This is a genomic window from Paraburkholderia youngii (genome assembly GCF_013366925.1).
In the GTDB taxonomy this organism is placed as follows: Bacteria; Pseudomonadota; Gammaproteobacteria; order Burkholderiales; family Burkholderiaceae; genus Paraburkholderia; species Paraburkholderia youngii.
The window spans coordinates 4,239,274-4,354,219 of the sequence record NZ_JAALDK010000001.1 but is presented as its reverse complement, the minus strand read 5'-3'; the positions used below and the strand labels follow the sequence as shown (position 1 = coordinate 4,354,219).

The window sequence follows — 114,946 nt, the reverse complement described above, 5'->3', positions numbered from 1 at the left end:
TTGTCGCTCATGAAATGCCGCAACGTCAGGCTGCGATCGCCACGCGTGTTGACGGCCCATACCTGAATGTTCGGCTCACGGTGATGCATGTCGTACTGCCGCGACAGCGCCTGGCGCACGTACTGGTAGCCGCTGTCGTCGTGAATCGCCGACACCTCCAGCGCGTCGCGCATGTCGTCGTCGAGCACCGAGAACAGGCGCATTTCGCGGATCAGATGCGGCGACAGGTACTGCGCGACGAAGCTCTCGTCCTTGAAGTTGCGCATCGCGTAGTGCATCGAGGGCAGCCAGGGACTGCCGGCCAGATCAGGAAACCACTTGCGGTCTTCGTCGGTCGGCGCTTCGCAGATGCGGCGGATGTCGCTCATCATCGAAAAGCCGAGCGCATACGGATTGATGCCGCTGTAATACGGCTTCGTGACCGGCGGCTGATAGACGACGTTGCTGTGCGAATGGAGGAACTCCATCATGAAGCCGTCTTCCAGCTTGCCCTGGTTGTACATCGTGTTTAGCAGCGTGTAGTGCCAGAACGTCGCCCAGCCTTCGTTCATCACCTGGGTCTGCCGCTGCGGATAGAAATACTGACCGATCTTGCGCACGATGCGGATCACCTCGCGCTCCCACGGCTCGAGCAGCGGCGCGTTTTTCTCCGCGAAATACAGCAGGTTTTCCTGCGGCTCGGGCGGATAGCGCTCCTCGACCTCTTCGGGCAGCGGCGTATGGCGCGTCGGCAGCGTGCGCCACAATTCGTTGACCTGCGACTGCAGATACGCCTCACGTTCGCGCCGCGCGGCGAACTCCTTCTGCAAAGACAGCTTCTGCGGGCGCTTGTAGCGGTCCACGCCGTAATTCATTAGCGCGTGGCACGAATCGAGCAATTCCTCGACGCGATCGAGCCCATAGCGCTCCTCGCATTCCGCGATGTAGTTCTTCGCGTAGACGAGGTAGTCGATGATCGCGTGCGCGTCCGTCCACAAGCGGAACAGATAGTTGCCCTTGAAGAACGAGTTGTGACCATACGCCGCATGCGCGATCACGAGCGCCTGCATCGTCATCGTGTTCTCTTCCATCAGATACGCGATGCAGGGGTTCGAATTGATGACGATTTCGTATGCGAGCCCCATCTGGCCGCGACGATAGCTTTTTTCGGTAGAAAGAAAGTGTTTGCCGAACGACCAGTGACGGTAGTTCACCGGCATACCGACGGACGCATAGGCGTCCATCATTTGTTCAGCGCTGATGAGTTCGAGCTGGATCGGATACACGTCGAGCTCGTATTGCTCCGCAACACGGGCAATATGCGAGTCGTACTCTTCGATCAATTCGAAGGTCCAGTCGGACGGGCACGGCAGAGGCCGTCTATCGGCTACGTTCATACGGACTTCCCTTTGCCCCTCGATGGGCGTTCCGGTGTGTCCCGTGCTGCAGCATTGCGGACTGCTCCGGCGCGAGCGGCTGCCGTGCTAGCCGCTCCTGCCTCGGCATGCCCCGACAGTTGCTGCGGCACGCCTTTGTTGCGCTGCGGCGCAGTCGTACGACGGATTGCCTCAAGTCGTACGATTCATCGCCGCACGCGTCGTGATCCAGATGCCTGGAGCGCAATCAGCGTTCCCTCACGAAGTCGCCGCCTGCTTCTCGAACAACTCGCGAAACACCGGATAGATATCGGCCGCGGTTTCGACCTTCTTCATCGCCATATGCGGTTGCGATAGCGCCAGTTGCGCGTATTCGAGCCACAGATTCTGCTCTTCGGGCGTCACCTGAATATACGCAAAATACCGCACCTTCTCCAGGATGTCATCCGAGAGTATCTTGCGGCACTTCGGCGAATCGTCGGTCCAATTGTCGCCGTCCGAAGCCTGCGCCCCGTAAATGTTCCATTCAGTTGGCGAGTAGCGTTCCTCCATCACCTTGCGCATCAGTTCGAGCGCGCTCGACACCACCGTGCCGCCGCTTTCGGTCGAGTGGAAGAACGTATCTTCGTCGACTTCCTCGGCGCGCGTGTGGTGGCGAATGAACACCACTTCGATGCGCTCGTAGTTACGCTTCAGAAACAGGTACAGCAGGATGAAAAAGCGCTTCGCGAGATCCTTGCGCTGCTCGTCCATCGAGCCGGACACGTCCATCAGGCAGAACATCACTGCCTGACTCGACGGCGTGGGTTGCTTCACGCGATTCACGTAGCGCAGATCGAATGGATCGATGAACGGAATCCGCCAGATGCGTCCTTTCAGATGGTGGATGTCGTCTTCGAGCAGCTTGATCTCTTCGCGGCGATCGGCGGGATCGGCCTTCAGCTCTTCGAGCTGCCGCTCCATTTCGTGCAACTGGTTGACGAGCGGCGCGCCGAGCGCGATGCGCCGGCCGAGCGCGCTGCGCAGCGAGCGCACCACGTCGATGTTGTTGGGCGTGCCCTCCGCGGCCCAGCCCGCGCGGATGCTTTTCCACGTCGGCACGGCCATCAGATGGGTTTTGACGAGACGCGGCAGTTCGAGGTCGTCGAAGAAATACTGCATGAACTCTTCGCGGCTCAGCTCGAACACGAAGTCGTCCTGACCCTCGCCCTCGTTGCTGGCCTGACTGCCTCCGCCGCCACCACCACCGCCTTGCGGGCGCTGGATCTTGTCGCCGCGGATGTAGTCCGAGTTGCCGGGATGCACCATCTCGCGGCGGCCGCCCGGTCCGTGACGGAACGACGGCTCCGCGATGTCCTTGCGCGGAATGGTGATGCTTTGGGTGTTCTGGATATCTTTGATGCTGCGGTCGCGCACCGCTTCCGAAACGGCGCGACGGATATAGTTTTTGACGCGGCGCAAAAAACGCTCGCGATTCGCAATACTCTTGTTCTTGCCTGCCAACCTGCGGTCGATGATTTGATGAAGCACGCCCGGTCTCCCGTCCGTGCAACCGCGTTTCCGCTGCGGCCGCACTAATATTTCCGGTGCGCGAGACGCCCGCCGCGCAGTGCATGCTATGCGGCTTGCGCCTCGCCGGTTGCCCGTACGGTCGAACCGTACGGGCGGCACATCATGAGTATCATGCGCGCATCACGATGACTTGCGCACGCGCAGATACCAGTCGCACAACAAGCGCACCTGTTTCGGCGTATAGCCCTTCGCCACCATGCGATTGACGAAGTCTTCGTGCTTGCGCTGCTCTTCGGCCGAGCCCTTCGCGTTGAACGAGATCACCGGCAACAGTTCTTCCGTGTTCGAGAACATCTTCTTTTCGATCACGACGCGCAGCTTCTCGTAGCTGATCCACGCGGGGTTCTTGCCCGCATTCGCAGCCCGCGCGCGCAGCACGAAGTTCACGATCTCGTTGCGGAAGTCCTTCGGGTTGCTGATGCCCGCCGGCTTCTCGATCTTCTCCAGCTCGGCGTTCAACGCGGCACGGTCGAAGCTCTCGCCGGTGTCGTGGTCGCGGAACTCCTGATCCTGGATCCAGAAGTCCGCATACGTGACGTAGCGGTCGAAGATGTTTTGACCATACTCGGAGTACGACTCCAGATACGCGGTCTGAATCTCCTTGCCGATGAACTCCGCATAGCGCGACGCGAGCACGTCCTTGATGAAGGACAGATACTTCTGCTCGGTTTCGGGCGGGAACTGCTCGCGTTCGATCTGCTGTTCGAGCACGTACATCAGATGCACCGGATTGGCCGCGACCTCGGTCGAGTCGAAGTTGAACACGCGCGACAGAATCTTGAACGCGAAGCGGGTCGACACCCCGGTCATGCCTTCGTCGACGCCCGCGAAGTCGCGGTACTCCTGGTACGACTTCGCCTTTGGGTCCGTGTCCTTCAGATTCTCGCCGTCGTAGACCTGCATCTTCGAGAACAGGCTCGAGTTTTCCGGCTCCTGCAAACGCGTGAGCACGGACATCTGCGCCATCATCTTCAGCGTGCCAGGCGCGCAGACCGCGTTGGCCAGCGACGAGTTGCGCAGCAGCTTCTCGTAGATCTTGACCTCTTCGCTATAGCGCAGGCAGTACGGCACCTTGACGACGAAGATCCGGTCGAGCAGCGCTTCGTTGTTACGGTTGTTGCGGAACGCCTTCCACTCCGACTCGTTCGAGTGAGCGAGGATGATGCCGTCGAACGGGATCGCGCCGAAGCCTTCCGTACCCTTGAAGTTGCCCTCCTGGGTCGCGGTGAGCAGCGGGTGCAACACCTTGATCGGCGCCTTGAACATTTCGACGAACTCGAGCAGGCCCTGATTGGCAAGGCACAGGCCGCCCGAGTAGCTGTACGCGTCGGCGTCGTCCTGCGCGTACTGTTCGAGCTTGCGGATGTCGACCTTGCCGACCAGCGACGAAATGTCCTGATTGTTCTCGTCGCCCGGTTCAGTCTTCGAGATAGCGATCTGACGAAGGATCGACGGATAGCGGCGCACCACGCGGAACTTGCGGATGTCGCCGTTGTACTCGTGCAGGCGCTTGACCGCCCACGGACTCAGGATGCCTCGCAGGTAGCGGCGAGGAATGCCATATTGCTCTTCGAGGATCGGACCGTCTTCCTCGTAGTCGAACAGACCGAGCGGCGATTCATTGACGGGCGAGCCCTTGATCGCATAGAACGGTACGCGCTCCATCAGTTGCTTCAGCCGTTCCGCGATCGACGACTTGCCGCCGCCGACCGGTCCTAACAGATACAGTATCTGCTTCTTTTCTTCGAGCCCCTGGGCCGAATGCCGGAAGTAGGCGACCACCTGCTCGATCACCTCTTCCATTCCGTAGAACTCTCGGAATGCGGGGTATACCTTGATGACCTTGTTCGCGAAGATACGCGATTGACGCGGATCGTTGCGCGTGTCGATCTGTTCCGGTTCTCCGATTGCCGTCAACATGCGTTCGCCTGCAGTGGCGTACGCGGCGGGATTGTCTTTGCAGAGCGCGAGATACTCCTCGAGCGAGAGTTCATCCTCCCGTGTTTTCTCGAAGCGGGTCGCGAAACTGCTGTAGATATCCATGCTACCTCCTCGCCGAAGTCTGGAGCGATGTCGTGCGCGGCGCGCTATTCGGAAACGACATCGCTCGAATTCATCCTAAACCCTTTTAAATTTTTTTTCACGAACTACGTTGCGAAAATCGCTCCGTAACCGCGAAGCTACAGTCCTCACTTGGAACCAAAGAATCGACCACCTACAATTTTTCACTCACGCCGCAACGAATCAAATCATCCGCTGCTCCGCTGTACCGTTACTTGCTCCGCTGTACCGTTACTTTCTTCAGCACCGCATCGCTATTCAGTGCTCCTGCACGACTTCGCTTTACCGCTGCATCGCGCCATGACCTCGCGTTGCTATTGCACATCCCGTACCTGCACCGTCGACCCTTCACAAAAATGCGGCTGTCTGCGCACGCACACTTCGTCACCAAAAGCAGGCACACCCCTGATCCGTACGACTGGATGACGGCAGCCGCTCGCGCCGCTCTCATAGGTGTATACGGAAAGAAGCGGCAAAGTTGCAACAAATGGATTCGAACAGGTTAACGATTCAAAGACTGCCACCGTTTCGAATTCGCCAAAATAAAAACGGCTGCACGCGGGCAGCCGTTTGGAATGGATGAAGCGTTGTAATTTGCGGTTACAACCAGCATCGATCAGGTCAGTTCAATTTCCACTTCACCCAACCCATCGATATGTCCACGCACGATGCCGGGCTCGTCGATCTTGTGCGCGCCGACGTATGAGCCGGTGGTCAGGGTCCAGTCGCGCTCGATCGTGATCCCCATTGCCGCGCAATGGTTGACGAACCAGACGAGCAGCTCGCGCGGATCGCCGGCCGGATTGCCGGTCACTTCCGGTATCAGCGAGCGGCCGTTGAAGCTCAGCTCCAGTTCCGGCGACACGAAGTCGAAGCCGCGCGCGAGGCTCGCATAGACGGCCGGATGGCCAGTGATCAGCGCGCCGTTGTTCTGCGCGTCGGCTAGCTGCGCGAGCGGCGCGACGTTCGGCCACTCGGTGAAGCGGCTGTCGACGATCTCGATGGCCGGCAGCACGGCGCCGAGCTTGGACAGCACCTCGTCGCGCGCATAGGCCTGAGCGCGCGGCTCGATCGTCACGTCGAAGCGAAACGCGATCTCCAGCTCGACCAGCACGCGAAAGAATCCGTCATGCGCAAGCCGCGCCGGCGACGGCACCACCAGCGAGGCCGGAATCGGCGCGCCCGACGCGGCGCCGCCCGGGGACTTCGCGCCGATCTTCCACGCGCCGGTCGATTCGCCCAGCCCCGCGATCACCGCCTGCTGGATCGCGTAGGCGGTCGCCGCGTCGGGCGGCAGGCTGTCGGGGGCGGGCGCGTCGATCGGCAGGTGCTGCCGGCGTGCCTCGACGAGGTGTTGCGCAAGATCGTAACGCGTCATGTCGGTTTTTTGTGGCTGGCGCATGGCAGGTTCGCAGGACGTAGCAATAAGTGGGAACCACCTGTTGAAGGTGCGGGCAGCCGCGCGCCGCGCACGCGGATCGGGGCCGTGCCCGTCAATGTACCGGATCGCGACAGGCGCCGGTGAAAGCCACGCCGCGCGCAAACGTTATTTCTTGCGCGAGCCGAAAAAAAGCCGCACCTGGGGACCCAGGCGCGGCTTTTCGCGAAGCAATCGTCGTTCGTACGGCGCGGATGCCGGACAGCCAGCGAGCGGACGGGAACGGATGTTGCAACGAACGGCGGGGTCAATCACCTAACGCGCGACAGCGCCGCCGCCCATGTACACGTGAACCCGAGCCCGCTCAGAAGGTCTCCCAATCCTGATCACCGCCGGCCGTCGCCGCGGACCTGGCCGGCGCGCGGGTGGGCGCGGGCGCGGCGGCAACCCGCGGCGCGACAGCAGCGACCGTCGCTGCCTTCGCCGGCATCGCCGCCTGCGCCGTAGCCGGCGTGAGCTTGCGTGCGCGCGCGGCGACCGGGCTCGTGGACACCGGGCGCTTCAGCGCCGCAAGCCCTGACGCCCCGTCGTGACCGCCACGGCCGCTGTCGTCGAGCTGGAACACCGCGACCACGTTGCGCAACCGGGCCGCCTGCTGCTCGAGCGACGACGCGGCGGCGGCAGCTTCCTCGACGAGCGCCGCGTTCTGCTGCGTAACCTCGTCCATCTGCGTGACCGCGCGCGCGACCTGGTCGATGCCGCCGCTCTGCTCTTCGGACGCCGACGCGATCTCGCCCATGATGTCGGTCACGCGCTGCACCGCGCCGATGATTTCGCTCATCGTGCGGCCGGCCTCGTCGACCAGCGCCGAGCCCGACTGCACGCGCTCGACCGACGTATCGATCAGCTCCTTGATCTCCTTGGCCGCCGCCGACGAACGCTGCGCGAGGCTGCGCACCTCGCCCGCGACGACCGCGAAGCCGCGCCCTTCCTCGCCGGCGCGCGCCGCCTCGACGGCTGCGTTCAGCGCGAGGATGTTGGTCTGGAAGGCGATGCCCTCGATGATCGAGATGATGTCGGCGATCTTCGCCGAACTCTGGTTGATGTCGCCCATCGTGCCGACCACCTGGCCGACCACCGCGCTGCCCTTATTGGCGATCTCCGACGCACTGGCGGCAAGCGCGCTCGCCTGTCGCGCGTTATCGGCGTTCTGGCGTACGGTGCCGGTCAGCTGCTCCATGCTCGACGCGGTTTCCTGCAGCGCGGACGCCTGCTCTTCAGTGCGCGACGACAGATCGACGTTGCCCGCCGCGATCTGACGCGTCGCGGTCGCGATCGACTCGCTACCGCCGCGCACGCTGCGCACCGTTTCGGTGAGGCTGTGCTGCATTCTGGCGATTCCTTCGAGCAGTTGCCCCATTTCGTCGCGCGAAGTCACGACCACCGGACGACGCAGATCGCCGGCCGCGATCGCCTCGAAGTGGCCGAGCGCTTCGTCGAGCGGACGCGCGATCGCGCGGCTCAGCGTCAGATACGACAGCGCCGCCGCCAGCACGCCGAGCACCAGCGCGCCGATGCTGACCATGCGGAACAGATGGAAACTGTTCTGCGCGGAGTCGAAGCCCTGCTTCGCCGAATCGAACTGGTATTTGCGCAGTGCGTCGTCGGCTGTGACGAGATCGTTGAAGACGGCCTGCAGATTCTTCGCGTGCTCGACCAGCTTGCTCTGATCGTTCGCCTCGATTGCCGTCGCGAACGCTTCGAGCTGCTGATGCAGCGTGTTGCGCTTCGCGGCGACGTCCTGCGCGAGCCGGTCTTCGTCCGCGTCGCGCGGCAGATCGAGATATTTTTTCCACCACATGTCGGACGTGCTGCCGAGCATGCGCGCGCGCTCGATCGTGGATGCCGCTTCCGGCGTGCCGACGAGGAACGCGGCGCGGTCGAGCGCGAGTCGCTCGCGCGCCGCGTACATTTCCGCGTTGCCGATGTTCACGGCGCCCGGCATCGCATCGGTGAAAGTGGCTTCATAGGCGTCGTTCGAACGGCCCATGCCGAACAGACCGAAAACGCCGATCGCAACCAGCAACGCGGCGAGGAACGCCATCGTGAGTCCAATTCGCGCCTTGATCGTGATGCCTTTATTCAACATGCTTGGTCCTGTGTGCTGTACTCGATGAGAGGCTGCTGCTTGCGCAGCGTGGGGGCGGCGTGAGTTTGGGTCCGGCGCTGTTTTTGAGTCATTGCTCTAATCATCGTTTACGGCAGCGCGTTCATAGACTTGAAGCATTTAAAAGGTATGAACAAAGACGATGTAAGACGTTGAAAGCGAGTTGGCGGCAGACGTGTGGCTTCGCGTCGCGTTGGGGCAACGCGACGGTATTCGTCAAAACGCGACTTTTGACGTTTGAGCGGCGGGGATTGGGCGGATTGCGAGCCGTACGGAGTCGCCGAAGCGATCGCAGCACAGCGCCGTCAGGCGGCTCGCGGGGGCGCTAATGCCGCGATGGCATCAGCCCGACGCGTCGACTTCGGCGCGCGTCGGAATCGACGGCTGTGCACCCGCGCGCGTCACCGAAAGCGCGGCGGCGCGTTGCGCGAAGCGGATCGCCGCTTCGACGCTCGCACCCTGGGAGAGCTGCGCCGCGAAGCCGCCGATGAAGGTGTCGCCGGCCGCCGTCGTATCGACCGCCTCGACGCGCGGCGCGTCGTACAGCGTCGCGGCCGCGCCTTCGAGCGCCGCGTGCACGCCGCGCGCACCGAGCGTCACCAGCACGTTGCGCACGCCGGCCGCGCGCAATGCGGCGGCGGCTCGCGCGGCGTCCGCGGGCGAGTCGACGGCGACACCGCTCAGCGCGGCGGCTTCGAGTTCGTTAGGAATCAGGTAATCGATCAGCGGCAGCCAGGCGGCCGGCAATGGGCCGGTAGCGGGCGCCGGGTTAAGGATCACGATCTTGCCGAGGCGCCGCGCCGCGGCCAGCGCCGCATGCACCGATTCGGGCGGGGTTTCGAGCTGGCAGATCACGACATCGGCGGCGGCGAGCGCCGCTTCGTGTCGCGCGATGCTGGCCGGCGTGAGCTCGCCGTTGCTGCCCGCGACGATCACGATCGTGTTCTGGCTCGCATCGTCGACGACGATCAGCGCCACGCCGCTCGGTTCGCTGCCGGTTTCGAGCGCCGCGCAGTCGATGTGCTCCGCTTCGAGGCCCGCGCGCAGTTGCGCGCCGTTCGCATCGGTACCGACGCAGCCGAGCATCGACACCTGCGCGCCGAGCCGCGCGGCGGCGACCGCCTGGTTGCCGCCCTTGCCGCCCGCGACCTGCGCGAAGCCGCGGCCGGCCAGCGTTTCGCCCGGCTGCGGCAGGCGCGGCGAGCGCACCACGAGGTCCATGTTCAGACTACCGACCACCGTGACGCGTGAACGCGTTGGGTTGCTTGCCACTCGTGTGCCCTCCATTGCGCGACGTGTCGCGTTGCTATCGCGGGCGCGTCAGGCCGCCAGATTCCGCCGTGCGTCTCCCGCCCATGTCGCGGTGGACTCGCGCACGATCAGCCGCGGCGACACCACCCGCCGGCGCGCCGGGCTGCGCGCGGTGCTGTTCGACGCCGCCTCGGCGATCCGGTCGATCAGCGTCTGCGCGGCCGTGTCGCCAAGCGCGCGCACCGACTGCCCGACCGTCGACAGCGACGGGAAGGTGAAGCGGCCCAGCTCGATATCGTCGAAACCGATGATCGAGCAATCGCGCGGCACGCTGATATTGCGCTCCGCCGCCGCGCGCAACGCGCCGATGCCCATCATGTCGTTGACCGCGAAAATCGCCGACGGCCTGACCGTGTCGAACAGCTGCGCGGCCGCGCGGTGGCCGCCCGTCCCCGAAAAATCGCTTTCGACGATCGCATCGGTCGGAATCTCGATGCCGCGCTCGGCCATCGCGCGAATGAAGCCGTGCACGCGCATCGCGCCGACCGCGGTCTCCACCGGCCCCGTGATGCAGCCGATCCGCACATGCCCGAGCTCGAGCAGATGACGGGTGGCGAGGTAAGCGCCCTTCTCGTGATCGATCTGCACGAGGTCCGCGTTGACCCCCTCGATGTTGCGGTCCACCACGACGAGCGGCTCGCGCGAGTCGGCGAGCGTCTGCGCGAGCACGGCGTCGTCACCGGCCGACGCGACGATCAGCCCGTCGATCCGCTTTTCCTGCAACACGCGCAGATAGTTGCGCTGCTTCGCGGGGTCATCGTCGGAGTTGCAGAAGAACACGCAGTAGCCGTTGCGTGCGCAGCCGTCCTCGATGCCGCGCGCGAGCTCCGCGAAATACGGGTTGGTGCTGTTCGGCACCACCAGTCCGATCGTCGCGGTCGCGCGCGCCTTCAGCGAGCGCGCCACCGCCGACGGCACATAGTGCAGTTGACGAATCGCGTGCTCGACTTTCGCGCGCACATCGGCCGACACCGGCCGCGAGTTGTTCACGACGTGCGATACCGTCGTGAACGACACGCCCGCCACGGCCGCTACATCCTTGATCGTCGCCATAACCTGTTGCTCTCCTACTGCCTGTTGTTCCCGCCGCATGCGCCGCCTGGCGACCCGCGGACGTCTTCATCGAAGACACACCACACTGATTCATCGCTGCGCCGCGGCGCACACCTCAGCCGCGTTTGCGGTGACTGCGGTAGGTATCGAGCACCACCGCCACCACGATCACCGCGCCGGTGATCATGCGCTTGGTCGGCTCGTTCGCGCCGATCTGCGCGAGGCCCGCCGCCAGCACCGAAATGATCAGCACGCCAAAGAACGTGCTGATCACCGAACCACGCCCGCCCATCAGACTCGTGCCGCCGATCACGACCGCCGCGATCACCTGCAGCTCGAGGCCGACGCCCGCATTCGGATCGGCCGCCTCGAGCCGCGAGATCTGGAACAGCGCCGCGAGTCCCGACAGCGCGCCCATCAGCGCGAACACGATCACCTTGTACGGCCGCGGATTGACGCCCGCGAGCCGCACCGCTTCCTCGTTGGTGCCGATGCCGACCAGATAGCGCCCGAACACCGTGCGCGTCAGCACCAGCTGCGCGATCACCATCACCGCCACCGCGACCAGAAAGGCCGGCGAGATGCCGAGCGCGATCGGGTTCGACAGAAAATCGAACGCGTCGCCGATATACGCGGTGCGCGAATTGGTCATCTGATACGCCATGCCGCGCGCCGCCTCGAGCACCCCGAGCGACACGATGAACGACGGAATCCGCCAGCCCACCGTCACCGCGCCGGTCACGGTGCCGGTCAGCGCCGCGACCGCGACACCGAGCAGCGCCCCCGCGGCCGGCCCCCAGCCCCACTTCAGCGTCACCACGCTGACCACCGACGCCCCGAGCGCGAGCACCGAGCCGACCGACAGATCGATCCCCGCGATGATCAGCACGAAGGTCATGCCGACCGACATCACGACGAGATCCGGAATCTGGTTCGCGATCGTGCTGAACGTGTCGTAGGTCAGAAAGTGCGAACTCAGCAGCGAGAACAGCACGATCATCGCGAGCAGCGCGCCGGCGAGGCCCAGGTAGTTCGAAAAGCCGAGCCGCGTGCCGGCCGGCTTGCCGCTCGCGAGCGGCGCCGACGGATCGGCCGGCGGCGTCACGACGGGCGCGTCCGGCGCGCCGGCTGGCTTTTCGCCCGGCTTGCCGCCCTGCTGGTCACCCTGCTTGTCGCCCCGTTTGTCACCCTGCTTGACACCCGCCGCCTCGCGCCACGGTTGATCGGTCATCACAGACTCCCTGCTTCGTTGACGCCGTGCGTGTGCAGCAGCGCCTCGCGGCCGCGGTAGCCGGCGAACGCGGCCGCGAGCAGCGCATCCTGGCTCCAGCTCGCGCGCTCGAACACTCCGGTCATGCTGCCCGCCGACATCACGCCGATCCGGTCGCAGATCAGCATCAGCTCGCGCAGATCGCTCGACACCACGACCAGCGCGCGGCCGTCGCGAGCGAGCGCGCCCATCAGGCCGTAGATATCGAACTTCGCGCCGACGTCGATGCCGCGCGTCGGTTCGTCGAACAACAGCACGCGGCAGTCGCGCGCGAGCCAGCGGCCGATCACGACCTTCTGCTGATTGCCGCCCGACAGCTCGCCGACGATCTGCGCGGGCCCCGAGCTGCGAATCCGCATCGCGGCGATCTGCCTGTTCGCCAGCGCGTTCTCGCGCTTCGCGTCGACCACGCCATGCCGCGCGACGCTGCCGAGATTGCCGAGCGACAGGTTGGCCGCGATCGGCTGCGGCAGCAGCAGGCCTTCGCCTTTGCGGTCCTCGGTGATCAGCGCGATGCCCGCGCGCACCGCGTCCGCCGGCGAGTCGATCTGCACCGGCGTGGGCGGCACGCCTGGCGTCGCGGCGAGCGACACGCTGCCGCCGTCCTTGCGGTCGGCGCCGTAGATGAGCCGCATCAGCTCGGTGCGGCCCGCGCCGATCAGCCCGCTGACGCCGAAAATCTCGCCCGCGCGCACCTCGAACGACACGTCGCGCACGACCTTGCCGCGCGCGAGCCGCTCCACTTTCAACAGCGGCGCGCCGATGTTGCGCGCGCCGAGATCGATATGCTCGCCGAGCTCGCGGCCGACCATCCACGTGACGATCTGCTCGCTCGTCAGATTCGCCATCGCGTCGACATGCACGAGGCGGCCGTCGCGCAGCACCGCGACCCGTTCGGCCACCCGCGCCAGCTCTTCGAGCCGATGCGAGATATAGACGAGCCCGACGCCGCGCGCCTTCAACCGCCCGATCTGCTCGAACAGCAGATCGACCTCGCGCGCGGTCAGCATCGCGGTCGGCTCGTCGAGTATCAGCACGCGGCAGTCGCCGATCAGGTTGCGGGCGATCTCGACCATCTGCTGATGACCGATACCGAGTTCGCCGACCAGCGTGTCGGGATCGATCGCGTCGAGCCCGACCTGCGCCATCGCCTCGCGCGCGTTCTCCCGCAGCTTGCCGCGATCGATCCAGCCGAAGCTGAACGCGCCCGCGCGCGGCAGCCGGTTCAGGAACAGGTTCTCGGCGACCGACAAGGTCGGCAGCAGATTCAACTCCTGCATCACCATGCGCACGCCGAGCGCCTCGGCCTCGGTGCGGCTCGCGGGCGCGTACCGCGCGCCGGCGAGCTGCATCGTGCCCGCGCTCGGCTCGACCAGCCCGCCGACGATCTTCGACAGCGTGCTCTTGCCCGCGCCGTTCTCGCCGGTCAATGCCAATACCTCGCCTGCCCGCAGCGACAACGATACGTCGGCGAGCACCGGTTCGGCATAGGTCTTGCCGATGCCGCTGACGGTCAGCACGACAGGCAAGGCGTCGTGGTCGGTCGAATCCATCGCGCTCCTGATTGCATGGCGCCTCTGGCGCCTTCGTGACACCCTGGCGGTGGTCCGCTGCGCTTGCCGCACAGCACATCGCTCCTGGCTGCCACGAGTCATGTCGGCCCACTGCGCGGAATGCGCAGGCGCTCACGGCCGCGCTTCTCTCCTCGCGCGAGCCGCCGTCATGACGCTTATCTCTGGAATTAACGGCGGCCGGGCGGAATTCTTGAGCGTTCGTTGAATAAAAGCGGACGGCGGGTTGCCGCATTGCCGCTGAAGCGTGCGGTGCGCGCTTCGCGGCGGCATTGGCGGTTTCCCGCGAGCCTGTCCGGCCGCGCCCGGCTCGCGCTCGACGCCGGGCGCGCCGCGCTTACTTCAGCGTGTCTTTCGTCACCAGCACGACCGGCGTTTCGACGACGCCCGACAACTCCGACTGCTTCCTGTTTTCGCTCAACGCCTTCAGCGCGGTATCGATGCCGAACACGGCCTGCTTCGCCGCGAACTGGTCGGCGGTGGCGAGCACGCGGCCGTCCTTCAGCATTGGATGGATCGCGTTGATGTTGTCGTAGCCGACCACCTGCACCTTGCCCTGCTTGCCGGCCGCGCGCACGGCCGACACCGCGCCGATCGCCATGTTGTCGTTGCCCGCGAGCAGCGCTTTCAGGTTCGGATATTCATTCAGCATCGCCGATGCGACCGCATTGCCCTTGTCGATTTCCCACTCGCCCGACTGCACCGACACGATCTTCGCGCCGACCGCCTGCATCGCGTCCTTGAAGCCCGCGGTACGCTGCTGCGCGTTGGTGGTGGTCGATACGCCTTCGAGGATGCCGACCTCGTCGCCGGCCTTCAGCCGCTTCGCGAGGTAGTCGCCGACGAGCCGCGCGCCCTTGCGGTTGTCGGGGCCGACGAACGGCACGTTCAGGTCTTTCGACTTCAGCACGTCCTGATCGAGCCGGTTGTCGATGTTGACGACGATGATGCCCGCGTCGACCGCCTTCTTGACGACCGGTACGAGCGCCTTCGAATCGGCCGGCGCGAGCACGATCGCGTCGACCTTCGACACGATCATCTGCTCGACTATGCGGATCTGGTTGGCGGTGTCGGTTTCGTCCTTGATGCCGTTGGTGATCAGGTCGAACTTGGCCGGGTTCTGCTTCTGATAGTCCTTCGCGCCGGTCTCCATGGTCAGGAAGAACTCGTTGGCGAGCGACTTCATCACCAGCGCGACCTTGGGTTTATGAGCCGGGGCGTTCTGCGCGTGGGCGACGGAAAATGGCAGGACGGCGGAGGCGGTGGCGAGAACTGCGGCGGCAAGAATGCGACGACGGGTTCGATGGCTCATGCGTATCTCCAAGGTTGTCAGGCTCGCGGACGAGCCGTATTTTTTGTGATGCGCAAACGTTTGCGAGGCCTATTCTCAGCGCAAGCTTTTCGGAATGTCAACGATTCGCGGTGTTGCAACGCACGGGCGCGCAACATCCGCGGCGCCGCGATGCGCTCGATCGATTCGGGCAGCGTGTGGCAAGGTCCCCTCGCTCAGTCCGTGCAGTCGAGAACGCCGATGCATCGCGTGCGGCGCGACACACCGGCCGCTTATGCTGGCCTGGTATTGCGCGCGCTGCAAGCGAAACCGCGAGGATCTCGAAAGGCGGGCCGGCTACAGCCAGCCGGCTTTGCGAAAGCGCCGGTACAGCACGAAGTCGATCGCCAGCATCACGATCAGCACGACCGGATAGCCGAACTTGAAATGCAGCTCGGGAATGCGCTCGAAGTTCATCCCGTAGATACCGGCGATCATCGTCGGCACCGCGAACAGCGCCGCGAACGAGCCGAGCCGCTTGGTGATTTCGCTCTCGGCGAGCGAGATCATGCCGAGGTTCACCTGCACCGCCGTGACGACGATTTCGCGGCGCCCTTCGATGGTTCTGACGATCCGGTCGAGGTGGTCGTAGACATCGCGGAAGTACGCCTGCATGCCGGAGCAGATGCTCGGAATGCGCCCGCCGGTCAGTTTGCCCACCGCTTCGCGCAGCGGCAGGATGTGGTGTTGCAGGGTCACGAGCCGGCGCTTCATCGTGTACAGGTCCTGCACGATCGCGCGCGAGGCGGCCGAATCGTTCTTCTCGAAGATGCGGTCCTCGAGCGCTTCGAGCTCGGTGCTCATCGCCTCGACGATCGGGAAATAACGGTCGACCACGTCGTCGATCAGCGCATACAGCACGAACGCCGAGCCTTCCTTCAACAGATGCGGCTCGTGCTCGCAGCGCGTTCGCACGCTCTGAAAACCGGCGCGCGTGCCGCGCCGCACCGACAGCACATAGTTGTTGCCGACGAATACGGCGACTTCGCCGATCACGAACTCGCCGTTCTCGTCCATCTCGACCGTGTGCATCACGGTGAACAGCGAATCGCCGTACTCCTCGATCTTCGGGCGCTGATGGCCGTGTTGCGCATCTTCGATCGCGAGTTCGTGCAGATTGAACTCCTCTTTCATGACCGCGAGTTCTTCGGGGCTCGGGTCTTTCAATGCGACCCAGACGAAGCACTCGGGCCGCGCGACGTAGTCGCTGATGGCGTCGATATCGATGTCGGCGAGCTTACGGCCGTCCTGATAGGCGGCGCAATTGATCAGCATGTTCGGATTACCCTGGAAACGAAAACAGACCGGGCCGCCCTCTCGCGTAAGCGTTGCGTAAGACGGGCGACCGGTCTCGTGTGAACGGACAAGCACGCTTTCAGCAGGCTTGGATCAGCCGCCATGTTAAGGCGCGCTGCGTAAGGCGCGCGTTTCGAATTGTTAATGCCCGGCCGCATTGCTACTGCGGCTAACGCGGCTACTGCGCGACCCGCTGCAGGCCGATGCGGTGATCGTCGTTGAACGTGACCGACGCGCGGTTCGTGTAGCGCGGGTCGGCCGTCACGATGAAGTTCAGCTCGACGACCGGATCGAACTGCGTCGATACGCCGATCCGATGCGTGCCGGGCGGCAGATAGAACACCACGTGCTCGCCGTTCATCAGGTCGGTCACGCGCTCGCCGTCGATATAGACGAGCGCATCGCGGAACCGCACGATCACGTCGCGCGAACGCTCGCGCCGCACGTCCACCGCGACGAGGCCGGGGCCTGGCTGCGTATAGCCCTGTCTGACGATGCGCTCGGCCGGCACCGATTTGAACGGCACCGGCTCGGCCGGCGTCGACGCGCAGCCGGCTAGCGTGAGCACGCTGAGCACGCTGAGCACGCTGAGCACGCTGAGCGCGACGCATGCGGCCAACGCGGCGCGGCGTGCGGCCCGGCCGCGGCGAGACAGGCGCATCGGCATGCTGGTTCTCCCGTGTGCTCTCGATGTTGGGCCGAGTTTGTGACTACGCGGTGCGGGTCTTACGCATGACTGTCCCGCATCATAGCAACGCGCGCGGAACTCGGGCGCCGCGCCCTCTTGCATGGCGCGGCGTTCTTCTTCATGATCGTTGAAGGCGGCCGCGCTCACGGCTGGCCGTCGTGGGTAACTGGCAAGCCTGTCGATTAGCGTCGCCGGACGCACGCTCAAGGAGACTGCGATGTGGTATTTCACCTGGATTCTCGGCGTGGGTGTGGCGCTCGGCTTCGGCATCATCAACGTGATGTGGCTCGAGACCAACGGCAAGTTCGCGCGCGACCCGCGCCCCGATGCGGCCGCCGCGCCGCGTGAGGACAAGCCTGCGTGACTTCTCTGGTGTTCTTTTGCGGTCATGCGGGCACGGGCAAGACGACGCTGGCGAAAAAACTGTTCGGCCCGCTGATGAAAGCGAGCGGCACCTCCTTCTGCCTGCTCGACAAGGACACACTGTACGGCGGCTATAGCGCGGCCGTGATGGCGATGGTGACCGGCGATCCGAACGATCGCGACAGCCCTCTTTTCCTGCAGCATCTGCGCGACCCCGAATATCGCGGCCTCATCGATACCGCGCGCGACAATCTCGAACTCGGCATCAGCGCATTGGTCGTCGGCCCGCTGTCGCGCGAGGTGCGCGAGCGGCGACTGTTCGATCATGCGTGGCTCGGCGTCGCGCCGGACGTGAGATTGCGTGTCGTGTGGGTGCGGACCTCGGAGGACGTGGCGCGGCAGCGGATCGTCGCGCGCGCGAATCCCAACGATGCGTACAAGCTCGCGCACTGGGACGATTACCGGCGGCGGCGCTTCGAGCCGAGCGGCGCGAGCCGCGAGGGTCTGCTGATGTTCGACAATACCGCGCCCAGTTCGGCGGACTATCAAGCGCTCGTTGCGCAAATCGTGGCTGGATGACGGCCACGCGAGTGCGGTGCAGCGCAGCCCCGCTGATCGGCTGAAAAACGAAAAATCCCCGTACGTCAGTGACGTACGGGGATTTTCATTTGGCGCGAGCGATTCGAGCCTCAAACCGTCGCCATCGCCTCCAGTGACTGCCCTTCGTACAGCTTGCCGAAGCGGTTCGCGAGGAAATCGCCAAGCGACACCTGCTCCTGCCGCACGAAGCCCTTTTGCGGCAGCTTGCGCTCGCGGAACAGATCGAGCACCGCGCACATCGCGCCGGCGGTGGTGATCTGGATCGCGCTCATCGGCACGCCGCAGACGGTCTTCGCGAAGATCTTGCGCGTGAAGACCTCCTGCACGAGCTGACCGTCGCGCATGCCGCTCACGGTGATGAACACCAGCACGACGTCCTGCGCGGTCGATGGCACCGAGCGGCGCATGATGGTCTTCAAGGTATCGCGGTCGCTCGACAGACGCAGGTCTTCCAGCAGGAACTGCATCAGGTTGCGATGCCCCGGATAGCGCACCGACTTGTAGTCGAGCGATTCGACGCGGCCCGCCAGCGTCTCGCACAGCGTGCCCAGCCCGCCCGACGTGTTGAACGCTTCGTACTCGGTGCCGTCGAGCGAGAAATGCTCGAGACCTTCGAGCGGCTGCACCCACTGCGTGCGGCCGTCGCGGATCGCCTCGCACGGCTGGCAGTACTCGTTGATCAGGCCGTCGACGCTCCACGTCAGGTTGTACTTCAGCGCATTGGTCGGAAACTCGGGCAGCGCGCCGACGCGCATCTTCACGTCGCGGATTTCCGTGAAGCGATTCGCGAGCTCGTGCGCGGCAATGCCGATGAAGCCCGGCGCGAGACCGCACTGCGGCATGAACGCGTGATCGGCATCGTCGGCGATCGCGCGGATCGCGTGCGTCGCGCGCACGTCCTCGGTCAGGTCGAAGTAATGGACACCCGCGCCCTTCGCGGCCGATGCGACGTTCACCGCGAGGTAGTACGGCAGCGCGTTGATCAGCACGTCGAAGCCCTGGATCGCGGCGCGCAGCACGGCGGCGTCGGCGGAATCGATGCGGCGGGTCGGAATGCCCTGGGCGGCGAGCTTGTCGAGTGCATGCTGATCGCGGTCGAACGCGACGACTTCGTAGTCGCCCGTCTCGCGCAGCATATGAGCAATGGTGTGACCGATCAGACCTGCGCCTACGATAGCTACTTTCATCTGCTTCTCCTTGTTATCCATGTGCTGTCTCTGAGCTTGGGAAGTGCGCCGCGTATTGCGCGCGGCGCCTGCGGGCCGAACCCTTGAATGACAGTGTAGGAAGAAGCAAAAACAGTTCATACGCGCAAAATGCTGCGGTATGACCACCAGATTCGACATTCCGACGAACTTCTCAAACGATTCGTCGAAAACGCGTAGAAAACGCGTAAACGACGGACCGTCGAAGCATTCGCGAAGAGGTTACGCCGCGCGCCGGCTCACACCGTGCCGCGGTCGATCTTGCGCGCGAGAATGATCGACGTCGTGGTCCGCTCGACACCTTCGAGCCCGCCGATCTGATCGAGCAGATCGTTGAGCCGCTCAGGCGAATCGGCACGCAGCCATGCCACGTAGTCGTACTCGCCGCTGACCGCGCACAGCAGTTGCACCTCGGGCATCTTGCCGAGGCGCTTCTGCACGGCCGGCCCGTGCTTCGGCGCGATGATGATGCCGACATAAGCGACGATGCTCGAATCGAGCACGTCCTGGCCCAGCCGTACGCTGTAGCCGGCGATCACGTTGCTGCGTTCGAGCCGCGCAATGCGCGCGATCACGGTCGTGCGCGCGACGCCGAGTTGTCGCGCGAGATTCGCGACGCTCTCGCGCGCGTTGGCTTGCAGCAGTGCAACGAGATTACGGTCGAGGTCGTCGAGCTGGTCGAGGCGCGGAGGTCTCATCGAAGGGGCGGGAAGTTGGTATGGAATGTCGCGGATTATCGCGCGTCTGCGCGGGCAGCGGCGCTGTGTGACGGTGTGCGCTCACCGCTGCCCGGCACACTGTGGGGCGTCCTCGGCGCGGCAGATCGGCGCACTTGCCGCTCAGGCGCGAGCCGTTTCCCGTTCGTTTCGGTTGTAAGCGTTTGTCGCACAGCAGCCGTATTGCAGGGATATCGTGTTACTAATAGCGGCGACGGGCGAATGCGGCAGCTGGTTGCGGCGCGCCGCTATTCGTCGCTGGCGCGAGGCGATACGCACGCCGCGCGCCGAGTCTCAATACGAACAGACATCAGGAGTTTCGATGAAAAAAGCACTCGTTATGCTGGCTACGGCCGTTTCGATGGGCGGCGCGTTCGCTCAAACCGCCGCGCCGGCCTCGGCCCCGGCACCGGACACCACGGCAACGGCTTCCGCGGCCAAGGCCGGCCATGAACGCAACGTCGAAGACCGCATCGCTTATTTGCATTCGCAACTGAAGATCACGCCCGCGCAGGAAACGCAATGGAAGGCGTTCGCCGACGTGATGCGCAGCAATGGCGAAACGATGGGCCAGCTGTTCGAGCAGCGCAAAGCCGCCACCAACGTGAGCGCGCTCGACGACATGAAACAGTACGCAACGATTGCGCAGGCGCATGCGGACGGCATGAAGAAGCTCGTCGATGCGTTCGAGCCGCTGTATGGCAGCCTGTCGCCGGAGCAGAAGAAGCTCGCCGATGCGACGTTCCACCATGGCGGCCCCGAGGGTCATCAGCGCGCCCACCATGGCAAGGGTAGCAAGCCCGCGGCCGAAGCCGCGAGCGACGCGGCCGTCAAGCCGTAATGAAAGAGCGCCCGCGGCGGGGGGTTGCCCCGTAGCGGGCATCTGGCATGATTCGGGTTCGCAAAGCGGCGAGTCTCGCCGCAACGCCCCCTAATCTCCCACCCGCTTCATGACCGAACTCAGGAATCTCGATCTGCGTGACGATCCGCACGCCCAACGCGTCGTCAAGGACGAAACGGTAAGCGTCGAATTCGCCGCCTCCGAAGGCCAATTGATGAGCCTCGAAGGCCCGAACCGCTATGTGCGCGGCGATGCGCTGATCACCGGCTCGACCGGCGACCGCTGGGTCGTGTCGCGCGAGCGCTTCGACGCGAAGTACCTGCCCGCCGATCCAGCGCTCGCGCACGGCGAAGCCGGCGCCTATCGCAACATCCCGGCAGTCGTGCTTGCCCGCCGGATGGACGAGCCCTTCTCGCTCGCGCGCTCGGCCAGCGGCGGCGACGTGCTGCACGGCGCGGCCGGCGACTGGGTCATGCAGTACGCGCCCGGCGACTATGGCGTCGTGCAGGCCGCGCGTTTCGCGAAGGTCTATCGTCTCGCGGATTGAAGCAGATTCACCCGCGCTTCATCTGCGCATCACCCGCGCTTCATGCGAACTCGTCGCCGAGCTCGACCGTGACTTCGCGCGGCACCGCCTCGCCGTTCGCGTACATCTCTTCGAGCGAGCCCAGGCTCGCTTCGACGTACGCGCGCAAAACCGCGAAGCTGCGGCCGCGCAGCCGCGCCGGCATCGCGCGATAACGCGCGAGCGCCGCCGGCGCGATCGCGACCGTCATCTCGATCCGCCTCGCGGTCGACCCGAAGCGCATCGCTACCCAGTGAATCGTCAGTGTGGGCGCGCCATTGTCGGCGGCACGCTCGATGAACTGCGTCTGCTCGGGAAACAGATCGCTGATGACGCGCGCGAGCTCGCCGAACTCCGGATGCGCGCAGTCGTATTGGTAAGCTTCCATGAAGGCTGCCGGGAAAAGAGGATCCTGAAAAAACGTAGGCGCATTTTAGAGAAACGCTGAAGGGATGGCGAGGCGCCTGCGATCCAGCGGTTCATCCGCTCACGCCGCCGCTGGCCGCCGGTAACTGCGGATCAACAGTCCCGCGACGAACACCGCCGCCACCGCATAGATCGTATCGACCGCCGCGAGCGGCAGCAGCCGCGCCTGCGTCATCGCCGCGGGCGCGTCGATCAGCGCGTGCACCACGATCGCGAGCGGCAGGATGGCGCGCGAGCCGGCCCGCACGCCCCGCCACATCAGCACCGACAGGCCGATCTGGAACACCAGCGCGGCAACGCGTTCGAGCGCGAAAATGCCGGCCAGTTGCGGTGTCAGGCTTGCGAGAATCAGATGCACGCGCATCACTGCTTCGGCCGGCAGATTGCCGAGGTAATCGCCGAGCTGGCCGCGGTTTTCGAGGACCGCGAACACGAGCCACTGGAACTGCACGAGCACGCCGACCATCCACGCTTCCGCGCCGCCGTGGCCGAGGCCGTAGCTCAGCGCGGCGCCATCGTCGGCGCGCAAGGCGGCGGTGCGGGTGTCGGCGTCGGCGGTCGGGCTGGCGGCGGCGTTGGCGCCCGCGCTTGCAGCGACGCCGGTGGGCGCTTCCACGCTCGACTTTTTGCGCACGGCCGGCCGCGTCGCCGCCCGCTTCATCAGCAGCCGCATGCCGAAGAACCGCCCCACTTCCTCGCAAACGCCCGCGACCAGCGCTCCATAGACGACGAACGCGAGCGGTTGCGAAAGGAACGCCGCCGTCGCCGCGTTACCGCGCAGCAGATAGTCGTTCAGCGCCCGCTCGATCACCATCGCGAACAGCGCGAACACCGCGACGCCGGCGATCGCGTCGCGCGGCCTGAGTGCGAGCGGACGGCGCAACTGCCGGTAAAGCAGAAAAGGTAAAGCGGCGATGACGAGGGTGGCGAGCGCGAGGCTCGCGAGGGTAAGCGGTGGCACGACCATGAGTATCCTTGCGGGGTTCCTTGCAATCCCCGGCGCGCAACCGCTGCGCGCCGCAGCCCCGAATGATCGCAGATTGACCGGAAATCAGCGCGCGGTCGACGCACGCACGATCAGCTCGCCGGGCAGCAGGCAGTCGCGCGCACCCGTCTGCGCGCCTTCGATGCGCTCGTGCAGGAATTCGACCGCGCGATAACCGATGTCATAGGTCGGCTGACGGATCGTCGTGATGCCGGCGAGCTCGGCCCAATCCGGATCGTCGATGGAAAGCAGCGCGACGCGGCTCTGCCAGTGCGCGCCGTAACGCGCGTTCAGGTGCAGCGCGAGGCGCAACGCGACCGGCGCGTTGGCCGCGAACAGCGCGACGCGCGGGGCGGCGCCGGCCCCGCCTGGCGAGTCGATCGCACGATCCAGCTCCGCAAGGCCGCGTTCGACAGCAGTCTCATCGGCGAGATCGAGCACCAGCGTATGACCGCGCGCGCGGCCTTCATCGCGCATTGCGCGATCGAACGCGTCGACGCGCTGCCGCCGCGAGCTGACCCGCTCGAACGGCTGCACGACGAACCAGATATGCTCGAAGCCCCGTTCGAGCAGATGCCGCGTGCCAAGCTCGGCGGCCGCGCCATTGTCGAGACCGACCATGTCGGCGACGAGCCCCTCCACGCGACGATCGACCAGCACGGCCGGAATCCCGCCATCGCCGACCGGCCGCAACGTCTCCTCACGCACGCCGAGCGCGTTGACGATCACGCCTTCCACGCGATACGTGGTCAGCAGTTGCAGGTAACGGCGCTCCATCTCGACTTCGTTCGCCGCGTGGCAGATCAGCGGCATCAAACCGAGCGCGTGGCACGCGGCCTCGACGCCTTGCAGCACTTCGACGGAGTACGGATTGGTCAGGTCGGCGACCAGCATGCCGATCAGCCGGTTGCGGCCGCGCTTCAGACCGCGCGCCATCTGGTTCGGCTGATAGTCGAGCCGCGCGATCGCGGCTTCGATGCGCACGCGCAGCTCGGGCGACAGCGCGCTGAACTCGCCGTTCAGATAGCGCGAGATGCTGGTCTTGCCGGTGCCGGCTTCGCGCGCGACATCGGTGATCGTCGCGCGGCGCGTCGGCGCGGACGGCGGATTGGGCGGCGTGGCGGGCGGGGTCGTGCTCATTCGCTGATCGCTCGTGTCGGTCCGAGGGCGGCAGCGCGCGCGCCGCCCTGCGATTCACTTCGCCAGGACTTCACGGTTGACGATGTTGGTCGTCAAGGTGCCGTCGAGCGCGGCGACCAGGTTCTCCGCCGCGTTGAGCGCCATCGCATGACGGGTCTCGTGCGTCGCCGAACCGATATGCGGCAGCGCGACCACGTTCGGCATCGACAGCAACGGCGAGTCGGCCGGCAACGGTTCGGTGTCGAACACGTCGAGGCCCGCACCGTGAATCGTGCCGTTCTTCAATGCCTCGATCAGCGCCGCTTCGTCGACGGTCGCGCCGCGCGACGCGTTGATCAGGATCGCGCTCTGCTTCATCGCGCGCAGTTCGGCCGTGCCGATCAGATGCCGCGTCTGCGGCGTGAGCGGCACCTGCAGACAGACGAAATCGGACTGCGCGAGCAATTCGGCCAGTTCGACGCGCCGCGCGCCATACGCCTCTTCCGCGTGGCGGTTCGCGCTGCGGTTCGTGTACAGCACCTTCATGTTGAAGCCGAGCGCAGCGCGCCGTGCGACCGCGCCGCCGATCCGCCCGAGGCCGACGATGCCGATCGTCTTGCCCTGCACATCGACCCCGAACTGCGCGGGCCCGATGCTCGTGCGCCACTGGCCCGCCTTGACCCAGTCGGCCAGCTCGACCACGCGCCGCGCGGACGCGAGGATCAGCGAGAACACAGTATCGGCGGTCGATTCGGTCAGTACGTCCGGCGTGTGCGCGAGCACGATGCCGCGGCGCGTCAGGTCGTCGACGTCGAACTGGTCGTAGCCGACCGAGATCGTCGACAGCGCCTTAAGCCGGCTCGCGCCTTCGAGCATCGCCGGCGCGATCTTCACGCTCGCGCCGATGCCGCCGTCGGCATCGCGCAACGCGGCGACGAAAGCATCATGCTGTGACGGATCGACCTGCACGACCTGCGCATGCTGTTGCAGATAGGCGAGCACATCCTCGGGCAGCGACTTCCAAACGACGATCTTCTTCATCAGCTAATTTTCCTTGCGACGGTGGGACGAGCGGGGTCGCGTCGTTCGGCGGCGGCCGGCTTGACGGCGAGCGTCAGGATCACCGCGGCGACGAGCGCCACGCTCATGAACGCATACGATGCCGCGGGCGAGCCGGTCGCGCCGTTCAGATAGCCGACCACGTACGAGCCGACGAACGAACCGAGCGCACCCATGCTGTTGATCAGCGCCATCGCGCCGCCCGCGACGTTCTTCGGCAGCAGTTCTGGCACGATCGCGAAGAACGGGCCATACGGCGCGTACATGGCGGCGCCCGCGATCACGAGCAGCGCATACGAAATCCAGAAATGCGCTGAGCCGAGCCCGTACGACGCCGCGAATGCGATCGCACCGACCAGCAGGAACGGCCACACGAACACCTTGCGGCGGTTGAGTTTATCCGATGCCCACGAAGCTGCAAGCATCGCGATCGTCGCGGCCGCATACGGCAGCGCAGACAGCCAGCCCGTCTCGACCATGCCGATCGACGAGCCGTTTTTCAGGATCGACGGCAGCCACAGCACGAAACCGTACACGCCGATGCTCCAGCAGAAATACTGCGCGCACAGCTTGATGACCGCGGGCGTGCGAAACGCCTCGCTGTAGTTGCGCACCGGCTTGATCGCGGCCTGCTCGGCGCGCAAGGTCTGCGCGAGCGCATCCTTTTCCTGCTGCGTGAGCCACGACACCTGCTCGGGCTTGTCCTTCACGAGGAACCACCAGCACACCGCCCAGAGGATCGCGGGCGCGCCCTCGGCGATGAACATCTGCCGCCAGCCGAACGAATGCACGAGATAGCCCGACACGACCGACATCCACAGCACCGTGACCGGGTTGCCGAGAATCAGGAACGTGTTCGCCCGCGAGCGTTCGCTCTTCGTGAACCAGTTGCTGATGAAGATCAGCATCGCCGGCATCACCGCGGCTTCGACGACGCCGAGCACGAAGCGGATCGCCATCAGCGATGGGATGTTGCTGACCATGCCGGTCAACGCCGCGCAGCCGCCCCACAGGATGAGGCTCCAGAACACGAGCTTCTTCACGCTGCGGCGCTCGGCGTAGATCGCGCCCGGAATCTGGAAGAAGAAATAGCCGAGGAAAAACAGCGCGCCGATCAGCGACGCGAGCCCCTTGCTGATGCCGAGATCCTGGTTGATGCCGGCCGCCGCCGCAAAGCCGAAATTCGCGCGATCCAGATACGCGAGGCTGTAGGTGATGAACACGATCGGCATGATCGTCCACCAGCGGCGAATCGCAAGTGATGAGGTCATGGAAGTCTCCTTGGACGGCGTCGTCCCGAATCAATGATGAAAAAATCTTGGCGCGCTGAGGGCGCTCTTGTTGTCGTGTGGATGCTGGTCGTGTATGCATCGCTATCGATGCAGTCCGAGCCGCGTCAGGCCGCGCTTGCGATGCCCGGCACCTCGGCCAGTTCCAGCGCGTCCAGTTCGGCGCGGCTCGGCAAACCTTCCGAATCGCCGATCACCTGGATCGCGAGCGCGCCGATCCGGTTGCCGCGCGCGACCGCCTGCGCGAGCGTGCGGCCTTCGAGCAGCGCGCTGATCACGCCGACCGCGAAACCATCGCCGGCGCCGACCGTATCGACGACGTTCGCGACCGGCCGGCCGGCGATCGTCGCGGCATCGGTCACGGTGCGGTAATACGCGCCCTGCGCGCCGAGCTTGACGATCACGCCGCGCGCGCCGCGCTCGAGGTAGTACTGCGCGATGTCCTCCGGCTGCGTGTAGCCGGTCAGAATCTCACCCTCGCCAATGCCGGGCAGCACCCAGTCGGCGAGTGCCGCGAGCGCGTTCAGGCCTTCGACCATCGCCGCGCGCGACGGCCACAGCGTCGGGCGCAGGTTCGGGTCGAACGAGATCGTCCTGCCTGCCGCACGCATTTCACGGGCCAGATGGAACGCGAGTTCGCGCGAACTCGCCGAGATCGCCGGCGCGACGCCGGTCAGATGCAAATGACGCGCGGGCAGCACGTAGTCGGCGACGTAGTCGTCGCGCGACAGATGGCTCGCTGCCGAGCCTTTGCGGAAGTATTCGACCGCCGGATCGCTGCCGTCGTCGTTCTTCGACTTCAGCTGGAAGCCGGTCGGATAGCGCGCGTCTGTGCTCACGCATTGCTGGTCGATGCCCTCCTTCGTCAGCGTGTCGCGCACGTACTGGCCGAACGAATCGTCGCCGACGCGGCTCATCCAGCCCACCCTGAAGCCGAGTCGCGACAAGCCGATCGCGACGTTCAGATCCGCCCCGGCGATGCGCTTCGTGAAGTGTCCGACGCCTGCCAGCGGGCCGGTTTCGGTGGCGACGAACATCGCCATCGCTTCGCCGTAGGTGATCACGTCGAGGGCGGGGTACGGGTGGGTCATGCTGGGCTCCTGGTGGTGCATCCGATGCCGATGATTCAGGTTGCGTTGCGTTGTTTGCTGCCTTGCTTGCCGCGTCGCGGTCTATACCCGCGCTAGCCAGTTCACATAGTGCGCGGCATCAGCATCGATCCGGCTCGGGTCGAACGGAAACTCGATGCCACGCGGCACATCGCGCGGCAGCCGGTCGAGGACCGCGCGGAAGAAAGCGTCATCGGCGGCCGGCGCGATCGCGAAGCGCCGCGCGCCCTCGCCCGTCGTGCTCTTGCAATGGATGTACTCGACGTACGGCGCAAGCTGCGGCGCGATTTCGAGCGGCGCGACGTCGAGCCACGCCCAGTTGCCGGTATCGAAAGTCATACCGAGCGCGTCCGCGTGACCTTCACGCGCGAGCGCGTCGAACAGCCCGACGAACTGCGCGGGCGAGCCGCCCTGCGCCAGTTGCCCGTTTTCGACGACGAGCCGTGGCTGCGCGCCGTCCGTGGTGCCGCAGCCGCTCGCCACCTGCGCGACGAGCGCCGCACCGTGAGCCTCCCCCGCGAAGCCGCCGAGTTGCAGCTTGACGAAGCGCGCGCCGAGCGCGGCCGCTTCGTCGAGCGCCAGACGCAGCGCGTCGGTATCGAGCTGGCCGCTCGCGGCGTACAACGATGCCGGCGTCGAGAACACCGGCCACAGCCCGAGATCGGCCAACGCCGCGCCGAGGGCGCGCAGCCGTTGCGGGTCCGCGTCCGCGTCGCTCGCGAACAGCTCGCGACGCACTTCGAAACCCGCCGCGCCGGCTCGCTTTGCCGCCTGCGCCCATTTCAGATGGCCGTCGGCGCGCACGGCGTTCACACCGAACGCGCTGGCGACGATCACGATCTCAACTGCATCAGCCATGTCCAACTCATTCGATCCTGACGCGAAACCGCTCTTGGAACCGGTTCCAATCACACTTCGAAAAAAAGCGCCGAGGCGCTGCGATGTGCAAATAGTGCGCGGGACGGCCATCGCGCACCATAGAGGAAATCCCCAGGGCGCGCCGGCCGCACGCCGCCCGCGCTGCAGTCAGCCGCCGTCCGCGATACACATCGCCAGAAACTGTTCGACCACCCGCGACGGCGCGCTCGCATGGGGCACCAGAATCGACAGCCGCCGCGTCAGCGGCTGCGGGCTCAGCGACATCAGGCGCAGCGCACCGTTCTCATGCCGCATCGACATCGCCGACACGAAGCCGACGCCCATCCCGGCCCGCACCGCCTCCTTCACGCCTTCGACCCCGGCGATCTCGAGTGCCACGCGCATCGGCACGCCCGCGCGAGCGAATTCGCGCTCGACCGTCTGCCGCACGCCCGAGCCTTCCTCGCGCAGCACCAGCGGATAGGCGCCGAACGCGGCCAGCTCGATGCGCTCGCCGTTGTCCGCCTGCGCGAGCGGATGCGAGCGCGGCATGATCGCGACGATTTCATCCTCGCGCCACGCATGGACGACCGTATCCGGCGGCAGATCGGCGCCGGCGGGACCCTCGATCATCGCGATGTCGACCGAGCCGAGTGCGCCGACGATCTCGGCCGTATTGCCGTTGGCGGTATGCACGGTCACGTCCGGATAGCGGCGATGAAATTCGGCGATGAGATACGGCAGCAGATAGCTCGCCGGCGTCGTGCTCGCGCCGATCCGCAAAGTGCCCTGCTCCAGACCGCGCAGCGCGTCGCGATACGCATGCGCCTGCCGCCAGGTATCGCGCAGCCGCGCCGCATAGCTGGCGAGCTGCTCGCCGGCCGGCGTCAGCCGTACGCCGCGGCCATCGCGCTGGTACAGAGGCTCGCCGAATTCGTCCTGCAATTGCCGTAGCTGTCCGGACACCGCCGGCTGCGACAGATGCAGCGCCACCGCCGCCCGGCTGATGTTGCGATGCTCAGCGACGGCAGCGAACGTTATAAGTTGATCCGGGGTCATCTCGATGAAATATTGGTTGGGCCGATACTTCACATTCTAAATCACGATTTTTCATATCGTTATATCTAATTTAGGATTAGCCCCGTTGCTGCTCATGCAGTTCTGTGCAAGTTCGCTACGAAGTCAGGCACCCGATCATGTCCACACCCACCGTCCCGCTCACTGCCGCCTCACCCGCGCTGTCCACTCGCGGCCAACTCAATGGCGTGCTGTTCGTCGCGCTGTTCGCCGCCGCCGTCACGCGCATCGCGGCGATTCCGGCGGTTGCCGGTCTTGGCCTGAGTCCGCTGATCGTCGGCATCGTCGCCGGTGCGATCTATGGCAATGCGCTGCGCGACAGCATGCCGGCCAGCTGGGCGGCGGGCGTCAACTTCTCGGCGCGCAAGCTGCTGCGCATCGCGGTCGCGTTCTTCGGTCTGCGCGTGAGCCTGCAGGAAATCGCCCAGGTGGGCCTGCCGGGTCTCGCGGAATCGGTGCTGATCGTCGTCAGCACGCTCGTGATCGGCACCTGGTCCGGTATCAAGATCATGAAGCTCGATCGCGACACCGCGCTGCTGACGGCGGCCGGCAGCGCGATCTGCGGCGCGGCCGCGGTGCTCGCGTTCGAATCGACGCTGCAATCGAAGCCGCACAAGAGCGCGATGGCGGTCGGCACCGTCGTGCTGTTCGGCACGCTGTCGATGTTCCTGTACCCGGTGCTGTTCAACGCGGGCTGGCTGCATCTCGATACGGTCGGCGCGGGTCTCTTCTTCGGCGGCACGATCCACGAGGTCGCGCAGGTGGTCGGCGCGGCGAGCAACGTGAGCCCGGAAGCGACGCACATCGCGACGATCGTCAAGATGACCCGCGTGATGCTGCTCGTGCCGGTATCGCTGGTGGTCGGCCTGTGGGTGAACCGCGCGGCGCGCGGCGCGAAGGATGGCAGCACGGACGGCGCCGTCCCGCGCAAGCTTGCGATCCCCTGGTTCGCACTCGGCTTTCTCGCCTGCGTCGCGATCAACTCGCTGCATGTGCTCCCGCAAAGCGCCACCTCGTCGCTGAACCTGCTCGACACCTTCGCGCTGACGATGGCGATGACCGCACTCGGCATGGAAACGCGCATTTCGCAGATTCGCGAAGCGGGTCCGCGCGCGCTGACCACGGGCCTGATTCTGTATGTGTGGCTGATCGCCGGCGGACTGGGCATCACATGGGCCGTCCAGCACCTGTTGCGCTGAGCCGTCGCCGGCCTCCCCGCCTTCCCCGACACCCCGCCGCGCGCGGGGTTTTGGGCATTCTGGCGCCCCATCCGGCCCGCTCACACGGCATACTCGTTGCTGCGAACTTTGCTCCCACAACCCGCCTGTGCGCATGGTCCGATGGCAGCGGTGAAACCGTCTTCGCGCGACGCGTCCCGGCGACCGGAATGAGGATCGATCGATGAGCCTGGAACTGTACTACTGGGATGGCCTGCAAGGCCGCGGCGAATTCGTGCGGCTCGCGCTGGAGGAAGCCGGCGTCGACTATGTCGAAGTCGCGCGCGGCAAGCCTTCGAAGGGCCTCGGCACCGAGGCGATGATGGCGGTGATGGACAGCCCCGACGAGCCGTATCCGCCGTTTGCGCCGCCGTTTCTGAAAGACGGCGATCTGGTGATCCCGCAGACCGCCAACATCCTGTTCTATCTCGGCCCGCGGCTCAATCTCGCGCCCAAGGTGGAGAGCCTGCGCTACGTCGCGAACGGCCTGCAACTGACGATCGCCGACGTCGTCACCGAAGCGCACGACACCCACCATCCGCTCGCGAGCGGCCTCTACTACGAGGAGCAGAAAGACGCGGCGAAGGTACGCGCGCACGATTTCATCGAGCATCGGATTCCGAAGTTCATGTCGTACTTCGAGCGCGTGCTCGCGCAGAATCCGGCCGGCGACAGCTTCATGGTCGGCGACGCGCTGACCTATGTGGACCTGTCGATGTTCCAGCTGATCGATGGTCTGCTGTATGCCTTTCCGCGCGCGCTGAAGCGCTTCGGCGAGCACTATCCGCTGCTCGCCGCGCTGCACGACAGGGTGATCGCCAGACCGAACATCGCCGCGTACCTGGACTCGGACCGGCGCATCGCCCATAACGAAAGCTGCGTCTTCCGGCACTACCCGGAACTCGACGAGGCGGCGACTTGAACCGCGCCGCCCGGCCCCGCCCGCTCGCCGCCGCGCGCCCGCCATTCGAGGCGGGCGCGCTGTCGTTGTGGCGCGGATTTTTCAACCTCCCATCACGCCCCGTACCGTCGACGTGCTTTCATTCCTGCTGAAGCTGCGCACCCGCGCCCAACGCCTTTTCCGCCTCTCCGATGCCCATACGATGCTGGTCTGGTCGGTCGTCGTAGGCATTGTCGGCGCATTCGCCACCGTGGCGTTTCGCAAGGGCATCGAACTGCTGCAACTGGCGATAACCGGCCACTCCGGCAGCTTCGTCGAAACGGCGCGCAGCCTGCCGTGGACCGTGCGCATCTGGGTGCCGGCCGCGGGCGGTCTGGTCGCCGGCGTGTTTCTGCTGATCGCGCAGCGTCACGCCGACCGGCACCCGCACTCCGACTACATGGAAGCGGTCGCGATCGGCGACGGCGCCGTGCCGGTGCGCCTGAGCTTGTGGCGCAGCGTGTCGTCGCTGTTTACGATCGCGAGCGGCGGCTCGATCGGCCGTGAAGGTCCGATGGTGCAGCTCGCGGCGCTCGCCTCGTCGCTGATCGGCCGCTGGGTCCACTTCGATCCGCCGCGGCTGCGCCTGCTGGTCGCGTGCGGCGCGGCGGCCGGTATCACGTCCGCGTACAGCGCGCCGATCGCGGGCGCGTTTTTCGTCACCGAGATCGTGCTCGGCTCGATCGCGATGGAGAGCTTCGGGCCGGTGGTGGTCGCCGCGGTCGTCGCGAACATCACGATGCGCGAATTCGCCGGCTACAAGCCGCCCTACGAGATGCCGGAGTTTCCGACCGTGACCGGTCCCGAGGTGCTGCTGTTCGTCGCGCTCGGCGCGCTGTGCGGCGCGGCCGCGCCGCAGTTCCTGCGGTTGCTCGATGCCTCGAAGCAGGCCTTTCGCAAGCTGCCGGTGGCGCTGCCGGTGCGGCTCGGCATCGGCGGTTTCGTGGTTGGCATCATTTCGGTCGCGGAGCCCGAGGTGTGGGGCAACGGCTACAGCGTCGTGAACTCGATCCTGCATTCGCCGTGGACGTGGACCGCGCTCGTGCTCGTGCTCGTCTGCAAGCTCGCGGCGACCGCGGCGACGGCCGGCTCCGGCGCGGTCGGCGGCGTGTTCACGCCGACGCTGTTCGTCGGCGCGGCGGTCGGCTCGCTGTTCGGCCAGGGCATGCACGCGTTGTGGCCGCACGCGACGTCGGCCGCTTATGCGTATGCGATGGTCGGCATGGGCGCGTTCCTCGCGGGCGCGACTCAGGCGCCGCTGATGGCGATCCTGATGATCTTCGAGATGACCTTGAGCTATCAGGTCGTGCTGCCGCTGATGGTGTCGTGCGTGGTCGCGTACTTCATCGCGCGCGCGATCGGCAAGACCTCGATGTACGAGATCACGCTGCGCCGCAATCGCGAGGAGCAGGAACGAACGCGACTGCGCGCGACGCAGATGCGCGAGCTGATCCGCCCCGCGCAGACCGTCGTACCGCCGAACGCGACCGTGCACGACATGACGCGCGTGTTTCTCGAATATCCGGTCAAGTACCTGTACGTCGCCAACGACTCGGGCGCATTTCTCGGCGTGGTCGCGCTGAAGGACATCACGTCCGATCTGCTCGACCGGACCGACACGTCGATGAAAACCGCCGCCGATTATCTGCAGCCGCATTTCGACGTGCTGACGCCGGACATGTCGCTCGCCGTCGCGTTGCAGCACTTCATGGCGTTTCAGGGCGAGCGCCTGCCGGTGATCGAAAGCACCGCGCGTCCGTTGCTTGCCGGGGTCGTCTACAAGACCTCGCTGCTCGACGCGTACTTCCGCATGAATCCGTCGCGCTAGGGCCTTCGCTCAAGCTTCGCGGCGCGCGATGCAAAGCGCCGCGGATTCTCTACAATGAACAGACCGCCGACCCTGCATGCGGCCGGCACGCGTGAGCCCAGCATGGGCGCGGCGACAGCGCCCGCCCTATACGCCGTATCGTCGGAGCCGAAGATGAGCGAACCGTCCCCCGAGGCCGTACGCCGCGATCAGGCCGGCTGGATTTTCGTGCATATCGAAGGCGAGCCGTACGATCGCGGCGAGCAGCACGGCCAGTTGCTCGCCGACGAAATCAGAAACGCGATCCGCACCGCGCGATATCTCGCCAGGTGGGACACCGGCGAGGAGTTCGACACCTTCGTCAACGCCGCGACGAGTCAGTTCGCGAGCAAGCTCGACACCGAATTCGCCGACGAAATTCATGGCATCGCCGATGGCGCGAAGCTGCCGTTCGCCGAAGTGCTGGCGTGGAACGGCTACATGGATCTGCTGCAAAGCTGGTGGCCGACACATGCGGCGCAGGCACAGCCGCATCTGGGCGCGAAACTGTGGCGCGGCCGGCGCGGTCACCACTGCAGCGCGTTCATCGCGACCGGCAGCGCGACGCGCGACGGCCGCATCGTGATGGCGCACAACTCATGGGACCGCTATGCGGCCGGCGACGCGTTCAACGTCGTGTTCGACATCGTGCCCGACCGCGGCAACCGCATCCTGATGCAGGGCCTGCCGGGCTGCATCTCGAGCCTGACCGATTTCTGGGTCACGGCGGCCGGCCTGATGATCACCGAAACGACGATCTCGAACTTCGCGGGCTACAACCCGGCCGGCGCGCCCGAGTTTTATCGCTCGCGGCGCGCGTCGCAATATGCGAACACCATCAAGGAATGGTGCGAGATGTTCTCGCTCGCAAACAACGGCGGCTACGCGAACAGCTGGCTGCTAGGCGACACGAAGACCGGCGAGATCGCGCGTTACGAACTCGGGCTGCACTATTCGGGCTTCGAGACCACCAGGGACGGTTTCTACAGCGGCTACAACACCGCGACGGATCTGAAGATCCGCAACCAGGAATGCATCGGCGAAGGCGAGGACTATACCGACGTGCGCAAGAACGGCGCGCGGCGTCTGCGTTTCATGCAGCTCGAGGAAATGCATCGCGGCAACATCGACGTCGAACTCGCCAGGCAGATGATCGCCGATCATCACGACGTCTATCTCGATCGCAACGACAACCCGTGCTCGCGCACGATCTGCGGGCATCTGGAGCTCGACGACGCGCGCTTCGGCGGGACCGATCACGGCCCGTTCAATCCGTGGGGCGCGAACGACGGCAAGGTGGTCGATAGCGAAATGGCGCGCGAGATGGCGTTTACCGCGCGCTGGGGGCATCCGTGCGGCCGGCCGTTCGATGCGCAGGCGTTTATGAAGCGGCATCCGCAGTGGAACTGGCTGAACGGCTATATGCGCGACCGTCCGTCGTGGCCGTGGACGCGCTTCGACGTGCTGCGCTAACCCATGGCGGACGCGCGCGGTGGTTCGTGCGATGATGGAATCTACAATACGGTTTTGTCGCAAATGTGCGCGCTTTGCAGTAATTGCCGTCTAAGATGGTAAGGAGCTTGGGCCGCGTAGCGCTACGCCGTCCTTGGCTTGCACCGTCCTTTCGACGCGGGACGGCACAGGGTTTGCTCGATTGTCAGCGCCGCATGAGCTCTAGGAGGTCGGGCGATGAAAACCTCGACACTGTTAATCATGGTGACGCTGTCAGCCTCGTGTTTCGCCGCGCCGGTTCATACCGCGCCGGACAGCAAGGATTCCATTACGCTTGCGCAACGCGTGGACGCCGCGCCGGTCGCGCCTCCTGCCCCGGACGTGGCGAGCGCCGACTCGAGCCGTCCGCAGCACTGGGAGCATATTGCGCTGCCAAAGTCCCGACATCTGGAACGCAGCCTGACCGGGCAGCACGAGCATCTGACCACGTGATGGCGGCCGCAACGGCGGGCGATGGCGCGGCCGCAGCGGCGCGCCGGCCCCGCTTGCGCCGGCTGTCATGAAGATGGGGCGGCGATACGCGCGGGTTTGCGACACACTGCGAGAAACTCATCGCGGCGAGGCGCTGGCTTTTCGCGGCGGCAATAACAACGTGACTAACTCGAGCTCGACAGGAGCATGCGCATGACGGCCTCGGACATCCCCGGCGAATCGATCGATCTGCAGATCGCCGATCTTCTCAGCGAAGTCGAATTTCCGACCAACAAAGACGCGCTCGTCGACGCGGCGCGCGAAGCCGGCGCGAGCAACGAGGTGCTGGCGATGCTCGATAGCATGCCGGAGCAGGATTATGTCGACATCGAGTCGGTCACGCGCCTGATCGGCGGCAATTATGGTCCGGGCTTAAGCATCTGAAGCCCGATTCAGACACGCGTCACCTTCCCCTTCAGAACTGCGACGACGCCGCGATCCGCGTGCGCGGCACCCTTGTCACACGGCGTGTCGTGCGGGTTCGTTCGAGCGCGTCTTCGGCCATCTCGCGCGCGACCTGATCGTCGGACCCGCTCACCTGCGCTACCGCCCGCACCAGCGCCGCACTGCGCGAATCCCGCGCCTGTGCGCTTTCCGGCTGGAAATGCTCGACCAGATGATCGATGAACGTCCGTACCTTCGCCGGCAGATGCAGCCGGCTCGGATACGCAATCGTGATTTCGATGGGCGGCAGGCTGTACTGGTCGAGCAGACGCACGAGCCGCCCCGCCGCCAGATCCCGCCCGATCAGGTAGCTCGGCAGAATCGCCACGCCCATGCCCAGCAGCGCGAACTGCCGCAGCATCTCGGCGTTGTTCGCCGCGATCGCGTTGGTCGGCCGCACCCGCACTTCGCCGTCCGGCCCGCTGAACACGCGCTCCTCGCCGCCACCCTGCTCGGCCGGCCGGCTCAGGCACGAATGCCCGAGCAGATCCTCGGGGCGTTTCGGCGTGCCGTGTTGCGCCAGATACTCGGGCGTCGCGCACACTGTCATATAGCCGGTCGTGAGCCGCCGCGTGACGATGCTCGCGCTGCGCATCTGCCGCGCAACCAGAATACCGACGTCGAAGCCCTCTTCGACGAGATCGACGTGGCGGTCGGCGAGCGTGACGTCGGGCACGACGTCCGGATAGCGCGCCGCGTACGACTGCACGACCGGCGCGAGACTATGCAGCCCGAACACGACCGGCGCGACGATGCGCAGTGTGCCGACTGGTTCGTGATTGCGCGCCACCACCATCTGCTCGACGCCTTCGAGATCGGCGAGGATGTGACGTACGCGCTCCAGATAGGTCGCGCCGGATTCGGTCAGCGACAGACGGCGGGTCGTGCGGTTAAGCAATCGGGTGCCGAGCCGCGCTTCGAGATCCGCGACGTGCCGCGTGACGACCGCGGTGGACAGATCCAGCGCGCCCGCCGCGCCAACGAAACTGCCGAAGTCCGCCACCTTGACGAACACGCGCATCGACTGCAGTTGATTCATGGGACGACTCCTGCCTCGGTAAAGCCGGGCCGGCGCAATGGTTGCCGCTTGTGTGGACCCGTGCGGCATGCGCGCGGGCCTGCCCAACCCAACCGATTCTAGTTATCGGACATGTCCCAACCCTGACCCAGACATGACATTCCGGTCAGATTCGCGGTGGCGTGTCGATCCCGCCACTATTGCGGCGTCTATTGTGGGTTTTAACTAGGTATAAACCCTAGTCTGTTGGTAAAATAGCGGCCGAAAGAAATTACCGCCACATCGCCATGCCACATCGTTTTCATTTGCTCGAAAAAATCGCGTTTTCGCTGGTTTGCTGGTCGGCCGCCGCTAGCTCGGCATATATCGCTTATGAGCGCTGCCCGGATATCAAGGTCGCCCTGCACGCAGGGGCAAAGATCCTCGACGCCAGCGGCCAATACGCGTTCGCTTGCGCGGCGCCCGCCGCCGAAGCCTGCGCGCAACTGCCGGTCGACTGATTTTTGCGGTTGTAGCCGTATCTGATGCGCGATCCGTTGGGGGCGCGCGTTCTTGCATCCGGGCTCAACGCCCACTGTCATGCATCGCGCCCGAACACCACGCGCGAGAAAAACCCCGCCAGCACCATTTCGGCCATTTCGGTCGGCACATTCTGCGGATCGACTGTGTAGAAGAACTGCACGCCGTCGCATAGCCCCATCAGTCCGATCGCGAGCTGCTCGGGCGGCATCGACATCGGCGTGCCCACGCGCTCCGAGAACTCGCGCACATAGGCGCTCAACTGTTCGATCTTCTCGTGCATGAACGCGTTGAAGCGCAGCCGGAAACGGCCGTCGCGCACCGCCAGCAGCTTCGCCTCGACCCATAGCAGAAAACACTTGTTCTCGCGATGCAGCGAGCTGTAGTAGCGCAGCACGCGCGCCTCCATCTCCTCGCGCGACGCCGCGTTTTCGAAGATCGCATGCAGTCCCGCCTGCATCGCTTCGTGATCACGCCGCAACAGCTCCAGAAACAGCTCGGTCTTGCTACGGAAGTTCGAATAGAACGCGCCGCGCGTATAGCCGGCCGCCGCCGCGATGTCCTCGACACTCGCCGCGACGAAGCCCTTCTTCATGAAAGTTGCCTGCGCAGCATCGAGCAGCCGCCCCCGCGTCTGGTCTTTGCTCTGCTCTCGTGTCAGTCTTTGACGTTTCATGGCCGCAAGCCTAGCATCCAAAAGAATTCAAATCCATCTATACATTCAGATACACGAGTGTATTAGAATGCATTTCTTCATCCAAAGCCATATCTGTATGCCATTAGCATGAACGGCGTGCAGGTCTTCGCTGGCGGGCCACGCGGCTTGCCGTGTTCGTTCGCTGTCTCCAGTTGGGGTAATTGTGAAGCGTCCCGGTTCTCCCGCATCGTCAGCGATGCGCCAGCAGTCTCCCCCATCCCATCACCGCGGTTTCTCCAGGCACGCCTGCGCGCTGGCGCTGGCAGGCGTGCTCGCGCTCTCGGCCTGCTCGAAGAAGGAGGCCGCGGCACCCGCGCCGCGCCCGGTGGTCGCGCTTGCCGTGCATGCGGACGGTCACGCGCTGCAGGCGGCGTCGCTGCCCGGCGAAGTGCAGGCGCGCTATTCGACGCCGCTGTCGTTTCGCGTCGCCGGCAAGATCATCGAGCGGCGGGTGCGGCTCGGCGACACGGTGAAGAGCGGCGAAGTCGTCGCGCTGCTCGACCCGGCCGATGCGCAGAAAAACGCCGCGAGCACGCAGGCGCAGGTCGAAGCCGCGCAGCACAACCTCGTCTATGCGCAGCAGCAGCTCGAACGCGACAGGGCCCAGGCCAAGGAAAACCTGATCGCGCCGGCGCAGCTCGAACAGACCACCAACGCCTACGCTTCCGCGCTCGCGCAGCGCGATCAGGCGCAGCAGCAGGCGGCGCTCGCGAAGAACCAACTGCAGTACACGACGCTCACCGCCGGTCATGCGGGCGTCATCACGGCTGAACAGGCGGACACGGGACAAAACGTGTCGGCGGGTCAGGCCGTCTACAACCTCGCGTGGAGCGGCGACCTCGACGTCCTGTGCGACGTGCCCGAAAGGGCGCTCGCCGCATTCGCGGTCGGCCAGAATGCGAGCGTCACGCTCGCCGCGCTGCCGGGCCGCAAGCTCAGCGCGCGCGTGCGTGAGCTGTCGCCGGCCGCCGATCCGCAAAGCCGCACATGGCGCGCGCGTCTGACGCTCGTCGATGCCGGCGCCGACGTGCGCCTCGGCATGACCGCCGACGTCACGCCGGCCGTACCGCTCACCGCGGCGGCCGCGCAGCACGGCGTGTTCACGCTGCCGGTCACCGCGCTGTTTCACGAGGGGCGTGAACCGGCCGTGTGGGTCGTGCGCGCCGCGGACAACACGCTCGAGCTGCGTCGCGTGACCGTCACGCGCTACTACGAGCGCACGTTTGTCGTCAGCGCGGGCCTGAAAGATGGCGAAAGCGTCGTACTGCAAGGGGTGCACACCGTGAGCGCCGGCGAGAAAGTCCGCGCGATCGCGCCGCTGCATCCCGAGGACTTCGCTTCATGAGCACGGCGCACGAAGAAGGCCGCTTCAATCTTTCCGCGTGGGCGCTGCGTCATCAGGCGCTGGTCGTGTTCCTGATCGCGCTCGCCACCGCGTTCGGCATCCTCGCCTACACGCGGCTCGCGCAATCGGAAGACCCGCCCTTCACGTTCCGCGTGATGGTGATCCGCACGTTCTGGCCCGGCGCCACCGCGCGCCAGGTGCAGGAGCAGCTGACCGATCGCATCGGCCGCAAGCTGCAGGAAACGCCGTACATCGATTTCGTGCGCAGCTACTCGCGCCCCGGCGAATCGCTGATCTTCTTCACGATGAAAGACTCGGCGCCGGTGAGCCAGGTGCCCGAGACGTGGTACCAGGTGCGCAAGAAAGTCGGCGACATCTCGGCGACCTTGCCGCCGGGCATCCAGGGCCCGTTCTTCAACGATGAATTCGGCGACGTCTACACCAACATCTACACGCTCGAAGGCGACGGCTTTTCCGCCGCGCAACTGCATGATTACGCGGACCAGTTGCGCTCGGTGCTGCTGCGCGTGCCGGGCGTCGGCAAGGTCGACTATTTCGGCGACCCCGATCAGCACATCTACATCGAGATCGCGAACACGCAGTTGACGCGTCTCGGCATCTCGCCGCAACAGCTCGGCCAGGCGATCAACGCGCAGAACGCGATCGCGCCCGCGGGCACGCTCACCACCACCGACGACCGCGTGTTCGTGCGCCCGAGCGGCCAGTTCAACGACGTCAACGCGCTTGCCGACACGCTGATCCGCATCAACAACCGCACGTTCCGTCTCGGCGACATCGCGACGATCAGGCGCGGCTACGACGACCCGATCGTCACGCAGATGCGCTTCGGCGGCAAACCCGTGCTGGGCATCGGCGTGACGATGCAGCCGGGCGGCGACGTGATCCGCCTCGGCCGCGCGCTCGATCAGCAGATGACCCAACTGCGCGCCGCGCTGCCCGTCGGATTGAATCTGGTCGAAGTATCGAGCATGCCGCACGCGGTCGCGCGCTCTGTGAACGACTTCCTCGAAGCGGTCGCCGAAGCGGTCGCGATCGTGCTGATCGTGAGTCTGGTGTCACTTGGCGTGCGCACCGGCATGGTCGTCGTGATCTCGATTCCGGTGGTGCTCGCGGTCACCGCGCTGTGCATGTACCTGTTCGATATCGGCCTGCACAAGGTATCGCTCGGCACCCTTGTGCTCGCGCTCGGCCTGCTCGTCGACGATGCGATCATCGCGGTCGAAATGATGTCGGTGAAGCTCGAGCAAGGCTGGAACCGCACGCGCGCCGCGGCCTTCGCGTACACCAGCACCGCGTTTCCGATGCTGACCGGCACGCTCGTGACCGTGTCCGGCTTCCTGCCGATCGCGCTCGCGAAATCCAGCACCGGCGAGTACACGCGTTCGATCTTCGAGGTGTCGGCGATCGCGCTGATCGCGTCGTGGCTCGCGGCGGTCGTGCTGATTCCGCTGCTCGGCTATCACATGCTGCCCGAGCGTAAGCGCCACGCGCACGAGCCCGACGATCACGAACACGACATCTACGACACGCGCTTCTACACGCGTTTGCGCGGCTGGATCGGCTGGTGCATCGAACGGCGCTTCGTGGTGCTCGCGATCACCGTGCTGCTGTTCGTGCTCGCGATGGCCGGCTTCTCGCTGGTGCCGCAGCAGTTCTTCCCGAGCTCGGACCGGCCGGAGTTGCTGGTCGATGTGCGGCTGCCCGAAGGCGCGTCGTTCGATGCCACGCTGCGCCAGGCGCAGCGGCTCGAACAGGTTCTCAAGGGGCGGCCGGAAATCGATCACTCGGTCAGCTTCGTCGGCACCGGCGCGCCGCGCTTCTATCTGCCGCTCGATCAGCAATTGCAGCAGCCGAACTTCGCGCAGTTCGTGATCACCGCGAAGACGGTCAAGGATCGCGAAAAGCTCGCGCAGTGGCTCGAACCGGAGTTGCGCAACAACTTCCCGGCGATCCGCACGCGCCTGTCGCGCCTCGAGAACGGCCCGCCGGTCGGCTATCCGGTGCAGTTCCGCGTGAGCGGCGACGACATCGCGACCGTGCGCTCGATCGCCGAACGCGTCGCCGCGACGATGCGCGCCAATCGCGGCACGCGCAACGTGCAGTTCGACTGGGACGAGCCCGCCGAGCGCTCGGTGCGCTTCGAGATCGACCAGAAACGCGCGCGCGAGCTCGGCGTGACATCCGAAGACATCTCCAGCTTCCTCGCGCTGACGATGTCCGGCTACACGGTCACGCAGTATCGCGAGCGCGACAAGCTGATCAGCGTCGATCTGCGCGCGCCGCGCGCCGAACGCGTCGACCCGTCGCAGCTGACCGCGCTCGCGATGCCGACGCCGAACGGCCCGGTCCCGCTCGGCACCCTCGGACATCTGCGCAACGACCTCGAATACGGAGTGATCTGGGAACGCGACCGCCAGCCGACCATCACCGTGCAGTCCGACGTGGCGGCCGGCGCGCAAGGCATCGACGTCACGCACGCGGTGGACCGCGCGCTCGCGCCGATCCGCGCGACATTGCCGGTCGGCTACCGGATCGAGATCGGTGGCTCCGTCGAGGAAAGCGCCAAGGGTCAAACCTCGATCAACGCGCAGATTCCGATCATGGTGATCGCGGTGCTGACGCTGCTGATGATCCAGCTGCAAAGCTTCGCGCGCGTGCTGATGGTCGTGCTGACCGCGCCGCTCGGCCTGATCGGCGTCGTGCTCACGCTGCTGCTGTTCGGCCAGCCGTTCGGCTTCGTCGCGATGCTCGGTGTGATCGCGATGTTCGGCATCATCATGCGCAACTCGGTGATTCTCGTCGATCAGATCGAGCAGGACATCGCGTCGGGGCACAAGCGTTTCGACGCGATCGTCGGCGCGACCGTGCGGCGGTTCCGGCCGATCACGCTGACCGCCGCCGCCGCCGTGCTCGCGCTGATCCCGCTGTTGCGCTCGAACTTCTTCGGGCCGATGGCGACCGCGCTGATGGGCGGCATCACGAGCGCGACGATCCTGACGCTGTTCTATCTGCCCGCGTTGTACGCCGTGTCGTTCCGCGTGCGAGCCGACGAGCGCGAGCCGCAGACGCCGTCCGGTTCCGGCGCCACGCATACGGGTAACTGAGCATGAGCACGAGCATGACTATTCCCGCCCTGTCCCGCCGCCGCGCGCGCTTCGACGCGCTGGCCCGCACCACGCTTGCCACCGGCATCGCGAGCATCACCTGCATGCTCAGCGCCTGCTCGTTCGGACCGAACGGCGACGCGCCCGCGATGCCGCAGCCCGCGCACTACGGTGCCGAGCCGCTGCCGACGCAAACCGTACCCGCGCAGGGCATCACGCAGCAGTTCGTGACCGGCGCGCAACCGGTGCCCGAATGGTGGAAGCTGTACCGCTCCGAGGCGCTGAACGCGCTCGTCGACGAAGGCTTGCGCAATAGTCCGACGCTCGACGCGACCGACCGCAGTCTCGCCGCCGCGCGCGAGCAGTTGCGCGCGCAGGTCGGCAGTTCGCTGCTGCCGACCATCGACGCCGGCGGCCAGGCCACCCGCAATCGCGCGCTCGCGATCCCCGAGATCGGACCGAACACGTTTCTGTACAACGTGTTCGTCGGCCAGTTGCAGGCGCACTACACGTTCGATCTGTTCGGCTCCGCGCGCCTCGCGAACGCGGCGCTCGCCGCGCGCGTGAACGTGCAGGTCTACCAGCTGGAGGCGGCGCGGCGCGCGCTCGCGGCGAACATCGTGACCGCGACGATCACGAGCGCCGCGCTGCACGCGCAGATCGATACGACCGAGCGGCTCGTGGTCCTCGCCAACGATCAGGCGCGCGATACCGAACGGCGCTTCGCGCTCGGCGCGGTCTCGCATGCCGATCTGCTGAACGCGCAGCAGAGCGCGGCGAGCGTGTCGGCGAGTCTGCCGGCGCTGAAGCAACAGTGGCTCACCACGCGTCACGCGCTCGCGGTGCTGCTTGGCCGCACGCCCGATGCCGCTCCGGACGACATCGATCTCGCGCAATTGCATCTGCCCGAGCAGGTGCCGGTCGTGGTGCCGTCGGAGCTGCTACGCACGCGGCCTGACATCGAGGCCGCCGACGCCGCGCTGAAGGCCGCTGCGACCGATGTCGGCGTCGCCACCGCGCAGATGTTCCCGAGTCTGTCGCTGTCGGCATCGATGGGACAAGGCGGGTTTAGCTGGCCGGTCGCGATGTCCGGTGCGGGGGCGATCTGGAGCATCGGCGCGTCGCTGTCGCAACCGCTGTTTCATGGCGGCGCGCTGCTCGCGCAGCGCCGCGCGGCGCAACACACCTACGAAGCGAGCGTGTCGCAGTACAAACAGACCGTGCTGGCCGCGTTCCAGAACGTCGCCGATACGCTCGCCTCGCTCGAGCACGACGCGCAGTCGCTCGATGCCGCGAACATCGCCGCGCGTTCGGCACAGGGCGTGTTCAACGAGACGTCGGCGCGCTATCGGCTCGGCTCGCTGCCCGTCGCGGCGACCCGTTCGAGCGAGCAGCAATGGCGCAACGCGCAGCTCGACGAGATCCGCTATACGAGTGCGCGGCTCACTGACACGGCTGCGCTGTTGCAAGCGATGGGGAATCCGCCGCTCGATCAGGGCCGGACGTCGTCCGCGCCGGCGGCGGCCGCTTCGACTGCTGCGTCTGCGTCGGCGCCCGTCGGTACACCGAACACAACCGCATCCAACTAAACCTGGGATTCCCTACCGAACGCCGCACTTATTTCCAGTTCGTGTTATCCCCAGTTTGTGTTGACAGACTTGTTGATAAGCCAGGGGCGAAGCGTCTAAGTGCTTGAGGCGAATCGCTTTGTCCCGCGTGTTATTGGGCGTAGCAATTTCGAAGCAACGACACGATCAAGCGGAGTCACAACGGGAAAAAAAACGGCCAGCGCCGTTATCCACAGAATGTGTTGAAAGACCTGTTGATAAGGCCTGCAGATCGCGTCCAAGTGCTTGAGCGCGCGATGGATTCAGCCGCCGATGCATTCGCGCACGCATCGCGCACGCATCGCGCAAAGAAGGAAGGATAGGTCAGGAATCCGACCCGAAGGGGTGGACGCGTGCGCGACCCGCCGAAGCCGACCGCGTACGCGCTGTCAAAAACATCAAGGCTTGTTCGACTCGAACAGATCCATGATCTGCTTCTTCTCGGTCGTCGACACGCTCGGCGGCGGCACCACCGGCGGCGTCATGCCGGCCGGCCCCACACCGCCCACCGCATCGGTCGCGCCGGCCATCGGATTGCTCGAATCGAGACCGATGCTCGCGACGAAGCCTTGCCCCGGCAACTTGTCGCTGAAGAACAACTCACCGTCCATCGCCGTCACGCCGTCGGGTTGCGGCGGCTCGGCCTGTGGCACACCGCGCAGCGCGCGCTGCATGTACTCGACCCAGATCGGCAGCGCGAGCTGCGCGCCGAATTCACGGCTGCCGAGACTCTTCGGCTGGTCATAGCCCATCCAGGCGACCGCCACCAGCGACTGCTGATAGCCGGCGAACCAGCCGTCCTTAGCATCGTTGGTCGTACCGGTTTTGCCCTGCAGGTCCGAGCGCTTCAGCACGTTGGTGCCCGCGCCCGTACCCGCGGTCGCGACCGAGTGCAACAGGCTGTTCATGATGTACGCGTTGCGCGGCTCGAGCGTGCGCGGCGCATCGTGCCCAGCGACGAGCGGCTGCGCGCGCGAGATCGCCACGCCACGCGCGTCGGTCACTTCGTTGATCAGATACGGATTGATCCGGTAGCCGCCGTTCGCGAACACCGAGTACGCGCCCGCCGACTGCAGCGGCGTGACGAGGCCCGCGCCGAGCGCCATCGGCAGATACGGCGGGGTCTTGTCGGCGTCGAAACCGAAGCGCTGCGTGACGAAGTCCTGCGCGTACCTGGTGCCGATGAACGACAGGATGCGGATCGACACGAGGTTCTTCGACTTCTGCAGCGCGACGCGCATCGACATCGGACCATCAGGCTGGTCGTCGTCCTTCGGCTCCCACGCGTCGCCGCCCGGCGTGCTCGGCGGGAAGTACAGCGGCGCGTCGTTGATGATCGTCGCCGGGGCGAGACCCTTGTCGAGCGCGGCCGAATAGATGAACGGCTTGAAGCTCGAACCCGGCTGGCGCCACGCCTGCGTCACATGGTTGAACTTGTTCTTGTTGAAGTCGAAACCGCCGATCAGCGCGCGGATCGCACCGTCCTGCGGCGTCAGCGACACCAGCGCGCCCTCGACCTGCGGCAGCTGCGTGATCTGCCAGTTGCCCTTGTCGTCGGCGATGAGGCGCACGATCGAACCCGGCCTGATGTGCAGCGTCTGGTTCGCGCGTGGGCTCAGCGCGGCGGCGACGAAGCGCAGGCCGTCGCCCGACACCGTCACCTGCGTACCGTCGACCAGTTGCGCGACCACCTGCTTCGCGTTCGCGGCCGTCACCACGCCGGCGATGATCTCGCCGTTGTCCGGGTGATCGGTCAGCGCGTCGTCGATGGTCTGGTCGCGGTCGTCGCCGGCCTCGGGCAACTGCACGAAGCCCTCCGGTCCGCGATAGCCGTGGCGCCGCTCGTAGTCCATCACGCCCTTGCGCACCGCGCGGTACGCGGCGTCCTGATCGGCGGAATCGATCGTCGTCATGACGTTCAGGCCGCGCGTGTAGGTTTCATCCTTGTACTGCGCGTACATCATCTGCCGCACCATTTCGGCGACGTACTCGGCATGCACGCTGTACTCGTTGCCCGGATTCTTCGTGTGAATCTCTTCCTTCGCGGCCTGGTCATACTGCTGCTGCGTGATGTAGCGCAGTTCGAGCATGCGTCGCAGGATGTACTCCTGACGGATCTTCGCGCGCTTCGGATTGACGACCGGGTTATACGCGGACGGCGCCTTCGGCAGGCCCGCGAGCATCGCGGCCTGGGCCAGCGAGATGTCCTTCAGGTCCTTGCCGAAGTACACGCGCGCGGCCGCGGCGAAGCCGTATGCGCGCTCGCCCAGGTAGATCTGGTTCATGTACAGCTCGAGGATCTGGTCTTTCGTCAGCGCTCGCTCGATCTTGTACGCGAGCAGCATTTCGTAGACCTTGCGGGTATAGGTCTTCTCGCTGGAGAGGAAGAAGTTGCGCGCGACCTGCATCGTGATCGTGCTCGCGCCCTGCGATGCGCCGCCATGCGCAAGGTCGGCGAAACCGGCGCGCAGAATGCCGACGAAGTCGACGCCGCCGTGTTCGTAGAAGCGGTAGTCCTCGATCGCGAGCACCGCTTTCTTCATCTGGTCGGGGATGTCCTGGAAGCGCACGAGGCTGCGGCGCTCCTCGCCGAATTCGCCGATCAGCACGTGATCTGCGGTGTAGACGCGCAGCGGCACCTTCGGGCGATAGTCGGTGAGCGCGTCGAGCGACGGCAACTGCGGCCCCATCACGACGAGCGCATAGCCGACGATCAGCGCGCCGATCACGGCGACGGTCGCGATCAGGCCGATAAACCACAGCATGAGCGACGCTCCGATCGAACGACGGCCGTACTCGGCGTCGCGCGAAGCAGCATTGCGTCCTGGGGTGCGTTGATGGGAGTCCCGGTCTTCACCGGCCGGAGAATTCGAGGAATGCGGTCGTTTGATGATTGGCATGACTGGAGTAATGGGCCCGCAACTGCGCGCCTGTCTGCACGCGCACACGGCGCGCGCATGGGTCGTGATCGACATCCTGGCCGGGGACGTACGCCGCCCTGCGGACCTTGCCCCCGGCCGGCCGCACGGCACGCCTCGGACCATGTCCGGCGCAACGTAACAGCGCATTTTAAAGAAATCAGCAGCGTTCCAACGCGGTTTTTTTGTAAGAATTCCCTTCGGCGGCCGCCTTTTCCTGGCAAGGGGCTGTAATTTCGCGCAGTGCGGATCGCAGCGTGCGTGCGAAGCGCGGCCTATGCGGGGTTATCAACATTTTCTGTTGAAAGGGCTGTGGACAAACCGGCCGCAATCACTACAACTCATTGATGTCACGGGATTTTCGCATCACGCTTATTCCGTGGCGGCGCAACTCGTCATATGATGAACCCCGCGCACGTCTTTCGATGCGCGCGACGGGGACCCAGCGGCGGGTTCCACCGGCAGCTCCGTTGACGGGTTCGACACCGTATCCGGCGGCACGCGCCGACCCGCCCATGCCAACAAGACTGCGAGTCGATCATGTCCAAGCCCAGCGAGCGCATCGTCGTATTCGTCACGACCGCGCAGAAACGTGCGATTACCGCGACCGCGGAGGAACTGGGCATCAGCGTAAGCGAACTGATGCGGCGCGCGGTGCTGAGCTTCGGTGCGACCAGCGAGCAGGTCAAGGCCGCGAGCATCGTCGACCGGCTGCGCGCGCCGCGCGCGCCCGATGCGCTGAACGCGGCGCTGCAACGCGTCGCGCGCGGTACGCGCTATGCGCGCGCCGCCCTGCCGGCGTCGCTGCAAGCGCCTGACAAAGACGCGGCAAGCGCGGCTGCCGGCGCAGCCGATGCCGCGCACCCGCCCGCAACGCCGCCAGCCGGTCGCCCCGCTGTCGCGACGGACGCTGCCAATTCCCCCGCCCCGCTGCTTCCCGCGGGTGTCGCCGCCGCGCTCGCCGCCGAGCAGGACGAACAGGCGGCGGCCACCGCCGAAGCCGTCGCGCGTCTGACCGCGGCACGAGCCGCCGACAACGCCGAAAACACGGAGACGGACGCAATCGAACATGCCGCGTCGCAACGGCTGTCCGGCACCTCGGCGCGTCTGCGCAACTCTCTGAAGCGCCGCCCCAACGAGCCGGCCCCCGACGACGACGAACCGCACAGCGACCCGAGCGCCGAAGGCGGCCGCTTCGCGTGACCGAAAGCGTGACGGAAAATTACCGCGCATCGAGCCGCGATCACTGCATCCGAACGAACAGGCGGAGGTATGCAACGAGTCCGCGTTGCATATCGTTACATCAGTGACACCTGTATGAACCGCTGCTCGATAATGCCCGCACACGCTTGCAAACAGTGGCTTTCCAGCATCGCTTCAGCCTCCGGAAAGCCGCGTCGTTCAAGCCATCTTTAAGACAGCCGATGGTGTAATATCCGCCGTCAAGTCCATGCCCGTCGCGGCTTTTCATCATCCAGGCAAGCCTCGACCCGGCATTGCGCCCCAACAAAAACGGACCGCGCTATTGCAATTGGCAAGTACGCCCCGAACTCCGGTCCGAACGTTGCGCAGCATCGCGCGCGGCGGCGTAAAGTAGCAGTAGTTCAAAGCAGTCAGGCGCGCACGCATCGTCGGCGCCGCTCACATTCTCTGGAGGTTTTCATGTCGCTTTTTGACAGCATTTCGCGCACGCTCAAGGGTCTTCTGAACGATGCGGCCGACTCGGTGCAGGATCCGTCGCGTGACTCGCGCCAGATCGTGCGCGAACTCGACGACAGCATCGGCAAGGCCGAGAACTCGCTGATCGAGATTCAGGCGCAGGTCGCCACCCAGCAAAGCAAGCGCGATGTTGCCGCGGACAAGGCGAAGAAGTATGAAGACGGTGCTCGTCGTGCGCTGCAGTCCGGCGACGAAGCGCTCGCGCGTGAAGCGCTCGGCGCGCAGGCCACCGCCGAAGCCGAACGCGATGCACTGACGAAAGAGCTGACCACGCTGGAGCCGTCGGTCGCGCAACTGAAGAGCCAGATCGAGGACATGCGCACGCGCCGCAACGACCTGAACGCACGCTCGAACATCCTGCAAGCCAAGCAGCAGATCGCGCAGGCGAAAGATACGGCGGCCACGGCACTCGGCGGCATCGGCGGCAAGAACCTGTCCGAAGATTTCCAGAAGCTCGAAGACAAAGTCGCGCTGTCGAACGCGCGTTCCGACGCGCGTCTGAACTCCGCCGACGAGAAAAGCGGCAAGGCGCTCGACGACAAACTCGCGGACCTGAACCGCGGCCCGTCCGTCGACGACCGCCTCGAAGCGCTGAAGAAGCAGCTCAATACGCCGGCGCAGTAAATGCTGGATGCGGGTGTACCACCTCATGGCAAGTACGCGAAGCAGGTACACGCGGCAGTGACAACAGCAGTAGCAGTACATGCCGGTGCGCTCGCTCCTGAACGCACCGGCATATCGGCCGCCACAGGCAGCCACCGCAATCGACTGATGGAGACGGGCGCGCCCCGCCCGGTCCGCAAATGAAAAAACTTTTCGCAACCGCCTTCGCTTCGCTGCTGCTCGTGTCGGCCGCGGCGTTCGCGGTGCCGACCGCTCAGCAAATCGAATCGGCGATGGCGCAGGGCAACTGGCAGCAGGCCGACGCCGGCCTCACCGAAGTGTTGCAAGCGCATCCGAACAACGCACACGCGCATTATCTGTACGCCCAGGTGCTCGATCGCGAAGGCCGTTCCGCCGAGGCGCTCGCGCAACTCCAACAGGCGAAGACGCTCGATCCGCAGATCCGTTTCACCGACCCGAGCCGCTTCGCGCAAACCGAAGCGCGCCTGCGCCGCGACGCGGAGCGCGCGGGCAACAACGTCACCCGTCATGCCGCGAATCCGTTCGCGCAGCAGAATGCGCCTGCTGTGCAGCAACAGTCGGCAATGGCGTCGCAAGCGCAATTACGGCATGGTCCGGGGGTGGGTATGTGGATCGGTATCGTTGTTCTGATCGTGGCGATCGCGTTTGTGCTGCGCTGGACCTTGCGCCGCGCGCGCGGCCAGGAAGACACTCGCGCTGACGAGGACCGTCGCGCGCAATTGAAGCGTGCAACCGACATGCTCAACACGGTGCGTTCGATCAAGCTCGACGTGAAGCTGTCCACCGCGCCGGGTCACGAGTTGCTCGAGAAAGACGTCGAAGCGACCGAAGAGCAGTTGCGCGGCACTGTCGAAACGCTGTCGAACGGCAAGAATCCGCTGCCGCCTTATGCACTCGACGAGTTCGAGCAACGCATCGCGAGCCTGCGTGCGCGCGCCGACGGCCGGCCCGATCCGACCGCCGCGTCGGTGGGCACCGCCCAGCAATCGGCGTATGCGCAGGAGGCCGAGCGCTTCGGCAATCCGCAGCCGCCTTATCCGCAACAGGGTCCGGTTCAGCAGCAGCCGCAGGTCATCGTGCAGCAAGGCGGTGGCATGGGTGGCGGCATGGGCGGTCTGCTGACCGGCGTGCTGCTTGGCGAGGCGCTCAGTCATGGGCGTGACCGCGTGATCGAGCGCGACGTGGTCGTCGACCCCGACGAACTGCGCCGGCGCGGCAACGACGGCGGAAACGGCGGCGGCCTCGACTTCGGTCAGGGTTCGAACGACTGGAACGATGACGGCAGCGGCGGCGGCATCGACATGGGCAGCAACGACGATTCCGGCGGTTGGACCGATACCTGATCTCACCCGGTCGATCCGCGTCGAATGAAACACAGGCTCCTTCGCGGAGCCTGTTTTTTTGCCTGCCGGTTTTGTGTAGCGCTTGCGCTTATTTCAGGCCCGCGCCGATTCCGCCTGGCTACCCTCGTGCTGCGCGAGCACAACCGCCCCTGCGAACAGCCGCACGATGAAACGCTCGGCGTAATCGATCAATGCGTCGCGGCGCGCGTCGTTCGCGTCGATGTATTCAGCGGATAGATGAAACAGTTGCAGCACGATCTGCGTGCAGACTTCGTCGACGGTTTCGCGCGCAAGTCGCGGCATCAGTTCGAGTTGCACGACGTCGTCCGCCATTTCCGCCGACACCTCGTGCAGGTTCGCGCGCACCGCTTCGCGCAAGGCCGGCGACGTGCCGTGGTACTCCGCCAGCGCGCTCAGGAACGCCTCGCGGTTCGCGAGCGCAAACGCGAAAAAAGCGACGCATGCGCGCCGCGGCACGCTGTGCGGCTCGTCATGCGCGGCGAGCCAGCGCTCGCGCCGCAGCATCGGCCGAAGCCGACGGCTCACGGCGGCGACGGCTTCGCGCGCGAGTTCGTCGAGCGCGCTGAAATGACGGTAGAACGTGTTCGGATTGAGGCCCGCCTCGCGCGCGAGCTCGCGCAAGCCGAGGCTCGCGAAACTGCGGCCGCCGGCGGTCAACCGCAGGGCGGCTTCGATCAGCTTGCGCTTGCCGGGCGGCAACTCCGGGCCGGCGACGGACGATGCTTCGGGGACAGTGGTCATCGTGCGTTCAATCATCGCGCGGTATACGCGTTCAATAGCTGCACTCTAAACGATCTTGACGCGATGTGTACGGTTGTCTACCCTGCGCGGTAAGCCATGTATAGACAGGTGTTGACGCGCGATTTCGGCTTCGGCCGTACGCGCCGCGCGAGCCCGCCGCTCGGTAGCCACTGTCGTTTCACCCCCGCTTTCGCCCGTGCCGGAGACCGCCGTGACGCCTGCCCCCTCCCCCTCATCCACCGCGCCGCGCATTGCGATCGTCGGCAGTGGCTTTGCCGGCATCGGCATGGCGATCCGTCTGCAGCAGATGGGCATCACATCGTTTACCGTCTACGAGGCCGCAAGCGGCATCGGCGGCACGTGGCGCGACAATACCTACCCCGGCGCGGCCTGCGACGTCCCTTCGCATCTGTATTCGTTTTCGTTCGAGGCGAATCCGGCGTGGTCGCGCTCGTTCAGCAGCCAGGCCGAAATTCTCGCGTATCTGCAGCACTGCGCGCGCAAGTACGGCGTCGATCGCTATGTGCGCTGCAATGCGAGAGTGAGCGCCGCGCGCTTCGACGAAGCGCGGCAGATCTGGCTCGTCGAGCTCGACACGAACGGTGTGCGCGAAATTATCGAGGCCGACGTGCTGATCGCCGCGAACGGTCCGCTGTCGCGTCCCGCGCTGCCGCGCATCGCCGGCATCGAACGTTTCGAAGGCAAGCTGTTTCACTCGGCGCGCTGGGATCACGCGTATCCGCTCGACGGCAAACGCGTCGCGGTGATCGGCACCGGCGCGAGCGCGATCCAGTTCGTGCCGAAAATCCAGCCGCGCGTCGCGCATCTGGACCTGTTCCAGCGCACCGCGCCTTGGGTGATGCCGAAGCGCGACAAGCCGATCGGCCCGCGCGCGCAATGGCTGTTCCGTACGCTGCCGTTCACGCAGCGCTTCGTTCGCAGCGCGATCTATTGGCAGCTCGAATCGCGTGGGATCGCGTTCGTCGTCAATCCGAAGCTGATGGAGATGCCGATGAAGTTCGGCCTCAGCTATCTGGAGCGACGCGTCAAGGACCCGGCGCTGCGCGCGAAGCTCACGCCGAACTATCGGCTCGGCTGCAAGCGCGTGCTGCTGTCGAGCGACTATTACCCGGCCGTGTGCCAGCCGAACGTCGATGTCGTGACGAGCGGCATTCGCGAGATCGTCGCGGATGGCATCGTGACCGAGGACGGCGTGCATCACCGCGCGGACGCGATCATCTGCGGCACCGGCTTCCAGGTCAACGACGTGCCCGCGCCGTTCGAAGTGACCGGCCTCGACGGCACCGACCTCAGCACGCTATGGCTGCGCGATGGCCCGGAGGCCTATCTCGGCACGAGCATCGCGAACTTCCCGAACTTCTTCATGATCGTCGGCCCGAACACGGGGCTCGGCCATAACTCGATGATCTACATGATCGAGTCGCAACTGCGCTACATCGGCGATTGCCTGCGCGTGCTGCGCAAACGCAATGCGCGCACGATGACCCTGCGCGCCGACGTGCAGCGCGATTTCAATGCGCGTTTGCAGCAGGAGATGCGGCACGCGGTATGGACGAGCGGCTGCCATAGCTGGTATCAGACCCAGAGCGGCAAGGTCACCGCGATCTGGCCCGGCTTCACGTTCAGCTTTCGCAAGCGTACGCGGCGCGTGCGGCCGCAGGATTACCGCTTCGCGCGTTGAATCGGCCTCGCGCGGCGGCAGGCGCAATCACTGCCCTCCGCCACCGCTCAGCAATCGCAACAGCTCCCATAGAAACTTCACGATGATCACGATCAGCTCCCACAGCCGATAAAGCGGCTGCCAGTCCAGCACGCGCAGAAGGGACTCGAGCATCGCTATCGCCAGAAGAAATGAAGGCGCCCAACGCGTCGCGCGACCTCAAACCGCCATCACGGCCCGCTTGCGCTCCGCGCGCTGCATGAAGAAGTTCGCCGCGACCACGCCGACCGTGACGACCGCGATGAACAGCGTCGCGAGCGCATTCATCTCCGGATTCAGGCCGAGACGCACGCGCGAGAACACGACGAGCGGCAAGGTCGTCGAGCCGGGACCCGACAGGAACGCGGACAGCACGAGGTCGTCGATCGACAGCGTGAACGACAGCAGCCAGCCCGACACCAGCGCCTGTGAAATCAGCGGCAGCGTCACGGAGAAGAACACCCGCAACGGAGTCGCGCCGAGGTCGAGCGCGGCTTCCTCGAGCGACGGATGCAGCTCCCGCACGCGCGACTGCACGATGATCGCGACGTACGAAATACACAGCATCACGTGGCCGATCCAGATCGTGAAGATGCCGCGTTCGGCCGGCCAGCCGATCCAGCGCGCCATTTCGATGAACAGCAGCAGCAGCGAAATGCCCTGAATCACTTCGGGGATCACCAGCGGCGCGTTGATCATGCCCGTGTACAGCGTGAAGCCGCGAAAGCGCCCCATCCGCGCGAGCACGAAGCCGGCCCACGTACCGATGATCACCGACGCGAACGCCGTCAGCAAGCCGATCCGCAGCGACAGCCACGCCGACGTGATGAGCTCGTCGTCCCGCAACAGCGCCGCGTACCAGCGTGTCGAAAAGCGTGTCCACACCGTGACCAGTTGCGATTCGTTGAACGAATACACGACGAGGCTAACGATCGGGATATACAGAAACAGAAAGCCGATGCCGAGAGCAATCAGCTGCAGCATGCGATTCGGTTTCATTGGCGGCCCTCCTCCAATGCCTTCGCCTGCGCACGCTGGAACAGCGCCATCGGCACCAGCAGCAGCAACACCATCGCGCAGGTGACGGCGGACGCCATCGGCCAGTCCGCGTTGTCGAAGAACTCGTTCCACATCACGCGGCCGATCATCAGCGTGTTCGCGCCACCGAGCAGCTCAGGAATCACGTACTCGCCGACCGCCGGAATGAACACCAGCAGGCAGCCCGCGACGATGCCGTTCTTCGACAGCGGCAGCGTGATCTGCCAGAACGCCTTCCACGGCTTCGCGCCGAGGTCGTAGGCGGCTTCGAGCAAGGTCAGGTCCATTTTCACGAGGTGAGCGTAAAGCGGCATCACGAGAAACGGCAGGTACGAATAGACCATGCCGATGTAGACCGCCGTGTTCGTGTGATACAGCTCGATCGGCGTATGGATCAGGCCGACCGACATCAGGAAGTTATTCAGCAGCCCGTTGTTCTTCAGAATGCCGATCCATGCGTACACGCGGATCAGGAACGAAGTCCAGAACGGCAGCATCACGGCCATCATCAGCAGATTGCGGGTGGCTGCATTGGAGCGCGCGATGTAGTACGCCATCGGATAGCCGATCAGCAGACACAGCAGGGTCGAAATCGCCGCGACCACGACCGAATTCACATAGGTCGCGAAGTACAGGCTGTCGGTCAGCAGAAACGCGTAGTGCGATAGATCGAGCGTGATGTGCAGCGCGCCTTCCGCGAAGGTGACGAGCTGCGTGTACGGCGGAATGCCGAGCTGCGAATCGGCGAAGCTGATCTTCACGACCAGCAGGAACGGCACGAGGAAAAACAGCAGCAGCCAGATGAACGGTCCCGCCACCACCGCGCTACGTCCCGTGAGCTTCAGACGCCGCACGGGCCACGTGAAAAACGAGTCAAGCGCTTCTTTCATGACGTCAGCACCACGCCGGCCGATGCGCTCCAGCGCACATAGACTTCGTCGCCCCAGGACGGCGGATCGATTTCGGTGAGCGCGAGGCTCGTCACGTTCGCGATGACGGTCTTGCCGCCGTCGAGCTTCACGTGATACAGCGAATAGCCGCCCATGTACGCGATATTCGTGACGACGCCCTTGCCCCAGTTGTAGGCGCCCTCGGGCGGCTTGCGCGTGAGCGCGATGCGTTCGGGCCGCACCGAGATCGTCACCGGCATGCCGAGCGGACCGGTGATGCCGTGATTGACGTGCAAACGGCAGGTCAGATCCGGCGTTTCGATAAACACGTGATCGGGTTCGTCCTCGACCGTGCGGCCTTCGAACAGATTGGTCGAGCCGATGAATTCCGCCGAGAAACGGCTGTTCGGATACTCGTAGACTTCATGCGGCGTGCCGAGCTGCACGATCTGGCCTTCGCTCATCACGGCGAGGCGGTTGGCCATCGTCATCGCTTCTTCCTGATCGTGCGTGACCATCATGCAGGTGACGCCGACCTGGTCGAGAATGTTGACGAGCTCGATCTGCGTGCGCTGCCGGATCTGCTTGTCGAGCGCCGACATCGGCTCGTCGAGCAGCAGCAGCTTCGGCCGCTTGACGAGCGAGCGCGCGAGCGCGACGCGCTGCTGCTGGCCGCCCGACAGCTGATGCGGCTTGCGCTTCGCGAAGCGGCCCATCTGCACGAGTTCGAGCGCGTTGTGCACGCGGTCTTTCAGCTCGGCCTTCGGCACGCCTTCCTGCTTCAGGCCGAACGCGACGTTCGCCTCGACCGTCATGTGCGGGAACAGCGCGTACGACTGGAACATCATGTTGACCGGCCGGCGATACGGCGGCAGTTGCGCGAGGTCTTCGCCATCGATCAGGATCTTGCCCGACGTCACGGTTTCGAGCCCGGCCATCATGCGCAGCAGGGTCGACTTGCCGCAGCCCGAACTGCCGAGCAGCGCGAACAGTTCGCCCTTCTTCACCGTCAGGTTGACCCCTTTGACCGCGACGGTCTCGCCGAACTTCTTCACGACGTCGACGATTTGGATGAACTGCTCCGCTGTGTCTCCCGTAACGGCGCTCGGGCCCGTCGACGGCACGGCCGTCCCGGCCAGCACGCCCGGCTGGTCACTACTCATCATAATGCTGCTTCACTCCGGCGTTTGACGAACAAAGCCCCCGGTGAACACCGAGGGCTTCATAGGCTTCTTATCTGTTTGTTGCCGCGCTTAGCGGCCGGACTTGAACTCGGTCCACAGTCGCGTTTGCAGCCGCTGGATTTCCTGCGGCAGCGGTTTCAACAGGAACAGCTTCTTGATGGTTTCCGGCGACGGGTACACGGCCGGATCGTTCGCGACGTCCTTGTCCACGTACTTGCGCGCTTCCATATTGACGCTCGGGTAGTAGACGGCGTTGGTGATCGCGGCGTGCACCTGCGGCGTCTCGATGTAGTTGATCCACTCGAGTGCGGCTTCCTTGTGCTTCGCGTCCTTCGGAATCGCCATCACGTCGAACCACACCGGCGCGCCGCCCTTCGGCACGAAGTACTCGATCTTGTACGGCTTCTTCGCTTCGAGCGCGCGATGCTTGGCGATCACGACGTCGCCCGACCAGCCATACGCGAAGCACACGTCGCCGCCGACGAGGTCGTTGATGTAGCCCGACGAGTTGAACTGCGTGATGTACGGACGGATTTTCTTCAGCATTTCGAGCGCGGCGCGGTAGTCGGCCGGGTTCGTGCTCATCGGGTCCTTGCCCATGTAGTGCAGCGCGGCCGCGAACATCTGGTCCGGCGCGTCGAGCACCGACACGCCGCAGGCCTTCAGCTTCGAGATGTTTTCCGGCTTGAACAGAATGTCCCAGTTATCGAGCGGCACGTCCTTGCCGAGGATCTGCTGGACCTTCGTCACGTTGTAGCCGAGGCCGGTCGTGCCGTACGCCCAAGGCACCACGTACTTGTTGCCCGGATCGGCGCCGGCGACGAGCGCCATCAGCGACGGGTCGAGGTACTTCAGGTTCGGCAGCTTCGATTTGTCGAGCGGCTCGAAGATGCCCGCGGCGATCTGCTTGCCCGCATAGTTGCTGGTCGGCACGACGATGTCGTAGCCCGAGTTGCCGGTGAGCAGCTTCGCCTGCAGCGTGTCGTCGCTGTCGTAGTTGTCGTACTTGACCTGAACGCCGGTCTGTTTCGTGAAGTTCGGGATCGTATCCTTCGCGATATAGTCGGACCAGTTATACACGTTCAGCTGCGTATCTTTCGCAGCGGCCGTCAACCACGGCGCCGCGCACAAGATCAGCGCCGCCACCTGCCCCACTATCCGTTTGTTCATCCCGTTCTCCGCTCCCGTCGTCACTCAAGCCGCGCGCTCGCGTGCACGGCCCCCTGAAAACCCCGAAAACTACCACCAATTATTGCCCACTCCAAAAAAAACCCGGAGCTGTCGCGCAAACGGTACAGGCTCTGGCCGCACCCTTGCAAAATGGCCGCAATTTTAACGGGTTATCGGCGCGTGTCTACCGGAAAATACGCGCGCCGCGGTCGCGCTTTCCCCGCGCTGGCGCAGGTTGCGGGGGTTTCGTCGCGTCGCTGTTATCTGCTTGTCAGGTCGGCGTCGGCTCGCACCTGGCCGGGGCGCCGCCCGCGCCCGCGCGGGTGCCGGACGCTGCATGCCGGTGCAGAGCCGCGTCGGCGCGGCAGCGCACCTTTCACGCACACCGGCTTCGCCACGACGGCTCGAATGCTCCTATCATGATCCATTGATGCGGATTGCGCGACGTCGCCGCGCGACGGCCGGCCAGCCGCTGCGCGCCTGCGGTGGGCATATGACTTGCAACAGGCTGCGTTTCCCGGAAGCTCTGGCACGATGAACACCAATCCTTTCGCGATGCGTCCCAACCGGCGCCGGCGTCTGCCGGGCGAGCCGACGCGTCCGGTGCACTGGTTCTCGTTCCTCGGCGCCGGCGCGCTGATCGCGGTCGGCTATATCGACCCCGGCAACTGGGCGACCGCGCTCGGCGCCGGCGCGGGCTACGGCTACCGCCTGCTCGGCATCGTCCTGCTGGCGAGCCTGATGGGGATGCTGATGCAATGGCTGTCGTCGCGCCTCGGCGTCGTGACCGGGCGCGATCTGGCGCAACTGTGCCGCGAGCGCAATGGCCGGCGCGCGACGCTGTTCTTATGGCTGACTAGCGAAGTCGCGATCATCGCCGTCGACGTCGCCGAGGTGGTCGGCAGCGCGGTCGCGCTGCAACTGCTGCTCGGCGTGTCGCTGACGGTCGGCGTGCTGATGTCGGCGGTCTGCACGTTCGCGCTGCTCGCGCTCCGGCAGAAAGGCGGCCGCAGGCTGGAAGCGGTGATCGCCGCGCTGATCGGCCTCGTCGGTCTGTGCTTCGTCGTGCAGCTCGCGCTCGCGCGGCCCGACTGGCACGCGGCGCTCGCCGGCACCGCGCCGAGCATCGAGCTGATCAGAAACGCGGGCATGCTGTGGCTCGCGGCGGGCATCGTCGGCGCGACGGTCATGCCGCACAACCTGTATCTGCATTCGGCGCTCGTCAAGCATCACGCGCCCGAGAGCAGCGACGCGCAGATCAAGGCCGCGCTGCACGTCGTCAATATCGACACCTTCGGCTCGCTTGCGTTCGCGTTCGTGATCAACGCCGCGCTGCTGATCGTCGCGGCCGCCGTGTTCTATGCCAGCGGCCATCGCGACGTCACCGATCTGGCCGATGCGCATCGGCTGATCGCGCCGCTCGTCGGCAACCGCTGGGCCGGCATCCTGTTCGCGGCGGCGCTGCTCGCGTGCGGACTCAGCGCGACCGTCACCGGCACGCTGGCCGGTCAGGCGGTGATGGAGGGCTTCCTGCGGCTGCGCTTGCCGCGCTGGAAACGCGCACTGCTCACGCGTGCGCTCGCGATCGGGCCGGCCCTGCTCGCGGTGGGCATGTTCGGCCAGCATGGCTCGAATCAGTTGCTGGTCGCGAGCCAGGTCGTGCTGAGCCTGCAATTGCCGCTCGCGGTCGTGCCGCTGATCCGCTGTGCGTCCGATCCGACGCTGATGCGCGGCTGGCGCGTGCACGGCCTGCCGCTCGTGCTGGCCTGGCTGTCGGCGTGGTTCATCATTGCGCTCAACGGCGCGTTGTTGTGGCAGCTGGCGACCGGAGCATGACGGCGGCCGCGGACGTCGGCGCGCGGTCGTCGTGAACTTCGCATCGCGCTGACGCCGCTTGCAAGGCACGCTCCGCGCATCGGTTAACATAGCGGAACTTTGCCTCCCCGCCCAAGGTTTCCGATGACTTCGAATCTCCACGATCTTCCCGACAGCCCGTGCATCGGCGTCTGCTCCACGCTCTTCGACGAGGTCTGCAAAGGCTGCGGCCGCACCGCGACCGAAGTGTCGAACTGGGTGTTCCTCAGTGACGAGGAAAAACGCGCGATCTGGACCCGGATCGAACGGGAAGGTACGGCGATGCGCTTTCAGAACGACAAGGTGTGAGCCGGTCGTCTGCACGCATCGCAGTCCGAGGTTGCTTGCGACCATGAAGAATGCCGGGATGTCCCGGCATTTTTTTGTTTTGTGTTTTCCTCTATGCGCGTTGGAAGCACATGCATCCAAACCCGGGAACGCTTCGGAAAACTTCGGCTCCATGACCACCACCAGGGACTTCGTTCAGTGCCTCGCGCAATGGCGCCGAATGGCCCACGTGTTCAATCCGTGGTCCGAGACCGATGAACGCGATCAGCCCGGCATCAACGCGCCACTGATTCGCCAGCAACAGCTCGCAGCCTACCTGCAAGCCCGCCGGACGAGCGTCAAGGTGATCCTGATTGCGGAAGCGCTGAGCTGCCGCGGCGGACGTTTCACCGGCATCGCGATGACCTCCGAGCGGATTCTGCTTGGCAACGATGCGAAGCTCAACGGCTTCGCCAGGAGAACGGAGCGCGGCCCGCTACCGGACTATCTGCCGGGTTCGGCAACCCGCACCAGTTGCCGCGATGCGCTGCCTCGAATGACGGACCGCGAATACGGTGTCTATGAGAGAACGGCCTCGGTCGTCTGGCAGACGATGCTTTCCAATGGCTTCGATCCAACCGAGTTTGCGCTATGGAATGCATTCCCGTTTCATCCGTTCGCGGACGAAGACACCGAAAGCAACCGCCGCCCAACGAATCCAGAGCTACATGCGACAGTCCAGATTCTGACTGACTTCATCGGCCTGTTCCCTCCAAACGTGCGGTTCGTTGCGCTTGGACGGGAAGCGGAAAGCGCGCTGCTCAGTCACCCGATGCGGCCGCTGCACGAACTCGTGAGGCACCCTACAGCTAGAGCGGCGAAACCTGCAAATAGCGCGGTTCAAGCGAAGAATCGCCCCATGGGTAAGCTGGATGAAGTCATTCGACGGCTCGCGCTGAGCCGGCATTAGTCCAGCGCCTGGGGCACCGGCTAGCCACCAAAACAAAAGGCCCACGCCGGCAAACTGCCAGCATGGGCCTCAGGGGAATCGCTGAAAACCAGCGACCAGCGCTTATTGAACGCCCTGACTCGTCAGGAAGTCCTCATAGTTGCCGCCGAAGTCGTTCAGCGTGCCGTCCGTGCGCACTTCGATGATCCGGTTCGCGAGGCCGCTGACGAATTCACGGTCGTGCGAAACAAAAATCAGCGTGCCTTCGAACTTGTCCAGCGCGATCTGCAGCGACTCGATCGACTCCATGTCCATGTGGTTGGTCGGCTCGTCCATCAGCAGCACGTTGTGGCGGCCGAGCATCAGCTTGCCCCAGATCATGCGGCCTTTCTCGCCGCCCGACAGCACCTTGACCGACTTGCGGATGTCGTCCGCATTGAACAGCAGGCGGCCGAGCGTGCCGCGCACCATCTGCTCGTCGTCGCCTTCCTTGCGGTACTGGTCGATCCAGTCCATCAGCGTGACGTCGTTCGGAAACTCTTCGTACGTGTCCTGCGGCATGTAGCCGACGTTCGCGTTTTCCGCCCACTTCACCGTGCCGTGATCGAGTTGCAGATTGCCGAGCAGCGAGCGCAGCAGCGTGGTCTTGCCCGCGCCGTTCTCGCCGATGATCGCGATACGCTCGCCCGGCTGCACGCTGATGCTGAAGTTATTGAAGATCGAGCGCTCGTACTTCTTCGAAATGCTCTCGGCGACCACCGCGATGTTGTGCAGCTTCTTCTCGAACTCGAAGCGGATGAACGGATTCTGCCGCGACGACGGCTTGAATTCCTCGATCTTGATCTTGTCGATCATCTTCAGACGGCTGGTCGCCTGGCGTGCCTTCGACTTGTTCGCCGAGAAGCGGCGCACGAAGTCCTGCAGATCGGCCACGCGCTCCTTCGCCTTCGCGTTGGCGGCCTGCTGACGCTCGCGCGCCTGGGTGCTCGCGAGCATGTAGTCGTCGTAGTTGCCCGGATAGACCTTCAGCGTGCCGTAGTCCATGTCGGCCATGTGCGTGCAGACCTGGTTCAGGAAGTGCCGGTCGTGCGAGATGATGATCATCGTCGAGTTGTACTGGTTCAGAATATCCTCCAGCCAACGGATCGAGTTGATGTCCAGGTTGTTGGTCGGCTCGTCCAGCAGCAGCACGTCCGGCTTCGAGAACAGCGCCTGCGCGAGCAGCACGCGCAGCTTCCAGCCCGGTGCGACGTTGCTCATCGGGCCGTTGTGGTCTTCGATCGCGATGCCGATGCCGAGCAGCAGTTCGCCCGCGCGCGCTTCGGCCGTGTAGCCGTCGTACTCGGCGAACTTCGCTTCGAGTTCGGCCGCGTGCATGTAGTCGTCGTCGGTCGCGTCGGGGTTCGCGTAGATCGCGTCGCGCTCGGTCATCGCGGCCCACATTTCGGTGTGGCCCATCATCACGACGTCGAGCACGCGCACGTCTTCGTATGCGAACTGGTCCTGACGCAGCTTGCCCAGACGCACGTTCGGCTCGAGCATCACGTTGCCCGAGCTCGGCTCCAGATCCGAACCGAGAATCTTCATGAAGGTGGATTTACCGCAGCCGTTCGCACCGATCAGGCCATAGCGGTTCCCTTCCCCGAATTTGACCGAAATGTTCTCGAAGAGGGGCTTCGGCCCGAATTGCATGGTGATATTGGCAGTAGACAGCACGGCGCGTCCCTTTGAATGTGATATCGGCGAAAAACCCAATATTTTAGCAGGTTTAGAGATTTCAGCCCGACAGTTCGCCCGCCGCGGCGCGCGTCACCCGTTCGAGCCGTCGCGCGGCGTCTGCAGAATGTCGATGAAGGCCGAAAAATCCGCGTCGGCGAGCCCCATCGCGGCACCGAGTCGCAGCAATTGCTGGACCGTCGACGCGACCGGCATTGGCGTGCCGGTCTCGTAGGCGGCCGCCGCAACCGTATCGACGTCCTTCTGGAACGTGCGCAACGCGCCGATCGGCGCGAGATCGCTTTGCGTCATCCGCGGCACGAAGGTCCGCAGCAGCACCGAATCGGCCCAGCCGCCGGCGAGCGCCTCGGGCAGCTTCGCGGCGTCGATGCCGCTGCGCTGCGCGAGGCTCACCGCCTCGGCGATCGCGGCGACGGTCGCGGTGACGATCGCCTGATTGCACAGCTTCGCGGTTTGCCCGGCGCCGACCTCGCCCATGTGCGTGACGCGGGCGGCATAGGCATCGAGCAAGGGGCGCACCGCGGCGAGATCGCTGGCCGCGCCGCCTGCCATGATCGCGAGCGTGCCCGCCGTGGCGCCGGCGACGCCGCCCGACACCGGTGCGTCGATCCAGCCGATCGAAGCGCCATCCCGACAGGCTCCCGCGCCCGCCATCCCGCGCTGCCCGGCGAGATCCGCCACCCGTCGCGCCAGCGCGCGCGTCGCGACAGGCGCAATGCTCGAATGATCGACGATCCAGCGCACACGGCGCGGAGTCGAAGAATCGCCATCGAGCAGCCCCGCCGGGCCGAACACGGTCTGTTCGACCGCCGCCGCGTCCGCGACGCACAGCAGCACCGCGTCGCAGCGCGCGGCCAGCTCACGCGGCGCATCGACGACGTGCGCGCCCTCGGCCCGCAACGCCTCGGCCTTCGTTCGCGTGCGGTTCCACACATGCACGGTATGGCCCGCGCGCAGCAGGTGCCGGATCATCGGCGCGCCCATCAGACCGGGGCCGCAAAAACCAATTTCCACGTTCGAACCTCGTTGCTATCAGATTGAATGGGTTATGTTGCGTACACATGATAACGACCAAGCGATACCGGGCACGCGACGTGCGGCATCGATGGTCCGGGCAAAGACGTTTGATCCGCCGCGCAAGCGATGACGCTCGCGAGCACGCATATGTCTGACGGACTGCGCGAACCGTTGCCTATACTTTTTCCATGCGCGTTTCCGAGCAGCGTTTTATCGACCAGCGGCGCACACCAAGGAGGAATTCATGTCAGAACACGTTTACAAGAAGATCGAACTGACCGGTTCGTCGAAGAAATCGATCGACGACGCGATCACCACCGCGATTGCCAAAGCGTCGGAAACGCTGCGCAATCTGCACTGGTTCGAGGTCACGGAAACGCGCGGCCAGATCGAGAACGGCAAGGTCGCGTACTGGCAGGTCACGCTGAAGGTCGGCCTGCGCATCGAGGACTGAGCGGCGACCGCACGACACGCTTGCGCGCTGCCACGCGCAGGCCGCAAACAGAAAAGCTGCATCCAGCCCAGGCTGGATGCAGCTTTTTTTCAATAGCGGACCGCCCGCTTTACTTCGGCAGCGCCCCGTCGACACCCTCGACGTACCAGTTCAGGCGCTGCAATTCCGCATCGGTCAGGGTCTTGCCTTCCGGCACCTTCACCGTGCCCGACTGATCCTTGATCGGGCCAGTGAACACGTCGCGCTTGCCGCTCGCGAGTTCTTCGCGCCTGGCGGCGACCTGCTTCTGCCCATCGGCCGGAATCGCCGACGTGTTCAGGTTTTCGAGGTTGACGGCCTTCTGCGGAATGCCCCACCACACCGGATCGTTCTTCCACTTGCCGTCGAGCACCTGCTGGATCACCGCGCTGTAGTACACGCCCCAGTGCGCGACCACCGAGCCGAGATGCGCATCAGGACCGAACTTCTTCATGTCCGAATCCCAGCCGAACGCGTGCACGTGCTTCTCCGAAGCTGTGGCGAGCGTCGCGCTCGAATCGGTGTTTTGCAGCAGCACGTCGGCGCCCTGGCCGATCAGCGTTTCGGCGGCCTGCTTTTCCTTGCCCGGATCGAACCAGCTGTTGATCCAGATCACCTTCGTATGCACCTTCGGGTTCACCGAGCGCGCACCCAGCGTGAACGCGTTGATGTTACGCACCACTTCCGGAATCGGCACCGACGCGACGAAGCCGAGCGTGTTGCTCTTCGTCACGTAGCCCGCGGCGACGCCGGCCAGATATGCGCCCTGGTACATGCGCACGTCGTAGGTGCCGAAGTTCGGCGCCTTCTTGTAGCCGGTCGCGTGCAGGAAGATGGTGTCCGGGAAGTCCTTCGCGACCTTCAGCTGGAAGTCCTGGAAGCCGAAGCTCGTGCCGAAGATGATCTTGTTGCCCTTGTTGGCGAGATCGCGGAACACGCGCTCGGAGTCGGCCGATTCCGGCACGTTCTCGACGCGCGTGACCTTGATCCGGTTACCGAACTTCGCTTCGGCTTCGCGCGAGCCTTGATCGTGCGCGAAGGTCCAGCCGGCATCGCCCGGATTGCCGAGATAAACGAACGCGACGCCCGGCACATCGGCGGCCTGCGCGGTTTGCGCGAGCGGCGCGGCGAGTGCCAGCGACGCCGCACCCCACGCGAAAGCGGTCAGCAGATTTCTTCTCTTCATGTTTTTCCCCTGTCGTGATGAGCGAATAGTAGTGAGTGGATCGACAAAAAACTGTGTCGCCGTCAGCCCGCCGAAAAAAACGGCTTGCCGAGCGACGCGGGCGCATTCAGGCGAATCGTGTTCGGATTGCGCGAGATCAGCGCCAGCACGACGATCGTCGCGACGTAGGGCAGCATCGCGAGGAACTGCGTCGGCACCGGCACGCCGATCGCCTGTGCGTAGAACTGCAGCCCCGTCACCGCGCCGAACAGCAGCGAGCCGATCAGCAGACGGCCCGGGCGCCACGTCGCGAACACGACGAGTGCCAGCGCGATCCAGCCGCGGCCCGAGGTCAGGTTCTCCTGCCACAGGTGCAGATTGACGATCGAATAGTAGCCGCCCGCGAGCCCCGCCATGCCGCCGCCGAACGCGACCGCGCCATAGCGCACGCCGACCACCGGAAAGCCGACCGAGTGCGCGACCTGCGGCGATTCCCCGACCGAGCGCAGCACGAGCCCCGCGCGCGTGCGATACAGAAACCAGCCGATCGCCGCGAACATCAGGAACGCGAGGTAATCGAGCGGCGTGAGCGTAAACAGCGCGGGGCCGAGCACCGGGATTTTCGACAGGCCGGGGATCGTCCACGTATCGATCGTCGCGCGCACCGCGGCCGACGTGTACGGCTTGCCGACGTACGCGGACAATCCGATGCCGAAGATCGTCAGCGACAGGCCGGTCGCGACCTGGTTGGCGAGCATCGTCAGCGTCAGGAACGCGAACAGCAGCGACATCGCGAGACCGGCGCCGATCGCGGCGAGCACGCCGAGCCACGGGCTGCCGGTGATCGACGTGACCGCGTAGCCGCTGACGGCGCCCATCAGCATCATCCCTTCCACGCCGAGGTTGAGCACGCCCGATTTTTCGGCGACGAGTTCGCCGGCGCCCGCGAACATCAGCGGGATCGACGCGGTGATCGCGCTCGACGTGAGCGCGCTGGCTTGCTGGATATCCATATCGAGTTCTGAAAGCGGTTTAGCGAGCTGATTGGCAAGCTCAATGACCCACTGCCACGGCCGAGCGGCGCCGCACGCGGTAGTTCACGAACAGGTCTGCGCCGAGCAGGCAGAACAGCAGCAACCCCTGAAATACGCCCGACAGCGCCTGCGGCAATTGCATCGAGGTCTGCACCGCTTCGCCGCCGAGATACAGCAGCGCCATCAGCAGACTGGCGAGCACGATGCCGAGCGGATGCAAGCGGCCGACGAACACGACGATGATCGCGGTGAAGCCGTAGCCCGGCGACCACGTCGCTTGCAACTGGCCGATCGGACCGGCGATCTCGCCCATGCCGGCGAGGCCCGCGAGGCCGCCGCTAATCAGCAGCGAGGTCCAGATCGTCTTCTTGTCGGAGAAGCCGGCGTAGCGCGCGGCGAGCGGCGCGAGTCCGCCGACGTTCATCCGGTAGCCCGCGAAGCTCTTGCGCATGAACAGCCAGACGAGCGGAATCGCGATCAGCGTGAGGAACACGGACGCGTTCAGGCGCGTGCCGCGCAGAAATTTCCAGTGCCAGTCGCCATACAGCGTCGGAAACAGCGCGTCGCCGCTGAACATCTCCGACAGCGGAAAGTTCATGCCCTGCGGATCGCGCCACGGGCCGCTCACCAGGTAGATCAGCAGTTGGGTCGCGACGTACGTGAGCATCAGGCTCACGAGAATCTCGTTGGTATTGAAACGGCTCTTCAGGAACGCGGGAATTGCAGCCCACGCCATGCCGCCGAGGATGCCCGCGAGCATCATCGTCGGCAGGATCCACCAGCCGCTCGCCTGATCGAAATAGATCGCGACGCCGCTTGCCGCGATGCCGCCGAGCAGCATCTGCCCTTCGGCGCCGATGTTCCACACGTTCGCGCGATAACCGATCGCGAGACCGAGGCCGATCAGGCACAACGGCGACGCCTTCAGCAATAGCTCCGACCAGCCGTTGATGCTCGACAGCGGCTCGATGAAGAACGCGTGCATCGCCTGCAACGGGTCGCGGCCGACGAGGCCGAAAATCAGAAAGCCGATCGCGAGCGTCAGCACTGCGGCGATCAGCGGCACGGCGAGCTGCATCGTGCGCGAGGGCGTGGTGCGGGCTTCGAGTCGATAAGGAAGCATCATGGGTGGCGTGGGTTTGTTCGGGTTCTGTTCTTCAGGGTCCGCATTCGAGTGCGTGCTTTGCGTTTTGGCTTGGCCGGCGGGCAACACCTCGCCTCACGCATGCGCCGGTTGGTCTGCCGCAGGCGCCGCGCCCTCGCGGTCGCCGAATAGCCCCGCCATCCAGCGGCCGATTTCCTCGGCGTTGGTCGCACCGGTCGCGCGCACCGGCGAGAGCCGCCCACCCGCGAGCACCGCGATGCGATCGCAGATATCGAACAGCTCTTCCAGTTCCTCCGAGATCACCAGAATCGCGACGCCGCACGCGGACAGATCGAGCAGTTGTTGACGGATGAACGCGGACGCGCCGACATCGACGCCCCATGTCGGCTGCGCGACCACCAGTACCTTCGGCGCCTGCAAAATCTCGCGGCCCATGATGTATTTCTGCAGATTGCCGCCCGACAGACTTTGCGCGAGCGCGTCGGGGCCGCCGCAGCGCACGTCGAACGCGTCGATGCAGCGCTTCGCGAACGCGCGCATCGCGCCCGCCCTGATCCAGCCCGACTTGACCATGCTCTGCCGATGCGCGGTCAGCAACGCGTTGTCAGCAAGGCTCATCGCCGGCACCGCTCCGCGGCCGAGCCGCTCCTCGGGCACGAAGCCAAAGCCGAGCGCGCGCCGGCGGCCCGCGCCGAGGCGCGCGGCCGGTCTGCCGCAGATCTTGATCGCGTCGGCCGGCAGGCTGCGTTTTTCAGCGCGCTTTTCTCCGGACAACGCCGCGAGCAGTTCCGCCTGGCCGTTGCCCGACACACCGGCAATGCCGAAGATCTCGCCCGCATGCACGCTGAACGACACGTCGCGCAACGACGTGCCGAACGGATCGTCGCTCGCGACCGACAACTGCCTGACGTCGAGCAGCACCGCGCCCGGCTTGTGCTCGCGCCGCGTGTAGTCGGGCAGCGAGTGGCCGACCATTAACTGCGCGAGCGACGCATGCGTCTCGTTCTTCGGCGTCACATTGCCGGTCACGCGGCCGCCTCGCATCACGGTCGCGGTGTCGCACAACTCCTGGATTTCGTCGAGCTTGTGGCTGATGTAGAGAATGCTGCAGCCTTCGGCCGCGAGCCGACGCAGCGTCGTGAACAGCTTGCGGACCGCCTGCGGCGTCAGCACCGAGGTCGGTTCGTCCATGATCAGGAGACGCGGATTCTGCAGCAGGCAGCGCACGATTTCGACGCGCTGGCGCTCGCCGACGGTGAGGCTGTGCACGTGCCGTTGCGGATCGATGTCGAGCCCGTAGTCGGCCGACACCTCGCGAATGCGTTTCGCAAGGGACTTCAGATCGAACGGTTCGTCGAGCGCGAGCGCGATGTTTTCGCCGACCGTCAGCGTTTCGAACAGCGAGAAGTGCTGGAACACCATGCCGACGCCGAGCTTGCGCGCGGCCGCCGGGCTCGCGATGTCGACCGTCTCGCCTTCCCAGCGGATCTCGCCGGCGTCGGGCCGCACCGCGCCGTAGATGATCTTCATCAGCGTGCTCTTGCCCGCGCCGTTCTCGCCGAGCACCGCGTGGATTTCGCCGGGCGCGACGACGAGCGTGACGTCGTCGTTGGCGCGCACGGCCGGGTACTGCTTGGTGATGCCCGTCAGCGCGAGCCGGGGCACCGCCTGGCCGGTGAGTGGTGCGCCGTCGCTAAGTGGAGTGTCGCTCATGAGATTCCGTAGTGCGTTTGAGACGCCGCTTGCTGCCTGAATACCGCCGGGTCGACGTCGATGACGTCCACCGTGCCGACGGGCGATCCGTCACCACAACCGAATGACGATACCTAATTCGACCCACTCAGTCGAGTTGACAAAATTCCCGCAAACCCGCGCCGCTACAAGCTCTGCGGGTATGTCACCCTTGACGTCGTTTTTCGTCCATATTAAAACGCATATACCCCCACGTCCGTTCGATCAGCCAGCACATATATTTCGGAGAATCCATGAGCCAGCAACGCGAGGCGATCGACACGTACCTGCTGCGCGTGTTGCACACGCTACTGATGGAGCGCAGCGTCACGCGCGCCGCCGTCAAACTGAATCAGTCCCAGCCCGCGATCAGCGCGGCGCTGCGCCGTCTGCGCGACATCACCGGCGACCCGCTGCTGGTGCGCGGCAAGTCCGGCATGGTGCCGACCGAATACGGTTTGCGCCTGCTCGAACCGGTGCAGAACGCGCTGCGCGAAATCGAGCGCATCAAGTTCCAGCAGCACAACTTCGATCCGGCCACATCCATCCGCTGCTACCGGATCGGCTGTCCCGATTACCTGAACGTGCTGTTCGTGCCGACGGTCGTCGAACGTTTTCGCCAGGCCGCGCCGAACGCGACGCTCGAATTCCATTCGCTCGGCCCCGCGTTCGACTACGAACTCGCGCTCGAGGACGGCAAGCTCGACATCGTGGTCGGCAACTGGCCGGAGCCGCCCGAGCAATTGCATCTGTCGAACCTGTTCGTCGATCAGATCGTCTGCCTGATGAGCAACTCGCATCCGTTCGCCAAACGTGGCGGGCTCACGCTCGACCAGTACCTGAACGCACCGCATCTCGCGCCGACGCCGTACTCGGTCGGCCAGCGCGGCGCGATCGACGTGCATCTCGCGCGCGAGCGGCTCAAGCGCCATGTGGTCGTCACGCTGCCCTACTTCAATCTCGCGCCGTACGTGCTGATCAAATCCGATCTGATCTTCACGACGACGCGCCTCTTTGCCGACTACTACGCGAAGTTCCTGCCGCTGACCGTGATGCCCGCGCCGCTCGACTTCCCGCCGATGCAGTACTACCAGCTGTGGCACGAGCGCGTGCACTACTCCGACGAAGTGCGCTGGCTGCGGGGGCTGGTTGGCGAGGCGACCCGGACGTTGATCGACAAGCCCTGAGCCCGCATGCGGCGCCGCTCAGAGATCAACGACTCGCGGCATCCGCGCATCAGAGCGTGAGTGCCGCCCCTTCCGCTCAAGCTCAAGCCGCCGCCTCGTAAAGCTGCCGCGCGAGCACGTTATGCCGCTCGATCACCGGCCCGAGTTCGAGCGTCGCCAAGCGCCCCTCCTTCACCACCACCTTGCCGTCGATCACGCTATAGCTGACCTGCGACGGCGCGCAGAATACCAGAGCCGCCACCGGATCGTGCAGTGCGCCGGCAAACTGCGGCTGACTCAGATCGAACGCGACGAAATCCGCGGCCATGCCAGGCGCGAGCGCGCCGATGTCGTCGCGATTGAGCACGCGCGCGCCGCCCACGGTCGCGATTTCGAGCGCCTCGCGCGCGGTCATCGCATCGGGCCCGAAACCGACGCGCTGCAACAGCAGCGCCTGGCGCACTTCGGCGACCATCTGCGCACCGTCGTTCGACGCCGAGCCGTCGACACCGAGCCCAACCGGCACGCCCGCGAGCCGCATGCGCTTGACCGGCGCGATGCCCGACGCCAGCCGCATGTTCGAGCATGGACAGTGCGCGACGCCGGTGCCGGTGCGGGCGAACAGCGCGATGCCCGAGTCGTCGAGTTGCACGCAGTGCGCATGCCATACGTCGCGGCCGACCCAGCCGAGATCGTGCGCATACTCGGCCGGCGTCATGCCGAACTTCTCGCGGCTGTATTCGACGTCGTTGACGTTCTCCGCCAGATGCGTGTGCAGCGACACGCCGTACTGGCGCGCGAGCAGCGCCGATTCGCGCATCAGGTCGCGGCTCACCGAAAACGGCGAGCACGGCGCCACGACGACGCGCAGCATCGCGTAACGGCCGTCGTCGTGATACGTCTCGATCAGACGCTGCGTGTCCTTCAGGATGTCCGCTTCGCGCTCGACCACCGAATCGGGCGGCAAGCCGCCGTCTTTCCGTCCTACGCTCATGCTGCCGCGCGCCGCATGAAAGCGCATGCCGATGCGGCGCGCCGCGGCGATGCTGTCGTCGAGACGGCTGCCGTTCGGATAGATATACAGATGGTCGCTCGACGTCGTGCAGCCCGACAACAGCAGCTCGGCCATCGCGGTCAGCGTCGATACTTCGATCATGTCGGGCGTGAGGTTCGCCCACACCTTGTACAGATTCGTCAGCCAGCCGAACAGCTCGGCGTTCTGCGCGGCGGGAATCGCGCGCGTGAGGCTCTGGTACATGTGGTGATGCGTATTGACGAGGCCAGGAATCACCAGGTGGCCGCGCAGGTCGAGTACCTGATCGGCCGTTTGCGGCAGTTGCGCGGTCGGCCCGACCGCGACGATCCGGTTGTCCTCGATAAATAGCCCGGCGTCGCGCAATTCGCGCCGCTCGCCATCCATCGTGACCAGCACGTCCGCGTGCTTCACGAGCATCGTTTTGCCGGGTTGTTTCAGTGCTTCATTCATCGTTATTCGTCTGTCCGCCTGATTGCCTGCATGCAAAGCCGTTCGAACGCGATGCGGCGGCACGCCACCGTGCCGCCGCGTTCGGTTGAACGCCGTTGGCCCGGTTACCCAGCGTGAATCGCCGTCTTCGGGGTTTGCCGTGCCAAAGGCCTGCCTTTGCACGGGTGTGTCGCACAGCGCTTACCTTCGGTAGCCAAAATCCCGCTGGCAACTCGCGCGGTTGCGATACCCAACTTCACACCGCCAATATAGTGGTGCATTTTTGGCGCCGGTACGATCGGCCGATGAGCCGGCGCGGCTTTCGACTGGCTGTCCATCATGCGCGAACTATTATCTTTCCTATCGCTCGCGCGCTGAACAGGGCATCCTTTTTACAATGGCTGCCACGGCGCTCGCTTCAATTCGCCGACGGGTATGTAGCCACTGACGTGGAGCCTCGATCCGCCGCAAACGTAATGGATCGGGCCGCCGCCGACACCTCGCATTCACACAAGGACAATTGCGAATGGGCAAGCTCACTACCCACGTGCTCGACACCGCGAACGGCCGTCCCGGCGCAGGCATTAAGGTCGAACTCTTCGCGCTCGCCGGAGACACGCGCCGCGCACTCAAAACCACTGTCACCAATCACGACGGCCGCTGCGACGAGCCGCTGCTCGAGGGCGACGCGCTCGTCGCTGGCGAGTACGAACTCGTGTTCGGCGCGGGCGACTACTTCGCGTCGCTCGGCACCAGGTTGCCGGAACCGCGCTTCGTCGATCGCGTTGTGCTGCGCTTCGGCGTCGCCGATGCCAGCGCGCACTATCACGTGCCGCTGCTGGTGTCGCCGTTTTCGTACAGCACGTATCGGGGCAGCTAGCCCTGCCGGATGCAAGCCGCGTCCGCTTCGGCACGAACAGACACCAATACGCACAAGCGCCCCGCGATACCCACAACAAGCCGCGCTGCGTCTTCTATCCGCAGTCGGCGCGATGACCGGCGACGTCGAACGTCATCGCACGCACAACGAATCAGAAGTGGAGGAGTTTCATGGAAGGCTTTATCACCGACTGGTTGAACCTCGCGATTCGCTGGTTCCACGTCATCGCCGCCATCGCATGGATCGGCGAATCGTTCTATTTCGTCGCGCTCGACAACAGCCTGAAACCGCCGACCGATCCGAACCAGCGCCGTCGCGGCGTGTTCGGCGAGCTGTGGCACGTGCACGGCGGGGGCTTCTACAACATGCAGAAGTACACGGTCGCGCCGCCGGAAATGCCCGAAGACCTGCACTGGTCGAAATGGCCGTCGTACACGACGTGGCTGTCGGGCTTCGGCCTCTTTACCGTGCTGTATCTGTTCTCGCCGAGCACCTACCTGATCGACAAGAACGTGCTCGACATGGGACCGGTGGTCGCTGTCTCCTCGGCGATCGGATTCCTCGCGGCCGGCTGGATCGTCTATGACTCGCTGTGCCGCATTCTCGGCACGCGCGACAAACTGCTCGGCATCTGTGTCGGCGTATATGTGCTGATCGCGGCGTATCTCGCCTGTCATATCTTCGCGGGCCGCGCGGCGTATCTGATCATGGGCGCAATGCTCGCGACGATCATGTCGGCCAACGTGTTCTTCGTGATCATTCCGGGCCAGCGCAAGATGGTCGACGCGATGCTCAAGGGCGACACGCCGAACCCGATCTACGGCAAGCGCGGCAAGCAGCGCTCGGTGCACAACACCTACTTCACGCTGCCGGTCGTGTTCGCGATGCTGTCGAACCACTACGCGATGACCTATACGCATCCGTACAACTGGGCGGTGCTCGTCGTCATCATGCTGGCCGGCGCGCTGATCCGTCAGTTCTTCGTGATGCGCCATCGCGGCCAGGTGTTGTGGTATCTGCCGCTCGTCGGCGTCGCGCTGATGTGCACGGCGCTCGTGTGGACCATGCCGCGTCCGGTGGTGCCGCAGGCGCAGGCCGCCAACGCGCCGACGCTGAAGGTCGCCGACATCGCGCCGGTGTTGCAGCAGCGCTGCGTGGCTTGCCACTCCTCGCATCCGACGATGATGGGCAGCGCGCCCGCCGGCGTGCTGATGGATACCCCCGACGAAATCTCGCAGAACGCACAGCGCATTTACCAGCAGGCGGTCACGTTGAAAGCGATGCCGCTCGGCAACGTCACGCACATGACCGACGACGAGCGGATGAAGATCGCCGCGTGGTTCGAAGGCGGCGCGGCGAAGTAAAGACGTCTGTCGGGATCACGATTCCGGTGCCGAGGTAGAGGCTGGTGTGTGTACGGGCTTGTCGCGAGAGCGGCAAGCCCGTTGTCGTTTGGGGAGGAATGGCGGGGGCAGTCAGTGGCATCGATACATTAGATTTGTCGCCCTTGGGCCACAAACTAAGCCAAAGATGCATAAAATGTAGCCCTAGAGGCACAAAAACAAACAAACTTGTTGTAACTCTTGGGCTACAATAAATGGCAAATACGTTGAATTTGACGCCCTGAGGCCACAAATGACCAACCTCGCCGATGTCTCGGACATGCTGAAAGCCGTACGACGCGACAGCAAGCTATCGCAGGAAGAGCTTGCGCGCCGCGCGGGCGTGGCCCGCACGACCGTCGCGCGGATGGAGACGCTCGCCAAAAACGATATGAGCGTGTCCGTGCTCGTGCGCCTGCTCGAAGCCGCCGGTTACGACCTCAAGTTCGTCGCGCATGGACATGGCCGCACGCTCGAAGACATCCTCGCTGAACAGCGCAGCCCGGACGCGCAGCCATGAAGCTCGACGTTCAGGTACTGGGCAAGAACGTTGCCACGCTGTTTCGCGAGCGCGACGACTATGTCCTCAAATACAACCGCGATGCGAGCGCGGCCGACTTCGTCAGTCTGACGATGCCGGTGCGCGAAGAGGCCTGGCGCTGGCCGCGCGACCTGCATCCGTTTTTCCGGCAGAACCTGCCCGAGGGCTATCTGCTGAATCTGATCCGCGAGCAATTCGGGCCCTTGCTCGACGGAACCGATCTGTCGCTGCTCGCCGTCGTGGGTTCGATGGGGATCGGCCGGGTCACCGTGACGCCAGAAGGCGTGGCGCCGGGCACCGAACTGGAGGCGCTCGACGTCCAGCACATCCTGCACGGCGACAACACCGCCGAACATTTTGCGCAACTGGTGCGTGAATACGCGCGAGCGGCCATTTCAGGTGTCGTGCCGAAGTTCATCGCGCCGGAAGCGCAGCCTGCCGCATCGACACCGTTGCGGCTCGGAAAGCCGACGATTCGAACGAGCCGTCACATCGTCAAAGGTTCGGACGACAACACGCCCTTTCTCGGTTTCAACGAGTTCCATTCGATGCGGGTGCTGGAGCGGCTCGGGGTGGCGCCCGTTGCGCGCACCCAGATGTCGGACGATGGCCGGGCGCTCGTCGTCGAGCGCTTCGATGTCGACGAAGATGGACTGCCGGCGTACGGCGTCGAAGACCTGTGCGGCCTGCTCGGTTTGCCGCCGCACGAAAAATACAATTCGACCAGCGAGAAAATGCTCAACGCGGCAAGAGCGTATCTGCTCGATCGCGACACCACGCGAACGCAGCTCCAGCAGCTCGGCTGGCATCTGCTGACCAACTACGTCGTGCGCAATGCGGACTGCCACACCAAGAACGTCGCGCTGTTCTATACGTCGGTCGACGATGTCGCGTTCACGCCCGTCTACGATGTCGTGACGACCCAGGCTTATCCGCGCTTCGCCGCCAATCCGCCGGGCCTCGCCATCGACGGCCGCAAGACCTGGGCAGCCGGTAAAACGCTGGAACGCTTTTTCAACACGCGCATGGGCATCGCTCCGCGGCAATATGCGCAAATGGTCGAGGCGCTGTGCGACTCGGCTGTCGACGTCGGTCACGAGTTGATCGAGGCAGCGCGCAACGAACCGCAGTGGCGCACGGTCGCCAAGCAGATGCTGCATGCGTGGGACGACGGCATGACATCGCTGCGTTCGCCAAAGAAGAGCCTGCAATTCAGCGGGCTCAAGCCGGCCATCGAAGCAGCGGGATTTTCGGCGCCGGAGCCGCCCGAGCTGTCAAGAGAAGTCATCGGGCATTCGCCGCTGCTCGGCAGGCGCAAGTGATCGTGATCCATGCAAGAAAGCCCGCGACGTAACGCACGTCGCGGGCTTTTCTTTTCAACCGCAACGCTACCGGCTACCCGGCAGCTGCATTGCCATCAAACCGCCACCGCGCTCAACGCATCTTCCGTGAGCCAGAGCGACTCGGCCAGATCCTGCTCGTGCAGATTGAGCCCCTCGCCCCCACGATCGACGACGATAAAGTCGCTCACCTCGCCCAACGCGATCAGCGGATGGTGCCATACGCCCTTCGCGTAGTTGACGCCCTGCCAACCACTCGTGACGAACGCGCGAATCTTCGCCGCGTTCAGTTCGCCCGCGGGTGCGACGACGACCAGATACGGCTTGTCGTTCAGCGGCACGAATGCCTGGCTGCCGAGCGGATGACGCTCGAGCATCTTCACTTCGAACGGCAGCGCGCGCGGCTGGCCACGAAACAGATTGACGAGCGTGCGGCCGTGCTCGTCGGTCACGTCGACTTTCGCGAGGTCGTGATAGCGGATCGTCGTGCCGCGGTTGATCGGAATCTGCTTCGCGCCTTCGAGTTCGATCACGTCGCCGAATGCGGCGAACGCCTCTTTCGTCAGCGGTTCGATGGCGAGCGTTTTCATTCGAGCGTACCCCATAGACGCAGACGCGACACACCGCCGTCCGGATAGATGTTGAAGCGCACATGCGTGACGGGCCCGAGCGCCGCGATCTCGCTTTCGAAGAAATGCTGCTTGTCCATCTGCAGTTTCTGCTCGCCGAGCAGCACCGGCCAGAACATCGCCTGCGTGACGAGCGAGCTATCGGTGCCTCCCTTCACGTACGCGGCCTGGATCGAGCAGCGATCCGGATAGTTGCCCTTGAAGTGCGCGGTGTCGACTTCGATCTTGCGGATCACGCCCGGCTGCGCGAGCGCGATGATCGCCCAGTCGTTGCCCGGCTCGCGACGACGACGCGTTTCCCAGCCATCCCCCATATTCACGCCGCGGCGCGGCATCAGCAGCGTCGAGGCCGCGCCGAAGTGCTGGTTGTTCGCGCCGACCAGATACGCGCCGTTTTCCATCGCCGCGAGATCGAACTGCTCGGTGCGGCTCGCGCCCGCCCAGTCCACCTGCGGCTGACCGTACACGCGCAGACGCGCGATGCCGCCGTCCGGATAGATGTTCACGCGCAGATGCGTGTACGCGTTCGCGTCGGCGACTTCGAGGTAGTGGTGGCTATTGCCCTGCAACGTGGTGGACGGCACGATCTCGGTCCATTGCGTCGACTGGTTCGGCTCGCCATCGACGGCCCGCGCCGCTTCCACCGACGCCGCCGGCGGGAAGTTGCCGGTGAAGTGGCTGGTGTCGAGGTCGAGTCCCTTGATCACGCCCGGCCGCGCGAGCTTGACGACGCACCAGTCGTAGCCGGTCGTGCGCTTGCGGCGCGTTTCCCAGCCGTCCATCCACTTGCCGTTGTCGTCGTACTTGCCCGGAATGAAGACGGCCGGTTCCGGATTCAGCATGCGGTCCTTCGGCGCGAAGAATTCGTCGCTAGCCTCGAGCGCCTGCGCGCCCAGACGCGGGTCCGCCAGATTCACGTAACGGCGCGTGAATTCCGGTGCGTTGGGGTCGAGAATCGGAAGTGCCATCTTTGTCGTCCTTGATATCGATTGGTGCGGGAAAAACGTTGCGGCTCGTTGCGTGACGCGGTGCGCGTCACACGCGGATCAGGTCGTCGAGCCGCAAACGTGCAATGCGATAGATCTGATCGAGGCTCGCGCGCATTTCGTCGGCCCGGCTATTGTTCACGCGCGATTCGAAGTTCGCGATGATGCCGTGGCGGTCATAGCCGCGCACCGCGAGAATGAACGGAAAGCCGAACTTCTCGCGATATGCGTGATTGAGCGCATGCAGCTTGTCGAACTCTTCCTGCGTGCATTGCGCGAGCCCGGCGCCGCTTTGCTCGCGGGTCGATTCGGCGGTTAGCTCGCCACGCACCGCGGCCTTGCCGGCCAGCTCCGGGTGCGCGTTGATCAGCGCGAGCTGCTTGTCCTCGCCCGAGGTTTCGACGATCTGCGACATGCTGCGATGCAGTTCCTCGATGCTCGCGAACGGCCGCTGCCGCGCCGCAATCTCCGCGACCCACGGCGAGTGCTCGAAGATGCCCGACAGCGTCGCAACGAACGCGTCGGTCGAGAGGCTGTTGAGTTGGTCCAGGGTGTATTGCATCGCCTTCATGCCGCAGCCTCGCGGTTGTCCTGTTGGTAAGGATGAGTCTCGTGCCAGTGCCGCGCGATATCCATTCGCCGCGACACCCATACGCGATCGTGCTGTTCGATGTGATCGAGAAAGCGCTGCAGCGCGCGGAAACGCCCCGGCCGTCCGAGCAGCCGGCAGTGCATACCGATCGACAGCATCTTCGGCACTTCGTCGCCCTCTTCGTACAGCACGTCGAACGCGTCGCGCAGGTAGGTGAAGAAGTGGTCCGCGGTGTTGAAGCCTTGCGGCGTCGCGAAGCGCATGTCGTTGGTGTCGAGCGTGTACGGCACGATCAGTTGCGGCACGCTCTTGCCGCCCGCCACCTCGACGTCCATCCAGAACGGCAGATCGTCACCGTAGTAATCGGAGTCGTACAGGAAACCGCCGTATTCGGCGACCAGCCGATGGGTGTTCGGACTGTCGCGGCCGGTGTACCAGCCGAGCGGCCGCACGCCGGTCACCCGCTCGATCGCCTCCATGCCGAGGCGCATGTGCTCCGCTTCCTTCTCCGGCGACATGTCCTGATAGTGAATCCAGCGATAGCCGTGGCACGCGATCTCATGCCCGAGTTCGACGAACGCCCGCGCGACTTCCGGATTCCGCTCGATCGCCATGCCGACGCCGAACACCGTCAGCGCCAGGTCACGTCTTTCGAATTCGCGCAGGATGCGCCACACACCCGCGCGCGAGCCGTATTCGTAGATCGACTCCATGCTCATGTGCCGCGCCGGATACGCCGCCGCGCCAACGATCTCCGACAGGAACTGCTCGGAACCGGGGTCGCCGTGCAGCACGCAGTTTTCGCCGCCCTCTTCGTAGTTGAGGACGAATTGCACCGCGACGCGCGCTCGCCCCGGCCAGTTCGCGTGCACCGGGTGGCGGCCGTAGCCGATCAGATCGCGTGGGTAGTTCGGGTCGAGTGGCATGGTTTGACGGATGCGTAGTGACGGGACCAGGAATTTGCGTGAAGCTCGCGCATGAAGCTCGAGCTCGAAACCCCTCGGCAACGACGCCGGAACTGACCTTTGCAAGCGCTCGTTCGGAGGCTTCAGCGGCGGCCGAAGCCGCCGCACCGAGTTGACCCAGTGTAGCGAAAACGCCCCGGTGAGCCCATACGGCCGGGCAGATAGTGCGTGTTACAGCGAGTGTATGTGCGCGTCCGCCTGGGTCTCCGCCGAGTCGGCGTTTACCCGCAGCGGGCCGGGGCTGAACGAGGCGAGCGCGCCGTCGTAGCGCTTCGTGAGCGGCCGTGCATAGTCGCCGCGCTTGGCCGTCGCGAGACGCAGCGCCACCAGTGCCTCGGTCCATTTGACGGCCGCCGTCACGCCTTCGATCACCGGCGCGCCGAGCGCGTCCTCGATCTCCGCGCATAGCTCGGCCATGCCCGCGCAACCGAGCACGATCGCGTCCGACCCATCCTCGTCGAGCGCGCGCCGGCATTCGTCGAGGATGATGCGGCGCGCCGCCGAGCCGGGCTTGTCGAGATCGAGCACGGCGACGTCGGTCGCACGCACGTTGCGGCAGAAGCGCTTCATACCGTAGCGCTCGGCCAGATGCCAGGCCATGCCGCAGGTGCGCGCGAGCGTCGTCACGACCGAAAAGCCCGGCGCGAGCACGCTCGCCGCGTGCATCGCCGCCTCGGCAATGCCGATCACCGGCCCGCGCGCCAACTCGCGGGCCGCGTAGAGACCCGGGTCGCCGAAGCACGCGATCACGTAGCCGTCGCAGCCTTCCCGCTCGCCGGCCGCGACTTCGGCGAGCAGACCGGGCGTGGCGAGCGCCTCGTCGTAATAGCCTTCGATCGACGGCGGGCCCATCGTCGGATTGACGGCGATCACTTCGGTGCCGGGCGCGGCGACCTCGCGCGCGCAGTGCCCCATCGCCTCGGTCATGCGGCGCGTCGTGTTCGGATTGATCAGTTTGATACGCATGGCGACTCCTGTTCGACTCATATTGCAGCGGCGAAAACATGGCGCTCCATGAAGCTCAGCGCGCGAGCATCCGGTAAAACAGCGCGCCGAGTCCCGCGCCGATGAACCACGAGAAATTCGCGAGGCCGTCGAGGCCCGGCACCATCACGCAGATCACCGCGATCAGCGCGGCAGGCAGCAACGCGGCCACCGCGCGATAGTTGACGCCGTTGCGATACCAGTACGAGCCGTTCGGCGCAACCGTGTACAGATCGTCGAGCACGATCTTCTGAAGCTTGACCAGATAGAAATCGACGATCAGGACGCCGTACAAAGGTCCGATGAAGCTGCCGAGCACGTCGAGCGTGTAGTGAATCACGGCCGGATTGTTGAACAGGTTCCACGGCGTGATGAACACCGAAGCGACCGCCGCGAGCATGCCGCCCGCACGCCAGCTGATGAGGCGCGGTGCGACGTTCGAGAAGTCGAAGGCCGGCGACACGAAGTTCGCGACGATGTTGATGCCGATCGTCGCGATCGTGAAGGTCAGCGCGCCGAGAATCACGGCCATCGGATAGTCGATGCGGCCCACCGTTTCGACCGGGTCCGTGATCAGCTCGCCGAACACCGGCAGCGTGGCCGCGGTCGTGATCACCGTCACCAGCGAGAACGCGAGAAAGTTGACCGGCAGGCCCCAGAAGTTGCCGCGCTTGACGCTGCGAAAGCTCTTGCCGTAGCGCGAGAAGTCGCCGAAATTCAGCATCGGTCCGGAGAAGTACGACACCACCAGCGAGATCGCCGTGATCATCACCGGCACCACTTCCATGCCGTGATATTTGACGCCGCCGAGGTTGATGCCGATGTTGCGCCAGCCCGCGCGATACACCATGTAGCCGGCGAGAATGAACATCACGACGTAGACGGCCGGACCGGCGAAATCGATGAACTTCTTGATGGTCTCCATGCCATGCCAGAACACCAGCGCCTGCAGTACCCACAGCAGCATGAAGCCGGCCCAGCCGAGCGTCGACAGACCGAGCAGGCCATGCCGATGCACGTCCGCGTATGGCAGCAGTTGCGGCACGAACTTCAGCACGACGATCACGAGCGCGCTCGACGCGAGATAGGTCTGGATGCCATACCACGCGACCGCGATCAGGCCGCGGATCACCGCGGGCACGTTCGCGCCGAGCACGCCGAAGGTCGCGCGGCACGCGACCGGATACGGCACGCCGTTCAGCTGGCTCGGCTTCGCAATCAGGTTGCACAGCACGTTCACGAGCGTGATGCCGACGAGCAACGCGACCAGCACCTGCCAGCTCGTCAGGCCGAGCGCGAAGAGACTCCCCGCGAATACGTAGCCACCCACGCTATGCACGTCCGACATCCAGAACGCGAAGATGTTGTACGCGGTCCAGTTCTGCGCGCGCAGCGGCGCGAGGTCCGCGTTGTAGAGCCGCTCGCTGTAGCCGGCCGGCATCGACGGACCGGTCTGGGCCGTGCCTTCCGGATAGTTGGAGATGGGGTGACTGCCTGGCGCTGCACTGAACTGAGCCATGATTCCTCCTTTGGATAGGGACCGTCGAAAGCGCATCGACGGACATTGCATCGGCCATGCCAGTTGCTCGCTTCTTGCCCTGTATGGGTCGCAGAAGTCGGCGTCGTGGTCCCGGACCGTGCCGCGCGTGTCTCCGTACTGACGTACTTGTGGTTGTCGCATCGCCGGCCGCCGCGGATTTCCGGCGATGCGTCGCTACCCTAAAGTCCGTCGTCTCGCGACGGACGTGCGTGTTCAGGCCGGCGGCGCTCACGCGAGGCCGCCCTGCCGTGCATCTATCGGTTCAGTTCGATTCAGTGCGGCGCGCACCACCAACGGGCGCTCGCCTGCTACCTGCCTCAGCCTGGGGTGGAGTCGGCTTCGGCTCTTTACGTTGATGTTTCTTTCGGCGCGAGCGCACCGAATACTTCGTGCAGATCCGCTGCACCGCGCGCGGGGCGCTCCAGCATCTTCAACTCGACGCTTTGCAGATGGCGCGACATCAGCGCGGCCGCCTGCTTTGCATCGCCGGCGTCGAGCGCGGCGAGAATCGCTTCGTGGTCCTCGAACGAGCACGGGCTGCGTCCGAGCGACTCGTACAGCGCGGAAATCAGCGTGGAACGCGCGACCAGCCCGTTCAGGCAATCGCACAGCACCGAGTTGCCGGTCAGGTTCGCGAGCTCCGTATGAAACTCGCCCGACAAGCGGATCCATGCCGGAAAATCCCGCGTTTCGAATGCCTTGCGTTCCCGGCCGATCATGCCGCCGATGTTCTTCAGACGCCGCATGCCGTGTCCGCTACAGATCTTTTCGACGACGGCCAGCTCGATGATGCGGCGCATTTCGAACACCTCGTGCACCTCCTGCAACGACGGACTCGCGACGAACGCGCCACGGTTCGGCTCGAGATCGACGAGCCGCTCACCTGCCAGCTGCGACAGCGCCTGACGGATCGGGCCGCGCTTCACGCCGAATACTTCGCATAGCTGAGCTTCGGTGAGCTTCGCGCCGGGTGCCAGCCGATGCTCGAGGATCGCCGCGCGGATGCGCTCGGCGATTGCTTCGGGCTTCGAACTGTTCGCGACTGATTCGGTGTCGGACATGATTGGCGTCTCGGTATGTTGGTCATCATAGGACGGACACAAATATTGTCAACAATTTTTGCGTCAATTTTCGACAGTTCTCGTGCTGCGTTGCGTCAGGGAACGCCTGCAAGTCAAGCTGCGCGGCTGTCTGACGGAAATATTCCCCGTTTTCACGGCGCCAAGCCGACCGTTGGCGGCCGGGTTTTTGTCAACAAAAACAGAAAACATTGGCGACGGGTGTGGGAGGTGGTGAGCTGCATAATGCAGACAGTTAGTTGCGTTGATAACGCGAAAAAAAGCGGGCTATTCGCCCGCCTCTGCCCCACCCACGCGGGCTTCAGCCAAGGCTCGGATAGCCCGATGCCGTCAGCCTGAAGCCATGCGCATTCGCGACCAGATGCGCATTAGCGCCGACCGGCAGCGTCACCATGTTGTGGACATGCCCGAACTGCAGCCCCGTCACGACTGGAATGCCGATCAGCGAGCGCACTTGCTCGACCATCGCCTGCAGGTCGTAGCCATTGTCGTAGTCGTAGGGCTTGCCGCCCGTGAAGTCGCCGAGCACGAGCGCCTGCTGCTGCGCGAGGATGCCGGCCAGATGCAGCTGATAGATCATCCGCTCGATGCGGAACGGCTGCTCGTTGACGTCTTCGACGAACAGGATGCCGCCCTGCACCGGCGGCATGTACGGCGTGCCGACCAGCGACGCCACCACCGCCAGATTGCCGCCCCACAGCGTGCCCGTCACATCGACGTTCTGCGCTTGCGGCGTGTTGCTCGCAATCGTGAGGGTCGGCTGCGTCAATGCCGACCAGAAATGCCGCATCGTGAATTCGCTGAGTTCCTCGGCGCCGAAATCGCTCATCAGCATCGGGCCGCCAAAGGTCTTCAAGCCGGCGCGCGCGAGCAGCGCCAGTTGGATCGCGGTGAAGTCGCTGTGACCGACGAGCGCGATCGGCTGATCGGTGAGCCGCCGCTGCAGGCCTTCGTAGTCGAGACCGTGCAGAATCCGCACCGCGCCGTAGCCGCCGCGCACGGCCAGCACGACATCGGGCAACTCGCGCGATGGATCGGCGAGCCGGTTCAGATCGGCCGCGCGCTCGCCGTCGGTGCCGGCGAAGCGCTGGTAGCGGCGCTTTGCGGCCGCCTCGCCGTCGACACGATGCCCCTGGGCCCGCAACCGATGCAACGCGCGATGCAACACCTCCGGATCATGCGGATAGCCGGATGGCGCAATCAATTCGATGGTGCGATGAGCGGTCATGGCGAGACCCGTTGGGCGTTGTTGTTTTAGAGCGGCGTGGTTGGGGGCGGTTCGCTGCTCGGGGGTGTTGCGGGGTCAGTGGCGGTGCCAACGGACCCTTCAGCCACTTCACCACGAGCCGCCGCGCGCGCTGCGCGGCTCGCGCGACGCCGCTCGGCAAAAAACGACCTGAGCGCGGCACCGCATTCGGCTTCGAGGACACCGCCGCTGACCGTCGTGTGATGGTTCAACTGGGGATTCGCGAACGCATCGACCACGCTGCCGCACGCGCCGGTTTTCGGATCGCGCGCACCGAACACGACACGCGCGATGCGCGCGTGCATGATCGCGCCGGCGCACATCAGGCAAGGCTCGAGCGTCACATAGAGCTCGCAACCCGGCAGACGATAATTTTCGAGCGACTGCGCGGCGGCGCGCAGCGCAATCATTTCGGCGTGCGCGGACGGATCGTGCGCGCCGATCGGATGATTGAAGCCCGTGGCGATGACTTCGTCGCCGCGCACCAGCACCGCGCCGACCGGTACTTCGCCGGCCGCGCGCGCTTCTTCGGCTGCGGCCTGAGCGAGCGCCATGAAGCGCAAGTCGCGTTCGGAGACGATGGGAGCTTCGGAATTTACGGGAGGGATGGCAGGACCGGCCACAGGTCGATCAGCCGCCGGCGCGGACACTGCGCCGATGCTAGCGTCAACGGATTTCTCGCCGTCCTCGGTTTGCGCCGAAGAGCCGATCGAGGCGGGACACACGAGCGGCTCGTTCACTGTGAACCTGCTCCCGCCACATCGACATTGCCCACGCGTTCCGACAGACGTTCGGCGATGCGGCGGCAATATTCGCGCGGCAGGACCATTGGGCCGCCGCGCAGCGATTCGAGCGCCATATCGAGCGCGAGCATGCGGGCCTGGAGACGGCAACGGGTCGTCTGATCGCTCACGGCATTCAGCTCCGTTTGCAGGTCGCGCAACGCGCGAAGCTGCTCGACGGCGGGCGGCACGAAGCCCGCATTTTTCAGAATTCGGTTGGCGACGCGCACCTCTTCCGGCACCAACGCGTCGTCGTCGAGGGCCAGCGGCGCGCCCGCGCCCGGCAAGTCGTCGAACTCTCCGCGCGCGGCGGCGGCGGCAATACGCTGTTCGACAAGCGCATCAAGCAATTTCATCTGCAATCCACTACGTTGCGGCCCGAGCATTCTATCAGGGAGTGCACGGGCGTTCAGTGCTCCCCCGACGGCATAAAAGCGCCGATTTGCCGGCTATTCGACGTTTGACGGTGCTTCAGCGTCGACTTAGAGTAGGTCATCGAGCCGTACGACGCGCGCAGCGCTTGACTGGCGCGGCAAGCCATGATTTTCCTCCCGTCGAAGTCGATGCCGCGATGTCATTCAAACCGATCAGCCGTCCAGGTACTTTTCCCGTTGCGCATCCGCGTCCTGTCGGCGCCGTGCAGCCGGTGCGAGGGAGCCCGCACACGTGTCGGCGCATCGGCGTGGGTACCGCGCTGACGGCGATTGCCGCGGCCTTGCTGCTTTCCGGCTGCGGCGTCTTTTGCGGCGGCGCCGCGGCAAGCGGTGGCGCCTATGCCGGAGGCTGCGGGACAAGCGTGCGGTTCTAACGGTTGCCAGGCGATACACCCGCGCATTCGACGCCGCGGTGGCCGGCGCGCCCCCCGCTCCTCAGCTTCGCCCCACCAACGGCCAGCGCGCGAGAACGATATGTTTGGATCGTCCCAGCAGGCTGTGCATCAGCGCAAACTCGCGCACGTTCCAGCATGCCGGCTCGGCCGGACGGCGCTCGATCCACGGCATCCCGTACGCCAGCGTCACGTGCGGCGTAAAACGTGCATCGGGCTCGATGCCGTCGTCCCGCAAGCTCGCTTCGAGCGCATCGTGAAGCGCCTGCAGTCCGCGCACACCGTGCTCGCCGACCAGCACCGCCGGCCCGAGCCGCGGCTTTTTCGCGAAGCTGGCGATCGCGTCGAATTCGACCGTAAACGGCGCCATGCTGACCGCGGCGGCCGCCCGTTTCGCCGCCTCGACCACATCCGCCGGCAAGCCGCCCGCGAAATTGCCGAGATGCCTCAGCGTCACGTGCAAACGGTTCGCCGCGAGCGCTTTGCCGCGCACGCCGCTGCGCCCGCGTACCTCCGCGCAAAGCTGTTGCGCGAACTTCGCCATGCCGGCCGCGGTATTGGCATCGGGATAAACCGCGAAAAAGAGCCCGTCGGTGGGCGGGGGCGGCGCCTCTAGCCCGGGCAACCACAGTTGTTCAGGCATCGTGCCTCGTTCCCTAGCTGAAATTTTTCCGCCAATTCGCATACCGCCGCACAAGCGGCCCATTGCAGCCATGTTACTGTATATTCATACAGTATGACAGGCCATGCGCAATCACAGCGCGCCACTGGCCGGCCGGCTTGCCGATGCGCTTGTACCAAAGCTCGGTGAAGGACTCAGCGGCCGGCGACAACGAATGCTCGGCGCGTCGGATCAGATTCACGTCGCGCGTAACGAGCGGCGCTTCGAGCCGGCGCGCGACCAGATCGCGGTGCGGAAACGACCCCAGCGGAATGCCCGGAAAAATCGCGATGCCAAGACCGCCCATTTGGGGTTACCGCCGAATCGTGCCGTCGAGAGGGGGCGCGGCTCGATCTGGTCTGACATGCCGGTGTCAATCGCGGCGCCGTTCACAACCTGCGAATCCAGCGGCCCAAAACAAAAAACCCGCGAAAACGCGGGCTTTGATGTGTTGTGTTGCCAGGTCGTGCCGGTACGGTCGGGACGGCTGATCACTCCCACTCGATCGTCGCAGGCGGCTTGCCCGAGATGTCATAGACAACCCGGTTGATCCCGCGCACTTCGTTGATGATCCGGTTCGACACATGCCCAAGCAGTTCATGCGGCAGATGCGCCCAATGCGCGGTCATGAAGTCGAGCGTTTGCACCGCGCGCAGCGCGACGACGTACTCGTAGGTGCGCCCGTCGCCCATCACGCCGACGCTCTTCACCGGCAGGAACACCGCGAATGCCTGGCTCGTCAGGTCGTACCACGACTTGCCGGTTTCCTTGTCGATCGTGTTGCGCAGCGTCTCGATGAAAATCGCGTCCGCGCGGCGCAGCAGGTCCGCGAAATCGCGCTTCACTTCGCCGAGAATCCGCACGCCCAGACCCGGGCCCGGGAACGGATGGCGATACACCATCGAGTGCGGCAGACCGAGCTTCACGCCAAGCTCGCGCACTTCGTCTTTGAACAGCTCGCGCAGCGGCTCGAGCAGCTTCAGGTTCAGCGTCTCCGGCAGACCACCGACGTTATGGTGGCTCTTGATGGTCTGCGCGGCCTTCTTGCCCTTGCCCGCCGATTCGATCACGTCCGGATAGATCGTGCCTTGCGCCAGCCATTTCGCGTCGGTCAATTTGCCGGCTTCGGCCTGAAACACTTCGACGAACTCCGCGCCGATGATCTTGCGCTTCGCTTCCGGATCGGTCACGCCGGCGAGCTTGCCGAGGAATGCTTCGCTCGCGTCGACGTGAATCACCTTCACGCCAAGGTGATCGGCGAACAGCGCCATCACCTGCTCGACTTCGTTCAGACGCAGCAGGCCATGATCGACGAACACGCAGGTCAGCTGATCGCCGATCGCGCGATGCAGCAGCGCCGCCGCCACCGACGAATCCACGCCGCCCGACAACCCCAGAATGACGTGCTCGTTGCCGACCTGCTCGCGAATCTTCGCGACGGCTTCGTCGATGTAGTGGCCCATTTCCCAATCGGCCTTCGCGCCGCAGATCTGCAGCACGAAGCGCTCGAGCATCGCGCGGCCCTGCACCGTGTGCGTGACTTCCGGATGCCATTGCAGGCCGTAGAAGCGGCGCTGTTCGTCGGCCATCGCGGCGATCGGGCACGAGTCCGTCGATGCCATCAGCGCGAAGCCCGGCGGCATTTCCAGCACCTTGTCGCCATGGCTCATCCACACCTTGAGCATGCCGTGGCCTTCGGCCGTGGTGAAGTCGCTGATGCCTTCGAGCAGGCTCGTATGGTTGCGCGCGCGCACTTCGGCGTAGCCGAATTCGCGCAGATGGCCGATGTCGACCTTGCCGCCGAGCTGCTGCGCCATCGCCTGCATGCCGTAGCAGATGCCGAGCACCGGCACGCCGAGTTCGAATACGGCTTGCGGCACGCGCGGCGTGTCTTCCTCGGTGACCGAGCTCGGGCCGCCAGACAGAATCACGCCCTTCGGCGCGAAGTCGCGGATGAACGACGCGTCGACGTCGTACGGATGGATTTCCGAATACACGTTGGCTTCGCGAACGCGACGTGCAATCAGTTGGGTGACTTGCGAACCGAAGTCGAGAATCAAGATCTTGTCATGCATGGCAGCGGACGGAATCAGAAGTGAGCGGATACGGAATGCCGCGCACGAGGCGCGGCGATGAGTTCAAAGCGGTCCACGCGGCGACGGTCTCGGCGCGGCGCGGACAGCAAACATTACGATGAAGCACAAAGGCGCGACCAATGGCGGAACTTGCCGCCTGCGATGCGCGCGAACCAAACCCGGTAGCTTCGGCAAACGGCCTGGCGCGCGGCGCTTCAGCCATGAAACGGCGGGCGCGGTGCGCCGGGCACGTCGTTGCTGGTGTCGCGCGCGGCGGGTTCGGATTCGCTCAGGCCAGGCTCGCTTGCAGCCGGACCAAGCGGCGCGGCAGTGGCAACGGGAGCCGCGCCAGCCGGATTCACGGGTCGCGTGACCGGCACGACGGGCTCTGGCACCGGCTCCGCCTGATAGATCGGGAAGCCCGCTGAGGCACGTGGCTCGCGCTTCTGTACGGCATCCTTTTCGGCTTCTTTCGCGGCACGCTTATCAGCCCGGCTGTCGGCCTTGCTCGACGAGGACTTGACCACGCCCCCCTTCTCGCGCCGCCGCACCACACCCGACAGTCGCACGCCGCCAAGCCCGATCACCACCAGCGCGACACCGGCCAGCACCGCCACCATCTGCCCGAAGCCAGTCAGCGACGGCGTATGCAGCCCCAGCAGCCAGACCAGCATCAGCACGCCGATCAGCCAGTGCACATGACCGACGACCTTCGCGACCGTCGAAGTCAGCGCCCCGTCGAACGACGCATGCAGCGCGAGCCATGTGAGCCCGATCAGCGCGACGCCGAACGCCTGGCCGACCAGCATCGGCTCCGTTGGCACCAGTTGCAGCGCGTCGTACAGCGAGATCCACGGCGTCAGCACGAATAGCAGGCCGAACGCCAGCAGCACCAACGCATCGAGGATCAGTACAACGCGCAGCAGTGGCTTCATGGGCGTTTAGTCCACGTGGTAGTTGGGCGCTTCCTTGGTGATTTGCACGTCATGCACATGCGACTCGCGAAGGCCCGCGCCGGTGATTTGCACGAACTCGGCCTTCTCGTTCATTTCGGCGATGGTGCGGCAACCGCAGTAGCCCATGCTCGCGCGCACGCCGCCGATCAGCTGGAACAGGATCGCGTTGACCGAACCCTTGTACGCGACGCGGCCTTCGATGCCTTCCGGCACCAGCTTGTCGATGTTCGCTGAGTTGTCCTGGAAGTAGCGGTCCGCCGCGCCGTCCTTCATCGCGCCGACCGAGCCCATGCCGCGGTACGACTTGTATTGGCGGCCCTGGAACAGGAACACTTCGCCCGGCGACTCTTCGGTGCCGGCGAACATGCTGCCCATCATGACCGCGCTCGCGCCCGCCGCGAGCGCCTTGCTGACGTCGCCCGAGAAGCGCACGCCGCCGTCGGCGATGACCGGCACGCCGGTGCCGTTCAGCGCTTCGGACACGTTGGAGATCGCGGTGACCTGCGGCACGCCGACGCCGGCGACGATTCGCGTCGTGCAGATCGAGCCCGGGCCGATACCGACCTTGACGCCGTCCGCGCCGTATTCGACGAGCGCCTTGGCAGCCGCGGCGGTCGCGATGTTGCCGCCGATCACCTCGACGTGCGGGAAGTTCTGCTTGACCCACTTGACGCGCTCGAGCACGCCCTTGCTGTGGCCATGCGCGGTATCGACGACGATCACGTCGACACCGGCCTGCACGAGCAGTTCGACGCGCTCTTCGTTGTCCGCGCCGACGCCGACCGCCGCGCCCGCGCGCAGCTTGCCGTGCTCGTCCTTGCACGCGTCCGGATGTTCGGTCTGCTTGGTGATGTCCTTGACGGTCATCAGGCCGCGCAGCTCGAACGAGTCGTTGATGACCAGCACGCGCTCGAGGCGGTGGCTGTGCATCAGCGCCTTCGCTTCGGCGAGCGGCGTGCCTTCCTTGACGGTGACGAGGCGTTCGCGCGGCGTCATGATGTTGCGCACCGGCTCGTCCAGACGCTCTTCGAAGCGCAGGTCGCGGTTCGTCACGATGCCGACGAGCTGCGCGCCCTCGACGACCGGGAAGCCCGAAATGCCATGCTGGCGCGACAGCGCGATCACGTCGCGCACTTTCATTTGCGGCGGCACGGTGATCGGGTCGCGCACGACGCCCGACTCGAAACGCTTGACCTTGGCCACTTCACGCGCCTGCTCGGCCGGCGTGAGGTTCTTGTGGATGATGCCGACGCCGCCCATTTGCGCCATGGCGATTGCCAGACGTGCTTCGGTGACCGTGTCCATCGCGGCGGACACGAGCGGCATGTTCAGGGAGATGTTGCGGGTCAGCCGGGTCTTGAGGCTGGTGTCGCGCGGCAGAACATCGGAGAAGGCCGGGACGAGGAGCACGTCATCGAACGTGAGTGCTGTTTGGATCAGACGCATGGCAAATCCTATAGGCGCAAAAGCGAATTATACGCGATACCACCCCGGTTTTCACTGCGCGAACAGCAGCTTAGCGAATTTCAGACGATTTTTTACCGCTCCGGCACGCGCCGATTTCGCTTCGCTTTTCGCGTCGGGTTCGATCGGGTTTCGTTTGCGCGTTCGCAGGCAAACGCTGGACCCTTGGCCGGCGGCCATCGGCGATCGAGCGACACGAATGCAGGATCGAACAAGACGCCCCGTCCGCGAAACCGCTATTCTGCCGCCCATTCCAGGTTATCCAGAAGGGGCAGTCGATGCAGCGCGGTGTCATATATGGGGTCATGGCCGGAGCCTTGTGGGGCGTGGTGTTTCTGGTGCCGCGGGTGCTGCCCGACTTCTCCCCGCTGCTGCTCGTCGCCGGCCGCTATTCGATGTACGGCGTGGTGTCGCTCGCCGCGGCGCTGCCGATCGCGCGCTCGCTCGCCAAACGGCTGAGCCGTGAGGACCTGATCGCGCTCGTCAAGCTCGCGCTGGCCGGCAACATCGTCTATTACCTGCTGCTGACGGCCGCCGTGCACCTGATCGGGATCGCGCCGGCCTCGCTGATCGTCGGCGTGCTGCCAGTCACGGTCACGTTGATGGGCCGGCGCGATCACGGCGCCGTGCCGCTCGCGCGCCTCGCATGGCCGCTCGCGACCGTGATGGCGGGGATCGTGTGCATCAATATCGACGTGTTTACGGTGGCCGGTGCGGCGCCGGTGAGCATCGCGACGCGCTTGCTCGGCGTCGCCTGCGCGGTGGGCGCGCTCCTTTGCTGGACCTGGTTCGCGGTTGAAAACGCCCGCTACCTGCAGCGTCAGACGCATTTCAGCGGCAACGAATGGTCGGTGCTGTGGGGCGTCGTGACGGGCGCGCTCGGCGGCGCGTTGTGGCTGGTGTTCGCGGTGCTGCCGGCCGGCGGCCCGCAGGGCGAACTGGCCGACGCCCGCTGGCACACGTTCTGGCTGCTCAACCTGGTGCTCGCGATCGGCGCGTCGTGGCTCGGCAACGGTCTGTGGAATGCCGCGGCAAAACGGCTGCCGCTGACGCTGTCCGGCCAGATGATCGTGTTCGAGACGCTATTCGCGCTGCTCTATGCGTTCATTTACGACGAGCGCCTGCCTCGCCCGCTCGAACTCGCGGCGATCCTGCTGCTGGTGGCGGGGGTCTGGCGGTCGGTGCGCCGACATTCGGACGACGATTCGTCGGGTACGGCGCGCATCGAGGGCAGGGACGAGAAGGCGCAAACGGCGGCGCCTTGAGGTGATGTGACGTGATGATGTGACACGGGCGGCGGGCGAAAAAATTCACCGCCCCGCCGACTCGCGCCGCCTAGCGCGAATCCTTGTTCAACCAGCGCCGCCCCTCGATCGACCCGGCCTTGCGCGTCTTTTCGACGCGCCGTTGGCGCGACACCTTCGGATCGACCAGTAAAGGCCGGTAAATCTCGACGCGATCATGGTCGGCCAGCACCGTATCGAGCGGCTTGAGCTTGCCGAACACGCCCACCTTCTGCGTGTTCAGATCGATCGACGGAAAACGCCGCAGAATCCCGCTTGCGTCGATCGCCTGCCTCAGCGTCGCGCCCGCGGGCAACTCGACCGCAATCAACGCCTGCTCGCCGGCGAGCGCATAGCAGACCTCAACCGTTAGCCGCGCGCTCATGCCTGACCATAGCGCTGATTGGCGCGCTTCACGAAAGATTCGACGAAGGTATTGGCGATGTGATTGAACACCGGCCCGATGATCTTCTCGAGCAGGATGCTGGTGAACTCGTAGTGCAGCGCGAATTCGATCTTGCACGCATCCGCGCGCAGCGGCGTGAAGCGCCAGAAACCGGTGAACTTGCGAAACGGACCATCGGCGAATTCCATGTCGATGCGCGTGGGGCGCTCCATCGAGTTGCGCGTGGCGAAATGCTGCTTGATGCCCTTGAAGTTGATATCGATCCGCGCCTCCATGCTGGTGTCGTCCCGGTGACGAATTTCGATGCCGCCGCACCATGGCAGGAAGTTGGGGTAATCGTCGACGTCGGTGACGAGGTCGAACATCTGTTCCGCCGAATGGCGAATCAACACGGTTTTCTGGACATCTGCCATAAATTGAACAGCGCGTGGCAAGGGTGGATGAGCGCGGCGGGCTTTCCTTGTCCCGCTTTGCTAAAATCGTAATTTTAAACGAGTTGGGCACTTTCCATTCATGAGCATCATCGACAACAGAAAAGCCTTCTACGACTATTCGGTCGAGGAACGCTATGAGGCCGGCCTCGTGCTCGAAGGATGGGAGGTCAAGGCGTTGCGCGCAGGGCGCGGCCAGATCAAGGAAGGCTACGTGGTGATCCGCAACGGCGAGTTGTTTCTGATCGGCACGCACATCAGCCCGCTGCCCGAAGCGTCGACGCACATCCATCCCGATCCGGTGCGCACGCGCAAGCTGCTGCTGCATAGCGAGGAAATCAGCAAGCTGATCGGCAAGGTCGAGCAGCGCGGCTACACGCTCGTGCCGCTGAATTTTCACTACAAGAACGGTCGCGTCAAATGCGAGATCGGCCTCGCGAAGGGCAAGAAGATGCACGACAAGCGCGAGACCGAGAAGAAGCGCGACTGGGAGCGCGAGAAGGCGCGTTTGATGCGCTCGCCGACGTAAGCGCGATTCGTTTGCGGCTCACGCAGAAAAATGGCCCGCACATCGATGGCGGGCCATTTGCTTTTTGTCACGCGCTCATTGCGCGCCGATTGCTCAGTTCGTCAGCGCAGGTCGCTTCGCGGCGGCTCCGCTGCCGCCCTGCCCTTGTTCACGATCGTCAGCGCAGACGCGATCATCGAACTCATGTTCGACATGTCGCCCGGCACGATCAGTGTCGTCCCCTGCTTCGCGAGGTTCGAAAACGCGTTCACGTACTGTTCGGCCACTTTCAGATTGACCGCGTCCATGCCGCCGTTCAGTTGGATCGCCGCGGCGATCTTCTGGATCGCCTGCGCGTTCGCCTCGGCCACCGCCAGAATCGCCGCGGCCTGGCCCTGCGCCTGGTTGATCGCCGCCTGCCGCTCGCCTTCGGACGTCTGGATCGCCGCCTCGCGGCCGCCCGACGCGATATTGATCTGCTCCTGCTTGCGCCCTTCCGAGGCCGCGATCAGCGCGCGCTTCTCGCGCTCGGCGGTGATCTGCGCCTGCATCGCGTGAAGGATTTCCTTCGGCGGCGTCAAATCCTTGATCTCGTAGCGCAGCACTTTTACGCCCCAGTTCGAGGCCGCCTCGTCGAGCGCGGACACGATGCTGTGATTGATGAAATCGCGCTCTTCGAAAGTCCGGTCGAGCTCCAGCTTGCCGATGACCGAGCGCAGCGTGGTCTGCGACAACTGCGTGATCGCGAACACGAAGTTGCTCGATCCGTACGATGCCTTCATCGGATCGGTGACCTGGAAATACAGCACACCGTCGACCTGCAGTTGCGTGTTGTCGCGCGTGATGCAGACCTGACTCGGCACTTCGAGCGGAATCTCCTTCAGCACGTGCTTGTACGCGACCCGATCGACGAACGGAAACGCGAAGCTCAGACCCGGCGTCAGCGTCGCGTGATAGCGGCCGAGGCGCTCGAGCACCCACGCATGCTGCTGCGGCACGATCTTGATGGTCTGCGACGCGAGCACGATCACGACGATCAGCAGCACCGCCCCGACGATGGTTGAATCCATATCGCTACCCTCCGCTTCTGCTTCGAATTGTTGTGCGCAGGTTGGTCGGGCCTGCGTGTTCAGATTAGGCTCTGGTGCTTCACTTTGTGAACGGACATCGATGAGCGCGTGTGGCGAACACCGCACCCAACACTCAGGTTCAGATCGTCAGGTCGCGCTCGCGCGCGCCTTCGGCTGCCGGCTCGCGACGACGACCAGACAACTACCGCGCAACTCCCTGATCTCGTAGACCTGTGCGTCTTCGGGCTCGCCCGCGGCCAGCTCGACGTCCCATGCGGCGCCACGATAGGTCGCGCGTGCTTTGCGGCTCTGCCAGGCCGGCACGTTCAACGTCTGCCCGATGTCCAGATTGACATCGGGATTGCGCGACGCCTGCTCGCGCCGGCGACGGGCAAAGCGCGAGCGTCTGAGCGCCACGACCGCCGCAAGCGCGACCAGCGCCGCCACCACGAACTGCAGATCGGGCCCGGCGCCGGCAATGCGCGCAAGCGCGGCCGCGACGAAGCCGAACGCGATCATCAACAGATAGAAGGTGCCGCTCATCAGCTCCAGCACGACAAGCACACCCGCCCCGATCCACCAGAACAGTCCACCAGGCGCCACGTCGACCTCCACAAAGCAAAACACCCCGGATCTACCGGGGTGTTTATAGCACGAAGCGGACGTGCCTTTAACGCGTGCCAAATGCCGCCTGCGAAGCGGCATTCGATACCTCGCGAGTTACGCCTTTGCCTTTGCCAGCTGCTGCCACGTATCGATGATCGTGTCGGGGTTCAGCGAGATCGACTTGATGCCTTCGTCCGTCAGCCACTGCGCGAAGTCCGGGTGATCCGAAGGACCCTGACCGCAGATACCGACGTACTTGTCCAGACGCAGACAGGTTTCGATTGCGCGCTTCAACATGAACTTGACCGCCGGATCGCGCTCGTCGAAATCGACGGCGAGCAGTTCCATGCCCGAGTCGCGGTCGAGGCCGAGCGTGAGTTGCGTCAGGTCGTTCGAGCCGATCGAGAAACCGTCGAAGTACTGCAGGAACTCTTCGGCAAGGATCGCGTTCGACGGCACTTCGCACATCATGATCAGGCGCAGGCCCTTCTCGCCGCGCTTCAGGCCGAACTTTGCGAGCAGCCCGACAACGCGCTCCGCCTGCTTCAGCGTACGCACGAACGGCACCATGATCTCGACGTTGTCGAGGCCCATCTCTTCACGCACCTTCTTCAGCGCGACGCATTCCATCTGGAACGCCTCGGCGAAGTCTTCGGCGATATAGCGCGATGCGCCGCGGAAGCCCAGCATCGGGTTTTCCTCGTCCGGCTCGTAGCGCGAACCGCCGATCAGCTTCTTGTACTCGTTCGACTTGAAGTCCGACATACGCACGATGACGGGCTTCGGATAGAACGCCGCCGCGATCGTCGCGATGCCTTCGGTCAGCTTGTCGACGTAGAACGCGCGCGGCGACGCGTGACCGCGAGCGACGCTTTCGACCGCTTTCTTCAGGTCCTGATCGACGTTGGGGTACTCGAGGATCGCCTTCGGGTGCACGCCGATGTTGTTGTTGATGATGAACTCGAGACGCGCGAGACCCACGCCTGCGTTCGGCAGTTGCGAGAAGTCGAACGCGAGCTGCGGATTGCCGACGTTCATCATGATCTTCACCGGAATCGGCGGCAATTCGCCGCGCTGCACTTCGGTGACTTCCGTTTCGAGCAGGCCGTCGTAGATCTTGCCTTCGTCGCCTTCCGCGCACGATACGGTGACGAGCGCGCCGTCCTTCAGCACGTCGGTCGCGTCGCCGCAGCCGACCACCGCCGGCACGCCCAGCTCACGCGCGATGATCGCCGCGTGGCAGGTGCGGCCACCACGGTTCGTGACGATCGCCGACGCACGCTTCATGACCGGCTCCCAGTTCGGGTCGGTCATGTCGGCGACGAGCACGTCACCCGGCTGCACGCGGTCCATCTCCGACGGATCATGGATCACGCGCACCGGACCCGCGCCGATCTTCTGACCGATCGCACGGCCCGTTGCCAGCACGTTCGACTGGCCCTTCAGCTTGAAGCGCTGCTCGGCCTTGCCGCCGCCCTGGCTCTTCACCGTTTCCGGACGCGCCTGTAGGATGAAGATCTTGCCGTCGCGGCCGTCCTTGCCCCACTCGATGTCCATCGGACGCTGGTAGTGCTTTTCGATGATGACCGCGTACTTCGCGAGTTCGATCACGTCTTCGTCGGTGATCGAGAAACGGTTGCGCTGCTCGTGCGCGACGTCGACGGTCTTCACGCGGCCCGGCTCGCCCGGCTTCGTGAACTCCATCTTGATCAGCTTCGAGCCGATCGAGCGGCGGATGATCGGGTACTTGCCCTGCGCGAGCGTGGTCTTGAAGACGTAGAACTCGTCCGGATTCACCGCGCCCTGCACGACGGTTTCGCCGAGGCCATAGCTCGACGTGATGAAGACGGCGTCCTTGAAGCCCGATTCGGTATCCAGCGTGAACATCACGCCGGCGGCGCCGACGTCCGAGCGCACCATGCGCTGCACGCCCGCCGACAACGCGACCTCAGCATGCGTAAAGCCCTTGTGGACGCGATAGGAGATAGCGCGGTCGTTGTACAGCGACGCGAATACGTGCTTCATGCGATCGAGCACGTCGTCGATGCCGACCACGTTCAGATAGCTTTCCTGCTGACCGGCGAACGATGCGTCGGGCAGGTCTTCCGCGGTCGCGGACGAACGCACGGCAAACGAGAGCTCTTCGGGCGAGCTCTTTTGCAGCGTGTCGAACCCCGCGCGAATGTCAGCCTCGAGCTGCGGCTGCAGCGGCGCGTCGACGATCCATTGACGGATCTCCTTGCCCGCTTCGGCGAGCGCCTTCACGTCGTCGACGTCGAGCGTCTCGAGACGTTTGGCGATGCGTTCGGTCAGATTGTTGTGCTGCAGGAAGTCACGGAACGCGAGCGCGGTGGTCGCGAAGCCGGTCGGCACGCGCACGCCGGCTTCAGCGAGCTGGCTGATCATCTCGCCCAGCGACGCGTTCTTGCCGCCGACGATTTCCACGTCGGTCATCCGCAACTGCTCGAACGGAACTACATACGCCTTGTCCTTTGCGCCGGTAACTGCGTTAGTCATACAAGCCCCTAAGTGTGAAAGAAATTCACGACTGTGCAAGTGGGCTTGAACACGGGCAGCCCATTGGAAGCTCGACCCCGTGTCTTGCACAACCTGTTAGATAAGCAATCGCCGTTAAGGCAGAGATGCGTTGCATGGAGACGCCGGCCGCGAGCGTGACCGAGACGGCGGCGGCGAAGAACGCCAATCAACGCACTTACCGCCCGATCTCTTACGTTCAACGCATATCTACGCCAGATGACGTGAGGTTGAACGACCGTTCGCGGTAATTTAGCGGCCAATCGCCTGCAATTGCTTATCCAACAGGTTGCCGCTATTCTACCGTGCCGACTCCCCAAATGTGGCAGTCGGTCGAGAATTGCGTCTCGAATCGCGCCCCGGCCCAGCCAGCCGGCTTTGCGAGGCCGGCCGCGCGCCGCTGCGCGGTTTGATCCAAGCGCGTTCCAGCGCCGCGCTTTGCTGGCCCATTTGCCTTTCACGTTCACAGCCCCACTGATGCCGCCCACCGTATTCATCGTCTCAGACGGTACCGGGATCACTGCCGAAACCTTCGCGCATTCGATCCTCTCCCAGTTCGACCAGAAATTCCGCCTGGTCCGCGTGCCATTCGTCGACTCGACCGAGAAGGCCTATGCAACGCTCGAAAAAATCAACGAAGCGGTCGTGCAGGACGGCCGTCGTCCGATCGTGTTCACCACGCTCGTCGATAGCTCGTCGAATCAGATCGTCAAGGGTTCGAACGCGCTCGTGCTCGACATGTTCCAGACCTTCGTCGAGCCGCTCGAACAGGAACTGGAGCTGAAGTCGAGCCACGCGATGGGCCGCGGCCACCAGAACGCGGACACCGAGGAGTACAAGAACCGGATCGAGGCGATCAATTTCTCGCTCGCGCACGACGACGGTCAATCGAACCGCAATCTCGCGGACGCCGACGTGATCCTCGTCGGTGTGTCGCGCAGCGGCAAGACGCCGACGAGCCTTTATCTGGCGATGCAGTACGGCGTGAAGGCGGCGAACTATCCGTTGATTCCCGAAGATTTCGAGCGCGGCAAGCTGCCGACGCCGCTGCTCGAGCACCGGCAGAAGATGTTCGGGCTGTCGATCGATCCGCAGCGGTTGTCGGAGATCCGTAACGAGCGGCGGCCGGGCAGCAAGTATGCGGCGCCGGAAAACTGCCGCTATGAGATCAACGAAGCCGAAACGATGATGCGGCGTGAGGGGATCAAGTGGCTGTCGTCGACGCACAAGTCGATCGAGGAGATCGCGACGACGATCCTGCAGGAGATCAAGCTGGATCGGCCGTCGTATTGAGCGACCGCCGAGCAGGCGTAGCGTTGCCGGCCAGCGCCCGCGCAACGCCACTGACGTCTACTTTTTACGGCCGCGCTGCTGCCGGCACTGCTCGAACACGCAGACGGCCGCCGCGGCCGCCACGTTCAGCGATTCCATGCCGCCAGGCTGCGGAATCGTCACCCGCAACGACACGGCATCGCGCCACACCTGCGACACGCCCGCCCCTTCGTTGCCGAACACCCACGCAAGCGGCCTGCTCAGGTCGCAGTCATAAATCGCTTCGGCGCCGTGCGAATCGGTGATGACGATCGGGACCGCGAGACGTTCGATCAACGCACTCGCGTCGACATCCTCATGAATCTGCAACAGGAAGTGCGCGCCCATCCCCGAGCGCAGCACCTTCGACGACCACGCGTACGCGGTGCCCGGCGCGCAGAACACCTGCTCAATCCCCGCGGCCGCCGCACTGCGCAGAATCGAGCCGACATTGCCCGCGTCCTGCACACCGTCGAGCACCAGACAGTTTTGCTCGACGCGCTCGGGCAGCGGCGCATCCAGCTTCTCGACGAGCAGCAGAATTCCGACGCCATGCACGACATTCGACAACTGTCCGAATAACGCATCGGGCAGCGTCACGAGCCGATGCTCGTCGATGCGCGAAACGATCGCCTGCGCTTCGTCGTGACGCAGCGCGTCGTCGGTGACGACGCAGAGCTCCGGCTGACCGGCGACGTCGAGATACGCGCTCGCGAGATGGAAGCCCTCGAGCAGCGCGTGGCCGCTGCGGCGCTGTTGATGCGTCGAGCCGGCCAGTGCCTTCAGGCGCTTGTAGAGCGGATTGTCCCGCGAGGTGATGGCTTTCACAGGCAGCGAAGGCGGTAAGAAATGGAAATGGGAGCGGCGACGAATCAGTGGCAAATCAGCGGCGCTCGAGCGCGGACCGCGTTCGAGCCGTGCGGATGCGGTCAGTCACGCGAGGCCGGCGTCGCCGAATACATCGTCGTCGAGCAGCAGCGCGTCGGCCACGATGACGGCGTCCGCCGATGGCAACGGCACGCCTGTGCCGAACCGCACATGCGCTTCGCGCACCGGCGCGAACGAGCGCCGATGATGCTCGCACGGCCCATGGTCGCGCAGCGCCGCGAGATGCTGCGGCGTGCCGTAGCCGGCATGCGCGTCGAAGCCATACACGGGATACGCCTCGTGCAGTTCGAGCAGCATGCGGTCGCGCGCGACCTTCGCGAGAATCGACGCCGCCGAAATGCTCTTCACGAGCGCGTCGCCGCCGATCACCGCCTCGCTACGGATGCTGAGCGTCGGGCAACGGTTGCCGTCGACCTTCACGAGCGTCGGCACGACCGACAGGCCCTCGACCGCGCGCTTCATCGCGAGCATGGTGGCGTGCAGGATGTTCAGCGAATCAATTTCCTCGACCGTCGCCGATGCGATGCAATACGCGAGCGCGCGATCGACGATCTTGTCGTACAGCGCTTCACGCTTGAGTGCGGTGAGCGCCTTCGAATCGTCGAGGCCGCGGATCATCGGTTTGGTGGGATCGAAAATCACCGCCGCCGCGACGACCGGTCCGGCCAGCGGTCCGCGCCCTGCTTCGTCGACGCCGCAGACGATGTCGTCGGCGCTCTCGAAGTTCAGGCCGGCTTGCGCGACCACCCGAACGGCGGCCGCGGTCTTGCGGCGAGGCGCGCGCGGGGGGTTCATGGTCGCCCCGCCCGTTGCTCGACGACGCTCGCCACGACTTCGGCCGCGCGCTGCGCGGTGTTCTGCTTGAGCACGTGGTGCATCTCCGTGAAGATTTCCTTCAGCGTGCGCCGGTTCGCTTCGTCGCGCAACTGTTTCAGCGTCGCCTCGGCGAGCGCCTGCGGCGTCGCGAAGTGCTGCAGGATCTCCGGCACCACGAAACGCCCGGCTAGAATGTTCGGCAGGCCGACGTACGGCAGATAGCCCTGGCGGCGCATGATCTGACCGGTCAGCCAGGGCACCTTGTACGAAATCACCATCGGCTTTTTCAACAGCGCGGCTTCCAGCGTGACGGTGCCGCTCTTCACGAGAATCGCGTCGGCGGCGGTCATCGCGAGTTGCGACTGGCCGTCGATGATGGTCAGCGCGAGGCCCGGGTGCGCATCGACGAGCGGCTGCAGGAGCGCGCGCAACGCGGGCGTCGCCGCCGGCATCACGAAGCGCACGCTGGGCTCCTGGTGCTGCATCATCTCCATCGCCGCGAAGAACGTCGGGCCGATCAGGTCGATCTCGGAGCGCCGGCTGCCCGGCAGCACCGCGATCACCGGCCCGCCTTCCGCCAGACCGAGCGCGCGGCGCGCGCCGAGCGTGTCGGGTTCGAGCGGGATCTGATCGGCCAGCGGATGCCCGACGTACGACGCCGCGACGCCCGCCTTTTCGAGCAGCGCGGTTTCGAACGGGAACACGCACATCATATGGTCGACCGCCTTGGCGATCTTCTTGATGCGCCCGCCACGCCACGCCCAGATGGACGGGCAAACGAAGTGCACGGTCGGAATGCCGGCGTCGCGCAGCGCATGCTCGAGCCCGAAGTTGAAGTCGGGCGCGTCGACGCCGACGAACACGGACGGCGGCTCGGCAAGCAGCTGACGCTTGAGCTCGTTGCGGATACCGAGGATTTCGGGGATGTGCCGCAGTGCTTCGACATAGCCGCGCACCGTCAGCTTTTCCATCGGCCAGTGGGCGTCGAAGCCGGTGGCGATCATGCGCGGACCGCCGATGCCGTAGTACTGCGTGGCGGCCGGCAGCCGGCTGGCGAGACCGTCGAGCAGCGACGCGGCGAGCAGGTCGCCGGACGGCTCGCCGGCCACCATCGCGATGCGCGGCGGACTGGGTTGCAACGTCATCGGTTAGCGGATGATGCCGCGCTGCGACGCTTCGACGAACGCGAGCAGCGTCTGCACCGGGGCGTCGCCGTCACCGCCGGCCGAACCGAGTTCCTTCAATTGCACCTTCGCTTCTTCGAGCGACAGGCCGTTCTTGTACAGCACGCGATATGCGGAGCGCAGCACCGAGATCGCGTCAGCCGAGAAACCGCGGCGGCGCAGCCCTTCGACGTTGATGCCGTGCGGCTCGGCCTTGTTGCCCGCGGCGATCACATAGGGCGGCACGTCCTGCACGAGCGCCGACGCCCCGCCGAGCATCGCATGCGCGCCGATGCGCACGAACTGATGCACGCCGGACATGCCGCCGATGATCGCGTGGTCGCCGATCGTCACATGGCCGGCCATTTGCGCGTTGCTCGACAGGATCACGTTGCTGCCGACGTGGCAGTCGTGACCGATGTGCACGTAGGCCATGATCCAGTTGTCGTCGCCAAGCGTGGTGACGCCCGCATCCTGCACCGTGCCGGTGTGGATCGTCGTGAATTCGCGGATCGTGTTGCGGTTGCCGATCACGAGCCTGGTCGGCTCGTCCCGGTACTTCATGTCTTGCGGACGGCCGCCGACCGATGCGTAATGGCCGATGCGGTTGTCTTCGCCAATCGTGGTATAGCCTTCGATCACGCTGTGCGAGCCGACCGTGCTGCGCGCACCGATCGTCACATGTGCGCCGATCACCGCATAGGGCCCGACTTCGACGGATTCGTCGAGCTGCGCTCCCGCTTCGATGATCGCGGTGGGATGGATCCTGCTCATGCGTCCTCGCTTCTGATTCTGTTGCGTTGTGTGGATGGCCTTGCCGCCGGGGCCGCGCACCTGCCGTGCCACGCCGCGACCTGCCCGGACGCCAGCTTTACGCGTCTTTGTCCGTGTGGCGCACCGCGCACATCAGATCGGCTTCCGCCGCGACGACGCCATCCACTTCGGCGCGCGCCTTGAACTTCCAGATGCCGCGCATGTGACGCTCGAACGTGCAGTTCAGGATCAGCTGATCGCCCGGTTCCACCACGCGCTTGAAGCGCGCGTTGTCGATGCCGACGAACAGGTACAGCGTGTTCGACGGATCGCTCGGCTCTTCCGAGAACGTCAGCAGCGCCGCGGTCTGCGCGAGCGCTTCGAGGATCAGCACGCCTGGCATCACCGGCCGCGTCGGGAAATGTCCCTGGAAATACGGCTCATTGATCGACACGTTCTTCAACGCTTTGATGCTCTTGTGCGGTTCGAGTTCGAGCACCCGGTCGACCAGCAGGAACGGATAACGATGCGGCAGCAGCGTGAGAATCTTATGAATGTCGAGATTGATTTTTTCGGTGCTCATGGTGTTTCTGCTCACGCATTGACTGCGCGATGATGACTGCGGATGCTGGTGCAGGTGGGTTGAAAACGCGCGCGACCGGTGCCTTGATTGACCGGTGGCCGTGCCACCCGGTCACGGCCACCGGCTTTGCTTCATGATGCTCGACCACTATTTTACGCGGTGCCGGTGGGTCGCCGGGATAACTGTCAGATCTTGTTGCCTGCGGGTTGACCTGCGGCGCCGTCAGTGGCACTGCCGGCCTTGTCGGCGGCGGCGCTCTCCAGCGCCTTGATGCGATCGCGAAGCTTGTCGATATTGCGCAGCAGCGCGGCGCTCTTGTTCCAGTCCGCGTGGTTCACGGCCGGGAACGCACTCGTATACATGCCGGGTTTCAGCAGCGATTTCGACACGCCCGACTTCGCGGTGACGATCACGTGATCGGCGAGCGTCACGTGTCCGGCAATGCCGACCGCGCCGCCGATCATGCAGTGACGCCCGATGGTCGTGCTGCCCGCGATGCCCGCACAGCCCGCGATCACCGTGTAGGCGCCGACCTTGCAGTTGTGGCCGATCTGCACGAGGTTGTCGATCTTCACGCACTCCTCGATGATCGTGTCGGCCATCGCGCCGCGGTCGATCGTAGTGTTCGCGCCGATCTCGACGTCGTTCGCGATCGACACGCCTCCGACCTGCGGAATCTTCACCCAGCTGCCGGTGCGCGCGTCGCCCTCGCCGACGAAGTCGGGCGCGAAGCCGAAGCCGTCCGAGCCGATCACCGCGCCCGCGTGCACGATCACGCGCTCGCCGAGCTTGCAGCCGTGGTACACGGTCACGTTCGGATACAGATGCGCGTTCGCGCCGACACGCGTGCCGCGGCCGATCACGACGTTGGCGTCGAGCCGCGCATGCTCGCCGATCACCGCGCCCGCTTCCACGGTCACACGCGGACCGATCACCGCGCTCGCGGCGACCTGCGCGGAAGGATCGATGGTTGCGCTCGGATGCACGCCGGGGACGGGCTTAGGCGCGGCGAGCTCGATAAAGGTTTGCGCGATGCGCGCGAAGTAAGCGTAGGGATTCGGCGTGACGATGAAGTTTCGACCTTCGCGTGAAGCGAGCTTCGCGAGGTCGCCGGCATTGATCAGCACCGCGCCGGCGCGGGTCGTTTCGACTTGCGACAGATATTTCGGATTGGCGAGGAACGCCAACTGGTCCGGGCCTGCCTGGTCGAGCGGCGCGAGACTGCTCACGCGCTGCGACCCGTTACCGACAACCTCACCGCCGAACCGCTGGACGATGTCCTCGAGCTTAAATGCCATGCCTATCCTGTCTCCAACCTGTTCAATCATTGCGAGGGCGCGCGCCAACGCGCGCGGGGCGACCGTGCGCCGCCCTCGGTTGCCCTTAGTTGCCCGATGCCGCCAGTGCCTTCAGCACCTGATCGGTGATATCGATGCGCGGGCTCACATACACCGCTTCCTGCACGATCAGATCGTAGTGCTGCGTTTCGGCGATCTGCTTGATGACCTTGTTCGCGCGATCGAGCACCGCCGCGAGTTCCTCGTTGCGGCGCTGGTTCAGGTCTTCGCGGAACTCACGCTGCTTGCGCTGGAAGTCCGAGTCGAGCTGCGACAGGTCGCGCTGCTTCTGCGCGCGATCGGTCGCCGACATTGTCGCGCCATTCTTGTCGAGTGCATCGGACATCGACTTGAGCTTTTGCGCCATGTCGGCGAGATCTTTGTCCCGCTTCGCGAATTCGGCCTCGAGCTTCAGCTGCGCGGCTTTCGCCGCAGCCGATTCGCGCAGGATGCGGTCGGAATTCACCGCGGCGATTCTCGCCTCCTGCGCGTGCGCCATGCCGACCCCGAGGGTCATTGCCAGCGCCAATGCGCACGCTACACGTTTCGAAAACATACCGGTTAGCAAAGTCATCCTCTCGATACTGTAGTTTGGCCGGGCTCGCCGCCGGGAGCGCCCGCCGCCGCAGCCGGCCGCCGGGAGCGCCCGCCGCCCAATCAGAACGCGGTCCCGATCTGGAACTGGAACTTCTGATACTGGTCGCCCGTGTGCTTCGTGAGCGGGAAGCCAAGGCTCAACTTGAGCGGGCCGATCGGCGAGATCCACGCGAGACCCACACCGTAGCCGTAACGCAGACCGTTCGCGCCAGTCGACGTAGCTGCCGTGCTCGCGTCCGCCCAGACGTTACCAGCGTCCAGGAAGGTGAACACACGCAGCGTCCGGTCATAACCGGTCCCGGGCAGCGGGAACGTCAACTCGATATTGCCCACCAGCAGCTTCGAGCCGCCGATCGGGTCGCCGGTCGTTTTGTCACGCGGACCCAGTGAGCTCGGCTCGTAACCACGCACCGAACCGATACCGCCCGCGTAATAGTTCTTGAAGATAGGATAAGGCTTGCCAGCAAGGCCGTTACCATAGCCGCCCTGGAAGTTGAAGCCCAGCACAAAGCCGCGCGCAAACGAGTAATAGTACTGCGCGTTGATGTCGGCCTTGTAATACTGGGTACCGCCGATCGGCGTGCCGTATTCTGCGTTCGCCTGCGTGAAGTAGCCGCGGCTTGGCACGAGCGCGCTGTCGCGCGCATCGCGCGACCAGCCAATCGTAAGCGGCACGTTGTTCGACACCCGGCCGAAGTCATTCACGTATTGCTTATACGAAGCCGGGGTATTTGCATCGACGTCCAGCTGGTTCTGTTCGAAGCCCGCGCCGAAGTACACGGTATCGACTTCGGAGAACGGAATGCCGAACTTCAGGTCGCCGCCCATCGTGACGATCTTGAAGCTCGAATCGGTCGAGTAGTACAGCGGCTGGTACGTACGGTAGTAGACGTCGGTGATCCGCTTGATGCCGTCAACCGTGAAGTACGGGTCGACCTGCGTGACCGTCAGCGTACGGTACGTCTTCGCGGTATTGATGTTCACCGCGAGGCTCGTGCCGGAGCCGAACACGTTGTCCTGCGAGATACCCGCCGACAGCACCACCTTGTCCGTCGACGAGAAACCTGCACCGAGCGTAATCGCGCCGGTCGGCTTTTCGGCGACCTTCACGTCGATGTCGACCTGGTCGGGCGTGCCTTCGACCGGCACCGTGGTCACGTCGACGTCGGTGAAGTAGCCGAGACGATTGATGCGGTCCTTCGACAGCGAGAGGCGGTTCGAATCGAACCACGAGCTTTCGAGCTGGCGCATTTCGCGGCGCACCACTTCGTCGCGCGTGCGCGTGTTGCCGACCACGTTGATGCGGCGCACGTACACGCGACGGCTCGGGTCGACCTGCAGCGTCAGGTCCACCGTGTGGTTGTTCTGGTCGATCTGCGGCTGGGCATTGACGGTCGCGAACGCGTAACCGTATTCGCCGAGCTTGTCGACGATCGCCTTCGTGGTGGCTTGCAGCTTTTCGGCCGAGAAGCGGTCGCCCGGCTTGATCTTGATGAGCTTCTTCAGCTCCGCTTCGCGGTCGAGCAGATTGCCGGCGAGGCGGATGTTCGAAATCGTGTACGGCTGGCCTTCATGCAGCGTGATGGTCAGGTACATGTCCTTCTTGTCCGGCGAGATCGACACCTGGGTCGATTCGATGCTGAACTCGAGGAAGCCGCGATTCAGGTAGAACGAGCGAAGGTTCTCGAGGTCGCCGGTGAGCTTGTCTTTCGCGTACAGGTCGTTCTTGGTGTACCACGAGAACCAGTTCGGCGTGGACAACTGCATTTCGTCGCGCAGCGTGCCGGTGCTGAAGGTCTTGTTGCCGATGAAGTTGATCTGGCGGATCTTCGCGCTCGGACCTTCGGCCACCGAAAACAGGATGCCGACGCGGTTGCGGTCGATCGGCGTGATCGTCGTGGTGACTTCGGCCGCGTAGAAACCGCGCGTCAGGTACTGGCGCTTCAGTTCCTGCTCGGCCTTGTCAACCAGCGCCTTGTCGAAGTAGCGGCCTTGCGACAGCCCGACCGCGCGCAGCGCCTTGATCAGGTTGTCCTTTTCGAACTCGTGGATGCCGGCGAAGTCGATCGTGCCGATGGCCGGGCGCTCCTGCACCTGCACCACCACCACGTTGCCTTCGGTTGCGATCTTGACGTCGTTGAAGAAGCCCGTCGCGTACAGCGCGCGAATCGCTTCAGAAGCCTTGTCGTCGGAAAAGGTATCGCCTTGTTTGATGGGCAGGTACGCGAACACCGTACCCGGTTCGACGCGTTGCAATCCCTCAATGCGAATGTCTTGCACCACGAAGGGCGTCGTTGCATGAGCAACCAGCCCATGCGCGGCGAACGCCGCGGCTATAACCGTCTTTGGACCAAAGCGATGAGGTTTGAACAACGTGCTTCCCCAGTGTGTATAGCTGCATCAGGCCTGGCGGCCGCCCTCGAGAACGCCGCCGGACACTTTAAAAATGGATTAAACGAGCCAGATCGTTGAACAGCGCAATCGCCGACAACGCGACGATGCAGGCAAGACCCGCCCTCTGAAAAACGAGTTGCCAGCGATCAGAGACAACTTTACCGGTCACAGCTTCAACCAAATAATATAACAGATGACCCCCGTCCAATACCGGAATTGGTAGCAGGTTCAGCACGCCAAGGCTAATGCTGACAAGGGCCAGGAACGACAAAAACGCGGAAGGACCCAGACGTGCGCTCTTTCCCGCGTAGTCGGCGATCGTCACCGGACCGGACAGGTTCTTCAGCGATGCCTCACCGACGATCATCCGGCCAAACATCCGCACCGAGTACACCGCGAGATCCCACGTGCGGCGCGTGCCGAGGCGCAGGCTGTCGAGCGGGCCGTAGCGCACTTCGATCGACGGCACCTGGGTCGCCAGCTCTGCGCCGATGCGGCCGATCTGCTGCCCGCTCGCCGCATCGCGCTGCAGTTGCGGCACGATCGTGATCTCTTCGAGCGCGCCCGCCGTATGTCCGCCGCGGCCGCCGCGCTCCACCCGCAGCGTGACCGGCACGCCGGCGTGCGATTTTACAAAGGCGATGAAGGCCGCGGCATTATCGGTCGGCGTACCGTTGATCGCGCGCAGCCGGTCGCCCGCGACGAGCCCCGCCTTCTGCGCGGCGCTGCCCGCCTGTACGCCGGCCACCGTCAGCTTGCCGCCACCTGGCTCGAAGCCGAGGCGCGACATCAGATCGTCGTCGACGTCTTTCTCGCCGATGCCGCGCAGGTCCATCGGAAAATCGGAGGTGCCGTGTGCGTCTTTTGCACTGAGCACGATGCGCTGCTGATCGAAGGCGGCACCGAGCAGCTTCCAGCGCAGATCCGACCACGAGCGCACTGGCTCGGTCTCGTCGCTATGGCCGGTGCGCACACCGACGATCGTCTCGCCGCCCTCGAAGCCCGCCAGCGCGGCGGGTGTATTCGGCGCGGGCGTGGCGATCACGGCCGCCGGTTCGGTCACGCCAGTGGCGAACACGAGTGCGAACAGCACGATCGCAAGCAGGAAATTCGCGACCGGACCGGCCGCGACGATCGCGAAGCGCCGCCACACCGACTGGCGATTGAACGCATGCGGCAGATCCGCGTCGGCAACCGAGCCGGGGCCGGCCTCGCGCTCGTCGAGCATCTTCACGTAGCCGCCTAGCGGCAGCGCGGCAATCGTCCACTCGGTGCCCGTCTTCTGACTGACCCACTGAACCAGCGGCTTGCCGAAGCCAATCGAAAAACGCAGCACCTTCACGCCGCACAGACGCGCGACGCTGTAGTGCCCGTACTCGTGGACCACCACGAGTACGCCAATCGCAACCGCGAAAGCGAGCAGTTCGATCAGCAGATTCATAAACGCCTCACTGGACGGCGCGTTCCGTGCGACGGACGCCGTCGGGCAGACGCGCGATGAATTCGGTAGCAGCACGGCGCGCCGCGGCGTCCGCTTCGATGACGTCGTCGAGCGCGTGCGCGCTGCGGTTCGGTAATGCGTTCAGCACCGAGTCGACCACCTGCGCAATCGCCATGAAGCCGATGCGGCGCGCGAGGAACGCCTCCACCGCGATCTCGTTGGCGGCGTTCAACGCCGCGCTCGCGACACCGCCTTCGGCCAGCGCCTTCATCGCGAGCGCGAGGCACGGGAAGCGCGCGTAGTCGGGTTTTTCGAACGACAGCGACGCAATCTCCGCGAGATCGAGCTGCGCGACGCCGGAATCGACGCGATCCGGAAACGCGAGTGCGTGCGCGATCGGCGTGCGCATGTCGGGGTTGCCGAGCTGCGCGAGCACCGAGCCGTCTGCGTATGACACCAGCGAATGAATCACGCTCTGCGGATGGATCAGCACGTCGATGCGCTCGCCGGGCAGATTGAACAGCCAATGAGCCTCGATCACTTCGAGGCCCTTGTTCATCATCGTCGCTGAGTCGACCGAGATCTTGCGGCCCATCACCCAGTTCGGATGCTTGCAGGCTTCGTCAGGCGTCACGTCGACGAGCGTGGCCGGTTCGCGGGTGCGGAAGGGGCCGCCCGACGCGGTCAGGATGATCTTCGAGACGCCGCCATGCAGCGATGCTTCGCGCGGCAGGCATTGGAAAATCGCGTTGTGTTCGCTGTCGACCGGCAGCAGGACCGCGCCGTTGTCGTGCACCGCGTCCATGAAGATCGCGCCGGACATCACCAGCGCTTCCTTGTTCGCGAGCAGAATGCGTTTGCCGGAGCGCGCCGCGGCGAGGCTGGGCGCGAGCCCCGCTGCGCCGACGATCGCCGCGACCACCGTGTCGCAGCCCTCGCTCTTCGCGACGTCAACGAGCGCCTGCGGCCCGTACGTGACCTCGGTCTTGCTGCCCGCATCGCGCAGCTTCGCGGCGACCTTCGCGGCCGTGTCGGCGTCGCCGACCACCGCCACTTCGGGCGCGAAGCGCAGGCATTGCTCGACGAGCTTGTCGCCGTTGCGATGCGCGCTCAGCGCGTAAATGGAAAAACGCTCGGGATGGCGCGCGACCACGTCGAGCGTACTGTCTCCAATCGAGCCCGTGGAACCGAGCAATGTCAGACGTTTTTGCATATCTCTTTTCTCTAGCCGAGCAGCAGCATCGCGAGCGGCAGCACCGGCAACAATGCGTCGATGCGATCGAGCACGCCGCCGTGCCCCGGCAACAGGCCGCTCGAGTCTTTGACGCCGGCCTGGCGTTTCATCATCGATTCGAACAGATCACCGACCACGCTGAAAACCACCAGCAGGGTCAGCGCGAGCACCGTGCGTAACGCGCCCAGTTGCGCCAGCAGCGCAGAATACAGGGTCGGCTCGAACGCGTGCAAAAAGATCGCCACCGCCGCGACGATCATGACCAGCAACCAGCCGCCGATCGCGCCCTCCCAGGTTTTACCCGGACTGATGGCGGGTGCCAGCTTGTGCTTGCCAAACGCCTTCCCCGAGAAGTATGCGCCGATATCGGCGAGCCATACCAATAGCAGCAGCGACAGAACGAACGGCACACCGAGCATGCGCGCGGCGACGAGAGCATGCCAGCACGCGATGAAACCGACGATGCCGGCAAGAAACAGAAAGGCGCGCCACGCGCCCTGCGCGAGCACCGGCTTGCGCAGCAGCACGAAAGGACCGCCGATCACCCAGAAAATCGCCGCCGCCTGGAAGAATGGCCGCGCATGCTCCGTGCCAATGCCCAGCCGTGTGCTGGTGACGAGCCCGAGCGCCGCGACGAGCGCGTACAGCACCGGACCCGCGCCGCCGAGCTTCAGCAGGCGCGCCCACTCCCACGCGGCGAACACGACTACGAACGCGATCAGCGCGCCGAACGCGCCGACCGGCGCGAACAGCGTGACAGGCAGGAACACTGCAAGCAGCACGATCGCCGTGATGACACGGGTTTTTAGCATGGAAGCGAATCGACGTTCTGCGATTGCGGCTCGAGCTGAGCACTGGTGCGGCCGAAGCGGCGTTCCCGCTCGGCGTACGAAGCGATGGCATGACCGAGCGCGTCGGCGTCGAAATCCGGCCAGAACGTGTCGGTGAAATAGAACTCGGTGTAGGCGAGCTGCCACAGCAGGAAGTTGCTGACGCGGCGCTCGCCGCCGGTGCGGATGAACAGGTCGGGCTCGGGCGCATAAGCCATCGACAGATGCTCGGCGAACGCGTCCTCGTTGACCTCGACCGGTTTGCCGGCCGCAGCCGCCTGCTCGACGAGCTTGCGGGTGGCCTGCATGATGTCCCAGCGACCGCCGTAGTTCGCGGCGATGGTCAGCGTAAGACGGGTATTGCGCGCGGTCTTGGTCTCCGCGCGCTTGATCAGATCACGGATCTTGTCGTCGAAACGCTCGAGATCGCCGACCACGCGCAAACGGATGCCGTTCGCGTGCAGCTTGCCGATCTCGCGCTCGAGCGCGGTGACGAACAGGCGCATCAGGAACGACACCTCCTCGTTCGGACGGCGCCAGTTCTCCGAACTGAACGCGAACAGCGTCAGATATTCGACGCCCCGCCGCGCGCACGCCTCGACGGCCGCCCGCACCGCGTCGACGCCGCGCGTATGGCCCGCCACGCGCGGCAGACGCCGCTGGGTGGCCCAACGGCCGTTGCCATCCATGATGATCGCGATATGTCGCGGCACCGCGGCGACTTCAGGCACGCGCACGGTTGAGCTGGTATAGGTCATGGCCGTCGGGACAGTAGTGCCAGTAAAGAAGTGGAAATCAGAAAGACTGAGCCGAACGGCGTCAGACCGTCATGATCTCGGCTTCTTTCGTCGTGACGAGCTTGTCGATTTCGGCGACGAACTTGTCCGTCAGCTTCTGGACGTCGTCGCCGGCACGACGCTCATCGTCTTCCGAAATTTCCTTGTCCTTGACGAGCTTCTTCAGTTGCTCGTTGGCGTCGCGACGCAGGTTGCGCACGGCCACCTTGGCCGTTTCGGCTTCGCTGCGCACGACCTTGGTCAGCTCGCGGCGACGTTCTTCGGTCAGCGCGGGCATCGGAACGCGAATCACGTCGCCGTGCGTGGCCGGGTTCAGACCGAGGTCCGACTCGCGGATCGCCTTTTCGACGACCTGAACCATCTTCTTTTCCCACGGCTGCACGCCGATCGTGCGAGCGTCGATCAGCGTCAGGTTCGCGACCTGCGAAATCGGCACCGGCGAGCCGTAGTAGTCGCACTGGATATGATCGAGCAGGCCCGTGTGCGCACGGCCAGTGCGGATCTTCGACAGGTCGTTCTTGAACGCGTCGATGGAGCGCTGCATCTTCTGTTCAGCGCCCTTCCTGATATCAGCCACAGACATTTTAAACCTCCGAACCTTCAAAACGGTGCGAGCCGCCCGGCACGCGCGATGCGGCGGCCCGGGCTCGCGTCAAAGCCCATGTAATGTAAACGAAGTTTACACGTGGACGAGGGTGCCCTCGTCCTCACCTAGCACGATGCGCTTCAGCGCACCGGGTTTGACGATCGAAAACACGCGGATCGGCAGCTTCTGGTCGCGGCACAGCGCAAAAGCCGTCGCGTCCATCACCTGCAGATTGCGGCCGATTGCCTCGTCGAAGCTGATCGTGGTGTAACGGGTCGCGCTCGAATCCTTCTTCGGGTCGGCCGAATAGACGCCGTCCACCTTGGTTGCCTTCAGCACCACTTCCGCGCCGATTTCCGAGCCGCGCAATGCAGCGGCCGTGTCGGTTGTGAAGAACGGGTTGCCGGTACCGGCCGCGAAAATCACGACCTTACCTTCCTCGAGCTGGCGGATCGCGCGGGGCCGGATATACGGCTCGACGACCTGGTCCATGCGCAGCGCGGACTGCACGCGCGCCTCGATGCCAGCATGGCGCATCGCGTCCTGCAGCGCCAGCGCGTTCATCATCGTGGCGAGCATACCCATGTAGTCGGCAGTCGCGCGGTCCATACCCGCCGCGCCGCCCGCGACGCCGCGGAAGATATTGCCGCCACCGATCACCACGGCCAACTGCGTTCCTAGACGGACCACTTCGGCCACGTCCGCCACCATTCGTTCGATGGTCGCGCGATTGATGCCGAAGGCATCGTCGCCCATCAGAGCTTCACCGGAGAGTTTGAGCAGGACGCGTTTATAGGCAGTGGGCATAGAGGTATCCAGATCGCGCAGAACAGGGCAACAACAAGGGACTAATGTAGGGGTGAAATACTGATTCGGGCAAGCTCCGCCAAATTGGCGAACCCAAACGTTCGCCAGCGGCGGCCGCGCGGCGAGGGTCAACCCGTGCGCGGCCTTGCGGTGCTGCCGACCGCGGCGAGGTCTTGCCTCGCCGCGGGTCCAAACGGTACGGCTGTGAAACTTAGCTAACGCTTATTGTTGCTTTGCAGCAGCGACCTGAGCGGCCACTTCCGCAGCGAAGTCGTCCTGCTTCTTCTCGATGCCTTCGCCGACCACGAACAGTGCGAACTTCTGCACGCTCGAGCTAGCCGCCTTCAGCATCTGTTCGATCGTCTGCTTGTCGTTCTTAACGAACGTCTGGTTCAGCAGCGAAACTTCCTTCAGGTACTTCTGCACGCTGCCATCGACCATCTTGGCGACGATTTCAGCCGGCTTGCCCGATTCGGCAGCCTTCTGTTCAGCGATGCTGCGCTCCTTGGCGATCAGGTCCGCCGGAACGTCGTCCGACGACAGCGAAACCGGCTTCATCGCGGCGATGTGCATCGCCACGTCCTTGCCGACCTGCTCGTCCGCGCCGGTGTACTCGACCAGCACGCCGATGCGCGTGCCGTGCAGGTACGCGGCCAGCTTGTTGGCGGTTTCGAAGCGCTCGAAGCGGCGGATCGACATGTTTTCGCCGATCTTGCCGACCAGCGCGAGACGGACTGCGTCGACGGTCGAGCCGTCGAGCGGGAGCGCCGACAGCGCGGCGACGTCAGCCGGGTTTTGCGTCGCGACGAGCTCGGCGACCTTCTTCGAAAACGCGAGGAAGTCGTCGTTCTTCGAGACGAAGTCGGTTTCGCAGTTCAGCTCGACGAGCGAACCAGCGTTGCCGCCGATGAACGATGCGACCACGCCTTCAGCCGTCACGCGCGATGCCGCCTTGCTCGCCTTGTTGCCGAGCTTCACACGCAGCAGCTCTTCAGCGCGCGCCAGATCGCCGTCGGCTTCCGTCAGCGCCTTCTTGCATTCCATCATCGGCGCGTCGGTCTTCGCGCGCAGTTCTGCAACCATGCTTGCGGTAATTGCCGCCATCATTTGCTCCTTGAGTTCTGTCTGTCACATGCCGCCCGCACTTCGATGCCGGCGGCAGGAATTCGTTTCAGCGTTTTCGCGTATTTTTGCGAGCGACGCGTGTCACACCACCTCGAGCACTCTGCCAGATGTCCGTTACAACATCTGTTACAAGCGTCGCGGCTTAAAAAAAGGGGGCCTGTAGAAAGCCCCCTTTTATGTCGGACACTGGGCAGCCTTACGCTTCCGGGTTGACCTCGACGAACTCGTCGCCGTCGCCGCCACGTGCTGCCTGGACCACTTCGTTGACCGCATTGGCACGGCCTTCGAGGATCGCGTCGGCCACACCAGCCGCGTACAGGGCGACGGCCTTGCTGGCGTCGTCGTTACCCGGGATCACGTAGTCCACACCTTCCGGCGAGTGGTTCGTATCGACCACGGCGATGACCGGAATGCCGAGCTTGTTCGCTTCGGTCACGGCAATCTTGTGGTAGCCGACGTCAACCACGAAGATCGCGTCCGGAATGCCGCCCATGTCCTTCACGCCGCCGATCGACTTCTGCAGCTTGGCCATTTCGCGCTCGAACAGCAGCGCTTCCTTCTTGCTCATGCGCTCGGTTTCACCGGCTTCCAGCGCCGCTTCCATGTCCTTCAGGCGCTTGATCGATACCTTCAGCGTCTTGAAGTTGGTCAGCATACCGCCGAGCCAGCGTGCGTTCACGAACGGCATGCCAGCGCGCTGCGCTTCCTGGGCGATCGTGTCGCGCGATTGACGCTTCGTACCGACGAACAGGATCGTGCCGCGGTTCGATGCCAGCTGACGCGCGTACTTCAGCGCGTCGTTGTACATCGGCAGCGTCTTTTCGAGGTTGATGATGTGAATCTTGTTGCGATGACCGAAAATGAAGGGAGCCATCTTCGGGTTCCAGAAGCGGGTCTGGTGACCGAAGTGGACACCTGCTTCCAGCATTTGACGCATCGTAACTGCCATGAAATTCTCCACGAGGGTTGGGTCTTAAGCCGGCTGCCGTATCGGCCGCGCCCGCCTTTGTTTTGGCTGGAACGCGGCGACACCCTGGGTGCGCCGGTTTGCGAATTGGTTGCCTGACACTGCTTTCTCCAGCTCACGACGTCAGCAACCGGATTGCCGCGAGAAGCCGGTTCCGCCCAGTTGCCATGCGCGAATTTGCGGACTGGCGAATA

Annotated in this window: 104 protein-coding genes (1 of these 104 cut by a window edge); 30 read left to right on the top strand and 74 right to left on the bottom strand. The window is 64.8% G+C overall.

Annotated features, from left to right (window positions below):
* The 12 genes from G5S42_RS19980 to G5S42_RS19925 form a co-directional block, all read right to left on the bottom strand.
* A protein-coding gene (locus G5S42_RS19980) for a SpoVR family protein (RefSeq protein ID WP_176108375.1) crosses the window boundary here: on the bottom strand, positions 1-1,376 show its 5' portion. It extends 148 nt beyond the left edge of the window; 1,376 of the gene's 1,524 nt are visible here — the first part of the coding sequence; it begins with the start codon at positions 1,374-1,376; the stop codon falls past the left edge of the window.
* Between the two features lie 237 nt (positions 1,377-1,613).
* The gene (locus G5S42_RS19975) at positions 1,614-2,885 is read right to left on the bottom strand and encodes a YeaH/YhbH family protein (RefSeq protein WP_176108374.1); all 1,272 of its coding nucleotides are present in this window, start codon (positions 2,883-2,885) and stop codon (positions 1,614-1,616) included.
* Positions 2,886-3,047: 162 nt separating this feature from the next.
* Positions 3,048-4,970 carry a PrkA family serine protein kinase gene (locus G5S42_RS19970; protein ID WP_176108373.1) on the bottom strand — a complete coding sequence of 641 codons (1,923 nt, stop codon included), beginning with the start codon at positions 4,968-4,970 and terminating at the stop codon, positions 3,048-3,050.
* A 634-nt stretch (positions 4,971-5,604) separates the two neighbouring features.
* Complete coding sequence (locus tag G5S42_RS19965) at positions 5,605-6,366, bottom strand: 2-keto-4-pentenoate hydratase (RefSeq protein WP_176110574.1); 762 nt, start codon at positions 6,364-6,366, stop codon at positions 5,605-5,607.
* Between the two features lie 364 nt (positions 6,367-6,730).
* Positions 6,731-8,515 (bottom strand): methyl-accepting chemotaxis protein, encoded by a 1,785-nt coding sequence (locus tag G5S42_RS19960; protein ID WP_176108372.1) that lies wholly within the window; start codon positions 8,513-8,515, stop codon positions 6,731-6,733.
* 360 nt (positions 8,516-8,875) lie between these two features.
* Positions 8,876-9,805 carry a ribokinase gene (gene rbsK, locus G5S42_RS19955; protein ID WP_176108371.1) on the bottom strand — a complete coding sequence of 310 codons (930 nt, stop codon included), beginning with the start codon at positions 9,803-9,805 and terminating at the stop codon, positions 8,876-8,878.
* Between the two features lie 48 nt (positions 9,806-9,853).
* On the bottom strand, positions 9,854-10,897 hold the full coding sequence (locus G5S42_RS19950; RefSeq protein ID WP_176108370.1) for a LacI family DNA-binding transcriptional regulator: 1,044 nt from the start codon (positions 10,895-10,897) through the stop codon (positions 9,854-9,856).
* 115 nt (positions 10,898-11,012) lie between these two features.
* Positions 11,013-12,128 carry an ABC transporter permease gene (locus G5S42_RS19945; RefSeq protein WP_176108369.1) on the bottom strand — a complete coding sequence of 372 codons (1,116 nt, stop codon included), beginning with the start codon at positions 12,126-12,128 and terminating at the stop codon, positions 11,013-11,015.
* Positions 12,128-13,720 (bottom strand): sugar ABC transporter ATP-binding protein, encoded by a 1,593-nt coding sequence (locus G5S42_RS19940; RefSeq protein WP_176108368.1) that lies wholly within the window; start codon positions 13,718-13,720, stop codon positions 12,128-12,130. The genes G5S42_RS19945 and G5S42_RS19940 overlap by 1 nt, the downstream gene beginning before the upstream one ends.
* A gap of 355 nt (positions 13,721-14,075) precedes the next feature.
* Positions 14,076-15,050, bottom strand: coding sequence for a sugar ABC transporter substrate-binding protein (locus tag G5S42_RS19935; protein WP_176108367.1), 975 nt, complete (start codon positions 15,048-15,050; stop codon positions 14,076-14,078).
* A gap of 315 nt (positions 15,051-15,365) precedes the next feature.
* On the bottom strand, positions 15,366-16,343 hold the full coding sequence (gene corA, locus G5S42_RS19930; protein WP_176108366.1) for a magnesium/cobalt transporter CorA: 978 nt from the start codon (positions 16,341-16,343) through the stop codon (positions 15,366-15,368).
* 199 nt (positions 16,344-16,542) lie between these two features.
* Positions 16,543-17,031 carry a hypothetical protein gene (locus G5S42_RS19925; RefSeq protein ID WP_176108365.1) on the bottom strand — a complete coding sequence of 163 codons (489 nt, stop codon included), beginning with the start codon at positions 17,029-17,031 and terminating at the stop codon, positions 16,543-16,545.
* A gap of 238 nt (positions 17,032-17,269) precedes the next feature.
* Between G5S42_RS19925 and cydX the strand changes: the two genes are divergently transcribed.
* Together cydX and G5S42_RS19915 are read left to right on the top strand one after the other, a co-directional pair.
* Positions 17,270-17,416 (top strand): cytochrome bd-I oxidase subunit CydX, encoded by a 147-nt coding sequence (gene cydX / locus G5S42_RS19920; protein WP_026228716.1) that lies wholly within the window; start codon positions 17,270-17,272, stop codon positions 17,414-17,416.
* Complete coding sequence (locus G5S42_RS19915; protein WP_176108364.1) at positions 17,413-17,994, top strand: P-loop nucleotide/nucleoside kinase family protein; 582 nt, start codon at positions 17,413-17,415, stop codon at positions 17,992-17,994. Before cydX ends, G5S42_RS19915 begins: the two co-directional genes overlap by 4 nt.
* A 110-nt stretch (positions 17,995-18,104) precedes the next feature.
* Here G5S42_RS19915 and G5S42_RS19910 read toward each other — a convergent pair whose 3' ends face one another.
* Positions 18,105-19,202 carry a saccharopine dehydrogenase family protein gene (locus G5S42_RS19910; protein ID WP_176108363.1) on the bottom strand — a complete coding sequence of 366 codons (1,098 nt, stop codon included), beginning with the start codon at positions 19,200-19,202 and terminating at the stop codon, positions 18,105-18,107.
* A gap of 257 nt (positions 19,203-19,459) precedes the next feature.
* Positions 19,460-19,918, bottom strand: coding sequence for an Lrp/AsnC family transcriptional regulator (locus tag G5S42_RS19905; protein ID WP_176108362.1), 459 nt, complete (start codon positions 19,916-19,918; stop codon positions 19,460-19,462).
* A 340-nt stretch (positions 19,919-20,258) separates the two neighbouring features.
* Here G5S42_RS19905 and G5S42_RS19900 point away from each other — a divergent pair, with 340 nt between their 5' ends.
* Entirely contained in the window at positions 20,259-20,777 is a 519-nt protein-coding gene (locus tag G5S42_RS19900; RefSeq protein WP_176108361.1) for a Spy/CpxP family protein refolding chaperone, read from the top strand.
* A gap of 109 nt (positions 20,778-20,886) precedes the next feature.
* Positions 20,887-21,324 (top strand): PGDYG domain-containing protein, encoded by a 438-nt coding sequence (locus tag G5S42_RS19895; protein ID WP_176108360.1) that lies wholly within the window; start codon positions 20,887-20,889, stop codon positions 21,322-21,324.
* Between the two features lie 40 nt (positions 21,325-21,364).
* Here the strand turns inward: G5S42_RS19895 and G5S42_RS19890 are convergent, their stop codons facing one another.
* The 8 genes from G5S42_RS19890 to G5S42_RS19855 form a co-directional block, all read right to left on the bottom strand.
* Entirely contained in the window at positions 21,365-21,730 is a 366-nt protein-coding gene (locus G5S42_RS19890; RefSeq protein ID WP_176108359.1) for a DUF3022 domain-containing protein, read from the bottom strand.
* Positions 21,731-21,829: 99 nt separating this feature from the next.
* Positions 21,830-22,735, bottom strand: coding sequence for a YhfC family intramembrane metalloprotease (locus tag G5S42_RS19885; protein WP_176108358.1), 906 nt, complete (start codon positions 22,733-22,735; stop codon positions 21,830-21,832).
* A gap of 84 nt (positions 22,736-22,819) precedes the next feature.
* Complete coding sequence (locus tag G5S42_RS19880; RefSeq protein WP_176108357.1) at positions 22,820-23,893, bottom strand: LacI family DNA-binding transcriptional regulator; 1,074 nt, start codon at positions 23,891-23,893, stop codon at positions 22,820-22,822.
* Between the two features lie 54 nt (positions 23,894-23,947).
* Positions 23,948-24,913, bottom strand: a complete 966-nt coding sequence (locus G5S42_RS19875) for a 2-hydroxyacid dehydrogenase (protein WP_176108356.1) — start codon at positions 24,911-24,913, stop codon at positions 23,948-23,950.
* Entirely contained in the window at positions 24,913-26,202 is a 1,290-nt protein-coding gene (locus G5S42_RS19870) for an MFS transporter (protein WP_176108355.1), read from the bottom strand. Before G5S42_RS19870 ends, G5S42_RS19875 begins: the two co-directional genes overlap by 1 nt.
* A gap of 125 nt (positions 26,203-26,327) precedes the next feature.
* Positions 26,328-27,311 carry a sugar kinase gene (locus G5S42_RS19865; RefSeq protein ID WP_176108354.1) on the bottom strand — a complete coding sequence of 328 codons (984 nt, stop codon included), beginning with the start codon at positions 27,309-27,311 and terminating at the stop codon, positions 26,328-26,330.
* Between the two features lie 81 nt (positions 27,312-27,392).
* Entirely contained in the window at positions 27,393-28,187 is a 795-nt protein-coding gene (locus tag G5S42_RS19860; protein ID WP_176108353.1) for a sugar phosphate isomerase/epimerase family protein, read from the bottom strand.
* 168 nt (positions 28,188-28,355) lie between these two features.
* Positions 28,356-29,246 (bottom strand): LysR family transcriptional regulator, encoded by an 891-nt coding sequence (locus G5S42_RS19855; protein WP_176108352.1) that lies wholly within the window; start codon positions 29,244-29,246, stop codon positions 28,356-28,358.
* A 137-nt stretch (positions 29,247-29,383) separates the two neighbouring features.
* On the opposite strand from G5S42_RS19855, the gene G5S42_RS19850 reads away from it, so the two are divergent.
* The 6 genes from G5S42_RS19850 (at position 29,384) to G5S42_RS19825 (ending at position 35,634) form a co-directional block, all read left to right on the top strand.
* Positions 29,384-30,463 carry a YeiH family protein gene (locus G5S42_RS19850; protein WP_176108351.1) on the top strand — a complete coding sequence of 360 codons (1,080 nt, stop codon included), beginning with the start codon at positions 29,384-29,386 and terminating at the stop codon, positions 30,461-30,463.
* A 202-nt stretch (positions 30,464-30,665) separates the two neighbouring features.
* Positions 30,666-31,403, top strand: coding sequence for a glutathione S-transferase (locus G5S42_RS19845; RefSeq protein WP_176108350.1), 738 nt, complete (start codon positions 30,666-30,668; stop codon positions 31,401-31,403).
* A 112-nt stretch (positions 31,404-31,515) separates the two neighbouring features.
* A complete protein-coding gene (locus G5S42_RS19840; protein ID WP_176108349.1) occupies positions 31,516-33,249 on the top strand; it encodes a ClcB-like voltage-gated chloride channel protein in 1,734 nt (577 codons plus the stop codon).
* 153 nt (positions 33,250-33,402) lie between these two features.
* Positions 33,403-34,740, top strand: coding sequence for a C45 family autoproteolytic acyltransferase/hydrolase (locus G5S42_RS19835; protein WP_176108348.1), 1,338 nt, complete (start codon positions 33,403-33,405; stop codon positions 34,738-34,740).
* Positions 34,741-34,956: 216 nt separating this feature from the next.
* Positions 34,957-35,211, top strand: coding sequence for a hypothetical protein (locus G5S42_RS19830; RefSeq protein WP_176108347.1), 255 nt, complete (start codon positions 34,957-34,959; stop codon positions 35,209-35,211).
* A 192-nt stretch (positions 35,212-35,403) separates the two neighbouring features.
* Positions 35,404-35,634, top strand: a complete 231-nt coding sequence (locus tag G5S42_RS19825) for a DUF2795 domain-containing protein (protein ID WP_176108346.1) — start codon at positions 35,404-35,406, stop codon at positions 35,632-35,634.
* Positions 35,635-35,665: 31 nt separating this feature from the next.
* Here the strand turns inward: G5S42_RS19825 and G5S42_RS19820 are convergent, their stop codons facing one another.
* Positions 35,666-36,733, bottom strand: coding sequence for a LysR family transcriptional regulator (locus tag G5S42_RS19820; RefSeq protein WP_176108345.1), 1,068 nt, complete (start codon positions 36,731-36,733; stop codon positions 35,666-35,668).
* 266 nt (positions 36,734-36,999) lie between these two features.
* Between G5S42_RS19820 and G5S42_RS19815 the strand changes: the two genes are divergently transcribed.
* Complete coding sequence (locus tag G5S42_RS19815) at positions 37,000-37,212, top strand: hypothetical protein (protein WP_176108344.1); 213 nt, start codon at positions 37,000-37,002, stop codon at positions 37,210-37,212.
* Between the two features lie 77 nt (positions 37,213-37,289).
* Here the strand turns inward: G5S42_RS19815 and G5S42_RS19810 are convergent, their stop codons facing one another.
* Entirely contained in the window at positions 37,290-37,907 is a 618-nt protein-coding gene (locus G5S42_RS19810; RefSeq protein ID WP_176108343.1) for a TetR/AcrR family transcriptional regulator, read from the bottom strand.
* 217 nt (positions 37,908-38,124) lie between these two features.
* Here G5S42_RS19810 and G5S42_RS19805 point away from each other — a divergent pair, with 217 nt between their 5' ends.
* The 3 genes from G5S42_RS19805 to G5S42_RS19795 are packed head-to-tail and all read left to right on the top strand — an operon-like array spanning position 38,125 to position 43,987.
* Positions 38,125-39,273 (top strand): efflux RND transporter periplasmic adaptor subunit, encoded by a 1,149-nt coding sequence (locus G5S42_RS19805; RefSeq protein ID WP_176108342.1) that lies wholly within the window; start codon positions 38,125-38,127, stop codon positions 39,271-39,273.
* Positions 39,270-42,398: an efflux RND transporter permease subunit gene (locus tag G5S42_RS19800; protein WP_176108341.1), complete on the top strand. Its 3,129-nt coding sequence runs from the start codon at positions 39,270-39,272 to the stop codon at positions 42,396-42,398. The genes G5S42_RS19805 and G5S42_RS19800 overlap by 4 nt, the downstream gene beginning before the upstream one ends.
* Before the next feature lie 14 nt (positions 42,399-42,412).
* Positions 42,413-43,987 carry an efflux transporter outer membrane subunit gene (locus tag G5S42_RS19795; RefSeq protein ID WP_176108340.1) on the top strand — a complete coding sequence of 525 codons (1,575 nt, stop codon included), beginning with the start codon at positions 42,413-42,415 and terminating at the stop codon, positions 43,985-43,987.
* A gap of 416 nt (positions 43,988-44,403) precedes the next feature.
* On the opposite strand, the gene G5S42_RS19790 is transcribed toward G5S42_RS19795, so the two are convergent.
* Positions 44,404-46,905, bottom strand: coding sequence for a penicillin-binding protein 1A (locus tag G5S42_RS19790; RefSeq protein ID WP_176108339.1), 2,502 nt, complete (start codon positions 46,903-46,905; stop codon positions 44,404-44,406).
* A gap of 558 nt (positions 46,906-47,463) precedes the next feature.
* Between G5S42_RS19790 and G5S42_RS19785 the strand changes: the two genes are divergently transcribed.
* The 3 genes from G5S42_RS19785 (at position 47,464) to G5S42_RS19775 (ending at position 50,630) form a co-directional block, all read left to right on the top strand.
* Positions 47,464-48,126: a hypothetical protein gene (locus tag G5S42_RS19785; RefSeq protein WP_176108338.1), complete on the top strand. Its 663-nt coding sequence runs from the start codon at positions 47,464-47,466 to the stop codon at positions 48,124-48,126.
* Positions 48,127-48,585: 459 nt separating this feature from the next.
* Positions 48,586-49,266, top strand: coding sequence for a PspA/IM30 family protein (locus G5S42_RS19780; RefSeq protein ID WP_176108337.1), 681 nt, complete (start codon positions 48,586-48,588; stop codon positions 49,264-49,266).
* Between the two features lie 179 nt (positions 49,267-49,445).
* Complete coding sequence (locus tag G5S42_RS19775; RefSeq protein WP_176108336.1) at positions 49,446-50,630, top strand: tetratricopeptide repeat protein; 1,185 nt, start codon at positions 49,446-49,448, stop codon at positions 50,628-50,630.
* Positions 50,631-50,723: 93 nt separating this feature from the next.
* On the opposite strand, the gene G5S42_RS19770 is transcribed toward G5S42_RS19775, so the two are convergent.
* Positions 50,724-51,392 (bottom strand): TetR family transcriptional regulator, encoded by a 669-nt coding sequence (locus G5S42_RS19770; protein ID WP_246392038.1) that lies wholly within the window; start codon positions 51,390-51,392, stop codon positions 50,724-50,726.
* Between the two features lie 211 nt (positions 51,393-51,603).
* On the opposite strand from G5S42_RS19770, the gene G5S42_RS19765 reads away from it, so the two are divergent.
* Entirely contained in the window at positions 51,604-53,094 is a 1,491-nt protein-coding gene (locus G5S42_RS19765; protein ID WP_176108334.1) for a flavin-containing monooxygenase, read from the top strand.
* A 27-nt stretch (positions 53,095-53,121) separates the two neighbouring features.
* Here G5S42_RS19765 and G5S42_RS45215 read toward each other — a convergent pair whose 3' ends face one another.
* The 5 genes from G5S42_RS45215 to G5S42_RS19745 all read right to left on the bottom strand — a co-directional run bounded on the left by G5S42_RS45215 (position 53,122) and on the right by G5S42_RS19745 (position 57,394).
* A complete protein-coding gene (locus G5S42_RS45215) occupies positions 53,122-53,247 on the bottom strand; it encodes a hypothetical protein (RefSeq protein WP_281375039.1) in 126 nt (41 codons plus the stop codon).
* Between the two features lie 45 nt (positions 53,248-53,292).
* Entirely contained in the window at positions 53,293-54,111 is an 819-nt protein-coding gene (locus tag G5S42_RS19760) for an ABC transporter permease subunit (RefSeq protein ID WP_176108333.1), read from the bottom strand.
* Positions 54,108-55,040 carry an ABC transporter permease subunit gene (locus tag G5S42_RS19755; RefSeq protein WP_176108332.1) on the bottom strand — a complete coding sequence of 311 codons (933 nt, stop codon included), beginning with the start codon at positions 55,038-55,040 and terminating at the stop codon, positions 54,108-54,110. Before G5S42_RS19755 ends, G5S42_RS19760 begins: the two co-directional genes overlap by 4 nt.
* Positions 55,037-56,203, bottom strand: coding sequence for an ABC transporter ATP-binding protein (locus G5S42_RS19750; protein ID WP_176108331.1), 1,167 nt, complete (start codon positions 56,201-56,203; stop codon positions 55,037-55,039). The genes G5S42_RS19755 and G5S42_RS19750 overlap by 4 nt, the downstream gene beginning before the upstream one ends.
* Positions 56,204-56,293: 90 nt before the next feature.
* Complete coding sequence (locus tag G5S42_RS19745) at positions 56,294-57,394, bottom strand: polyamine ABC transporter substrate-binding protein (protein WP_176108330.1); 1,101 nt, start codon at positions 57,392-57,394, stop codon at positions 56,294-56,296.
* A gap of 534 nt (positions 57,395-57,928) precedes the next feature.
* Between G5S42_RS19745 and G5S42_RS19740 the strand changes: the two genes are divergently transcribed.
* From G5S42_RS19740 to G5S42_RS19730, 3 genes are all read left to right on the top strand, one after another.
* Entirely contained in the window at positions 57,929-59,230 is a 1,302-nt protein-coding gene (locus tag G5S42_RS19740; protein WP_176108329.1) for an Nramp family divalent metal transporter, read from the top strand.
* Positions 59,231-59,353: 123 nt separating this feature from the next.
* Entirely contained in the window at positions 59,354-59,557 is a 204-nt protein-coding gene (locus G5S42_RS19735; protein ID WP_090800501.1) for a DUF1289 domain-containing protein, read from the top strand.
* A 43-nt stretch (positions 59,558-59,600) separates the two neighbouring features.
* Positions 59,601-60,485, top strand: coding sequence for a uracil-DNA glycosylase (locus tag G5S42_RS19730; protein ID WP_246392037.1), 885 nt, complete (start codon positions 59,601-59,603; stop codon positions 60,483-60,485).
* 102 nt (positions 60,486-60,587) lie between these two features.
* Here G5S42_RS19730 and G5S42_RS19725 read toward each other — a convergent pair whose 3' ends face one another.
* Together G5S42_RS19725 and G5S42_RS19720 are read right to left on the bottom strand one after the other, a co-directional pair.
* Entirely contained in the window at positions 60,588-62,180 is a 1,593-nt protein-coding gene (locus G5S42_RS19725) for an ABC-F family ATPase (protein ID WP_176108328.1), read from the bottom strand.
* A gap of 93 nt (positions 62,181-62,273) precedes the next feature.
* Positions 62,274-63,215: an NAD(P)-dependent oxidoreductase gene (locus tag G5S42_RS19720; RefSeq protein ID WP_176108327.1), complete on the bottom strand. Its 942-nt coding sequence runs from the start codon at positions 63,213-63,215 to the stop codon at positions 62,274-62,276.
* A 247-nt stretch (positions 63,216-63,462) separates the two neighbouring features.
* On the opposite strand from G5S42_RS19720, the gene G5S42_RS19715 reads away from it, so the two are divergent.
* On the top strand, positions 63,463-63,672 hold the full coding sequence (locus G5S42_RS19715) for a dodecin (RefSeq protein WP_018435559.1): 210 nt from the start codon (positions 63,463-63,465) through the stop codon (positions 63,670-63,672).
* Between the two features lie 109 nt (positions 63,673-63,781).
* On the opposite strand, the gene G5S42_RS19710 is transcribed toward G5S42_RS19715, so the two are convergent.
* The 4 genes from G5S42_RS19710 to G5S42_RS19695 all read right to left on the bottom strand — a co-directional run bounded on the left by G5S42_RS19710 (position 63,782) and on the right by G5S42_RS19695 (position 68,707).
* Positions 63,782-64,876: a BMP family ABC transporter substrate-binding protein gene (locus tag G5S42_RS19710; RefSeq protein ID WP_176108326.1), complete on the bottom strand. Its 1,095-nt coding sequence runs from the start codon at positions 64,874-64,876 to the stop codon at positions 63,782-63,784.
* Between the two features lie 62 nt (positions 64,877-64,938).
* Complete coding sequence (locus G5S42_RS19705) at positions 64,939-65,868, bottom strand: ABC transporter permease (protein ID WP_176108325.1); 930 nt, start codon at positions 65,866-65,868, stop codon at positions 64,939-64,941.
* 40 nt (positions 65,869-65,908) lie between these two features.
* Positions 65,909-67,015: an ABC transporter permease gene (locus tag G5S42_RS19700; RefSeq protein ID WP_176108324.1), complete on the bottom strand. Its 1,107-nt coding sequence runs from the start codon at positions 67,013-67,015 to the stop codon at positions 65,909-65,911.
* Between the two features lie 93 nt (positions 67,016-67,108).
* Positions 67,109-68,707: an ABC transporter ATP-binding protein gene (locus G5S42_RS19695; protein ID WP_176108323.1), complete on the bottom strand. Its 1,599-nt coding sequence runs from the start codon at positions 68,705-68,707 to the stop codon at positions 67,109-67,111.
* 272 nt (positions 68,708-68,979) lie between these two features.
* Between G5S42_RS19695 and G5S42_RS19690 the strand changes: the two genes are divergently transcribed.
* On the top strand, positions 68,980-69,912 hold the full coding sequence (locus G5S42_RS19690) for a LysR substrate-binding domain-containing protein (protein ID WP_176108322.1): 933 nt from the start codon (positions 68,980-68,982) through the stop codon (positions 69,910-69,912).
* A gap of 82 nt (positions 69,913-69,994) precedes the next feature.
* Here the strand turns inward: G5S42_RS19690 and G5S42_RS19685 are convergent, their stop codons facing one another.
* Positions 69,995-71,377 carry an 8-oxoguanine deaminase gene (locus G5S42_RS19685; RefSeq protein WP_246392035.1) on the bottom strand — a complete coding sequence of 461 codons (1,383 nt, stop codon included), beginning with the start codon at positions 71,375-71,377 and terminating at the stop codon, positions 69,995-69,997.
* 505 nt (positions 71,378-71,882) lie between these two features.
* Between G5S42_RS19685 and uraH the strand changes: the two genes are divergently transcribed.
* The 4 genes from uraH to G5S42_RS19665 all read left to right on the top strand — a co-directional run bounded on the left by uraH (position 71,883) and on the right by G5S42_RS19665 (position 75,481).
* Positions 71,883-72,236, top strand: coding sequence for a hydroxyisourate hydrolase (gene uraH / locus G5S42_RS19680; protein WP_176108321.1), 354 nt, complete (start codon positions 71,883-71,885; stop codon positions 72,234-72,236).
* Between the two features lie 170 nt (positions 72,237-72,406).
* Entirely contained in the window at positions 72,407-73,600 is a 1,194-nt protein-coding gene (locus G5S42_RS19675; RefSeq protein ID WP_176108320.1) for a urate hydroxylase PuuD, read from the top strand.
* Positions 73,601-73,871: 271 nt separating this feature from the next.
* On the top strand, positions 73,872-74,138 hold the full coding sequence (relB, locus tag G5S42_RS19670; RefSeq protein WP_008920757.1) for a type II toxin-antitoxin system RelB family anti-toxin: 267 nt from the start codon (positions 73,872-73,874) through the stop codon (positions 74,136-74,138).
* Positions 74,135-75,481, top strand: coding sequence for a type II toxin-antitoxin system HipA family toxin (locus G5S42_RS19665; protein WP_176108319.1), 1,347 nt, complete (start codon positions 74,135-74,137; stop codon positions 75,479-75,481). Before relB ends, G5S42_RS19665 begins: the two co-directional genes overlap by 4 nt.
* Before the next feature lie 95 nt (positions 75,482-75,576).
* Here G5S42_RS19665 and G5S42_RS19660 read toward each other — a convergent pair whose 3' ends face one another.
* The 15 genes from G5S42_RS19660 to guaB all read right to left on the bottom strand — a co-directional run bounded on the left by G5S42_RS19660 (position 75,577) and on the right by guaB (position 90,266).
* Positions 75,577-76,089, bottom strand: a complete 513-nt coding sequence (locus tag G5S42_RS19660) for an ureidoglycolate lyase (RefSeq protein ID WP_176108318.1) — start codon at positions 76,087-76,089, stop codon at positions 75,577-75,579.
* Positions 76,086-77,096: an allantoicase gene (gene alc / locus G5S42_RS19655; protein ID WP_176108317.1), complete on the bottom strand. Its 1,011-nt coding sequence runs from the start codon at positions 77,094-77,096 to the stop codon at positions 76,086-76,088. Before alc ends, G5S42_RS19660 begins: the two co-directional genes overlap by 4 nt.
* 67 nt (positions 77,097-77,163) lie before the next feature.
* On the bottom strand, positions 77,164-77,685 hold the full coding sequence (gene uraD, locus G5S42_RS19650) for a 2-oxo-4-hydroxy-4-carboxy-5-ureidoimidazoline decarboxylase (RefSeq protein WP_176108316.1): 522 nt from the start codon (positions 77,683-77,685) through the stop codon (positions 77,164-77,166).
* Positions 77,682-78,632: an allantoinase PuuE gene (gene puuE, locus G5S42_RS19645; RefSeq protein ID WP_176108315.1), complete on the bottom strand. Its 951-nt coding sequence runs from the start codon at positions 78,630-78,632 to the stop codon at positions 77,682-77,684. Before puuE ends, uraD begins: the two co-directional genes overlap by 4 nt.
* Positions 78,633-78,842: 210 nt before the next feature.
* Positions 78,843-79,637: an aspartate/glutamate racemase family protein gene (locus G5S42_RS19640; protein ID WP_176108314.1), complete on the bottom strand. Its 795-nt coding sequence runs from the start codon at positions 79,635-79,637 to the stop codon at positions 78,843-78,845.
* 55 nt (positions 79,638-79,692) lie between these two features.
* On the bottom strand, positions 79,693-81,174 hold the full coding sequence (locus G5S42_RS19635) for an NCS1 family nucleobase:cation symporter-1 (RefSeq protein WP_176108313.1): 1,482 nt from the start codon (positions 81,172-81,174) through the stop codon (positions 79,693-79,695).
* 368 nt (positions 81,175-81,542) lie between these two features.
* Positions 81,543-82,256, bottom strand: a complete 714-nt coding sequence (locus G5S42_RS19630) for a GntR family transcriptional regulator (protein ID WP_176108312.1) — start codon at positions 82,254-82,256, stop codon at positions 81,543-81,545.
* Positions 82,257-82,575: 319 nt separating this feature from the next.
* A complete protein-coding gene (gene ldcA / locus G5S42_RS19625; protein ID WP_176108311.1) occupies positions 82,576-83,502 on the bottom strand; it encodes a muramoyltetrapeptide carboxypeptidase in 927 nt (308 codons plus the stop codon).
* A 26-nt stretch (positions 83,503-83,528) separates the two neighbouring features.
* On the bottom strand, positions 83,529-84,260 hold the full coding sequence (tadA, locus tag G5S42_RS19620) for a tRNA adenosine(34) deaminase TadA (protein WP_176108310.1): 732 nt from the start codon (positions 84,258-84,260) through the stop codon (positions 83,529-83,531).
* The gene (locus G5S42_RS19615; protein ID WP_176110571.1) at positions 84,257-84,658 is read right to left on the bottom strand and encodes a DnaJ family domain-containing protein; all 402 of its coding nucleotides are present in this window, start codon (positions 84,656-84,658) and stop codon (positions 84,257-84,259) included. The genes tadA and G5S42_RS19615 overlap by 4 nt, the downstream gene beginning before the upstream one ends.
* Before the next feature lie 513 nt (positions 84,659-85,171).
* Positions 85,172-85,771 carry a 2'-5' RNA ligase family protein gene (locus G5S42_RS19610; protein ID WP_176108309.1) on the bottom strand — a complete coding sequence of 200 codons (600 nt, stop codon included), beginning with the start codon at positions 85,769-85,771 and terminating at the stop codon, positions 85,172-85,174.
* Positions 85,772-85,844: 73 nt separating this feature from the next.
* Complete coding sequence (locus G5S42_RS19605; RefSeq protein WP_176108308.1) at positions 85,845-86,096, bottom strand: type 2 periplasmic-binding domain-containing protein; 252 nt, start codon at positions 86,094-86,096, stop codon at positions 85,845-85,847.
* A 184-nt stretch (positions 86,097-86,280) separates the two neighbouring features.
* Positions 86,281-87,864: a glutamine-hydrolyzing GMP synthase gene (gene guaA, locus G5S42_RS19600; RefSeq protein ID WP_176108307.1), complete on the bottom strand. Its 1,584-nt coding sequence runs from the start codon at positions 87,862-87,864 to the stop codon at positions 86,281-86,283.
* Between the two features lie 215 nt (positions 87,865-88,079).
* Positions 88,080-88,799 carry a hypothetical protein gene (locus G5S42_RS19595; protein WP_176108306.1) on the bottom strand — a complete coding sequence of 240 codons (720 nt, stop codon included), beginning with the start codon at positions 88,797-88,799 and terminating at the stop codon, positions 88,080-88,082.
* A gap of 6 nt (positions 88,800-88,805) precedes the next feature.
* Positions 88,806-90,266, bottom strand: a complete 1,461-nt coding sequence (gene guaB / locus G5S42_RS19590; protein ID WP_176108305.1) for an IMP dehydrogenase — start codon at positions 90,264-90,266, stop codon at positions 88,806-88,808.
* Positions 90,267-90,562: 296 nt separating this feature from the next.
* Between guaB and G5S42_RS19585 the strand changes: the two genes are divergently transcribed.
* Positions 90,563-91,549: a DMT family transporter gene (locus G5S42_RS19585; RefSeq protein ID WP_176108304.1), complete on the top strand. Its 987-nt coding sequence runs from the start codon at positions 90,563-90,565 to the stop codon at positions 91,547-91,549.
* 70 nt (positions 91,550-91,619) lie between these two features.
* Here the strand turns inward: G5S42_RS19585 and G5S42_RS19580 are convergent, their stop codons facing one another.
* Complete coding sequence (locus G5S42_RS19580) at positions 91,620-91,952, bottom strand: RnfH family protein (RefSeq protein ID WP_176108303.1); 333 nt, start codon at positions 91,950-91,952, stop codon at positions 91,620-91,622.
* Complete coding sequence (locus G5S42_RS19575) at positions 91,949-92,386, bottom strand: type II toxin-antitoxin system RatA family toxin (protein ID WP_013089685.1); 438 nt, start codon at positions 92,384-92,386, stop codon at positions 91,949-91,951. The genes G5S42_RS19580 and G5S42_RS19575 overlap by 4 nt, the downstream gene beginning before the upstream one ends.
* Before the next feature lie 100 nt (positions 92,387-92,486).
* On the opposite strand from G5S42_RS19575, the gene smpB reads away from it, so the two are divergent.
* On the top strand, positions 92,487-92,933 hold the full coding sequence (smpB, locus tag G5S42_RS19570) for an SsrA-binding protein SmpB (protein WP_013089686.1): 447 nt from the start codon (positions 92,487-92,489) through the stop codon (positions 92,931-92,933).
* A 101-nt stretch (positions 92,934-93,034) separates the two neighbouring features.
* Here smpB and G5S42_RS19565 read toward each other — a convergent pair whose 3' ends face one another.
* From G5S42_RS19565 to ppsA, 3 genes are all read right to left on the bottom strand, one after another.
* Entirely contained in the window at positions 93,035-93,982 is a 948-nt protein-coding gene (locus G5S42_RS19565) for an SPFH domain-containing protein (RefSeq protein ID WP_176108302.1), read from the bottom strand.
* A 147-nt stretch (positions 93,983-94,129) separates the two neighbouring features.
* Positions 94,130-94,585 (bottom strand): NfeD family protein, encoded by a 456-nt coding sequence (locus G5S42_RS19560; RefSeq protein ID WP_176108301.1) that lies wholly within the window; start codon positions 94,583-94,585, stop codon positions 94,130-94,132.
* A 117-nt stretch (positions 94,586-94,702) separates the two neighbouring features.
* On the bottom strand, positions 94,703-97,105 hold the full coding sequence (ppsA, locus tag G5S42_RS19555; RefSeq protein WP_176108300.1) for a phosphoenolpyruvate synthase: 2,403 nt from the start codon (positions 97,103-97,105) through the stop codon (positions 94,703-94,705).
* Positions 97,106-97,600: 495 nt separating this feature from the next.
* On the opposite strand from ppsA, the gene ppsR reads away from it, so the two are divergent.
* Positions 97,601-98,416 (top strand): posphoenolpyruvate synthetase regulatory kinase/phosphorylase PpsR, encoded by an 816-nt coding sequence (gene ppsR / locus G5S42_RS19550; RefSeq protein ID WP_176108299.1) that lies wholly within the window; start codon positions 97,601-97,603, stop codon positions 98,414-98,416.
* A 57-nt stretch (positions 98,417-98,473) separates the two neighbouring features.
* Here the strand turns inward: ppsR and G5S42_RS19545 are convergent, their stop codons facing one another.
* From G5S42_RS19545 to rpsB, 16 genes are all read right to left on the bottom strand, one after another.
* Entirely contained in the window at positions 98,474-99,262 is a 789-nt protein-coding gene (locus G5S42_RS19545; RefSeq protein ID WP_176108298.1) for a TrmH family RNA methyltransferase, read from the bottom strand.
* A gap of 105 nt (positions 99,263-99,367) precedes the next feature.
* Positions 99,368-100,117, bottom strand: coding sequence for a ribonuclease HII (rnhB, locus tag G5S42_RS19540; RefSeq protein WP_176108297.1), 750 nt, complete (start codon positions 100,115-100,117; stop codon positions 99,368-99,370).
* Positions 100,114-101,283, bottom strand: a complete 1,170-nt coding sequence (gene lpxB, locus G5S42_RS19535; RefSeq protein WP_176108296.1) for a lipid-A-disaccharide synthase — start codon at positions 101,281-101,283, stop codon at positions 100,114-100,116. Before lpxB ends, rnhB begins: the two co-directional genes overlap by 4 nt.
* Positions 101,284-101,286: 3 nt before the next feature.
* Positions 101,287-102,075 (bottom strand): acyl-ACP--UDP-N-acetylglucosamine O-acyltransferase, encoded by a 789-nt coding sequence (gene lpxA / locus G5S42_RS19530; RefSeq protein ID WP_176108295.1) that lies wholly within the window; start codon positions 102,073-102,075, stop codon positions 101,287-101,289.
* 97 nt (positions 102,076-102,172) lie between these two features.
* Positions 102,173-102,637 carry a 3-hydroxyacyl-ACP dehydratase FabZ gene (gene fabZ / locus G5S42_RS19525; RefSeq protein ID WP_176108294.1) on the bottom strand — a complete coding sequence of 155 codons (465 nt, stop codon included), beginning with the start codon at positions 102,635-102,637 and terminating at the stop codon, positions 102,173-102,175.
* A gap of 185 nt (positions 102,638-102,822) precedes the next feature.
* Positions 102,823-103,935 (bottom strand): UDP-3-O-(3-hydroxymyristoyl)glucosamine N-acyltransferase, encoded by a 1,113-nt coding sequence (lpxD, locus tag G5S42_RS19520; protein ID WP_176108293.1) that lies wholly within the window; start codon positions 103,933-103,935, stop codon positions 102,823-102,825.
* Positions 103,936-104,020: 85 nt separating this feature from the next.
* Positions 104,021-104,542, bottom strand: a complete 522-nt coding sequence (locus G5S42_RS19515; RefSeq protein ID WP_026225318.1) for an OmpH/Skp family outer membrane protein — start codon at positions 104,540-104,542, stop codon at positions 104,021-104,023.
* A gap of 89 nt (positions 104,543-104,631) precedes the next feature.
* Positions 104,632-106,944, bottom strand: a complete 2,313-nt coding sequence (gene bamA / locus G5S42_RS19510) for an outer membrane protein assembly factor BamA (protein ID WP_176108292.1) — start codon at positions 106,942-106,944, stop codon at positions 104,632-104,634.
* A 67-nt stretch (positions 106,945-107,011) separates the two neighbouring features.
* Positions 107,012-108,406, bottom strand: a complete 1,395-nt coding sequence (gene rseP, locus G5S42_RS19505) for an RIP metalloprotease RseP (RefSeq protein ID WP_176108291.1) — start codon at positions 108,404-108,406, stop codon at positions 107,012-107,014.
* Between the two features lie 7 nt (positions 108,407-108,413).
* On the bottom strand, positions 108,414-109,619 hold the full coding sequence (locus G5S42_RS19500; protein WP_176108290.1) for a 1-deoxy-D-xylulose-5-phosphate reductoisomerase: 1,206 nt from the start codon (positions 109,617-109,619) through the stop codon (positions 108,414-108,416).
* A gap of 11 nt (positions 109,620-109,630) precedes the next feature.
* Entirely contained in the window at positions 109,631-110,452 is an 822-nt protein-coding gene (locus G5S42_RS19495; RefSeq protein ID WP_176108289.1) for a phosphatidate cytidylyltransferase, read from the bottom strand.
* Positions 110,446-111,228, bottom strand: a complete 783-nt coding sequence (gene uppS, locus G5S42_RS19490; protein WP_176108288.1) for a polyprenyl diphosphate synthase — start codon at positions 111,226-111,228, stop codon at positions 110,446-110,448. The genes G5S42_RS19495 and uppS overlap by 7 nt, the downstream gene beginning before the upstream one ends.
* Positions 111,229-111,289: 61 nt before the next feature.
* Positions 111,290-111,850: a ribosome recycling factor gene (gene frr, locus G5S42_RS19485; protein ID WP_013089702.1), complete on the bottom strand. Its 561-nt coding sequence runs from the start codon at positions 111,848-111,850 to the stop codon at positions 111,290-111,292.
* A 96-nt stretch (positions 111,851-111,946) separates the two neighbouring features.
* The gene (pyrH, locus tag G5S42_RS19480) at positions 111,947-112,660 is read right to left on the bottom strand and encodes a UMP kinase (RefSeq protein WP_013089703.1); all 714 of its coding nucleotides are present in this window, start codon (positions 112,658-112,660) and stop codon (positions 111,947-111,949) included.
* 222 nt (positions 112,661-112,882) lie between these two features.
* Complete coding sequence (gene tsf / locus G5S42_RS19475; protein WP_176108287.1) at positions 112,883-113,764, bottom strand: translation elongation factor Ts; 882 nt, start codon at positions 113,762-113,764, stop codon at positions 112,883-112,885.
* Between the two features lie 217 nt (positions 113,765-113,981).
* Positions 113,982-114,734, bottom strand: a complete 753-nt coding sequence (gene rpsB / locus G5S42_RS19470; RefSeq protein ID WP_013089705.1) for a 30S ribosomal protein S2 — start codon at positions 114,732-114,734, stop codon at positions 113,982-113,984.
* Positions 114,735-114,946 lie beyond the last annotated feature (212 nt).

Coding starts and splice junctions, on each gene's coding strand:
- fabZ (WP_176108294.1), bottom strand. CDS start 102,637: ATGAGCACCGAAAAAATCAATCTCGACATTCATAAGATTCTCACGCTG.
- rnhB (WP_176108297.1), bottom strand. CDS start 100,117: ATGAACCCCCCGCGCGCGCCTCGCCGCAAGACCGCGGCCGCCGTTCGG.
- G5S42_RS19595 (WP_176108306.1), bottom strand. CDS start 88,799: ATGAAGCCACTGCTGCGCGTTGTACTGATCCTCGATGCGTTGGTGCTG.
- G5S42_RS19815 (WP_176108344.1), top strand. CDS start 37,000: ATGCCACATCGTTTTCATTTGCTCGAAAAAATCGCGTTTTCGCTGGTT.
- G5S42_RS19795 (WP_176108340.1), top strand. CDS start 42,413: ATGACTATTCCCGCCCTGTCCCGCCGCCGCGCGCGCTTCGACGCGCTG.
- G5S42_RS19800 (WP_176108341.1), top strand. CDS start 39,270: ATGAGCACGGCGCACGAAGAAGGCCGCTTCAATCTTTCCGCGTGGGCG.
- alc (WP_176108317.1), bottom strand. CDS start 77,096: ATGGCACTTCCGATTCTCGACCCCAACGCACCGGAATTCACGCGCCGT.
- G5S42_RS19835 (WP_176108348.1), top strand. CDS start 33,403: ATGAGCGAACCGTCCCCCGAGGCCGTACGCCGCGATCAGGCCGGCTGG.
- uraD (WP_176108316.1), bottom strand. CDS start 77,685: ATGAAGGCGATGCAATACACCCTGGACCAACTCAACAGCCTCTCGACC.
- G5S42_RS19750 (WP_176108331.1), bottom strand. CDS start 56,203: ATGAGTAGTGACCAGCCGGGCGTGCTGGCCGGGACGGCCGTGCCGTCG.
- G5S42_RS19935 (WP_176108367.1), bottom strand. CDS start 15,050: ATGAGCCATCGAACCCGTCGTCGCATTCTTGCCGCCGCAGTTCTCGCC.
- relB (WP_008920757.1), top strand. CDS start 73,872: ATGACCAACCTCGCCGATGTCTCGGACATGCTGAAAGCCGTACGACGC.
- G5S42_RS19895 (WP_176108360.1), top strand. CDS start 20,887: ATGACCGAACTCAGGAATCTCGATCTGCGTGACGATCCGCACGCCCAA.
- G5S42_RS19785 (WP_176108338.1), top strand. CDS start 47,464: ATGTCCAAGCCCAGCGAGCGCATCGTCGTATTCGTCACGACCGCGCAG.
- G5S42_RS19710 (WP_176108326.1), bottom strand. CDS start 64,876: ATGAAGAGAAGAAATCTGCTGACCGCTTTCGCGTGGGGTGCGGCGTCG.
- G5S42_RS19965 (WP_176110574.1), bottom strand. CDS start 6,366: ATGACGCGTTACGATCTTGCGCAACACCTCGTCGAGGCACGCCGGCAG.
- rseP (WP_176108291.1), bottom strand. CDS start 108,406: ATGAATCTGCTGATCGAACTGCTCGCTTTCGCGGTTGCGATTGGCGTA.
- G5S42_RS19925 (WP_176108365.1), bottom strand. CDS start 17,031: ATGCCGATGCGCCTGTCTCGCCGCGGCCGGGCCGCACGCCGCGCCGCG.
- G5S42_RS19695 (WP_176108323.1), bottom strand. CDS start 68,707: ATGAGCGACACTCCACTTAGCGACGGCGCACCACTCACCGGCCAGGCG.
- G5S42_RS19770 (WP_246392038.1), bottom strand. CDS start 51,392: ATGACCACTGTCCCCGAAGCATCGTCCGTCGCCGGCCCGGAGTTGCCG.
- G5S42_RS19875 (WP_176108356.1), bottom strand. CDS start 24,913: ATGAAGAAGATCGTCGTTTGGAAGTCGCTGCCCGAGGATGTGCTCGCC.
- G5S42_RS19945 (WP_176108369.1), bottom strand. CDS start 12,128: ATGACCGATCAACCGTGGCGCGAGGCGGCGGGTGTCAAGCAGGGTGAC.
- G5S42_RS19910 (WP_176108363.1), bottom strand. CDS start 19,202: ATGAAAGTAGCTATCGTAGGCGCAGGTCTGATCGGTCACACCATTGCT.
- G5S42_RS19820 (WP_176108345.1), bottom strand. CDS start 36,733: ATGAATCAACTGCAGTCGATGCGCGTGTTCGTCAAGGTGGCGGACTTC.
- G5S42_RS19675 (WP_176108320.1), top strand. CDS start 72,407: ATGGAAGGCTTTATCACCGACTGGTTGAACCTCGCGATTCGCTGGTTC.
- puuE (WP_176108315.1), bottom strand. CDS start 78,632: ATGCCACTCGACCCGAACTACCCACGCGATCTGATCGGCTACGGCCGC.
- pyrH (WP_013089703.1), bottom strand. CDS start 112,660: ATGCCCACTGCCTATAAACGCGTCCTGCTCAAACTCTCCGGTGAAGCT.
- G5S42_RS19735 (WP_090800501.1), top strand. CDS start 59,354: ATGACTTCGAATCTCCACGATCTTCCCGACAGCCCGTGCATCGGCGTC.
- G5S42_RS19580 (WP_176108303.1), bottom strand. CDS start 91,952: ATGAGCGCGCGGCTAACGGTTGAGGTCTGCTATGCGCTCGCCGGCGAG.
- G5S42_RS19610 (WP_176108309.1), bottom strand. CDS start 85,771: ATGCCTGAACAACTGTGGTTGCCCGGGCTAGAGGCGCCGCCCCCGCCC.
- G5S42_RS19855 (WP_176108352.1), bottom strand. CDS start 29,246: ATGACCCCGGATCAACTTATAACGTTCGCTGCCGTCGCTGAGCATCGC.
- rpsB (WP_013089705.1), bottom strand. CDS start 114,734: ATGGCAGTTACGATGCGTCAAATGCTGGAAGCAGGTGTCCACTTCGGT.
- G5S42_RS19585 (WP_176108304.1), top strand. CDS start 90,563: ATGCAGCGCGGTGTCATATATGGGGTCATGGCCGGAGCCTTGTGGGGC.
- ppsR (WP_176108299.1), top strand. CDS start 97,601: ATGCCGCCCACCGTATTCATCGTCTCAGACGGTACCGGGATCACTGCC.
- G5S42_RS19635 (WP_176108313.1), bottom strand. CDS start 81,174: ATGGCTCAGTTCAGTGCAGCGCCAGGCAGTCACCCCATCTCCAACTAT.
- guaA (WP_176108307.1), bottom strand. CDS start 87,864: ATGCATGACAAGATCTTGATTCTCGACTTCGGTTCGCAAGTCACCCAA.
- G5S42_RS19960 (WP_176108372.1), bottom strand. CDS start 8,515: ATGTTGAATAAAGGCATCACGATCAAGGCGCGAATTGGACTCACGATG.
- G5S42_RS19745 (WP_176108330.1), bottom strand. CDS start 57,394: ATGAACAAACGGATAGTGGGGCAGGTGGCGGCGCTGATCTTGTGCGCG.
- G5S42_RS19900 (WP_176108361.1), top strand. CDS start 20,259: ATGAAAAAAGCACTCGTTATGCTGGCTACGGCCGTTTCGATGGGCGGC.
- G5S42_RS19810 (WP_176108343.1), bottom strand. CDS start 37,907: ATGAAACGTCAAAGACTGACACGAGAGCAGAGCAAAGACCAGACGCGG.
- G5S42_RS19905 (WP_176108362.1), bottom strand. CDS start 19,918: ATGAGACCTCCGCGCCTCGACCAGCTCGACGACCTCGACCGTAATCTC.
- G5S42_RS19950 (WP_176108370.1), bottom strand. CDS start 10,897: ATGGCGACGATCAAGGATGTAGCGGCCGTGGCGGGCGTGTCGTTCACG.
- ldcA (WP_176108311.1), bottom strand. CDS start 83,502: ATGACCGCTCATCGCACCATCGAATTGATTGCGCCATCCGGCTATCCG.
- G5S42_RS19605 (WP_176108308.1), bottom strand. CDS start 86,096: ATGGGCGGTCTTGGCATCGCGATTTTTCCGGGCATTCCGCTGGGGTCG.
- G5S42_RS19705 (WP_176108325.1), bottom strand. CDS start 65,868: ATGGATATCCAGCAAGCCAGCGCGCTCACGTCGAGCGCGATCACCGCG.
- cydX (WP_026228716.1), top strand. CDS start 17,270: ATGTGGTATTTCACCTGGATTCTCGGCGTGGGTGTGGCGCTCGGCTTC.
- G5S42_RS19630 (WP_176108312.1), bottom strand. CDS start 82,256: ATGTCCGACACCGAATCAGTCGCGAACAGTTCGAAGCCCGAAGCAATC.
- G5S42_RS19715 (WP_018435559.1), top strand. CDS start 63,463: ATGTCAGAACACGTTTACAAGAAGATCGAACTGACCGGTTCGTCGAAG.
- G5S42_RS19495 (WP_176108289.1), bottom strand. CDS start 110,452: ATGCTAAAAACCCGTGTCATCACGGCGATCGTGCTGCTTGCAGTGTTC.
- G5S42_RS19865 (WP_176108354.1), bottom strand. CDS start 27,311: ATGACCCACCCGTACCCCGCCCTCGACGTGATCACCTACGGCGAAGCG.
- corA (WP_176108366.1), bottom strand. CDS start 16,343: ATGCTGATCAATTGCGCCGCCTATCAGGACGGCCGTAAGCTCGCCGAC.
- uraH (WP_176108321.1), top strand. CDS start 71,883: ATGGGCAAGCTCACTACCCACGTGCTCGACACCGCGAACGGCCGTCCC.
- uppS (WP_176108288.1), bottom strand. CDS start 111,228: ATGACCTATACCAGCTCAACCGTGCGCGTGCCTGAAGTCGCCGCGGTG.
- G5S42_RS19860 (WP_176108353.1), bottom strand. CDS start 28,187: ATGGCTGATGCAGTTGAGATCGTGATCGTCGCCAGCGCGTTCGGTGTG.
- G5S42_RS19940 (WP_176108368.1), bottom strand. CDS start 13,720: ATGGATTCGACCGACCACGACGCCTTGCCTGTCGTGCTGACCGTCAGC.
- ppsA (WP_176108300.1), bottom strand. CDS start 97,105: ATGACTAACGCAGTTACCGGCGCAAAGGACAAGGCGTATGTAGTTCCG.
- G5S42_RS19755 (WP_176108332.1), bottom strand. CDS start 55,040: ATGAAAGAAGCGCTTGACTCGTTTTTCACGTGGCCCGTGCGGCGTCTG.
- guaB (WP_176108305.1), bottom strand. CDS start 90,266: ATGCGTCTGATCCAAACAGCACTCACGTTCGATGACGTGCTCCTCGTC.
- G5S42_RS19780 (WP_176108337.1), top strand. CDS start 48,586: ATGTCGCTTTTTGACAGCATTTCGCGCACGCTCAAGGGTCTTCTGAAC.
- G5S42_RS19830 (WP_176108347.1), top strand. CDS start 34,957: ATGAAAACCTCGACACTGTTAATCATGGTGACGCTGTCAGCCTCGTGT.
- G5S42_RS19890 (WP_176108359.1), bottom strand. CDS start 21,730: ATGGAAGCTTACCAATACGACTGCGCGCATCCGGAGTTCGGCGAGCTC.
- G5S42_RS19760 (WP_176108333.1), bottom strand. CDS start 54,111: ATGAAACCGAATCGCATGCTGCAGCTGATTGCTCTCGGCATCGGCTTT.
- G5S42_RS19885 (WP_176108358.1), bottom strand. CDS start 22,735: ATGGTCGTGCCACCGCTTACCCTCGCGAGCCTCGCGCTCGCCACCCTC.
- G5S42_RS19615 (WP_176110571.1), bottom strand. CDS start 84,658: ATGAAATTGCTTGATGCGCTTGTCGAACAGCGTATTGCCGCCGCCGCC.
- G5S42_RS19775 (WP_176108336.1), top strand. CDS start 49,446: ATGAAAAAACTTTTCGCAACCGCCTTCGCTTCGCTGCTGCTCGTGTCG.
- G5S42_RS19640 (WP_176108314.1), bottom strand. CDS start 79,637: ATGCGTATCAAACTGATCAATCCGAACACGACGCGCCGCATGACCGAG.
- G5S42_RS19845 (WP_176108350.1), top strand. CDS start 30,666: ATGAGCCTGGAACTGTACTACTGGGATGGCCTGCAAGGCCGCGGCGAA.
- G5S42_RS19870 (WP_176108355.1), bottom strand. CDS start 26,202: ATGACCTCATCACTTGCGATTCGCCGCTGGTGGACGATCATGCCGATC.
- G5S42_RS45215 (WP_281375039.1), bottom strand. CDS start 53,247: ATGCTCGAGTCCCTTCTGCGCGTGCTGGACTGGCAGCCGCTTTATCGG.
- G5S42_RS19575 (WP_013089685.1), bottom strand. CDS start 92,386: ATGGCAGATGTCCAGAAAACCGTGTTGATTCGCCATTCGGCGGAACAG.
- G5S42_RS19730 (WP_246392037.1), top strand. CDS start 59,601: ATGAAGAATGCCGGGATGTCCCGGCATTTTTTTGTTTTGTGTTTTCCT.
- G5S42_RS19790 (WP_176108339.1), bottom strand. CDS start 46,905: ATGCCAATCATCAAACGACCGCATTCCTCGAATTCTCCGGCCGGTGAA.
- G5S42_RS19805 (WP_176108342.1), top strand. CDS start 38,125: ATGCGCCAGCAGTCTCCCCCATCCCATCACCGCGGTTTCTCCAGGCAC.
- G5S42_RS19665 (WP_176108319.1), top strand. CDS start 74,135: ATGAAGCTCGACGTTCAGGTACTGGGCAAGAACGTTGCCACGCTGTTT.
- G5S42_RS19825 (WP_176108346.1), top strand. CDS start 35,404: ATGACGGCCTCGGACATCCCCGGCGAATCGATCGATCTGCAGATCGCC.
- G5S42_RS19685 (WP_246392035.1), bottom strand. CDS start 71,377: ATGAATGAAGCACTGAAACAACCCGGCAAAACGATGCTCGTGAAGCAC.
- G5S42_RS19690 (WP_176108322.1), top strand. CDS start 68,980: ATGAGCCAGCAACGCGAGGCGATCGACACGTACCTGCTGCGCGTGTTG.
- lpxB (WP_176108296.1), bottom strand. CDS start 101,283: ATGACGTTGCAACCCAGTCCGCCGCGCATCGCGATGGTGGCCGGCGAG.
- G5S42_RS19700 (WP_176108324.1), bottom strand. CDS start 67,015: ATGATGCTTCCTTATCGACTCGAAGCCCGCACCACGCCCTCGCGCACG.
- G5S42_RS19565 (WP_176108302.1), bottom strand. CDS start 93,982: ATGGATTCAACCATCGTCGGGGCGGTGCTGCTGATCGTCGTGATCGTG.
- lpxA (WP_176108295.1), bottom strand. CDS start 102,075: ATGAGCAGGATCCATCCCACCGCGATCATCGAAGCGGGAGCGCAGCTC.
- G5S42_RS19880 (WP_176108357.1), bottom strand. CDS start 23,893: ATGAGCACGACCCCGCCCGCCACGCCGCCCAATCCGCCGTCCGCGCCG.
- tsf (WP_176108287.1), bottom strand. CDS start 113,764: ATGGCGGCAATTACCGCAAGCATGGTTGCAGAACTGCGCGCGAAGACC.
- G5S42_RS19850 (WP_176108351.1), top strand. CDS start 29,384: ATGTCCACACCCACCGTCCCGCTCACTGCCGCCTCACCCGCGCTGTCC.
- frr (WP_013089702.1), bottom strand. CDS start 111,850: ATGTCTGTGGCTGATATCAGGAAGGGCGCTGAACAGAAGATGCAGCGC.
- G5S42_RS19740 (WP_176108329.1), top strand. CDS start 57,929: ATGAACACCAATCCTTTCGCGATGCGTCCCAACCGGCGCCGGCGTCTG.
- G5S42_RS19500 (WP_176108290.1), bottom strand. CDS start 109,619: ATGCAAAAACGTCTGACATTGCTCGGTTCCACGGGCTCGATTGGAGAC.
- lpxD (WP_176108293.1), bottom strand. CDS start 103,935: ATGGCATTTAAGCTCGAGGACATCGTCCAGCGGTTCGGCGGTGAGGTT.
- G5S42_RS19660 (WP_176108318.1), bottom strand. CDS start 76,089: ATGAAAACGCTCGCCATCGAACCGCTGACGAAAGAGGCGTTCGCCGCA.
- smpB (WP_013089686.1), top strand. CDS start 92,487: ATGAGCATCATCGACAACAGAAAAGCCTTCTACGACTATTCGGTCGAG.
- G5S42_RS19970 (WP_176108373.1), bottom strand. CDS start 4,970: ATGGATATCTACAGCAGTTTCGCGACCCGCTTCGAGAAAACACGGGAG.